Here is a 115,343-nt window from a genome sequence, read left to right on the forward strand (position 1 = left end):
AATTGCCTCACTAAAAGTAAAAGTAATATCTGAATTAACTGCAATAGATGCTGTAATAACAGCTTCAATTTCTACACTAGGTGGCAGTTTATCTGCTGCCGTAAAAGTAGATGATGTTGCGGTTATTGCATTACCATAAGAATCTTCAACTGTAGCTCCAACTGCCACATAAACTGTTTGCTCACTTGAAATATCACTTACTAAATCAATGGTTATAATTGTCTTGTCAGAATTTATAGTGGCATCAAAAGCAATATCTGCCCCAGTTGAATTGCTGTCCTTTAGAGTTATTAAGCTATCAACATTTGTATTATTAATAGCAGAGTTATCAAGTAATCTTACTTCTTCATTAAAGGTAATAATTACATCAGTATCAAGTGCAACTAATGTTGATCCATCTGCTGGATCAAAAGTAACAACTGGAGCCGTTGAATCCGTAACACTAAAAGTGCCTGATGTTGCTGACATTGTATTATTTGATGAATCTTCAAGTGCTTGTATTGCTACACGCACAAACCTACCACTTATAAAATTTTCATCAGGGTTAATGGTTATAATTTTCTTGTCTGAATCAATAGTTGCTGTGAAATCAATAGATGCGTTATCTGATACATACTCAAGTGTAATTAAATTTCCAACATTTGAATTTGTTAACTCAGAGTCATCAGGATTTCTTACTGCTTCATCAAATGTTAGTGTAACATTTGCAGTAATAGGCACACCTGTTGATGTATCTGCTGGATCAAAAGTGACCTCTGGTGCAGTGGAATCAGCTGCCGTAAATGTTATGGAACTTGCACTTATTGCATTGTCTGAAGAGTCTTCTACAGTAGCACCAATTGCCACATACACAACTTGTTCACTCGAAAAACTATTATCTGGCGTTATGGTAATTAATTGTTTTGTGGAATCTATTAATGCCGTAAAACTAATATCAGATCCATTAGTATTAGTTTCTTTTAAAGTAATTAGACTACCAACGTTGGCATCTGTTAAAGATGTATTATCAATATTTCGAACTACTTCATCAAAAGCAATTGTTATATCAGAATTAACGGCAATACCAGTCTCTGAGTCAGCTGGACTAAAAGTTACTGTTGGTGGTGTTGAGTCAGCGGCTGTAAAAGTAATGGATTGAGCTGTTATTGCATTATCTGATGAATCTTCAACTGTTGTTCCAATTGCCACATAAACAACTTGTTCACTAGAAAAATTACTATTAGGATTAATAGTAATAATTTTTTTATCTGAGTTAATTGTAGCGTTAAAACTAATATTATCTCCATCTTCATCTGAATTTTTTAATGTTATCAAGCTATCGACATTAGTGTCGGTTAAAACTGTATTATTTGTATTTCGTATTGCTTCATTAAAAGTAAGAGTAATATTTGAACTAACTGTTACATCAGTATCAGAGTCTGATGGATTAAAAGTAATAGTTGGGGCTACAGTATCAGCAACTGTAAATGTTATAGACGAGTTTGATATTGCATTATTATAACAATCTTCAACGGTTGCACCAATTGCTACATAGACTACTTGACTGCTAGAAAAGTTACTTGAGGGGTTGATCGTTATAACTTTTTTAGTATTATCTATAGTAGCATTAAAAGGTATTCTATTTCCTGAAGAGTTTGTTTTTCTTAAAGTAATTAAACTATCAATATCTGTATCAGCAATATCTGTATCATCAATATGTCTGATAGCTTTATCAAAAGTAATTGTAATATTAGTGTCAACAGCGTTACCTGTACTGTTATCTGAAGGATTAAATGTTAAAGATGGTGGTGAAGTAGGAGCAGCAACAGTAAAGCTTATATTTGATGCGCTTATCGCGTTATTTGAGGAGTCTTCAACAGTAGCCCCAATTGCAACATATACAATTTGTTCACTTGAAAAATCACTATTAGGATTTATCGTAATAATTTTTTTATCAGAGTCGATAGTAGCATCAAAATCAATATTTGAGCCACTAGAGTTATCTTCTTTAAGTGTAATTAGAGTGTCGATATTAGAGTTTGTTAGTTCTGAATTATCTGTATTTCTTATTGCTTCATCAAAGGTAATTGTAATATTGGTGTTATCTGCAATACCAGTTGTACCATCTAAAGGACTAAAAGTTAGAGTTGGTGCTTCAACGTCTGCAGTAGTAAAATTAAGTGTAGTTGTATCTGTTATTCCCACATATGAATTACTAGAACTATCATCAAATGCTGTTGCTTCAATTTTAACATAATAACTTGTAAAACTGTCTAGGGTAGTTGCTGGATTAACAGTAATTTCTGTTGATCCTGAACCTGAAACTTTAGCATTACCAATTGGAATTGATTCTACTTCAAAGTCATCAGATGTTTTATAGATAATAATATTTCCACTTTCAGCATCAACAGCTTCATTGAATGTTAAAACAATATTTGCATCTACAGCAATACCTGTAGCGCCATCAGCTGGAGTAGATGATGATAGGGTTGGTGCACCTATATCTGCTGTTGTAAAATTAAGGGTTGTGGCATCACTAATACCTGCATACGAATTACTCGAGCTATCATCAAACGCGGTAGCAGCTACTTGTACATAATAAGCCGTTGATCCATCTAATGTTGTCGAAGGATTTATTGTTATTGTAGTAGAGCCTGATCCAGATACCTTAGCATCACCAACAGGTATAGACTCCACTTGAGAGTCATCAGAAGATTTATAGATAATTATATTTCCACTTTCAGCATCAACAGCTTCATTGAATGTTAAAACAATATTTGCATCTATAGCAATACCTGTAGCGCCATCAGCTGGTGTAGATGACGATAAGGTTGGTGCATTAACGTCAGCCGTTGTAAAGTTAAGCGAAGTCTTATCATTAATCCCAGCATAAGAATTACTAGAACTATCATCAAAAGCAGTTGCAGCAATTTGAACATAGTAGGCAGTTGAACTGTCTAAAGTTGATGCTGGGTTAATAGTAATTTGAGTTGATCCTGATCCAGAGATTTTAGCATTGCCGACAGGAATTGACTCAACTTCAGAATCATCAGAAGCCTTATAAATAACAATATTACCACTCTCAGCGTCAACAGCTTTACTAAAATTTAGAACAATATTATCATTAACACCTACCTCTGTTGCGCCATCAGTAGGAGTAGACGATGTTAGTGTTGGAACATCAGTATCAACAACAGTAAAAGTTGCATTGGCTGCAGTAATTGCTTGTCCACAAGTTTGATCTTCAACTGTAGCACCTATTGCTACATACACATTTTGTTGGCCTGTAAGATTGCTGTCAGGATTAATAGTAATAACTTTTTTATCAGAATCAATCGTAGCATCAAAAGCAATATCTGCACCGCTTGAATTATTCACTTTTAAAGTGATAAGACTATCAACGTTAGTGTTTGTTAAAGCGCTATCATCTGTGTTACGCATGGCATGATTAAAAGTTAATGTAATGTTTTCTGTAGGTTGAGCATCATTATCAGAGTTGGCAGGATTAAAAGTAACAGTTGGAAGAGTTGTATTCGTTAATGTACCACTACCTGTGGTTGTAGTGCCTGCCACAAAAAGACAAAGCCCACTAGTATTCCAGGTTCCAGAGGAGCTAATTGTAAAATCATTATCAACATCTACGTGGTTTGTAGATTGTGTTCCTGCACTGCCGCTTAAAATAACATTATAAAAATCTTGTGCTTGATCGGTGATACCACCCGAGGTAATGGTTGACGTTCCATCAAAAGTGACTGTACCTGATCTAGATTTAAAAATATCACTATTTGTCCAATTTCCTGCAACATTAATACTTCTATTATTTGAGGAAACATCGAGTGTTCCATCTGTAATTGTTAATGCTCCATCAACATTTAAATTAGCATCAAGGGTGTAAGTTCCAGTACCATTAAAAGTTAGATTGTAATAATTATCACCGTATTCTAAATCATTGTAGGTACCTGATCCATCATAAGTGATTGTTCCAGAGTTTGTATCTTTGTTAGTAATAGTTACTGTTTCATCCCCTTCTAATTGAAGCGTACCATTATTAACTAAAGTAGTCGCTGTCATGTTTAGTCCACTGATATCAAGAATTGCCCCAGAATTAATAGTAAGAGTTTTATCTATACCTACATTCTTTGTAGAAAATGAAACAACGCCAGTTGTATTGGTTATTGTTAAATTTTCAAAACTGGGCCAAGCACCGCTATTATGAGCTATAACATTTTGATTACCGGTTCCATTAAATATCACTGATGTTGAAGCGCTTGTATTGGTAACCTCTCGTCGATTACTACTATTTGCAATATAATTTCCTTTAACATACAGATCATTCCCGTCTACATTCAATATACCTCTATTTAAGGTTATGTTATTAACTTGCATATCCCCATTCATTCTCAGAGTTGTATTTTTATTATTTTTTATTACGTTATAAAAATCCTTACCTGTGCCTGTACCATTTGTTAAAACCTGATAACTAGAATCCCTTGGAGAAAATGTTACCGTACCATTACTGTGCGTGAAAGTTCCATTATTGATAAAACCACCTAGAAATAATGTGTTTTTTGCAGGTGCAATAAAAGTCCCGCCTTCATGAATGTTTAAGCTGGGAAAAATTTTAACTAAAAGTGCATTTGCTGATGAGAGAGTTCCTCCGTCATTAATATGAGACATGCTTTTACTTGCATTTAACGTTGCATCAGTACCAAGAAATAATGTACCCCCATTAATGCTAAAATTTTGTCTTAATGTAAGTATTTGATTATTGGCTACACTAACAGTACCATCGTAGTTATTTTTCAGGATTAGTTTTTGAATAACGTTTCTTGATGTAAGTTCTGCATTACAATCACTACTATCAGCAGTCGCACCAAAAATTGCAACATCATTTTTATTTGGTCTTCTTGCTCCTCCTGGGCCATCTTTTGTGCTTGACCAGTTCGCATTATTGCTAAAATCGTTAGTAACACTACAATCTGAAGCTACCCAGAACTTATCATCAGCTAATAACTCAAAACTTGTAAGAGAAAATAAAATAACAAATAGAATGTTTATTTTTAAATTTTTGAACACATTGTTTTTTATCTCCAAAAGTGCTCATTATGGGTTGCAAATGTCACTAAAATGGTGATGTTCATAGTGTGAAAAAATTAAACTACGGAATGTATGATTTTGCTAATTCTTCTTTTTCAGCCATCATCATAACGTTTATATTTTCTACCTATTTTGCAAGGCAAATTGTTGGTGATGCGCAATTAGGTGCTGCCTACTGGCAATGGACGACAGGAGTTTGTGGTTTATTAATTGCTATAACAGGCCCTTATTTTGGCATCCTAGCAGATAAAAGAAAAAATGGTTTAATAAATTTTTTACGCATATTTACAATCCTATGTATTCTCATAACGTGTTTATTTTGGTTTTCAAAACCAGAAACTAGTTTTATTTTTTACACATTAATAATTTTTTTATGTTCAAATTATTGTTATGAAATTGCGCAAATTTTTTATAATTCACTGTTACAACAAGCATCTGAAAAAAATAAACTTGGCACAACATCAGGCTTAGGTTTTGGGTTAGGGTATTTAGGAACAATTCCAGTATTATTGATTGTGCTTTATTTCTTTGTTTTATCAGACACAGTTTTATTTGATCTTAATAAACAAGAATTTGAAAATATTCGATTCACTGCACTTATTGTTGCTTTGTGGTTTTTTATATTCGCCATTCCTATGCTTTTCTTTTTTAGGGATAAAACTTCTAAAGATATAAAAAAAAATCATTTAAATTTTAAATCTTTAACTCAAATAATTTGGCAAAATAAATTAACTGAAACAGGAAAGTTTTTAATAGCAAGAATGTTATATGCCGATGCGCTTATTGTTCTGATAAGTGGAGGAGGTGTTTATGCAAGTGGTGTATTTGGTTTTAGCTTTGATGAAATTATAAAAATGGCTATTTTTTCAAATATTATTGCTTTTTTAAGTGTAATTGTTGGAGGACATTTAAATGATAAATATTCATCAAAAAATTTAATCTTAATAAGTATAGCAGCATTAACATTGTGTATAATTTATGCTTCATTACTGGCTGTAAGTAAATCGAATTTTTTTGCAGTTGTAATGGTCATTTCTATATTTATTGGAATAATACAAAGTGCTAGTCGTGTAATGATGACATCACTGATTAATGAAGAGCAAGCAGGTAGAAGCTTTGGTTTATTTGCATTTTCTGGTCGAATTACTTCATTTGCTGGCCCTTTATTAGTTGGGACAATGACTTATTACTTTTCTCAGAGAATTGGTCTTTTTTCCAACACTCTACTTTTCGTATTAGGTTTTTATTTCATGTTAAAAGTTAAAAACAAATAATTATGAACTCTAAAAATAAAATAAAAGAAAATGAAAATTTTTCATCAGGTTTCTATGATTGGGCAATTTTTTTAATTAATTTTTATCAGCGAATTAATAAAAGACTAGGCCTAGATTTTGAAAGTTTTATAATATTGCAAGTAGTAGTTAGCTATGATGTATATTTAATAAATAAAAATAAAAAATTATCCTTAGAGTCATTATCTTTTGAATTTGAAAAATCTTCTAATGCAGAGATCTTAAATGACCCAAAGTTAACTGTGACAAGTATTTCATCTTCTTTAAATATGCCTAGAGAAACAGTTAAAAGAAAGGTTTTATTATTACAAAATAAAAATTTTGTAACAATTAATCCCAACAAAACAATTCAAATGGGTGAAAATTATACTAAAATTTTTCCTGATTTTGCATCAGGTACTACTCTTGATTTAGCTCGTTTAATTCAACGATGGGATAGAAAAGATATAGTCAGAAAATTTCTTGATTTAAAAATTTAATTTATTTTGTGTTTTCCAAAAAAAGTCTGTCTTAGGGTTTTGTTTATATAAGGAATTACTTAATAAATACTTTTTTATGAAATTTTCATTCTCTGCATAAGCATTACCAATCAACAACAAGCCCAGAACCACTATCACTAAACGTTGCCATTTAATTTACCTCATTGGAGCATGAGTGGAGCAATTGATATTTGAAAATGTTCAACCTTAAATAAGGCTTAGTTTTTGGTAGCGGGAAGTGGGATCGAACCACTGACCTCAGGCTTATGAGTCCTGCGCTCTAACCAACTGAGCTACCCCGCCGTCATTTATAGATGACTTATAATATAAATCTTTATTGTTTCAATAACCTTTTTAGGTCAGATTTTTGCTAAATAATAAAATAAATAGTTAAAGAACTAATTAGAGCAGCTAAAAAAAATGAAAAAACAATTCTTTTTTTAAAAGCTCTTTTTTTATCTAATCTAACCCTATTAAGTAAAATATTTATGTTAGTTGTTTTAAAGTTATTTTTTTTTAAATTATCGTTTGATGCAATATCAGAATTTAACAAAGTTATTTCTTGATCGTCTTTTTTCACAACACCATTTAAACAGCAATTAGTTATAAATTCAAACTAATTTAAAATCCGCTTTCTTGCACAATTTAAGCTATAATCTTCCAATAATCATGAATTTAAATAAGGATTGAATCTAAATTGATTTATAATTTGATTGTTTTAAAGGTTTAAATAATACTTCAGCTAAATATTTTTGTTTTTCTATTTCAATATATATTTTCTTATCTTTTAATTCATCGTTAGTAAGCTCAGTGTTAATATAACCAAAAGACATGTTTTTATTGTAATTAAATGAATAATTTCCTGATGTAGTTTTTCCAATGATTTTATTATCTACATAAATTGGCTCTTCATGATGCAACAGTGGAAAACCAGGTTTATTTTCTTTTAAAATAAACATTGTAAATCTTCTGTCTATTTTATTTGATTTAATTTTTTCTAAAGCTTTTTTACCAATAAAATCAAAGGGTTTTTTGTAACTAATTGCGAAATTAAGCCCTGCTTGATACTGATTTTCTTCTGGTGAAATATCATGTCCCCAATGTAAAAAACCACTCTCCATCCTCATGGTATCCATAGCATGAGCACCACAATGGGATAATCTGAATTGTTTTCCTATACTTGTAATTAGATTATAAATTTCTTTTGCATCTTTGATTGGAACATAAAGCTCATAACCAAGTTCACCAACATAAGATAGTCTTTGAGCCCAAACATTTATCGATTTTATAGTAATATTTTTACCATATCCAAATTTAAAATTTTCATTTGACAAATCATCTTCACAAATTTTTGATAATAGTTCTCTACTTTTTGGTCCAAATACACCTAAGCAAACTAAGTCATCTGTAATATCCTTAAATTCAACTTTGGATAACAAATGTTTTAAAATATGGGCTTTATCATGTGTTCTAACAGCTGCAGAACTTATTATTCTAAAATGATTTTTGTCTATGCAAACAACCGTTAGATCTGTTTCAATTCCCGCTCCTTCATTAAGCATATGGGTATAAGTGCATTTTCCAATTTCATCTTTAATATTTGCAGTACATAATCTTTGTAATTCTTCATATGCCTTTTCACCTTTAATTTCATATTTTGAGAAAGGTGAAAGCTCAAACAATCCTACATTTTCTATTGTATTTTTACATTCATACTCAACTGATGGATACCAATTTTGATAATTAAAACTATATTTGTAATCTGGTTTAGCATCATCTAACGCATACCACATTGGTCTTTCATACTCACCTGATTGACCAAAACATGCTCCCATTTTTTTTAACTCTTCATGGTATGGAAGTAATCTTTGATCTCTTGAGGTCTTGTGTTGTTTATATGGCCAATGCATATCATACAAATCTCCCAAAGTTTCTGTAACTCTATTCATTATAAATTTTTTAGAAGAATGAAATTTTTGAAATCTTTTAATATCTAATGAATACAAATCTTCATTCATATAACCATTAATCATCCATTCTGCTGTAACTCGCCCCGCTCCACCAGAACTTGCAATGCCAATACTATTAAAACCACAACACGTATAAAGATTGTTAACTTCTGCTGTTTCCCCTAATAAATATTGAGTGTCGGGTGTAAACGACTCTGGCCCTGAAAAAAATTTTCTAACACCTGCTGTTTCTAACATTGGTAATCTTTTAAAAGATTTTTCTAAATAGGGTTCAAAATGATCAAAATCATCTGGAAACTCTCCAAAAGAAAAATCATTAGGGACTATTCCCTTTTCTTTAAATGCATTCTTTGCGCCTGGCTCAAAAATGCCAACGAGCATTTTTCCTGCATCTTCTTTTAAATAAAGACAATCATTATAATCTCTAAGAACTGGTAGATCTTTTGGTAGATCTTTCATTGGTTCAGTTATTATATAAAAATGTTCATTAGGATATAAAGGAACGCTTACACCAATATCCTCTCCAATTTGTCTAGACCACATCCCAGTTGCAAGCACTACATACTCACAATCTATTTTTCCCTCTTTAGTTTCAACACCAGTAATTCTATTGTTTTTTACTAATATTTTAGTCACTGGTGATTTTTCAAATATTTTGACCCCTTCCATTTTTGCAGCCTTAGCCAACACATTTGTAACTCCTACCGGATCTGCCTGACCATCTTCAGGCATATAAACACCACCCAAAATATCTTGATCATTAATTACAGGATATAAATCTTTAACTTTTTGTTTATCTAAAACTTCAACATTTACGTCAAAAAGTTGAGCGGAAGTTGCTTGTCTTAATAATTCTTGAAGTCTTTCTTTTGAACTTGCAACAGTTATTGCTCCATTTTGTTTAAGCCCTGTTGAAAGTTCAGTTTTTTTTTCAAGTTCTTTATAAAGATTAAGTGAATATTTTCTAAGTTTTGTAATTGTAGCAGTTGCACCTAATTGCCCAACCAATCCAGCAGCATGCCAAGTAGTTCCTGATGTTAGTTGATCTCTTTCAAGAAGAACTGTGTCTTTCCAACCAAATTTTGCTAAATGATAAGCAACCGAACATCCAGCAACACCTCCACCAATTACAACAACTTTTGTACTGCTTGGTAAAGCTTTTTCCATTTAATTAGATTTTAATAGCCTCATCTGGTGCAACATAATCATGTCCAAAAACATCTGCTACCGCTTTATATGTTACATGACCTTTGTGAACATTTAATCCAGCCAAAAAGTTTTTATCTTCACCTAAAGCTTTTTGATACCCTTTATTAGCAAGTTTAACTAAAAAAGGTAGAGTTGCATTATTAAGTGCTAGTGTTGAAGTTCTTGGAACTCCTCCTGGCATATTAGCTACACAATAATGAACAACATCATCAACAATATAAGTAGGCTCTCCGTGAGTAGTTGGTTTACTTGTTTCAACACATCCACCTTGATCAATTGCAACATCTACAATAACCGATCCACGTTTCATTAATTTAATCATGTCTCTAGTAACTAATTTAGGAGCTTCAGCACCTGGAATTAAAACACCACCTACTAAAAGATCAGCTTCTGAAACTAATTTATTTAAATCAATTTTATCACTTTGCTCTGGAATTATTTTATCCCCAAACATTTCAACGAGTTGTTTTAATCTTGCTTCAGATTTATCAACAATATGAACTTGGGCTTGCATACCAGTTGCAATAACTGCTGCATTTTCACCTACAACTCCACCACCCAAAATAACAACTTTGCCAGGAGCAACTCCTGGTGCTCCACCTAATAGAAGACCTCTTCCTTTTTGATTCTTCTCCAAACAATGAGCTCCTGCTTGAACAGACATTCTACCTGCAACTGCACTCATTGGTGCAAGTAATGGCAATCTTCCATTATCATCTGTTACAGTTTCATAAGCTATATTTATACTTTTAGATTTGATTAAACCTTCAGTTAATTCTTTTGCAGCAGCAAGATGAAGATAAGTATATACAATTTGATTTTCTCTAATCATATCTACTTCGACTTTTTGCGGCTCTTTAACTTTAACTATAATTTCAGCATCATTGAAAATGTCAGCAGCTGAGTTAGCAATTTTAGCTCCTACACTTGTGTATTGTTCATTTTCAAAGCCAGCTTCGAAACCACCGTTATTTTCTACTATTACTTCGTGACCTTCAGATATCAAAGTTTTTACACTTTCTGGAGTTAATCCAATTCTATGCTCTTGTGGCTTGATTTCCTTAGGTACACCTATTTTCATAACGCTACTTTCTTTAATTATATGTATAAATTTAATTAGTTTTTTTGGTTTTTTTGATAGTTAGTGATACCTGTTCTCAGTTTATCAATAATTTCATCAATATGTTTTTCTTCACAAATAAATTGTGGAGCAATAATTAAACAGTCACCTGTTGCTTTAAAGTTTACTCCTGCTTCATAACAAGCTTTAAAACATTCAAAACCAGCTTTACCTGGTTTAGTATTTAATTTCATGTCAATTCCACCCATCATTCCATAACCTCTGATATTATCTACCGACTCTAGATCCTGAAGAGAAAATAAACCTTTTTGGAAATATGGAGCTAAGTTTTTAGCTCTGTTAAAAATATCATCTTTTTCAAAAATATCTTGAACAGCTAAAGCTGCAGCGACTGCAACTGGGATTCCTGAATAAGTGTATCCATGAAATAATTCAACTGCACCTGTTGGTGAAGCATCCATTACAGCATCATAAATACTATCGTTGCACGCAACTACACCCATAGGCACCACTCCATTCGTTGTAGCTTTTGCCATTGTCATAATATCAGGTGTTACACCAAACTCATGTGCACCAAACTTGGAGCCTGTTCTACCCCAACCTGTAATTACTTCATCAAAAATTAAAAGTATTCCATGCTTGTCACAAATCTCTCTAAGTTTTTGTAAATATCCTTTTGGCGGTACTAATGTTCCTGTTGATCCAGCAATAGGCTCAACAATACAAGCAGCGATATTTTCACCACCAAAGTTTTGACAAATAGTTTCTAAATCATTTGCTAAATAGTCACCTGTTTCCGGTTGACCACTTACAAATTTATGTTCTGGTAAATGAGTGTGTCTAATGTGTTGAACACCTGGCATTAAAATACTTGCAAATGTTTTAACATTATTTACCATTCCACCAACTGAAACACAGCCGATGTTCATTCCATGGTAACCACGTTCTCTTCCAACAAATCTAAATCTTTGCGCATTCCCTTTAGCTCTATGGTAAGCAACAGCAATTTTAATAGCTGTTTCAACTGCGGTTGACCCACAAATTGTAAAAAACATTTTATTTAAGTCGCCTGGAGTGTGTTTTGAAATTCTTGATGCTAATTCAAAAGAACCACCAAAACCTTGTTGAAAAGGTTGAGCATAATCTAAAGTTTCCAATTGTTTTGTAACAGCTTCTGTAATTTCTTTTCTTCCATGACCTAATGGGTTACAAAATAATCCTGAGCTTGCATCGATTTGTGTTTTGCCGTGATGTGTTTTTAAATAAACCCCTTTAGCTTCAGTAATCAATCTTGGATTTGCTTTAAAATCTTTATTAGATGTAAAAGGCATCCAATGTTCATTCAATGAATTTGGTACTGCAGTTCTGTTTTCTGAGCTCATAAATTTTCTCTCTTTAATATTAAATTTTATTTTTGTAATCCTAAACCTAGGGCCTCTATAGACAAAAATAAATAGAAATAAATATAATAATTTGACACAACCAAAGATTGTACTGTGCTATTTTTTTGTTTTACATCGCTCTCAATATCAAATTAAATAGCAATAATTTATATATAAATTAACTAACGGAGATAAACAAAATGAGAAAAATAATTAGTTTTATTCTTGGATCTATCGTTGCTCTTAACCTTTCTATTTCAGTTGCAAACTCAGCTGCTAAAGAAGTAAGAGTTGCATTCTTTCTAGAATGGCCAACGCCAAACCAAGAAGATAAAGTAAAAGGTATTTATGAAAAAGCTCTAGGTGTTCCAGTTAAATGGACTAACTTTTCAAATGGTGGTGCAATGACTGACGCTATGTTAGCAGGAGATATTGATATTTCTTACTCTCAAGGTTTAGTACCTTTCATTAATGCTGTAAAATCTAAAGCGCCTTTAAAACTTGTAGACATTGCTATGGAATACGGAATGGGTGGAACAACTTGTGTTACATCTAACGCTTCTGGAATTACAAAAGCAAATGGTTCTGAGTTAGAAGGTAAAAAAGTTGCTGTTCCACTAGGAACAATGGCTGAATACGTTTTTGACGAAAGTATGAAAGTTGTTGGAGCTGACAGATCTAAAATGGATGTTATTCAAATGGACCCAGAAGAAGGTGCTGCTGCATTAGTAAGTGGTGACGTTGTTATGGCTTGTCTATTTGGTGGTAACTCTATCAAAGCTGCAACTGCAGTTGGATCAAGACTTTTAACAGTTCAAGAAGCTAGAGATGCTGGTATCTTAGGTATTGATATTACTTCTGTAACTGACAAATTCATGAAAGAAAATCCAGGAATGTTAAGAACTTTCATCGAAGTAACTCACGAAGCAAACGCTAGATACGCATCTGGTAAATCAGATATGGGTGTTATAGCAAAAGATGCTGAAATGAAACTTGGTGATATGAAAGAAACAATCGGTGGATTTAAATTTCTTTCACCTGCTGAAACTGAAAAGTCTATGACTTCTGGAAATCTTGCTGGTTTCTTAAAAGGAATGAGCACTCCAGACGGAGCAGTTGATACAAGCTTTTTACCTCTTTAATCTTAGAGCGTAAAATAAATTTAAATAGGCGCCAATTAGAAATAGTTGGTGCCTATTTTTTTAAAATAATCTAATATAAAGTATTCTTATGAGTGATTTGGTTTCTCAAAATCTAAACATGATTTTTAAAACTCCTAAAGGAGAAACAGTTCACGCACTAAAGGATGTAAATTTTACTTTAAAAAAAGGAGAACTTTTAACAGTTCTTGGTCCCTCTGGATGTGGGAAAACAACTTTACTAAATATTACAGCTGGATTTTTAAGACCTACCTCAGGTCAAATTACATTAGGTGATAATGAAATTAATGGACCTGGTGTTGAAAGAGGAATGGTATTTCAACAAGGCGCTTTATTTGAATGGTTAACTGTTGCTGAAAACGTAAATTTTGGATTAAGAATGAAAAAAGTAAATCCAATTGAAACAGCAAAAAAAGTTGAAGAGTGGTTAGAAATTGTTGGTCTTCAAGGATTTGGTAACACCCCTACCTATCAGTTATCTGGTGGTATGCAGCAAAGGGTTGCTCTTGCAAGATGCTTGATCAATGATCCAGATTTAATTTTAATGGATGAACCTCTTGGAGCACTAGATGCACTTACTAGAGAAAAAATGCAGTCTTTAGTTTTAAAAATTTGGAAAGAAACAGGAAAAACAATTATATTAATCACTCACTCAGTTGAAGAGGCATTATTATTAGGTGAAAGACTTTATGTAATGGCACCAAGACCTGGACGTATACATAAAGAGTACAATCTTCCATTTGCTTCTATGGGGTTAAAAGAAGATTTAAGAGATATTAAAAATCTTAAGGATTTTACAAGTAAAAGAGAAGAAATCTTAACCATGATATGGAACATGGAAGAAGAAATAATGGGTAAGGATACGTAGAATGTTTACTCAAATTATCACCTTTGTAATTATTGTAGCAATTATTGGCTGTATTATGTATGGCCGAAAACTTATTAGAACTGAAAAGGTAGATGCTGTTTTTGGAAATCCAGAAAGAGCCAAAGGTGGCACTCATTGGATTATTGTTGGAAGTAGTGTTATTTTATTAACATGGCTCTATTATTCATGGGATATAGCAAAATCATTTTATCCTCAGTCAGCTAATGAATTATGTCAGGTTGGTAAAGTAAACGACTCTCTTTTATCGCTTAAATATTTATTTCCAATTGATGAAAGAGAATTCAAAAGTACGTCTATCATTAAAGCAGAGAATAAAAATATAGTTAAGTTAAAAAATGAAATTCAAAATTCGAAAGAAATTAACGAACAACACAGATCAGTTTTAATAGGATTAATTGATAAGACCAAGTCAACCATACCATTACTAACTAATGAAAATTTATTAGATGGTCAAACCAAAGCTAAAATTAATGAACTTGCAATTAAAATTGATCAATTATCTTTAGAGTTTCAAAAAAAGGATTACCCTTATGAAACAACAGAACAAAGAAATAAAAGATTAATAGAGGCTCAGGCTGAAGGTGGCTGGGGAGCATCAGGAACAGCTGTTGAGAATAAAGTTGAAGTTCCCACTATCCCAAAAACAGATAAAGGTTTAAAATTTGATGCGGCTGCTCAAGAACTAAAAGTCATTAGCGACGCATTCTTTAAATTAAGAAATCATAACTTCCAATACAAATCTGTTATGAAGGAAATTAAAGATGATGTTAAAGCATTTAGAAAAGCAGCAAGCGATAGTGAGGAAGTGGCCTCAACATTAGCTAAAGATATACTTAAAATTGCTAGACGAATTGAGTACGCAAGTATTTTTCCACCAACAACTTTAAATAAATTACAAAAATCAATTCTTACATTTGATGAAGTTCAAAAAAATGAACAAGGCTCTTTAAGATTGGTTGATGTTATTTTGTTTCCGGCAGGTACAATTGTATCAAGTGGTCCAAATTGTTCAGAACAAGGCTCAGGTCGATGGCTTCCAAAACCCTCTGATACTTTAGATAAGTTTATTCTTTTATCAAAACCTAGTGTTGGATTCAAAAATATTCCACTACTTTGGTTTGAGATGATGGACGTTAGTAAAATAGTTGGTTTTATTTTACCTGATTGGATTGCAGACATTATGCCTGGTAAATACCCTGTGCATAATGAATTTGGTGTCGTTAAACCTAACTTTAAAAGTAAAGTTTTAAGTGTTGTAACTGGTGAATTTAGTTTATTTAAAATACCTATTCCTATGGGTCACATATGGGATTCTTTTTTAAGAGTATTGCTAGGTTTGGTAATAGGAATTATCCTAGGGGTGCCTCTTGGATTATTTATGGGTCTAAATAGATTTGCCAAAGGTTTCTTTGATCCATTAATTGAATTATATAGACCGGTTCCACCACTTGCATGGGCTCCACTAATTATTTCTGTTTTAGGTATTGATAACGTTGGAAAAGTATTTTTACTTTTCATGGTTTCTTTCTCTATCATGATTATATCAGCTAGAGCTGGGGCATCTGGAACTCAATTATCAAAAATTCATGCTTCACACTCATTAGGTGCTTCTAAATGGCAAATACTTAGATATGTAATATTTCCAAATTCATTACCAGAAATATTAACTGGAGTTAGAGTTGCAATTGGTATGTGTTGGGGAACCTTAGTTGCAGCTGAGTTTTTAGCAGGTACTACTGGTATTGGTTTTGTTGAAAACGTTGCTAAAAAATACTTCCAATACGAAGTTATTTGGATCACTATTTTTGTCATGGGAATGTTAGGTTTGTTATTTGATGTAACTTTAAGAAAACTTATAGATAAATATATTCCATGGCGTGGTAAAGGGTAATAGTGAAAACCCCAATTCTTAAAAAAGAAATCATAAAAATCTTTCAAAAATATGGTCTCAGTAAAGATCATGCTTTAATTTCGGCTAATGCACTAATTAATGCAGAATTAGTTGGAGCTTATGGTCATGGTTTATCAAGACTTAAAATGTACTGCGATCGTATTTCAAAAAAAGTAATAAATCCAAAACCTAAAATTAAGATAAAGAAAATTTCTCAGTCTGTTTCACATATAGATGCAAACAATAGTATTGGTTTTGTTGCAGCAGATCTTGGAATTAAGACAGCAATTAAACATGCTCAAAAAACTGGTATTGGAATGGTGGCTGTAAAGAATAGTGGTCATTATGGATTATCTGGTTACTACGCGGAACAAGCTGTTAAGAAAAATTTAATAGCGATGATATATACAAATGCTCCCCCTGCTGTCGCTCCCCATGGTGCTTTAAAATCTTTATTTGGAACAAACCCTGTTTGTTTTGGAACTCCTACTGGTTCTAAAATTCCTTTTATATTAGACACATCAATCTCAGTTATAAATAGAGGTAAAATTAGAGTAGCCGCTAGAAACAATCAAAAAATTCCAGAAGGAGTTGCGCTAGATAAATCAGGTAACCCAACAACTGATGCAAAAAAAGCTTTAGCAGGTGTTCAACTTCCAATAGCAGGATTTAGAGGTTCAGGTCTTGCTTGGATGGTAGATATTTTAAGTGGAGTTTTAACAGGAGGTAATCATGCAGGACGAGTTAAAGATCCTTTTGATGATTTCTCTGGTCCACAAAATATTGGGCACTTGTTTATTACTTTTAAAGCAAATTTATTTCAAAAAAATTATAATCAAAGAATTAAAGATAATATTAAAACAATTAAAAAACTACCTAAGATTAAAGGCATAAAAGAAATAATGTATCCTGGGCAAAATAAATTTAATCGATACAAACAAAATCTTAAAAAAGAAATCTCAATCCCAGATATTATTAAAAAAGATCTAGAGACTTTGATAAACTAATAGGGATATTGTTCCAAAGAAAGTAATTATAAAAAATAAAATAATTGTATTTTTAATAAATTGTCTTTTTTGTTTTACTCTAAGTTTTTTTTTAAGCTCATGAACACATAGATTTTTTTGATTTTCAACTTCATTTAATTCATTATTATTTTCAGAAGCTTCATCTAACACTTTGCTCATAACAAGAGTTAATCACTGATAAATTTGTAATTAAATAGATTGACAGTTCAAATTGGGCAAAATTAATTTGTAAGAAGAGTTAGAGCACCTAAAGACACACACACTGTAGAAAAAATAATTGTTCTTTTAAATTTTTCCTTTTTTTTCTGATCTATTATTCTTTGCTTAAGAACATCTACGTTAACTCTAGTGTTAATTACGAGAGAAGGGTCTTTAGCAACATCAGATGTTCTATTTAAGCTTTCTGTACTCATTGATGACAATTAATCATGCATTGATAAATTTGGATATACTACCGTTGTCCAAAATGGGTTGACTCCTTTATTTGTATCGTTCAAATTGGGTTTTTTAAAAATATATGAAGCAATTACCCAGTATATCCAATCAAATTGATGAAGATAAAATCTATAAAATTATTAATAAAAATTTTAGTAAAATAGCACCCTATTGGTTTGAATTAATTTCTAGTTGGCTTATTCGTTCATACAATGTTTTTCAAGACATCGATAAATTCATAATTTTAATCTACTTCATTAATAAAGATTTAATATTTTATAGAAAAAATGGATTAGTGATTGATTACGATACATTTTATAAAGATAAATCAATAGAAATTCCAAAAATAAATATAAGTGATATCTCAAGTGATCTTCATATACCTAAAGAAAGCGTAAGACGTAAACTTCAAGAATTAGAGAAATCAGGAGTAATTAAAAAAACTGGAAAAAAGATTTTTGTAGATAGATCTGCCTTTACAACTGCAAAAGCAGAACAAACTTTAAAAGAATTAAGTATCTTAATTAGTAAGTTTAATGAAATATTAGTAGACGAAAAGATAACCAATAATATTTTTGATACTAATGAAATTTCAAAGTCAATTAAAACTAATTTTTCTTTTTGCTGGTATCAATTCTATAAACTTTTATTTATTTTTACCAATCGTTGGAGAGATAATGTAGCTGACTTAGAAACCTTAGCTATTGGGATTGTAGTTCTTTTAAATACAGTAGATAATAAAAGTTTTAAAGTAAAAGATTTAAATAGAAAAAATTGGACATTGATTGCTCAAGGAGCTGATGATGTGGGAGTTAATGCCATGTCATTATCAGATATAACAGGTATTCCTAGACCTACAGTCGTTAGAAAAATAAAAAAATTAATTGAAGAGGGTTTTTTGCATATTAATGAAAAAAAACTTATTACATTGAACATAAAAGGTTTAGCGTTAAAAAAGTTTACTACTTTGCAAAATAAAAATATGAAAAATTTAAGTAACTTTTTGTATAGAATTTTTAACCAGATTAAGATTACAAATACTAATTAGATTTCTTTAAAATATAAATAAAGATAAAACCAGTTATATACATAGTAAGTGCATAAGCTGCTGTTGGTACCATATAAGCAATATCATCAAACATTAATGTTGCAACAAACACTGCTAAAGTTCCATTTTGTAAACCGCACTCTAATGCAATACATTTTTGTTGAGCTATTCCTGATACAAATTTTTTAGCTATAAAATATGCTATCAACATCATCGTAACATTTAAAATTAAAACAGCTAAACCTGCTTGAGCAAGATAATTAAGAATATTGTCTTTTTCTTCAATCCAAATTGCAGCAAAAACAATTATAAATAACCAGCCAGTTAATTTATTAATAATATTAATTTTAGATGAAATAAAGTTTTCAGCAAAACCTCTAATAATTATTCCAATAATAACTGGTACTGTTACAACTAATGCCATCTTTAATGCAATGCCTGTCATTGAAATATTTTTTGAAACAACTACTCCTAAAAATTCAGCTGAGTTAATGACAACAAATGGAACTGATATAATGCTAATTAAACTTACAACTGCAGTTAAAGAAATTGATAATGCTACATCTCCATTTGCAAATTTAGTTAATACATTTGAAGTAACTCCTCCTGGTGCTGCAGCAATAATCATTAAACCAACTGCTATTGGAGCTGAAAGATCTAATATTATAGCGATACTTAAAGCAACTATTGGTAAAATTACTAATTGAGAAAAAAAACCAACAAAAAAATCCTTTGGAGTTTTTAATACTCTTGTAAAATCTTTAACTGAAAGACCAAGACCTAGTCCTAACATAATTAATGCTAAACAAATTGGTGCAATCTTAGTTACGATTTCCATTAATAGTTTTTATATAGAAGTTACTTTTATTAGCAAATTTAATTAAACCACAAATTGAAAATCTGTCATAACTTTGAAATAAATAGTGACAAACCTTATTAATTCATACTAAGTTTTAAAAATATTAACTAGAGAGAGGAAATAATGAAAAATATAATGAAACTAGCTTCAATTGCTTTGGTTCTTTTATTTACTTTGTTCGGTCTAACAAACAAAGCTTCAGCTGCAAAACTTACTTTATATTGCAGTGTTGAAATAGATGTTTGTGAAATGCTGGAACAGGCTTATGAAAAAGAAACAGGTACTAAAGTTGCAATGACAAGAGCAAGTAGTGGTGAAACTTTTGCTAAGATTAAAGCAAAATCTTCAAATCCTAAAGGAGATGTTTGGTTTGGTGGAACAGGTGATCCACACCTAACAGCTGCTCAAGAAAATCTAACTGCAGAATATAAATCAAAACATTTTAATGATTTATTACCGGCAGCTCAAAACCAAGCTGTAAATGCAAACTATAAATCTGTTGGTATTTATGTTGGTGCATTAGGTTTTGGATATAACAAAGAACTTTTAGCAAAAAAAGGTTTACCAGCTCCTAAATCATGGATGGATTTAACTAAACCTATTTATAAAGGTGAAATCCAAATAGCTAATCCAAATTCATCTGGAACTGCTTACACAACTTTAGCTACAATTATTCAAATTTTTGGAGAAGATAAAGGTTGGGATTACATGAAGGCACTTCATTTGAATGTGAACACATATACTAAATCTGGTTCTGCTCCAATTAAAGCAACTGGTAGAGGTGAAAACTTGATAGGTATTTGTTTCCAACATGATGGTGTTAAACAAACTAAAAAAGGTTTACCTGTAGTAACTGTTTCTCCTGAAGAAGGAACTGGTTATGAAGTTGGATCTATGAGTATTATTGCAGGTGCAAGAAATATGAAGGAAGCTAAAAAGTTTTATGACTGGGCTTTAAGTCCCCCAATTCAAACTATGGTTTTCACTTCAGGAAAATCTTTGCAGGTGCCGTCTAATACTAAAGCACAAGCTGATCCTGATGCTCCAGATTTATCAACTATAAACTTAATTGATTATAACTTTAAAGTTTATGGAGATAAAAGTACTAGAGCGGGCCTGTTATCCAAATGGGATAACGATGTATCTGTAATTCCTAGATAATATTAGGAATTAATGAGAGGACTCGTTATCTGCTGGATACTCATAGGAGGATTGGGTTTCCTGATCTTTCCTTGGTATGTAACAGGTGACGGGTTTTTCTCTATTAACTGGATTAAGGAATATTCTTTAGAAGATTATGGCTCAGTATTACCTCAAGTATTTATAAATAAAAAATATTGGCTTTTACCTTTAACTATTCCTTTATTTTTTCCTTTAACCACAATCAAATTAAACCAAAATAACCCTCTTTACTCAAAGATTTTTTTATATTCAGGATTAATTGGTTTTTTTTATTTTTTTCTACAAGGGTTTTCAATTGGTATTAGAGGATGGAATTTTGAAATTTTTCAATCAATTTTTGGGGATGTAGAAAATCAGTTTGGAGTTGGATTGGGTGCAGTTTTAACTTGCTGTACATTTATATTCTATATTACTCATGGTCTTTCCTCACGTGGATGGCTAAATGGCGATAATTTTATTGTTGGTAGCATTGGAAGTATCATTATTTTAGTTTCTACTTTTGTATTCTTCCCAATTTTTAGGATGTTTACAGTTGCTTTTAAAGGAACAGAGGGAGGTTATGAAATTAGTAATTTCTCAGATAAAATATTTAATAAAGGTATTTGGGGTTTAGATTGTACTTATAGTGATTATGCTTGTGGAGTTTTTTGGAACACAGTTACTATGGGAACTCTTACTGCATTTTCATCAACCATTTTAGGATTAGCTTTTGCTCTTTTAATAGCAAGAACTAGTTTTAGGTTTAAAAAAACAATAAGAATATTATCTGTATTACCAATAATCACTCCCCCTTTTGTAATTGGTTTAGCAATAATTATTTTATTTGGAAGAACTGGTGTAGTAAGTACTTTTCTAGAATGGGGATTTGATATTGAACCTTCTAGATGGATTTATGGTTTACCAGGAATATGGTTTGCACAAACACTAGCCTTCACTCCTATTGCATTTTTAATTTTAATCGGAGTTGTAGAAAGTGTTAGCCCATCAATGGAAGAGGCATCCCAAACATTAAGAGCTTCTAAATGGCAAGTTTTTAAAACTGTTACTTTACCATTAATGAGACCTGGGATTGCAAATGCATTTTTAATTGGTTTTATTGAAAGCTTAGCAGATTTTGGTAATCCATTAGTACTTGGAGCGGAGTATGATGTTTTATCTACAGAAATATTTTTTGCAATTGTTGGTGCGCAATATGACGAAACAAAAGCAGCAATTTTAGCAATGATTTTATTATCTGTTGTTCTTGTAATATTTTATCTTCAAAATCAGTGGTTGGGTAAAAAATCTTATATTTCAATTTCTGGCAAAGGTGATAGCGGCGTGCATCCCGAACTTCCTCAAAAAACTAAATGGGTAATTTATTCAACCGTACTTCCTTGGGCGTTCATGACATTTATTATCTATGTGATGATTATGTTTGGAGGTTTTGTTGAAATGTGGGGCGTTGATCATAGTTTCACCTTAAAACATTATATTGAAGCATTTAGCATTGACTGGGTTAAAGATAGAGGATTATTGTGGACTGGTACTGCTTGGAATTCTTTTAATACAACATTTACCATAGCAATAATTTCTGCCTTACCAACAGCTGCAATAGGAATTTTAACAGCCTATCTTCTCACAAGGCATAAATTTAAAGGTAAAAATGCTTTTGAATTTGGGACAATGTTAAGTTTTGCAATCCCTGGGAGTGTTATTGGTGTAAGCTATGTTTTTGCTTTTAATGTTCCGCCTCTCGAATTGACTGGAACAGGAATAATTCTAGTAATTGCTTTTGTATTCAGGAATATGCCGGTTGGAGTAAGGGCTGGAATAGCTGCAATGAATCAACTTGATCCTCATTTAGATGAAGCTTCATCAACTTTAAATGCATCTAGCTCTCAAACATTCAGAAATATAATTCTTCCATTACTTAAACCTGCAATTACTGCATCTTTAGTGTTTAGCTTTGTAAGAGCAATGACCGCTATTAGCGCTGTTATCTTTCTTGTAAGTGCAAATTATGACTTAGCCGTTTCATACATCTTAGGAAGATTAGAAAATAATGACTATGGTCTAGCGATAGTATATTCATCAGCATTAATAGTTGTTATGTTGTTTACAATTTTACTTATGCAATTAATAATAGGCCAACGAAAATTAGGGAGAAGAGATCAATCTGCAGGAATTTTACAAGGAAACTTAGGATAATGAAAAAAGCTGAAGTAAAATTTGAAAATATTACAAAAAAATTTAATGAAACTGTGGCTGTAGATAATGTCAGCTGTAGTTTTGAAGCTGGAACTTTAACAACATTGCTTGGTCCATCAGGATGTGGAAAAACTACATCATTAAGAATAATTGCTGGATTAGAAAGAGCAACAGAAGGAAAAATATTAGTTGATAATGAAGATGTTACCCTGCTGCCAGCAACTGACAGAGATGTTTCAATGGTATTTCAATCTTATGCCTTATTCCCACACATGAGTGTTATAGAAAATGTTTCTTATGGGTTAAAAATGATCAATGTAAATAAAGAGGAATATACTGAAAAAGCTTTAGAAACTTTAAAACTAGTAAACCTGGAGGGATACGAAAAAAGAATGCCTTCTGAGTTGTCTGGAGGACAACAACAAAGAGTAGCAGTTGCAAGAGCAATTGTACTAAAACCTAAAGTATTATTATTTGATGAACCTCTTTCAAATTTAGATGCAAAACTAAGACGACAAGTTCGTGAAGATATAAGAGAAATTCAACAAAAACTTGGAGTAACAACAATTTATGTAACACATGATCAGGAAGAAGCTTTAGCAATATCAGATAAAGTTATAGTTATGAATAAAGCTGTAATTGCTCAAGAAGGAAGTCCAAAAGATCTTTATAACTTTCCAAAAAATAAATTTGTAGCTAATTTTATTGGTGATGCAAATGTAGTTAAAGCTGAAATAATAAATAAACAATCAAATATTTATGAATTAAAATTAGCAGAGATAAAAGTAAAAATAGAAAGCGATAATGATTTTAATAAAACTGTTTCTGTGGCCTTAAGACCTGAGAAAATTAAAATTGATAGAGTTGATAACAAGAATTGTATTCACGCAACGGTAAATAATGCTTCTTTTGTTGGTAGTAGCTACCAATATATTTTAAACTCTGAGATGGGTAAATTATACGTCATTGCTAATGACACAAATGATGTATTTGAAGTTGGTGAAAAAGTATTTTTAAGTCTTAATGAAAAAGATATTCGAGTTCTTAAAGATTAGATTGCCCACCCCTCTCATCATAAGGATCATATCTTAAACTTCTTAAGAATTTTCTTATGTCATTAACAAGTAGATCTGGTTTTTCTAAAGCTGCAAAGTGACCACCAGCTGACATTTCAGTCCATTGTTTGATATTAAATATTCTCTCAACATAAGATCTTGGTGGCCATTCAGACATTTCAGCAGGAAATATTGCTGCAGCTGTTGGAATTTCTATTTTTTTAAAATTTTTTGGAAAAAATCTTCCACCCTCTTCTCTTCTTCCATAATAGATCCAAGTTGCTGTATCAAAGGTTTTGGTTAAAATATAAACCATGATATTTGCTAATAATTTATCTTTTGAATAAACACTTTCAATTTTGTTATCTTTTAAATCAGACCAAGCATGCATTTTTTCAATTATCCATGCAGCTACTCCGACTGGACTATCCATCATTCCGTAACTTAAAGTTTGGGGCTTTGTTGCTTGTTGTGTCCTATATCCATCTTGCATAATTTGATCTTTATCAAATCTTATTTGCCAATCTTTTTCTTCAACAGACTGAGGACCATCTGGGTGACGCATAGTAAGACAATTTATATGAATTGCTTTACAAAAATTTGAATGATCATAACCAATCCAGTTTGCAATAGTTGCTCCCCAATCACCTCCTTGGGCTATGTAATTTTTATATTCAAGATTTTCCGTCATGAGTTTGTTAAATATTCCTGCCATTTTTCTTGGACCAAGTGGTTTTGAAGGTTTGCTTGAAAAACCAAAGCCAGGTAATGAAGGAACGATTACGTCAAAAGAGTTTTTTTTATCTCCTCCAAACTTTTCAGGATGAGCAAGTTTTTCAATAATATCTAAAAATTCAACAACAGATCCTGGCCATCCATGCATTAACAATAATGGCGCAGAATTTGAGCTACTTCCTTTTTCTTTAATAAAATGAATTTCTTCTCCATCTACATTCGTAGTAAAGTTGGAAAATTTATTAAGTTCTAATTCGTGTTTGCCCCAATCAAAATCTTTAACCCAATAGTTACACAATTCTTTTAAATAACCTTTATTGGTTCCGTGATCCCAATTTTCTAAATTAGCTACAGAATCCCACGGATAGTCTTTTACTTTTTGATAAATCAAAGATATTTCTTTTTTAGTAAAATTAATGTTGAATTCTTTAATCATTTAATAAATTTAATATCTAAAATAATAAAATCTACTATATACATTATAAAATTTAATTATAATCATTGTTTATGCTTTCAAATAAAGAAATTATTTGTCCCAACAACTTGTTAGATGAAGCACATAAAAAAAAAGGTGTAAAAGTTGCTGTTGTTAATGCTGGTAAACCTTTACCCATGCTTTCTGTTCAAGATGCAGTAAATGAAAATTTAATTGAACCTATTTTTATAGGAGACAAAAAAGAAATTCTAAAATGTGCAGAGGATTTAAAATGGGATATTTCTCAGTATGAAATTATTGATGAACCTGTAGAAAATGCTACAGCAAAAATTGCAGCAAAACTTGCTAGCGAAGAAAAAGTAAAGATAATTGTTAAAGGTCATATTCACACAGATGTATTAATGAAAGAAGTTTTAAAACGTGAATATAATTTGTTAGGAAAAACCCGATTAAGTCATATCTGGCACATGACTGTTGAAAAAGATGGCAAACCTTTAATCATTACAGACGGTGCTTTAAATGTTTTGCCCAATGTTAAAACAAAAATGCATATTCTCAAAAATGTAATTAATTTTTCTAATAGAATAGGAATATCTAGGCCAAAAGTTGCTGTTTTATCAGCTACAGAAGAAGTTTTGGATAGTGTTCCAAGTTCTTTAGATGCTGCTGAATTAACAAAACTTGCAAAAGAAGAAAATTTAGAAGCTGATGTTTTTGGACCGTTAGCATTTGATAATAGTATTTCAAAAAAATCAGCTGCTATAAAAGGGATTAAAAATGTAGTAGCTGGAGAAGCTGATGTTTTGTTAGTTCCAAGTGTAGAAACTGGAAATGGTTTAGTTAAAATGATGATTTATTTTATGGGCGCTTGTGCTGCTGGAGTTGTAGTTGGTGGTAAAGTTCCAGTTGTAATTACAAGCAGATCTGATGAAGCTCAAGCAAGACTAGCTTCTATTGCAGCAGCAGTAGTTGCCTTAGATTAATTCTAAATTAAATTTATGAAACCAATTGATTATATAAGTCTATATCTCTTAGTGATCATTCTTTGTGTGACTAGTGTAAATATGGCCTATAGATTTTATTTTTAAATCATTGAATATAATTCATTTTTACTTTATTAAGATGTTCTTAAAACAAAGGAAATAATCAATGGCAATACAATATTTAAAAAAATCACCAAAAACATCTTCAACAGACGATACAAAAACTAGAGGGATAGTTGAAGGAATTCTTAAAGACATAGAACAATCTAAAGAAGAAGGTTGTAAAGAACTTTCAAAAAAATTTGATAAATTTGAAGGTGATGTGGTTATTTCTAAGGAAAGAATTGAAGAAATTAAAAAAACATTAGATCAAAAAACTAAAGATGATGTTCAATTTGCTCATGAGAGAGTAAGAAAATTTGCTGAAGCACAATTAAAAAACTATGGACAAGATTTTGAAGTTGAGCTTTCTGAAGGATTATTTGCAGGTCAAAGATTAATTCCTGTTAATACAGCTGGATGTTATGTTCCTGCTGGAAGATATGCTCATATTGCTTCTGCAGTTATGAGTGTAACAACTGCAAAAGTTGCAGGTGTAAAAAATATTCTAGTGTGTAGTTCTCCAAAACCTGGTGTAGGAGTTCACCCAACTATAGTTTATACGGCTGACCTTTGTGGTGCAGATGTAATTATGAATTTAGGTGGTGTTCAAGCAATAGCAGCTATGACAAATGGATTATTTAACAATGCACCAGCAGATATAATAGTTGGTCCTGGTAATCAGTTTGTAGCTGAAGCTAAAAGAATACTATTTGGAAAAGTTGGAATTGATTTATTTGCAGGTCCTACAGAGATAGCTGTAATAGCAGATGAAACTGCTGATCCTGAAATTGTTGCTGTAGATTTAGTTGGTCAAGCTGAACACGGCTATAACTCTCCTGCTTGGTTATACACAACAAGTAAAGAATTAGCTGAAAAAGTGATGAAAAGAGTTCCTGAGTTGATTGCTGAATTACCAGAACTTCCAAGAACTAATGCTGATGCAGCTTGGAGAGATTATGGTGAAGTAGTTCTTTGTGATACAGACGAAGAAATGGCTTCTATTAGTGACGAGTATGCTCCTGAACACTTAGAGGTTCAAACAAAAAATTTAGAATGGTTTCACAAAAGATTAAAAAATTATGGATCTTTGTTCATAGGTGAAGAAACAACAGTTGCTTATGGTGATAAATGTTCTGGAACAAACCATATTTTACCTACTAAAGGTGCCGGAAGATACACAGGTGGTTTGTTTGTTGGAAAATTTATTAAAACTCTAAGTTTTCAAAGAATGACCAAAGAATCTACTGAATTAGTTGGTGCGGCTGCTGCTAGACTTTCCAGATATGAAGGAATGGAAGCGCACGCAAGAACTGGTGATGTGAGACTTAAAAAATACGGTTATTCTAATTAGGATTTAACTCTTTTACCATTTTCATCAAAAACGAAAATATCTTTTGAGTTAAAGCCGATACTATTTTCAATAGAGTGATGGCTTGGAATTTTTGCACTGATTTCGTATTGATCCATTTTGATATAGGCTATTTTTTCATTACCTAAATTTTCAATTAAATCTACTTTTGGATTAAACTTGTATTCACTATTTTCTGAAACACTCAAATGTTCGGGCCTTAAACCTAAATAATAGTCTTTTTTAGAAAAATTTATTTCATCAATTTTAATTGAATTTCCTAAAAATTTAATTTCGTTATTTGAAATAATATTATCAGCTGTAATTTTTAAAATATTCATTTTTGGAGTTCCAATAAATTGGGCGACAAAAATATTTGAAGGATTGCTGTATATTTCATCTGGTGTTCCAACTTGTTCAATATTTCCATGATTTAAAATAACTATCCTGTCAGCTAAAGTCATAGCTTCAACTTGATCATGTGTTACATAAATCATATTTGTTTTTATTTGATTGTGAAGTTTTGAAATCTCAACCCTCATTTCAGCTCTTAACGCAGCATCAAGATTTGATAGCGGCTCATCAAATAAGAATATTTTTGGATTTCTTGTAATAGCTCTTCCAATAGCAACTCTTTGTCTTTGTCCACCAGAAAGTTGTTTAGGTTTTCTCTCTAATAATTCTTCAATTTTTAAAATTTTGGCAGCTTGCATAACTTTTTGTTCAATTTCCTCTTTAGGTCTTTTTTCAATTTTTAGACCAAAAGACATATTTTCATAAACATTCATATGTGGGTACAATGCATAAGATTGAAAAACCATTGCAGTCTCTCTTTTTGATGGATGTAATTCATTAACTAATTGATCATTAATAAATATCTCCCCTTCATCAATTTGCTCCAGACCAGCGATCATTCTTAATAAAGTAGATTTTCCACAACCTGAAGGTCCAACTAAAACTAAAAATTCATCTTCTTTACCCTCAAGATTAAAATTATTTATAATTTTATTAGTTCCAAATGATTTGTGAATATTAGTAAATTTTATATTAGACATTATAATTTTTTAATTAGTTCAAAAATATCAACACCAATTTGGTTTAAAATATGAGCTATGTCAATTGGAACCCAATTCTCTCTTATCTTTCCTTCATCATGATGATAAAAATCCATTACTCTCATTGTAACATTTTTATTGTTAGCAGGATATCCTAACCAATGATTTGAACCATAAGTAGCTTGTATGCTGTGCCATCCTGCGGTTAAAGAAAACTTTCCATCTCCTAGTTCAGAATAATGGCCTAGTTTCCAGTAATTTCTTTCTTTGAAAGTTTTTCTAAAAGGAAGTTGATGATTATCCACAAAACCCTCTAAAGATCTTGCGGTCCCTATTCCACTTGGCCCATACCAAATCATTTTATCGTGCCAAAAATTAGTTTGTGGATGATCAATTAGTTTTGATTTTAAATCTTGATCTGAATTACTGTCTAACTCAGGTTTAATATTTAAACTTCTTTGCATTATAAGTGCTTGATCTAAATTTGATTTAGAAATGTTAAGATCTTTTTCAAAGTAATTTACCCCATCAGTATTTATGGGATTTAACCAATTGCCTTCAGCTCCTCTAGATTTGTTAATTGGAAAAACTCCTGTTTGAAAGATTAAGTCGATAACATCTATTAAGATATGGCTTTCTACTATTTTATCATTTTTAAGTTCATGTATTTCACAACATCTTAAATTAACCATCTTATTATTTGGTTTTATTCCCAACCAACTTTTTTTAAAAATTCCAGAAAGCATAGAGATAGAAGCAACTTGCATTTTATCTCTAAAAGCTCCTCCAATTATTAGTTGTGTTCTTCTTTCTAGATCAGGAAAAGACTCGAATAATGGTAACCAGTAATCATCTTTAAATTTATCAAGACCACTAAACTCATTAACAGGGTGAAAACAATTAACCTTAATATCTTTTGAAAAATATTTGTTTAAATTATCATCTAGCTTAGATTTTCCAGAATGAACTATATCTGTTAAATAATTTTTTACTTTTTGTTTGTTTTTATAATTTTCTTCAGGGGTAATAATAATATTTTCTACGTCTTCTTGCCCTTTAAGTCCTGTGTCAAAATTTTCAATTTTCATATATAAAACAATTATATTTAATAAAAAGACAATAAATATTATGACTGAAAGAATTGCAAGATTTAATGAACTCACACCTAGCACATTACCTTTTGTTGAGGGAAGAATGGAAGGTCATAAAGAAAGAAAAAATTATTCAATTGTAGGTCCGGGTGTCGCAGAAGATAGTAATCAGTCTGTTAAAATTTCTAAACCTCATGGTTACAATCTTGGTGCAGTTAGCGCTAACCCTAAAAATGGTTCAGGGCTACACAGTCACACAACAGCTGAAGTATTTTTAATCTATTCAGGTAAATGGAGATTCTATTGGGGTGCAGATGGTAAAAATGAAATAATTTTAAGTAAAGGGGATATTGTTTCAATGCCAACTAATATGTTTAGAGGTTTTGAAAACGCTGGTAATGAAGAAGGTTTAATTTTTGTAATATTGGGAAATGATGACCCTGGAATAATCACTTGGATTCCCAATGTTTTGATTAAAGCAAAAGAAACTGGATTGGCTTTGCTAGATGACAATTCTTTGATTGATTTAAATGAAAGTGAAATACCTCAAAACAGAAAACTTTTAGAGCCAATCACAAATGAAAAGCTTCAAGAATTTGATAATTATGAAATAAATGAAATTGATAAGTTTGTTTGTAAATTTAAAAATCATATTAATCATGAAACTATTTTAAATAATGGAATTAAGTTAATTCAAATTATAGGTAATAATTTTTGTAAAAAATCCTATAATCCTTTAATTAATCATACCACTGGTTTTAATTACAGTATTCTAAAAGCCAAAAAAGGGCTTGTAGAAGATTTAATCTTTGAGAAACCAACTATTTTATTTTCACAAAAAGGAACTTGGAAAGTTAAAATTGAAAAAGATGAATTTGATATTAATTCAAAAGATACTTTTTCCCTTCCGTTGAATACTAAAGTTAGTATTTCTATTGATAATAATGAAGAATGTTTTTTAAATTGTGTTAGTAAAGCTTAATGAAGGGCTTTGATAAAAAATATAAAGATTTTCCAGACTATATTTTAAAAATTACTAAACAGATTTGGGAAGGAAAAGATGTGGATTCAATTGGTAAATTTTATACTGATGATATTCCAGTTAGGTCTCCTTTTGGAATAACTTATGGTAACAAACCTGTTATAGAGGCAACTTATAATACCCTGAAAGAATTTCCAAATAGACAATTACTTGGTGAAGACGTTATCTGGAATGGAAATGATATTAACGGCTATCATTCCTCACATAGGATTTTAAGCAAAGGAACACATTTAGGAGATGGATTTTATGGCAAACCAACTGGTAAAGATATTTATTATAGAGTAATAGCAGATTGTGCTTGTAAGGGTAATCAAGTGTACGATGAATGGATTGTAAGAGATCAAGGAGCAATGGTAAGACAAATTGGTTATACTCCAAAAGAATTTGCTCAAATAATGATTGATAAGGAGGGTGGATTAGTAAAAGCTAAAAAACTTTTTGATAAAAATGATATAAAGCCATCAGATTATCAACCAGAGAAAATAAAAAAAGACTCTGCGGGTCAAAAATATTCAGAAATATTAAGTAAAGTTTTTGAAGAAGGTTACGATTTTAACGATTACAATAGAGCTTCCAGTATTTATTGGCCAGGAAACAAATTAGGTCATGGAAGAGAAGATATTTCAAAATTTTGGAACTCTTTAAAAGATATTTTTACTGACATCAAATTTACCATTGAACATGTTGGATATTTAGATGAGTCTAACAAAAACCCAAGGGCATCAATTAGATGGTTTTTAGAAGGTATGCACTCAGAAGATAGTGAAGACTATGGTAAAAAAACAAATTCTAAATTATTTATTATGGGAATAAATCACGTAGAATTTAATCAAGATGGGATTATAAGAGAATGGGTTTTGTTTGATGAGGTTGCAATATGGAAACAAATTCTAATAAATAATAATTAAAATGACTAAAATTAAAACAACTCATGTTGGAAGCCTACCAAGATCAAATGAACTTTCTGATCTTCTTTTTAAAAAAGATAAAAAAGAGAAAATAGATTTAGATAATTTTGATGCGGTAGTTAAAAAAGATGTAAAAAAAATTGTAAAAAAACAAATTGATCTAGGTGTTGATTTTATAAGTGATGGAGAAATGTCTAAGATTAGTTATGCAACTTATGTAAAAGATAGAATAGATGGCTTCTCAGGAGAAAGTGAAAGAAAGGCTCCTAGAGATCTTGATGATTTTCCAACATTTAAAGAACGAATTGCTAGATCAGGCGGAACACCAACTTATACAAGACCTTGCTGCACACATGAACTAAAAATAAAAGACACTTTATCTTTAACTAAAGATATTAATAATTTTAAAGATGCTCTCAAAGAGAATAATCACAATCAAGCATTTATGAATGCAGCTTCTCCTGGGGTAATTTCTGCTTTCTTACCAAATAAATTTTATAAAAATGATGATGATTATTTAAACTCTTTATCAAAGCTTATGAAACAGGAGTATGAGGAAATTGTTTCAAATGATATACATTTACAGCTAGATTGCCCCGATCTTGCTTTAGCTAGACACATGACATTTAAAGATTTATCTGAAGATGAATTTTTAAAAAGAGCAGAGAAGCAAATTGAATTTCTTAATCAGTCTTTAGAAAATATTCCACAATCTAAAATTAGAATGCATATCTGCTGGGGTAATTATGAGGGGCCTCATTCACATGATATTTCTTTAGATAAAATTTTACCTTTAATTTTAAAAGCAAATGTTGGGACGTACCTACTTGAGTCATCAAACCCGAGACATTCTCATGAATGGCAAGCATTTGAGGACATTAAATTACCTCAAGATAAGATTATAGCTCCAGGTGTAATCGACTCTACTACTAATTTTATAGAACACCCAGAGGTTGTAAAAAATAGACTTATTCAGTTCTCAAAAGTAGTTAACAAAGATCAATTAATGGCTGGAACTGATTGTGGATTTAGTACTTTTGCTGGATTTGGAAATGTTGACGAAAGCATAGTTTATAAAAAATTAGAGTCTCTAGTAATTGGTACAGAGCTTGCTTCTAAAGCTATTTAATTTTTTACTTTGAAATTATCAAAAAAAACGACAAAATAGCTTTATAAATACTTTCAAGTATTTTGTAGGGTTTAAAGATTAAAATTATAGAAAGGTAATGAATATGAAAAAAATATTAATCGTATTATCATTTTTGCTATTTGGCACTTATGCTAATGCAGACTGTAATATTAAATCTGGCTCAATCAACATCTTAGCGAATGATTTTCCAGCATTAAGAACACTTGTTGATACAGCTAAAGAATGTAAAGGTAGTGCAGATTTTAAAGTAACACATTCAGCAGAGCACAATAAAATTGCTGTACCAGCGCTAACTGCTAATCCTTCAGAATTTTCTGTTAGAGTAGCAGCAAACAGTTCAATTGTTCCATTAATGAATAGTGATTTAATTAGACCTATGAATGATCTAGTTAAAAAATATGGAAAAGGCATTCAAGACTCACAATTAATTACAATTGATGGAAAAGTTATGGCTGTTGCATTTATGGCTAACACTCAACATTTGTATGTAAGAACAGATGTCTTAAAAGAAAACGGTATTGCAATTCCAAAAACTTATGAGGATGTTGTTGCAGCTTCTGAAAAAATTAGAGCAGCTGGAAAAATGAAATATCCTTATGCTGCAGCCTATAAAGCTGGCTGGAACTTAGCAGAAGAATTTGTAAACATGTATATTGGTCATGGTGGTGAATTTTTTAAAGCTGGAACAGCAAAACCAAACATCAATAATGCTAAAGGTGTAGCGACTCTAAATATGCTAAAAAAATTAGCTGATTTGAGTAATCCTGATTATTTAACACATGATAGTGAAGCTATTAAAGTAGAATGGGAATCTGGAAATGTTGCTATTATGACTTTATGGGCTTCAAGATCTGGAACTCTTTTAGATGATGAAGGTGATGCTAAAATCACTGCTGCTACTAAGCTAGTTGCACCAGCAACTGTTGGTGGTGGAAACATTCCTGCTGCAACACTTTGGTGGGATGGATTTACACTTGCTAAAAATAGACCAGATGCAGATGCAGAAGCTTCTTTTAGAGCAATGGCTCATGCTGCTTCTTCAAAAGAAATGGTAGCAAAAGCTGCAGACCAAGCGGTTTGGTTAGTTGAAGGATTTGTTCCAGGACCAAAATCTGTTGGTGTAATTGAAGCAGTTAAAATGGGTGCAAAACCTTATCCAATGTTACCTCAAATGGGACTAATGCACGGTGCCTTGGGTAATGAAATTGTTGAATTTTTGCAAGGAAATGAGTCAGCTGAACAAGCATTAAAAGATGTTGAAGCTGCTTATAATACTAAAGCAAAAGAACAAGGGTTCCTATAATATCTAAGTATCTTTAAGTGGGGATTTATTCCCCACTTAACTAAAATTCATGCCTAATAAAAGTTTTTTTTGGTTTTTTATACCAACTGGTTTAGCAATGATTTTATTCATTGGTTTACCCATTATATCAACTGGTGTTCAGTCTTTTTATGCTCAACATGATCAGATTTTAAAAGAAGTTAAAAAATGTGATCCATTTGGCTGCAAGGTTTCAGTACAAATTGATCAAGAAGCTACTTCAAAAATTAGGGAAGAAAAGCCACTTGGAAAATTTAATGGTTTTGGAACTTATGTAGACAGAAATCATTTAGCGACTGACCAATTATCTAATTTTTGGAATGAGAGTAACTCAGCTGGAGAATTTTTATCTAAAGTGGGTAATCTGCCTTTTTATAAAGCATTAATTTTTACTTTTACTTATTGTATTATTGTTACACCGTGTGTTCTATTATTAGGATTTGTTATAGCCCTTAGTCTAAATTCAATTTCTAGGAAAATAAGAGGTGCTTTAATCTTTGGTACAATTTTACCAATGATCGTAACTCCATTAGTTGGTTCTTTAGTTTTATTTTGGATGGTAGATGCAGAAGGAATTATTGGAGCAAACTTACAATTATTGATGAATGATCCTTATCTATCAGTTAAATCTTCAAAAACACTTACTTGGATCACAATTATTATTTATGGTATTTGGCATCACTCCCCTTTTGCCTTTGTAGTATTCTATGCAGCTTTACAAACAGTTCCTCAGGAACCGTTAGAAGCTTCAATTATTGATGGTGCTTCAAGATTTCAGAGAGTTAAGCATATAGTTTTACCTCATATTTATCCTGTCGTAACATTTGTAGCTTTAATTTCTTTAATGGATAACTTTAGAGTATTTGAACCTATCATTGGTTTTAGCGCCCAGGGTAGTGCTCAATCATTGTCTTGGTTGATATATGATAATTTAGTTAACGAAGAGGTTATTTTATTTGGCTCAGCAGCTGCAACTTCAATAATGACAATAATTGGAATAGCAATAATACTAACACCAGTTTTAATAAGAACTTGGAGAGAATTTAGAACAAATAGATAATTATGGATTACGGATTAGATAAAAAATCAAATAGTTTAAAAACCTTCAATACTATGTTTATAGTTGTTTGGTTATTGATAGCATGTTTTCCATTTATTTGGACTTTTTGGGGTTCTTTTAAAGTAAGAGCAGACTTTTTTTCAAGAGCTGATTGGTGGTATGCAATAACAGCTTTCAACACATTATTAGAAACTGGTAAAAGTTTTATAACTGAAGCTTATAGTGGCGCATGGTTTGAAGGTGAGTTTTGGAAAGCATCAAGAAACACGATAATTGTAACTGTAAGTGTAGTTTCTGTTTCTTTGTTTCTTGGAACATTAGGAGCTTACGCTTTATCAAGATCTACAAAAAATTATGCATTTTGGATTTTAATTATTGCATTAGTATTTAGAGCTATGCCTCATATAACTTTAGTTTCTGGGTACTTGTTTCCTTTTTTTCAATTACAAATTTGGGGAATTCTACCTACAACAATTGTAGTGTTAATAGCAATTAATCAACCATTTACACTTTGGCTTCTTTACTCTTTTTTTAAAACTGTTCCAAAAGAACTTGACGAAAGTGCACTAATAGATGGATGTACATACTTTCAAACATTCAGACATATAATTATGCCTGTGATGTGGCCAGGAGTTATAACAGCGGGATTATTTAGTTTAATGCTAGCATACAATGATTTTACTGTAACGGCCTTATTACTTAATCAAGAAAATCATACAATGGTTCCTAAAATTCAGAGTTATCTTGGAACCAATCAACACGAAGGCAATTTGATGTGGGCAGTCTCTGCGGTAGTTTCTGCTACAGCACCTTTGTTCTTATTAGTAATGTTTTTTCAAAAACAAGTAATAAGTGGTTTAACTGCTGGAGCTGTTAAAGGTTGATAAAATATAAAGCTGTACTATTTGGTTCTATTGGAACTATTATTGAAACTTCAGATTTACAAAGAAAAGCTTTCAATTTAGCATTTAAAAAAAATAATTTAAATTGGTTGTGGACAAAAAAAATATATAAAGATTTATTAAATAAATCTGGTGGTAAAGATAGAATTTTGAATTATTCATTACAAAAAAAAGTTTCTGTTGATGCAGAACGTTTAAGAAATATTAAAACTAAAATATTTAATGAATACTTGAAAAAAAAAAATTAAAACCAAGACCAGGAGTTAAACAGTTAGTCAACGATTGTAAAAAAAAGGTATCAAACTAGCTTTAGTAACATCTACAACAAATGATAATATAAATTCTATTTTTTTTTGTTTGAAAAAATCTCTAAAAAAAAAAAGATTTTGATTTCATAGGAAATTCTAAAGTAATAAAAAAACCAAAACCTTTTCCTGATATATATAAATTTGCTCTTAAAAAACTTAAATTAAAAGCTAACCAATGTATAGCGATTGAAGATTCTCAAGAAAGTCTTAATTCAGCAATTAAAGCTAATATCAAATGTCTAATATTTCCAGGAGAATTTCATACCTCAAAAAAATTTAAAGGAGCTTTGAAAAAAATTAAAAGGGTAAGTAGAAATATTATTGAATAATAAAATCTTTAATTAAATTATTAAATTTATCTGGTTCTTCAAGATGTACGTTGTGACTACAATCTTTAAAGATTTCTAGTCTACTATTTTTAATTTTTTTGTTAAGTGTATCAACTTGCTCAAAATTATATGAGGTATCTTTATCACCCCAAACTATTAATGTTTCATTTTTAATATTTTCTAATTCATCTATTCCTGACCAATTTTGCATTGCTTTGAGTGCATTATCTGCAGTCTCTAGAGAAACATTTTTGACTGCATTTGCACATAAATAATAATTTTTATCTTGGTCACCTTTTACGAACCATTTTTGTGGTACTCTTGAAAATGAAATTTCTACCCCATCTTCTCTAAGTTTTCTTCTAGTTTCGTCAATTGGTTCAAACCTTCCAGGTATTTCACCAACAGATCCTGTTGCAAAGCAAATTAGTTTATTAACTCTGTTACCAACAATTTTAGTAATTTCTTGTACTATCATTCCACCCATTGAATGACCAAGTAAATTAAATTTATCTATTTTTTTTTCATCAATTAAGTCAATTACAAACTTAGCCATTTTATTAATTGAGTCTAATGATTGAACACCACTACTCTCACCAAATCCAGGTAAAGCTGGTGAAATTACTCTACAAAAATTTGAAAAAAAATTTCTTTGATTACACCACATTTCAGATGAGCCTAAATAACCATGAACTAATACTAAAGGATATCCCTCACCTACATCATCTATATAAATTTTACTCATAATATTTAATTAATTATTTTTGTTATAATAAACAATGTTAAAAAACTCATAAAAATAATTATTGAGATATTAATTATATTCCAAATTTTTTTACTTTTAGCATATTTAGACAAATATTTTGAAAGATATCCAATTAAGAAAAAAAATAAAAAAGATGCGATTGATGCACCTGCTCCAAAAAGTATTTTTTGACTAATTATGAAGTTTTTTGAAAAATTTCCTAAAAAGAATACTGTATCAGAATAAACATGTGGATTTAAATATGTAAATCCTAGAGTTTTTAAAAAAATATTAAATGCTGTAATACTGGTTAAATCTGTATCAAAATTTACTGCTGTATTATAATTTTTTATTTTTGAATAAATAAAATGAAGTAGAAAAATGACTAAGGCTATATTGAATATTAATTCAACAATTGAATTAAAATACTGATTAAAAAATTGAAAAATAAATATCCCAAGAAAGATTAAGATTAAGTCTGAAATAGAACAAACTATACAAACAAGAAATACATGTTGTTTTTTTAAACCTTGTTCAATTACAAAAATATTTTGAGCACCAATTGCTAAAATAAGACTTAAACCAGTAAAGAAACCTAATAACAAAAATTCCATTAGGGTTTATTAAACTCTTTTCTTACCTTGAACAACCCTATCTAAAATTAATGCTACAAATAATATCGCAACACCTGCAAGAATACCTTGACCAACATTAGCGTATTGTAAAGCTTCTAATACATCTTGTCCCAAGCCTTTTGCTCCAATTAGTGATGCAACTACAACCATTGCTAAACTTAACATTACAGTTTGGTTTACACCTGCTAAAATTGATGGAGTAGCTAAAGGTAAATCTACCTTTCTTAGCAAATACCATTTAGTTGCACCGTAAGCTATTGCAGCTTCCCTGATTGTCTCTGGCACTCCTCTTAATCCAAGTACTGTTAATCTTACAACAGGAGTTCCACCAAATATCATTGTAATTATTACTGCTGCAACCTTCCCTGTCCCAAAGAATGCAATTACAGGTATCATAAATACAAATGCAGGCATTGTTTGCATAAAATCCATTATTGGTCTTATCATTGAATAAAATCTTTGTCGTCTTGCACAAAAAATTCCAAGTGGTATTCCAATTGCGATACTTAAAATTGCTGCTGTTCCAAGTAGAGCTAGTGTTGTCATTGCTTTAACCCAAAAACCTAAAAAGCCCATATAACATAAGAAACCTGCTGAATAAATTGCAGCTCTGGGGCCAGCTGATAGCCCTGTTAAAGTCACTATTGCAGTTATGATTACAATCCATGGTGTTTTAACAAATAATAATTCTAAAAAATCTAAAACAGATCTAATACCAATTGTAATTGCAGTAAATAATGCATCCCCTTTTAATACAGCATAATTAAAAATTTTTTCTACCCAGGCAATAGAAGTTAATCTGATATCTGGATGAGTTGGAAATTCATCCATAATTACAATTAAACCTGGAAAACTGTAGTGCACTACTGAAAAGAACATAATTACGGAAGCAAAAACTGTACTTAAAATATAGTTTTTAGTTTGCATACCAGGGCTTATTGATTTGTCAGATAACCATTCGGAATATCTTTTTTCTAATTTAGAGTTTGCAAGAACACCTTGGGCAATCTTAATTGAAATTAAAAGTGCTATTCCAAAAATTGTTATCCAGATGGCTGATGCTTCAATTCTACTAACTTCATCAATATAGCCTTGCATGGCGTCCTCTAATGATTTGATATTTCTTTTATAGACATCAACTTTGTCAGGATTATTGGTAATAGCTGCTTCTAATTGCTTATTTCTAAATGCAATTGTCGATTGGACCTGTTCAATTTTTTGAATAGCATCTTTTGTGATATTACCAAATAAACCTCTTATTATTTGAACAACAGAAAAAGTTTCAATAATTAGAAAAGTTAAAGCCCAATTCCAAATGTTTCTCATTCCAAACCAAATTGGTCCAAGAATTGCTGCATAAAGATTAAATGAAAAAGAAAAAGTAGGTTTGCTACCTATTTGTTGGAATTTCTCAATATAATATTCTGGATTTGTTTTGACAAAATCAGTTATTAACTCTGATCTAGATGGATTGTTTAGCTCTTTACTCACCATCTCCTCCTTCAATAACTGCTTTTAAAAGATCTGACTGCGATATAACACCAACAATTTTATTTTGATTATTATTTACAATTATTGGCTTATCTCTAGATGCTGACGTTTCAATAAGTTTACTTAGCAAATCACTCTCATTAACAATTTCTAAATCATTTGTAATTTTTCCATTTTTATTTTCAAAATTTTCAACAGTTTGCATTATTGATTTAGCCTGAACTACTTTTAATCTAGAAATACCTTTAACAAAATCAGCAACATAATCATCTGCTGGACTAACAACAATTTCTTCTGGAGTTCCAATTTGAATTACTTTCCCATCTCTCATAATTGCAATTCGATGACCTACTCTTACAGCTTCATCTAAATCATGAGTAATAAAAACAGTAGTTTTTTTCATTTGTTTTGAAAGTTTAATAAACTCAGATTGAAGCTGTCTTCTTATTAAAGGATCTAATGCACTAAAAGGCTCATCCATTAATAAAAAATCTGGATCTGCTGCTAAAGCTCGAGCTAGCCCTACTCTTTGTTGCATACCACCTGATAATTCATGTGCAAATTTATTTCCCCAACCTTGTAATTCTACGATATCTAAAATTTTATTAGCTGCATCCAATCTATCATTTTTACTTACCCCTCTAATTTCAAGAGGCATTGCTATATTATCCACAACAGATCTATGAGGCATTAGTGCAAAGTTTTGAAATACCATACCAATTTTTTTATTTCTTAATTCTTGTAAATTATCTCTATCAAGTGTCATTACATCCTGACCGTTGATTAAAATCTTGCCAGATGTTGGTTCTAAAAGTCTATTAATATGCCTAACTAATGTTGATTTTCCACTACCTGAAAGGCCCATTACACAAAATATTTCACCCTGCTTAACATCAAAAGAAACATCAGATACACCTATAACTGAGTTATATTTCTCTAAGGCTTCATTTTTTGAAATTCTTTTATTTTGAATTGCATCTATTGCTTCGTTCGAAGTGTTACCAAACACTTTCCAAACATTTTCAATTTTAATTGCTGGTCCAAATGAATCCATTTAACTTTCTTTTATTTGAGGAAAATATACCCGGCAATATATAAAATTGCCGAGTATAAATAATTTATTTTATTTAGATTAAAGACCTAACCAACCGTCAACTGTTGATTTGTTAGCTTTCATCCAAGCTCTTGCTACATCAGCTGGTTGTTTTTTCTCAACTGAAATTGCATAAGCCATAGCCGATACATCGTCTGCAGTTAATTGAAAGTTCTTAAAAAATTCAACAATAGCTGGAGATTTACTTTCTAAAGAAGTACCCCAACCAATTTGAATTTGTTTAAGTGCATCTTTCGAAGCAACATAAGATTTTTTATACCAGTCAGCATCTTCTTTAGGTTGTACCATTTTGTATTTAGCTGGATCAAATTTTGGCTCTTCCAACATAACTACATCAGCCATTCCCCAAATTGCATGTGGCTTGTAACAATAAAATGCATAACCTTCGTCTTTTTTAATAAAGTCAAGCACTCTTGCATTTTTAACAGCCTCTGCTGCTCTGATTGGCTCAATCCCTGCATCATATAAACCATAATCTCTTAGTTTAACTTGGTTAACATTAGCTGACGCCCAACCATCTGCTCCAATCCAAAATTCACCTTTGCCATTGCCATCACTATCCATAGCTTTAACAACTTCAGGTCTTCCTAAATCTTCAATTGCAGTAATATTAAATTTTTTAGCAAATTGTTGAGAAACACAATAACCTTGGTTTCCTTCATATGGTTTGCTACTTAATTTTAAAGTTCCTTTAGGAACTAAATCATTTGTGTAAGCTTGTTGGTTAGGTAGCCAGATGTCAGGGTGAACTTCAATCTCACCTTTACTTCTGTCGATCGCACCATAAATAGCAGTGTTGTTTCCTGGAACAAGTTCTGCTTCTCCACCCATTTTTTCTGTAACAACTAAAGCTAATAAGTTTGCAATAGCTGTTGCACCTGTCCAACCTGGATCTCCAATTTTTACCTTCTCAGCAAATGTTGAAAAAGTAGCAAAAAGTGAAATTAATCCAGCTACAAGTGTAGTTTTAATTATTCTCATTATCTCTCTCCTATTAATTTAAAAATTTAGTCTAACGCGAATGAACAAAGTGAGTCAAAGGAAATAAAGTTACAAAAGATATATGTAGCCTTGTCTTTTTAACTTAATAGTCGCAGTAATTATTGATGACTAATCCAGATGGTTTTTGTCTGAAGAAATGAATTAAGAGCTTCAGTTCCTTGATCTCTGCTTAATGAACCTGATTGTTTATAGCCTCCAAATGGAGTTTTAATATCTCCCTCTGAAAAAGTATTAATTGATACTGTCCCACAAGGTAAACTTTTTGCTAGATGAAAAGCTCTATTTATATCTTGGGTGAATACACTAGCATGTAATCCATATTTTGAATTACTTGCAATTTTCAGAGCCTCTTCATCATTTTTAACTGTCAAAACTCCTAATACTGGACCAAAGATCTCTTCTTGAGCAATGGTCATATTTTCTTTTAATCCATCAAACAATGTTGGCTTTGCATAAAAGCCTTTTTGTTTATTGTTTGATACTCCACCAGATAAAAGTTTTGCACCTTCATCTATTCCTTTTTGAATATATCCATCGACTGTTTGTAAATGTCCTTTTGATATCATTGATCCCATATTTGATTTTAAATCTAATGGATCACCTACTTTTAATTTTTTTACTCTTTTTATTACTTTGTCTAAAAACTCATCCTTAACTTTTTTGTGAACTATCTGTCTCATGTTTGCAGAACAGTTTTGACCGCCATTCCAAAAAGCAGAATTTATTGCATTATCAATTAAATCATCATTAATTTTGGCGTCTTCTAAAACTATGAATGGACTTTTACCACCCATTTCAAGTGCAACAGGTTTTAAATTACTTTCACTTGAGTATTTTAAAAAATATCCACCTACTTCAGTTGAGCCTGTAAATGAAACAGCATCAATATCCTCATGTCGACCTAGAGCCTCACCAACATCCCCATATCCTGGAAGAACGTTTAATACACCGTCTGGAATTCCAGCCTCTTTACCAATTTGAGCAACTCTAATTGCAGTAAGCGGGGTATCTTCTGCTGGCTTAATTATTACTGAACAACCTGCAGCTAATGCTGGTGCCATTTTCCAAACAGCCATCATTAGTGGAAAATTCCAAGGAACAATTCCTGCAACAACACCTATTGGTTCTTTAATTATTAAGCTTGTAATCGATGGTTCAGTTGGACCAACTTTTCCAAAAACTTTATCTATTAGCTCTCCATACCACTGGAAGTGCATCGGAGCATCATTGGCGACTTCATTAATACAATCTGTAACTAACTTTCCAGTATCAACACATTCTAAAACTGAATTTTCATCTCCATGTTTTCGAAGTAATTCTGCAAATTTTAATAAAATTTCTTTTCTATGTTCTGGAGAACATCTTGACCAAACACCACTATTAAAAGCTTTTCTTGAAACTTTGACTGCAAGATCAACATCTTTATGATTGCATTTAGCAACAGTACAAAGTTTTTCACCTGTTGCAGGATTTATTGTTTCAAATTTTTTACCATCAATAGCATTTACATATTTGCCATTAATAAATGCTCTTCCTTCAAACTTTAATTTCTTTGCAATAGTTTTATAATTGGTAGCCACTAACTATTCTGGATTAGCTGTAAGTGTTTTTATCTCTAAAACATTTTCATTAGGGTCTTTTACGAAGAAAGTTTCCTGTTCGTACTTAGTTCCTTTAAATCTTAAGTATGGCTCATCATAATACTTAGTGCCATTATCTTTTAATCTCTGTTTAAGAGCATCAAAATCTTTCTTTGATAAATGCACACCAAAGTGAGGAACAGAAACATTTCCCATATCAACATCATGTCTTTCATTATCCAATTTATGCTCACTTGCATGAAGAGTTAATTCATTGCCCCAAAAATCAACATCAGCCCATTCTTGATCAGAATTATCTAATCTACAGCCTAATGTTTCGCTGTAAAATTTTTTTGCAACCTCTAAATCACCACAAGGTACTGCTAAATGAAAACAATTTGTATTTCTGTACATAAATTCTCCTCTTTAATTATGAATTATAATGACTATATAAAGATCACTTTTAAGTCAATCTAGCAAAAAAACATGGGAAATTTTTTACAATCTATAATTGATCGAGATCCAGCTGCAAAATCTAAGTTAAGTTTAATTTTAACTTATCCAGGAGTTAAAGCTGTGTTCTTTCACAGAATTGCTAATTTTTTTAGTGTAGCAAAATTTGATTTGATAGCTCGAATAATCTCTCAGTTTTCAAGATTTTTGACCGGTATTGAAATTCATCCCAAAGCAAAGATTGGAAAAAATTTATTTATAGATCATGGAATGGGAGTTGTAATTGGAGAAACTTCTGAAATAGGAGAGAATGTAACTATCTATCATATGGTTACACTTGGAGGAATTGCTCCAAGTATAAATTCAAATGGTCAGCGTAATATTAAAAGACACCCAACAATCGAAGATGATGTGGTTATTGGATCGGGTGCACAAGTGTTAGGTCCTGTCAGAGTTGGAAGATGTGCTAAAATTGGTGCTAACGCAGTGATTACAAAAGATGTTCCAGAAAAAGCTGTTATGGTTGGCATTCCTGCAAGAAATGTTGGAATCGCTGATAGCGAATTCAAACCTTACGGTATTACTCCAGATAGTGATACAAAATCAGATTAATGAGTAAAATTCAAAATGATTTTATTTCAGGGATTGGAAACACTCCTTTAATAAAATTAAGAGCTGCATCAGAAATAACAGGATGTAATATTTATGGTAAAGCTGAATTTTTAAATCCAGGTGGATCTGTTAAAGATAGGGCTGCATTAGCATTAATTAGAGATGCTCAAGAAAAAAAATTGATTTCAAAAGGTGGAACTGTAGTTGAGGGAACAGCAGGTAATACTGGAATTGGTTTAGGCCTTTTAGGAAATTCTTTAGGGTACAAAACCATTATTGTAATGAACGATAATCAAACTCAGGAAAAAAAGGATTTATTAAAAAACCTAGGTGCAGAACTTAGATTGGTAGCACCAAAACCTTACAAAGATGAAAATAACTTTGTAAAAATTGCAGCAAGACTAGCTGATGAATTAAGACCATCAAATAATAACGGTGTTATCTGGGCTAATCAATTCGATAACACAGCAAATGCAAAAGGTCATTATGAGGGAACTGGACCAGAAATTTGGGACCAAACAGATGGTAAGGTTGATGGATTTGTTTGCTCATCTGGAACCGGTGGAACTATTTCTGGTGTAAGTAATGCTCTTAAAGAAAAAAATAAAGATATAAAAATTTATTTATCAGATCCCAAAGGTTCTGCTCTTTATAATTACATAAAGAATGGTGAGTTAAAATCAGAAGGTGGATCTATTACTGAGGGAATTGGTTCAAGTAGAGTAACTAAAAACTTTGAAAATGCTAAAATAGATGATGCTTATTCAATCGATGACCATGAAGCACTACCAATTCTATACGATCTAATTCAAAATGAGGGGTTAAGCCTTGGTACAAGCTGTGGAATTAACATAGCTGGTGCAATCAGACTTGGTAAAGAACTGGGACCTGGAAAAACTATCGTTACAATTCTTTGTGATCGAAGTGACAAATACTCAACAAAAATGTTCAACAAAAAATTCCTTGAGGAAAAAGGATTACCCTTCCCTAGCTGGCTTTAAAATACCAAAATAGTTATATATATTTATCAAGATTTAATTTAAGATTATTAGATGAGTCTGGCCACATCATATGGTTTTCTAATCCTAGCAGTTGTTCTAGGTGTAACTTCAAATAGTTTTGCGAAAACTGCTGAAGGATTCACACTTATATTTCCAAGTATTATTACTGGAATAACGATTGTTATGTGCATGTATGCACTTTCGATGGTAATGAAAAATATTCCAATGGGTATTACTTATGCATCCTTTGCGGGTTTAACAATCATTGCAACTGTAGTTGTTGGAATATTTAGATTTGATCAAATGCCTAATCTCTATTCAATAATTGGTTTGGTCTTTATTATAATTGGAGTTTTAATGGTAAACCTTCTGGGAAATAATTAAATGAAACCTTTGTTTGGATATTTGTTTTTAGTTGTTGGTATTTTTGCTGGGATAGCTGCTAATAGTTTTGCAAAAATATCTGAGGGTTTCACAAAGACTTTGCCAATAATTTATATGTATCTACTGATGATGATTTGCTTATTTTGTATTGCAAAAGCTATGCATGCACTTCCAGTTGGGTTCGCTTATTCAACATATAGCGGATTAACAGTAGTGGGTGTTGTGGCATTTGCTATGATTAAATATAATCAAATTCCAAATATTTATGGTCTTGTAGGAATAACGTTAATTATTATTGGTGTTGTGATGGTTAATTACTTGGGAAAATTAAATTAATTAAAATTATCAGGTAATTTATGAGTACCATCATCTGACAAGATGATTTGAAATTCATCTACAACATTAGACAAATCTAATGAAGAATATAAATGAGGAAACATATTTCCATCAGAGGCTTGTTCCCAAATTAAATTATCTAATTTTAATGTTTCAACTTTAAGTAAAACTAAATTCTTTTGTTTTGAATAATGCTTTTCAAGAGTTCCTTTGACCTGATCTTCTCCTGAAAAATGAATAAAACCATCCTTTGCATCTTTAGAAGAGCCCAAATAAGTCTCAGCATCTTTTACTTTTTGCCACTCACCCTTATCAATTATTTTAAAAATATATTTTAAATTCACAACTACCAGGAAGAATTAGGACTATTTAAAAAAGCTATTTCCTCATCAGTAGAACTCTCTTTCAAGAACCTTGTTTCTATGAGGGTATCTATGGAATAATCTAATTGCTTTTGTGTGATCTTGCCAAAATTTCTTAATTTGAACATAGTCCTCATGCTCTCTGAGATATTTATTTAGCAAATAATAAGCCATGTCGTGATCTGTTATTTCTTCACTATGAATAAGAGGTAAAATCATAAAAAATCTTTGGCTTTCATTCATTGCTTCAAGATAGCCGGCATAAACAGCGTCATTTACAATCAATCTTGTTTTGTGATCTTGTGCAAAAGCCTTTTTGTCATCTCTAAACATGTTTCTTGAAAATTGATCAAAAAGAATAACTAACGCAAGGGCACTCGTCGGTTGATCTTGCCAATCATCATACTCATTCTGAGAAGCTAATTCATAGTCTTTTAAAAACTTGCCTCTTATAGTTTTATCAAATGCTTCATCTTTTTTAAATCTTTTTTCAGATGGAGTTTCTTTAAACCAAAAATCTAAAATTTCTTGAGCTTTATTTGGGATCATTTTGAAACTGGTTTCAATAATCTTAAAAATTTATTATGAATAATTTTGTTTGGGGATACTAAAATATTTCCAGCATTAACAGCATCTCTATTGTCCCAAGTAGAAAGATATCCGCCTGCAGCTTTAATAATTGGAATAATTGGGTGAATGTCCCAAATTTTATTTGAACATTGAATTACAACATCCACTCTTCCCTCTGCTAAATGTGAATAGCTTAGAGCGTCACTACATGGAAATTGCATTAATTTTAAAATTTGTGGAATTTTTTTTTGCTTATCTAGCGAAAGCGAACCATGAAATGCTGCTGAAACTTTTACATTCTGAAATGTGGCTTTATTATTTACTGACAACTTTTTTCTTTTTCCATTATCAACTACATAAGCAGTTTTTTCGGAGTAGTTTAAATAATATTTTTTAAGAACTGGAAAATTAGCTAAACCTAAAATAGGATTTCCTTTATAATTTAATGAAATAAGGTTACTCCAAGTTGGATTACCAATAACAAATGATCTAGTGCCATCGATAGGATCGATAACCCAAGTAAAATCACTTTTTGATTTTTTATGACCAAATTCCTCACCAACTATTTGATGGTCAGGAAACTTATTTTTAATTTTAGATCTTATAAATTTTTCAAACGCTTTGTCAGATGTTGTTACTGGATCGTATCCTTTGTCTTTTAGTTTATTTGATACTTTAAATGTTCTATTTAATTTTAAATAATAAAAACCAGTTAAATCTTTTGCTAACTTATTTAAAAAATTAGCATAAATTGGATAGTTTTTTGAATTAAATTGTTCCACATCAATCTCTTACTATTTTATTAATGCTGAATAAAGTTAAAATTTAATTACTAGTCTATTTTTTCAAACAATTATTAACTAGTATTGCCATCAAAATCCAAACAACAAAAGCTTCTCCATGTGTGAACACGTAGTCAGCCCCAGCAGCACCTGCTATAATATTAATTGCATAGATAATTATAGTTGATGCAACAAGACTAATTAATAAATCTTTTAATGCGCATAAGTATTTCATGAATCAACTGTATACATATTAAATTATCATGTAAACTTCATTATATGAATAATGTTGGCTTTATTGGTGTGGGTTACATGGGCTATGGAATAGCCAAAAATATTTTAACTAAAAAAAACAACTTATTTGTAATTGCTAACAAAAATAGAAAACCAATTGAAAAAATTGTTAGCAAAGGTGCTAAAGAAGTAAAAACTTTAGAGGACTTTAGAGAAAAACAGTTAGATGTATTAGTTAAGTGTGTAACTAACACGCCTATAGCAAAAGAAATTGCTAACAAACTCAGCAAAAATTTAGATAAAAAAACTTTAATAATTGATATTACAACTCATAATAAAACAGGATCAATAGAGACAGAAAAAATCTATCGATCTAACAACATTAATTATGTTGAGTGTCCTGTAATGGGAGGTCCTGCTCAGGCAGAAGAAGGCATCTTAGGTGGTATTGTTGGAGCTACAGATAACAATTTTAAATTAGCAGAACCTTATTTAAAGTTATTTTGTAAAAATTATTTTCATTTTGGTTCAGTTGGAATGGGTGCAAAATCAAAGTTATTAAACAATTTTTTAACACTTGGAAATGCTGCATTAATAAATCATATGGCTAAGGCAGCAAAGGAATTTAATCTTGATTTACAAAAATTCTTTGATGTGGCAAAACTTGGTTCTGGTAATTCAGCCGCGCTTAATAGAATTTTTGACGCTTTACTTAAAAATGATTTAACTGGATTTAAATTTACAGCAATTAATTCAGTAAAAGATTTAAGCTACATTCAAGACTTGTTAAAAGATTTTCCTGAAGCTGAAAAAATTGCAGAAGATAATAAAAATTATTTTCAAAAAGCTGTTGATGATGGTTATGGGGAAAATTTTATTAGTGAATTGATTGGTAAAAAGTAATTTGAAGAAGATTAAATAAAATTATCGAGATTCTACTAAAGCCATAGGTTGTATTCAAGGAGTATATTTGCATAAAAATCAAATAAATAAATTGAAATAAATTTTATAATAACTATCTTTATATTGAAGGAGGTTATTATGTTAAAACTTACACCACCTGATACATAAGTGAAAAAACAATCCATAAAAACAACAAATAAAATCCAATCGGATTTAAAAGCCAAAGAGGCTATATAAGGGAGCTCTTTAGGACTTATCTTAAAGAGCGAACCCTTATAAACATTTAACCTTATTTATAAACTATTTTAAACATTGCCTCATTTCTTCTATTCATCGGAAGTGTAAAAGGACTATCGTAAGTAGCTCTTATGGGCGAGCTTGAAGTGGTAATATTATTTTTTTCTAATTCTTTTAAAAGAAAATCTTTATATTTAATAAAGTTTTTATCACTAGCTTTTCCAGAATATCTAATGACAGCATAATAGCCCCCTTCAATATTTACAATACTTACATTTTCTTTTGTTGGTTTGGGTACATTTTTAGAATTAAATTTAGAAGGTAGATAAAATTGCATACTCATGTTACCGTTTTTTTCAAATTGTGTAACGGGTGTGGTCATCTTTATCTTCTCATTATCTTCATTTCTTCCAGATATATAATTGAACAGTTTTCTAAAATTATTCTCTGATCCAGAATCTATAGTTTCAACTGCCAAACGATCAGAATATTTTCTAATTTCATAAATTTCATTTTTTTGAATAACTTTATAATTAGGTTCATCATAAGCCATTAACAAAGAATAAGGTAAAAAGACCAAAGTACAAAATATAAGAGTATTTAATTTTAGAAATTTCATAGATTTAGATTACTTTGTACTCAAAGTTTTGGGTGTTTTGATTTATTTGTACTAATTTAGCGCCATTTTTTGTGTGAAAATTAGTTGCCATTTCAGTTAGTGGGGAAAGTGTAACCAATCTATTTAAATGATTTGATTTTTTAATTTTTTTAAATACTTCTTTAACTATTAATTTACCTCCACCTTTTTTCTTAGACCAAACAGTGTAAGCAATAGCAATTTGACCACCGCTTTGATCTCTCATCGTACTTTGCAAAAAAGCATCTGTACTTAATTTTTCTAACTCATCGACACTTTTTGGAATTATATTAGTATAAGCAAAACACATAACAGCATGAATTTCACCATGATACTCTACTCCATATATTTTTCTACCATACCCAGTTCTAAATTCATTATCTAGTTCAGGTCTCACTGGATCATCTTCGGTATTACATTCTTTAAGCTCTACAAGTTTAGCTCCTTTTACCCAACCAAAAAAATTATCAATATTTTGATTTAGTATTTGTTTATTTTTTCTAATTCGCGCTTTAATTCTTGGTTTAAATTTTTTATTTAAAATTTTAATCATAAAAAATTAATATTACTTATTCATTAAATTTCTTTTATTTAATAAATTGTCACATAATTATTAAAATAATCATAGATTAATTTAGAGCTAGAAAATAGGATAAGTACATAAATAATATTATAAAATAATTTTTCATCTAATATTTTAAGAATTCTATATCCAATATATATTCCAACAATTGCTAATGGTACAAGCATCATTGATTGTTTGAAGGTTTGAAAGTTCATCATCGATAAGTGAATATAAAATGGAAGTTTAATTAAGTTAACAAAGGTAAAAAAAATAACTCTTGTTCCAACATAAATTTCTTTTTTTAATCTTAATGGTAATAAATAAATGCTTGTAGGTGTACCGCCTGCATGTACACAAAAACTTGTAAACCCAGCAATAGCTGAACATATTCCACCTTTAAAAGAATTCTTTTTAGACTTTTCTTCTTTATTTTCTTTAAATAAAAAATAATGAACTGTGAAAATGAATCCCATTACACCAAGAATAAATTTTAGTATGTCTTCTGAAAAATATGAAAATGTTAATGATCCTATTAAAATTCCAAATCCAGCAAACGGAATTATTAGTTTTAGAGTACTCAAATCAAATTCTTTTCTAAAACGATATACTGCAATTATGTCTGAAAATATTAAAATTGGTAAAATAATTGCTAATGCTTGACTTAAAGGCATCACTAATGTCATTAAAGGAACTGAAATTAATGATATAGATCCTCCTAAACCAGATTTAGCAATTCCATACAATACAATTGCCGGAACAACTGTAAAAAAAAATAATAAATTTATTTCCATTCTTTTAAAGAATTTAATAATTTGTGACCCAAAGGACTAATTGGATACTGTAGTATAATTTTTCTACCTGTTTTTTCTCTTACAAGTTTAAGTAATTTTTTTGCCAATCCTTGTTTTCTAAATATTGGATTAACAAATATATATTCCACCTCTCCCTTTTCATTAAAACGGACAAACCCTAATGTTGTGTTTTCATTTTTAAAAGTAAAAACTTCGTCAGATTCAACAAGCTCATAATTGGAAATATCAATATTGATCATAAATATTAATAATTAAGTAGTAAAAGAATAATAACAATAGTAACTAAAATTGAACTTACAGCTATATAGTTCAATCTAATATTAGATTTTTTTTCAACATATTTACTAATTTTCTCCCAAAAAAGAACAGCTAAAAGAATTACAATAGCTGGCAATATATATTTGATCATTGTTTAAGAATTGTTATCACTAACATAAACAGAAACTCCTCTTGAGTTTAAATCTACATCAAATTTTTTATGTAATGGTGGAAATGCTCTTTGAGAACAATCTAGACGATCACAAGTTCTGCAAGAAACACCTATTGGAATTTCTGTTGATTTATCATTAATATTTACATTTTCCGTATATACAAAATCTTTTGCATATTTAGCTTCACAACCAAGTCCTATTGATAATATACTTTTTGCTTGTCCAAATCGTCCAATCCCTTTTTCAACAGTTCTTGCAATACAAACATATTTTTCACCATTAGTCATTTTGCTTACAGCAGCTTGAATAACACCTGGTCTAGTTAATGCAGAATAAACATTCCATCTTGGACATGCACCACCATATCTAGGTATATCAATACCTGATAAAGAAAATCTTTTTGAAATATTTCCAGCCATATCTACTCTTAAAAAATGAAATGGAATCCCTGGTAGTTTTGGATCTTGTAAACATGTTACTCTATGTGCAACTTGTTCAAATGATGTGGCAAATGTATTTTGTAATAACTCCAAATCATATTTAAGTTTTTTGCACTCTGTATGAAACAATTTATAGGGCATTAATATTGCTGCGCCACAATAATTTAACAAAGCTACTTTTGTTAATTTTTTTGATTCATCTGATGGAAAGCTAAACGTTGATAAATATTTATCAACTTCTTTACTTGCTCCTTCTTGAGCAATCTGTGCTGCTGCGTGTAATTTTTTTGTCTCTAATGAACTATAGTCACTTAATAAAAGTTCTTTTTTATTCTTATTATAAATTTTTGAAAAAGGTTTATTTTCTTCTGGAATTACATCTAAAACTTTAATTGAGTATGCGGATTTTAAATATTCACATAAAGCAATATATCTCGTTCGATTATTTTTTTGAATTTTTTCAAAAACTTTATTTGCAAACTCTTCTAATTTAGGAAAATAATTTTTATTTTGTTGAAGAAAATCTGAAATAACTTCACCTGGGAATGAATTTTTTCTATTATCAACAATCTTTCCAGATATTTTTTCAATTTTATCAATTAATTCATGATCTTTTTTTTTTAATATATCACCCAATCTTACGATTGCTTTACCAATTTTAGGATTAGTACTAACTAAATCTTTAACTTCAGGTCCTAAAATATCTAAGTCTTCAAATAAACTGTCATCTAAAATTTCAGAAATTGTATTTTGCAAGTTGAGATCTGTCTTTGATGTTAGATCGGATAGTTCAATATTTAATTTTTCACATACATTCAATAGAAGGTCACCATCTATTTTTCTTTTTCCACTTTCAATTAAATTTAAATAACTCGGAGATATGCTTAATTCTTCTGCTAATTTGTTTGCCTGGAGACCTAACTGTCTTCTAAAAGCTTTGATTTTTGGACCAATTTTTAAATCTATTTGACTCATATTTACTATTTGTAAATTTTGTAAATTTATTTTTACAATTATTTTCTATGATTTACAAGCTTTTTTGCGAATTTTGTGGCAATTGTAAATCTTGTAAATTATAAGATTTATATGAATAAAAAATTAAATAATAATGAAAATGAAGCTCAAATCATAAAAAAAGAAGATTTTGATCAACATAACAGTAGAGGTATCTACATGAGAGATGATCATTGTGATTGGGGTTCTAGTGGAATGAGTGATCTTATTAAGTCTTTAGACGATAATAACTAATCCATTTTTACTAATTCAATTTTCTTTAATAACTAAACATCATAGGACTATTAATAATGAGTGCAGAAAATATCTCATACGACCTTAAAAGATTTGCTGGAATTAAACGTGATTACTCAGAAGAAGAAGTGGAAAGATTAAGAGGGTCAATTAAAATTGAATATTCTTTATGTAAAAATCAGTCTAAAAAACTATGGAATTTATTAAACACAGAAGCTTACGTAAATACACTTGGATCATTATCTGGTAATCAAGCAGTTCAACATGCTAAAGCAGGTTTAAAAGCAATTTATCTTAGCGGTTGGCAAGTCGCTGCTGATGCAAATACCGCAGGTGAAATGTATCCTGATCAATCTTTGTATCCTTATGATAGTGCACCAAAATTAGTTGAAACAATGAATAACTCATTAACTAGAGCTGATCAAATTCAACATATGGAACTGCAAGATGGTGATATGAAAAAAGAAAACGCCATTGATTATATGCTACCTATCATTGCTGATGGTGAAGCAGGATTTGGTGGACCATTAAATGTATTTGAATTAACTAAAAAATTTATAAGAGCTGGTGCAGCGGGTGTTCACTTTGAAGATCAATTAGCTAGTGAAAAAAAATGTGGCCACATGGGTGGCAAAGTTTTAGTTCCTACTGGAACAATGGTCAAAAATTTAAAATCAGCTAGACTAGCTGCTGATATTGCGAAAGTTCCACTAATTATTTTAGCAAGAACAGATGCAAATGCTGCAAAATTAATTACTAATGATTTTGATGAAAATGATAAACCATTTTTGACTGGAGAAAGATCACCTGAGGGCTTCTTTTATGTAAAAGATGGAATTGAACAAGCAATATCTAGAGGTCTTGCTTACGCACCATATGCTGACTTAATTTGGTGTGAAACAGCAACTCCAAACCTTGCAGAAGCAAAAAAATTTGCTGATGCAATTCATGAAAAATATCCTGGTAAATTATTAGCATATAACTGCTCACCATCATTTAATTGGAAAAAGCATTTAAGTGATGATGAAATAGCATCATTCCAACAAGAGATTGCTAAAATGGGTTATAAATTTCAATTTATCACATTAGCTGGATTCCATACTCAAAACATAGCTATATTTGAGCTAGCAGAAAAATACAAAGCAGAAGGTATGACTGCTTATTCTAGAATACAACAACAAGAATTTTCTAGAGAAAAAGATGGCTATACAAGTGTGAAGCACCAAAGAGAAGTTGGAACTTCATATTTTGATGCAGTATCAAACACTATTAGTAGTGGAAAGAGTTCAACAACTGCAATGGCAGGTTCAACTGAATCTGAACAATTTTAAACAAAAATAGATTCCCTCTAGTTTTTTTAATAGCCCTTAACTGGGCTATTTTTTCTTTAAAAAACTAGAAATAGGATGTTAATTATCAAAAATGAGTAATAAAAATTTTGGTTTTGGTACACAAATTAGAAAATCTCCTTACTTTGACTCCACTGTCAAATGGGGTGCTACAGGATTTTCGGTTTATAATCATATGTATATTCCAAGGGATTTTGGTAGTCCTGAGCAAAATTTCTGGAACTTAATTGAAAAAGCTATTCTTTGTGATGTAGCTGTTGAAAGACAGGTTGAGATTACTGGTCCAGATGCATACAAGTTTACACAATTATTGACGCCTAGAAATTTATCAAAACTTGCTATTGGTCAATGCAAATATGTTTTAATTACAAATAATGAAGGTGGTATTTTAAATGATCCAGTTTTACTAAGATTAGATGAAAATCATTTTTGGTTATCATTAGCTGACAGCGATGTTTTGTTATGGGCGCAAGGTGTAGCTGTTAACTCAGGTTTAAATGTGCAAATTAAAGAACCAGATGTTTCTCCATTGCAATTACAAGGTCCTACTTCTGGTGAAATAATGGTTAAACTTTTTGGAGAAGATATAAAAGGTTTAAAATATTATTGGCTAAGAGAATATAATTTGGATGGTATTCCTTTAATTGTCTCAAGAACGGGGTGGTCAAGTGAACTTGGTTATGAAATATATTTAAGAGATGGTTCTAAAGGAAATGAACTATATGAAAAAATAATGTTAGCTGGAAAAGAACATGGTTTACAGCCAGGGCACACTTCATCAATTAGAAGAATTGAGGGTGGAATGCTATCATATCATGCTGATGCTGACATTAGTACTAATCCATTTGAATTGGGGTTGGATCGTCTTGTAAGTTTAGATAGTAATATAAACTTTGTAGGTAAAAAAGCTTTACAAAAAATTAAACAAAAAGGTGTAACAAGAAAACAAGTTGGTATCGAAATTGATTGTGAACCTTTAAAAGGGCCAAATACTACCTTCTGGAAACTTTCAAAAGATAATATGGAAATTGGTAAAATTACATCTGCAGTTTATTCGCCAAGACTAAAAAAAAATATAGCTCTTGCCATGGTTTTAGTTGAACAATCTGAATTAGGAAACAAATTTGAAGTAATTACTAATGAAGGTAATTTTAATTGTGCTGTAGTTGAAAAACCTTTTTATGATCCTAAAAAAAAGATAGCTAGTTGTTAAGATTTAATATTATAACCTTTTTTTAATAATACAGCCACTATCCCTATACAGGCAAATAAAAAAATTACCATTGAGCTAATACTAATCCAAATATTAAAGTCAGATACTCCATAAAAAGCAAACCTTAAACCATTAATTAAATAAACTACTGGATTAAAGTATGTAATCGTTTGCCAAAATGGTGGCAACATATCTAGTGAATATAGACTTCCACCTAAAAATACCATTGGTGTAATAATTAATGTAGGGATGATAGACATTTGTTCAAAATTAGAACTCATTAATCCTATTAAAAAACCAAACAATGCAAAAGTAAATGCAACAAGCATAAGTAAAAAAACCACTAAAAGTGGATATTTTACATCAACTTCAACAAAAAAATTTGCAGTAATAAAAATGACTACTCCAACAACCAGTGTCTTAGTGGCACCTGCTCCAACAAAAGCTAACACTATTTCTAATGTTGAAATTGGTGCAGCCAATATTTCATAAATAGTTCCATTAAATTTGGGAAAAAAAATTCCAAAAGAAGTATTAGTTATTGATTGAGTTAAAAGTGTTAACATTAGTAAACCAGGGACAATGTATGAGCCATAACTGATACCATCAATTTTTTCAACATAACCACCAATAACCGATCCAAATACAATAAAATAAAGAGAAGTAGATAGAACTGGCGAAAGTAAGGATTGCATTAAAGTTCTTTTAAATCTGTCCATTTCATGAAGATAAATTGCTTTAAATGCGGAGTAATTAAATTTCATTATTTTCCTTTACTAAGCTAACAAATATTTTTTCCAAAGTATTTTGTTCAGTTTTTAAATCTTTTAATTTTAAACCAGCATCTTTTAAATCTTGTAACAAATTAGTAATGCCCGTTTGTTCAGCTTGAACATTGTAAGTATAGTCAATTGACATTTTGCTTTTTCCTAAAGCTAGTTTATATTTTTCTAAACTATCTGGAATTTTAGAAATTTGATCTTGAAGTTCTACTGTTAATTTTTTATGCCCCATCTTTTTTAATAATTCTTTAGTTTCTTCAACAACTATTATTTCACCTTGATTGATAACTCCTACTCTATCCGCTATAGCTTCGGCTTCTTCAATATAGTGGGTAGTTAATATGATTGTTACACCTGTTTTTCTTAATTCTTCAACAATTTTCCACATATCCTGCCTCAACTCCACATCAACTCCTGCAGTTGGCTCATCTAAAAATAAAATTGATGGTTCGTGGGATAAAGCTTTTGCGATTAAAACTCTACGCTTCATTCCTCCTGATAATTGTCTTAATCTTTGATCTTTTTTATCCCAAAGACTTAATTGTCTTAAAATTTTTTCAATATGATTTGGATCAGGCTTTTTTCCATATAAGCCTCTTGAATATGAAACATTATTAAAAACAGTTTCAAATTGTTCTAAAGTTAATTCTTGTGGAACTAAACCAATTCTAGATCTTGTTTCTCTATAATCGCTAATAATATCAAATTCGTCAACAGTGACTTTCCCAGAAGATGGTTTTACAATACCACAAATTATACTAATTAATGTTGTTTTACCGGCCCCATTAGGCCCAAGCATTGCAAAAATTTCACCTTTTTTAATATTTAAATTAACACTTTTAAGAGCATTAAATCCATTTGCATAAACTTTTGAAAGATTATCAATGATTATTTGGTTTTCTGACATGAGATGTAACAATTATATAGAGGTTATCTATTGAATTTCAATAATAATAAAAGAAGTAATCTAAAGAGACCATTTTAAAATGGTCTCTATATGATTTTTAATTAACGTTTTTTTATCTCTAGAATTATGGCTGGAAGAAATGTCGCTACCATAAAAGACAAAAACAATAGAGACTGTAAAACAAATGGAGAAAACATTTCCTTAGACATTAATAATCCCACAAGTAAACTTTTTGAAAAATCTGGGAATGGAAATAATAAAGAACCACCAATTAAACCAATGACTATTGCAAAATAGGCAGTTTTTTCATTTAAACGTTTATTGTAAAAACTGAAAAAAACGGTGTACACAAATGCACAACATAATAAATCAGCTAATAAAAATAAATACAAAATATCAAAACCCTTTGAAGCAATAAAAAATGAAACTAGAGATATAATTATAATAAAATATCTTGAAAGTTTTAAATAATCAGTTTTATTATTAAGATTAAATGTTGCTTTACCATCAACCACTAAAAGACTTGAAATTGCATTAACTAAAGTATCTACAGTTGAAATTGTAAGGGCTAGTCCAAGTATTATTATTAACAAAGATAAGGTTTGAGTTTGCTCTTTTAATAATAATGTAAAAAATCCTAAATCAGGTCTTTGACTTGGATCCACTGAAAAGGACACCATTCCAGTAAATCCCATAAAAAAAACTATAGGTATAATTATAAAAAAAGAAATTAATAAACTCTTTTTAAGAGTTTGATAATCTTTTGCAGCATAAACACGTTGCCAATTTCCTTGGTGAAATAAATTAGTTGCAGCTACTGCAATAAAAAAAGTTAATCCTGCTGTATAACTTGGGACATAAGAACTGCTAAGTAATTGAGGATTTTTTTGTTTTATAAATTCTAATGAATAACTGTTACCTGTATAGGATAAGATATAAGAAATTGAGATTAGCAACAAAAAAGTAATTACAATCATTTGAATGTTATCCGTAAATATTGATGCTCTTAAACCACCATACAAAGTGTAAGTAAGTGTCGCCATAAGTACAATTAATGCTGTAATCCATAGCTCAGTTCCTGATATATAATTTATCAGTACTGCAACAGCGGTAACTTCTGCACATAAGAATATAAACATATAAAATATAGTAATTAATAAAATTAGTTTAAATAAACTTTTTCCAAATTTTCTTCTCATAAATTCAATTAATGATGATCCTTTTGGAAACTCAGTTCTAATTTTTTTTCCTAAATAAATTAAAACAATCATTGGAAAAGCTGTACCGAGTGCATAACCAATAACAGCTCCTAGTCCACCCCACGTAGCAGCGGCTGCAGGACCAAATAAAATCCATGCTCCTAATGCAGAAGCAATTAGACTTGTCGTTAATGAAAACAAACCAATATTTCTATTTGCTGTGAGATAATTATTGATCCCTTTAAATTTTTTAGAATGATAAAGACCTAGTACTGTAAATAATAGGCTTATAACTATAACTAATGATAACGATGTTGATTGACTTATAAGATATGTTTTATCCATTGTTCTCCCTTTCTGAATTACCGGACAGGTTCTTAGGGTTTATTCTCAGTCTGTTAAGACACCCCTTTTAAAATTAATATTATATTTTAGTAATTATTGATAGTTTTTTTTAGAAAAAATGTTTCTCAATCAAATAATACAAAGTAAAAATGATTAATGATGAACAAATAATGATAAAAACTCTCTCTTGATTGCTCATTACTGTTGGCTTTTGTGATTCATTATCTCAATCATGCATTGAGTAGCATATTCTCGCCATTCAGATGAGCTTTTTGTTTTAAGATTATCTAAATGATCACGATTACTTTTGATATCATTTTGATGTTTAAGTTTATCAGCACCATTAAGATTTTCTTCCATACTTGATAGATTTGTTTCCATCGCTTTTATCCATTCATTACCAAGTTCAACACATTTCTTGTCATCTTTTTCATCACATATTTGTTTGAAAAAATTAAATATCACATCATCTGTTTTAATAGCGGTGTTCATTTTACTTATTACAAATACCAATTGAACCTGGACCGCAAGTTTCACCACCTGTCCATGTTGCACCAATCAAATTAGCGCCATCAAAGTTAGTATTGGTAATATTAGATGAAGTAAAATTAGCTTCCATTAAATTTGCATTTTGAAAATTTGCTTCAATTAAAGTTGCCCCCATAAAATCAACTCTTGTCAAATTGGAGCCGGCAAAATTAGTTTTTTCAAAATTTGCTCCAATAGAAATTGTTTCATAAAGATTTGCTCTAACGAAGGTAGACTCAGGAAAAGTTCCAAACGATAAATTCGAATTCATCATTATACTTTTATCAAAATTGACCTGAATAAAACTTGCAAAAGATAAATTTGAATTTGGAAGATAGCTTCCTTGTAAATCTTGTGCATCTGAAAATCTACAGTTTGAATAATCAACTCCGTCTGTCAAAGGATCGCCACACGCTGCATTACTATTTGTAAAAAAAAGTAAGCTTATTATGATTAAAAGAACTTTTTTCATAATTAATGTTAGCAAATTAAGATTAATTACACAAATATAAGAAAGTTAATTTTTATTATTGTTTTTTTTCCCAATTAAATCTTGGAAACGTCTCAAAAGCTCGAATAATGCTTTGTGACCAACTATCAGTAATTGAAGAATACTCAGGATCATTAATTTCAAACTTATTTTGATATATAGGTTGAATTAACCCTTTTTTATAAACAACAAAATCAATTGGAGGACCAACTCTCAAATCACTTTTAATAGTTGAGTCCATTGAAATTAGCGCACAACGAGCAGCATCACCAAGTGTAATATCAGGTTTTAAAACTCTATCCAAAATTGGTTTTCCATAATTAATTTCACCAATAATGAGATAAGGCCTGGCTTCAGACGGTCTAATATAGTTACCTTGAGGGTATACAAGATAAATTTCTGATTTTTGATTTTTAATCTGACCACCAACGATATAGGATGATCCTAATTGTAAAACCTCTTCATTAATTCCTTGGGGTGACGAATGTTTTACTGTTAAGGATCCAATATAATTTGCAACTTCCTCTAATGTTTCACATGTATTTAAGCTTGTATCAGGATTACTAACTTCCAAATCTTTTTTAATAGAGCCAAAAACTGCTTGTGATGTTGCTAAATTTCCTGAAGTAACAATTACTAAATTTCTATCACCTACTGCATAATTTAACATTTTGGTGTATACGTTGATGTTATCAAGTCCAGCATTCGTTCTTGAGTTTGAAGCAAAGACCATCCCTTCATTAACATTTATTCCTATACAATAAGTCATTTTGAATTACTTATTATATGAATTTGTCATTAAAAAGAACATTTTAATATTTAATTGTATTTTATTTTCATGTTTTTTTAATCTTTTTATGATTTAATTGCAAATGCCTAAAATTTCATGGGATAATTACAAAGCTAATAATGTTTTTGATGAATATTTAACATCAAAAAATAAATTAAGACCAGAAACCAAAAATATCTCAAATTTTATTGCCAAATATTCAAAACAGAAACTTTTAACAACAATTAAAAGTTCAGAAAACGCAATTAGTCAAAGAGGTATCACATTTAGAGTTTACTCAGAAAATAAGCCAGCCGATCATTACTGGCCACTTGATATTATTCCAAGAATTATTACAAAAAAAAATTGGTCTAAAGTTTCTAAAGGACTTATTCAAAGGGTAAAAGCTCTTAACTTGTTTATTCATGATGTCTATAACGAACAAAGAATTTTTAAAGAAAAAATCATCCCAAAAAAAGTGGTGTTTGACTCTGGAAATTTTAGAAAAGAATGTGTTGGGGTAAAACCACCTTTTAAAGTTTGGGCTAATATTTGTGGATCAGATCTTATAAGAGATATTGATGGTAATTTTTTAGTTCTAGAAGATAATTTAAGAGTTCCTTCTGGTGTTTCTTATATGCTTGAAAATAGAATGGTGATGAAAAGTGTTTTTCCTGAAATTTTTGCAAAACATAAAATAAGCCCTGTTGATGAATATTGTTCAAAACTTTATTCTTGTATGCGCTCTCTTTCAAAAAATAAAAATGATCCAAAATTAGCTATTCTTACACCAGGCATTTATAACTCAGCATATTTTGAACATGCATACCTTGCTCAACAAATGGGGGTCGAACTTGTTGAAGGGTCAGATCTGTTTGTTGAAAAAGATAAAGTATTTATGAAAACAGTCGGAGGCAAAGAACAATTACATTCACTTTACAGAAGAATTGATGATTTATTTTTAGATCCGAAAGTATTTGATAAAAAATCTATGATTGGTGTGCCTGGTATTTTTAAAGCTTGGAAAAAAGGTAATATTAGCATTCTTAATGCTCCAGGCTCGGGTGTTGCTGATGATAAGGCTGTTTATAGCTATGTTCCTAAAATGATTAAGTTTTATTTAAATGAAGAGCCACTAATAGAACAAGTAGAAACATTTTTATGTCATAATAAAAAACATAGAGATTATGTGATTGAAAATATTTCAAAACTAGTAGTAAAACCAGCAAATGAATCTGGTGGTTATGGAATTTTAATGGGTCCTAAAGCGTCAAAAAAAGAATTAAGTGAATATATTAAGAAAATTAAAAAGAACCCAAGAAATTATGTGGCTCAACCTCTTATAAATTTATCTACATCACCAACTTTAATTAACAACCAACTTGATCCAAGGCATATTGATTTAAGACCTTTTATCTTATCAGGATCAAATCATTACGTAACTCAAGGTGGTTTAACTAGAGTTGCTCTAAAAAAAGGAAGTATGATTGTAAATTCATCTCAAGGAGGTGGAAGTAAAGATACATGGATTATAGATAGTTAAATATGTTAAGTAGAAGAGCTAAATTAATTTTTTGGATGTCTCGTTATTTAGAGAGGTCAAATTTTACATCAAGATTACTTATTACAACTTGCGAGCTACAGCTTGATTTATCGCTCGAAAATGAAATTTCCTGGAAACCATTATTAACAGCAATGAGTCTTAATAAAGACTATTTAAAATTAAATAAGAAATATTCTGAAAAAAAAATAATTGAATTTTTTATTTCAAATAAAGAAAATAATTCATCAATTATTAATTCACTTAATTATTCTAAAGAAAATTCCTTAATTGTTAGAGATATTTTACCCGAACAATCGATTTTAAAGTTGAATGAACTACTTATCAAATTTAACAAAACTATTAACAGAAAAAACTCTAATAAAAAAAATCTAAAATTATTAAGTAACATAATTCAAGGATCACAAAATTTTATGTATTCAACAGACTTAGAAATGCAAAGAAATATTGATTATCAGTTTCTAGGATTAGGTCGTTTTATAGAAAGAACAGACATGTTAATTCGAATACTCCAATCACAAACATTAAGATCTAAACAACATAAAAAAGGATATGAGTATTTAACTTTAGAGTGGATTAATATCTTAAAATCAATTTCGGCATTTCAAGCTTATAGACAACATTCTAAAAAAGATATTTCTATATTAGATATTATTGAGTTTTTTTTAAAAACAAAAATTTTTCCAAGATCTATAAATTGGAATTTAAATCAAATTGAAAGAGCTATTTTTAGAATATCAAAAAAAAATGATCTGAAAAAAAATATAAAAGAAATTCAAAGAGATGTGAATAATTTTAAAATTAAATCAGATGATTTAGATAATTTTTTATTATTTTTAGAAAAAATACAAAAAAAAATTGTTAATCTAGATAATTTAGTTCAAAAAAAATATTTTTCTTAAAATAGAAAAACTAAGAGTTTAATTTTTCAATTTGTAATTCTGCATCTTTAATAGATTTGTCATAATCAAGAGCCATTTGGTCAGCACTAACCACATCAACCTTTTCAATTCCAAAAAAATTTAATATAAACTTTAACCAAGGTGTTAAGAAATCTTCTTTACTATTTAGCTTTGTTCCTCCTGATGTAATAACTAAATAAGCACGTTTATTTTTCAACAAACCCTCTCTTCTTCCATCAGGTTTAAATCTAAAAGTTTCACCAACTCTGGCAGCTAAATCAGACCAAGCTTTTAAAGTAGCAGGAGGACCATAATTATAAATTGGGGCTGAAATTATTATTATATCACTCTCTTTTAATTCACTAACCAACTTATCAGATAGTTTAAACATTTTTTTATGTTCTTCAGTTTGATCTTTTTCATCAATTTTCATTCCTGACTCTGTCAAACCACTGACAAAAAGCATCTCGTCATCTAAATCACGATAAATAACCTCATCACCAGGTTTTTTAATTTTATCCAACACTTTTTTTGCTAATGCTCTTGAAGAAGAACCCTTTTTCCTTGCACTGGAATCAATTTGATAGATTTTCATTAAATAATCTTAACCGAAATTTTGCATAAAAGGAAAAATTTTAATTATATAGAAACCAACAGCTTGCAATTGATTTGTTAAAATTAATATTCCTGTAATTAAAAGAATAATTCCACCAATTTTAGATATTAAATTTATGTTTTTCTTAAAATTTTTTGAAAATAATAGAAATTTTTGAATTAAATAACCTGATAAAACAAAAGGTATTGCAAGACCGATGGAGTAGAAGCTTAATAAAATAATAGCTTTCGACAAAGTTTCTTCAATAGAAGCTAAAGCTAATATTGATCCTAGAATTGGTCCAATACATGGTGTCCATCCAAAACCAAAAGCTAATCCTATTGTATAAGGAAATAAAATATTTTGTGATTTTTTTGCCTCAAATCTTTTCTCTAAATTCAGATATTCAATGTTAATTAGCCCAATCAATTGTAAAGAAAAAATTATTATTACAATTCCTGCAATTATTCTTAAAGTTTCAGAATTTTGCAAAAGTGTTTGACCTAAAAAAGATGCTGATGCTCCTAAAATGATAAATACGGTTGAAAAACCAAAACAAAATAAAATTAAAGGTAGTATATTTATTTTTTTTGATTTTAAAATTTCCTGTAATGACTGACCAGAGATAAAAGAAACATACCCAGGTATCAAAGGTAAAACACAAGGAGATAAAAAACTAATAAGTCCAGCTCCAAAAGCTATTAACAATTCAATCATTTATCCTGTATTTTTCATGGCCGCAGATATTCCAGCTATAGATGTCATTAACGCATCATCTAGAAATTTTTTATCTAATTTTTTATATTTTTTATTATTAAGTTTATTCATAACATTAGCCTGCAATATATTTAACATTTCTGTATAATTATTTCTTATAAATAATGCTTTTCTAAATTCTTTTCTCTCTTTAATTACTTCTTTTGGGGTAATTTTATTGTGTAATTCAACTAATGCTTTGAATTGAAATCTCAATTTTTTACCAATTCTTCTTAATGCTTTGTCTGCTAAATTATTTTCATAAATAATTGAAATCTCTGGGTCTACTTTTGAAATAACCATATCTAATATATCCATTGTTGAGATAAAATAGGGCCAGTTTTTTTCCATATCAGTTAATGTTTTGGAATATTTTTTAATTGATCCATATCTTAGTGCTTCAGTGGTTCCTAACCAAGCAGGTAACATTAATCGAATTTGAGTCCATGCAAAAACCCACGGGATAGCTCTTAGACCTTGAATATTATCAATATTTTTTCTTTTGGTAGGTCTTGATCCAATTGCAAGCTTACCAAGTGATTTGTGTGGAGTAACAGTTTTAAAATATCTAATAAAATCCTCACTTTGATTAAGGTTTTTTCTGTAAGCTGATGTTGAAATTTCTGACATTTTTTCAATTAGATTTCTCCAATTTTTTTTAGATTTTGGTGGAGGGTTTAATGAAGCATCCATTACAGCTCCTATATAACTACAAAGGTTATATTCTGCTAATGGCTTGTATCCGTACTTTTGTTGAATAACCTCTCCTTGATCAGTAATTCTAATTTTTCCATTAACAGTATTTGACGGTTGAGATTTTAGCGTTGCTTGAATGGGGCCACCACCTCTGCCTGCAGAACCGCCTCTACCATGAAAAAATACTAAGTCGATCTTGTATTTTTTTGCAAGGTTTCTAAGTTCTTCTTGAAGCTTATATTGATGCCAACTTGCAGATAATTTTCCTGCATCTTTACTAGAGTCTGAATAACCAATCATTACCTCTTGTTGGTTTTTAATAAGTTTTCGATACCATGGTAATTTAAAAAGGTTTTCCATTACACTTTTAGCATTTTTTAAATCATCCAAAGTTTCAAAAAGAGGTACAACTCTTAATAGTTCATTAGCTTGGGTTTGTTTTTGTAAAAAATAAACCGCTAAAATATCTGATGCCTTTGAAGTCATTGATATCACATAAGCACCGAGACATTGAGAAGGTTCATTTGATATTTGTTTAAAAGTATCCCAAACTTCTTTGTTTTCTTTATTTCTAATATTTAATTTTTTCAAAAAATATTTTTTTTGTTTAATTAAAGAATTAAGATAATTAATTTTTTTATCTTCACTAAAATCAGAAAAATTAATCTTAAATTTATTTTTTAATATTTCATTTAACAATTGGTCATGCCTAGATGACTCCTGTCTAATATCAAGTCTAGCTAAATTAATACCAAAGCATCTCACTCTTCTTATTAAATCTAACAAGTCAGAATTAGCTATATACTGTGAATTATTTGAATTTAATGACTCTCTTATATCTCTGAGTGGTTTTAAAATTTCGTTTTTATCTTTTAATAATTTACTTTCATCAAGTCGTTCATTTTTGTTTAAATGATTTTCAATTGCTTGATAAGTAGTCCTAATTTTATCTCTGATTGGTCTTAAATAAACCCTATAAGGTTCGAAAGTTTTGCCTGTTACTTTTCTAATTTTAGAAGAGCATTCTTTCATGGATAAATCTTGTATTAATTTAGTTAATTCTTTTTCATATAATTTTGCTGCTTGCCATCTAGAAAAAAGGATTGCTTTTTTTGTTACTTTAGCCGTGACATTTGGATTTCCATCTCTATCTCCCCCCATCCATGAACCAAATTGAATGGGATTAAAACCTCTTGGCAAATCTTTTTTTAAATTTTTTCTAAAGATATCATTTAGTCTTTTATAAACTTTAGGAATTGTGTCCCATAAGCTATCTTCTATAACAGCTAACCCCCATTTTGCTTCATCTAATGGAGATGGCTTTGATCTTTTGAGCTCATCTGTTTTCCATATTATTGTGATTTGGGTATAGATTTGTCTGTCTATCTCTATAATTTTTGTGGGATATCTTTTATATAAATGTCTTTGCTCCATTAAATCGATTAAATTTGCATATTTTTGAATCAATGTTCTTCTTTTAACTTCGGTTGGATGGGCAGTGAGAACAATGCCAATATTCAAATTTTTGGCTTGTTCATATACCTCATTATTAGAAATTTTTTTATTTTTAAAAAGCCCTTCAATTATGTCTTCAATAAATAAATTTTGATTTTTATTTTTAAAATAAGGATTGTTGTACTCATTAAGTTTTCTAGATGCATCAAGGGACTCAGCCAGATTCATTAAATTTAATATGTGTAAAAACGCTCTTGTAATTTTAAATGTTTGTTCAGGTGAAAATTTTTTAATTTTATTTGAAATCTTTAAAAAAACTTTATTCTTTTGTTTGTCCAATAACGTGTCTTTAGATAACAATCTAAGACTTTCTATTATTTTAAAAAATATTTCTCCTTCTTGATCCTTGATTACCTTACCAAGAATTGTACCTAAAAATCTAATATCCTCTCTTAAAAGTTTAGTTGGAATTCGTTCGTAATAAAGATCTCTTTTTTTCATTACTGAATATAAATTTTTTTTGTAAAATTCCTTTCATGTTAGTTTTTACACTAAAAAGGAATCCTGAGTATCTATATTTTAGCAAATCTGCTTTGCTCATACCTTTTGTGGCTGTAGTGATAAAAATTTCACTATTATTATGTCCTCCAAATGCACAATTTGTAATATTTTTTGCAGGCAAATTTATTTTATGTATTAATTTAGCATTTTTGTTAAATACCGAGACACAAGCACCATGAAAATGTGCAACCCAGAGATTTTTATATTTATCCAATGTCATGCCATCTGGAGAACCATCTTTTATTAAAAATCTCTTGAATATTTTTTTTCTAATAATGTTGTTCTTTTTATCAATTTTTATTTTATAGATTATTTTTTTTGAGCTATCAGTGTGGTAAAAATTATATTCATCAATAAATGCAGGCCCATTTGTAATTCTATAATTCTTATCCACTTTTATTAAATTCAAATTTTTATCTAATTTATAAAGTGAGCCTTTTTCAATTTTTCTTTCAAGATTGTCCATAGTACCAAACCATAAATTTCCTTTTGGATCAGTTTTACCATCATTAATTCTATTTAATTTTATATCTTTTTCTATTAAAATACTTTTAATAATTTTTTTGGTTTCAATATTTTGGATTCTTAATTCTCCCTGAAGACCTAAAATAAAAATATTACCTTTAACATGGGCCAAAAAACCAATTTCTTTATTAACTTTATATTTTTTCTTTTTGTTATTTTTTATATTTAAAGAAAAAAAAATTTTCTTTTTAATATCTACAAAATAAATTGAGTTGTGCTCTTTAACCCATAAGGTTCCTTCACCCAATTTACATCTTAACTTCCAAAGTACTTCAGGTACTGAAGTTTTAATTTTATTCATTAATTTCAAATTCTTTAATAAAGTCATTATTTGGTGTTACGCCAATACCAGCATTGTCTGTAACGGCAGCCAATCCATCATTTTGTTTTACTTGATCTAATATTGAAAAATCCTCAGTTGGTAAATCTGTAATAAAAATATTCTTTTCTGTAGTATCAAACTCCAGCATTGCTTTTGATGGAAATAATCCTCCTGGCATATCAGGTTGGGCTGTTAATAAATGCAAATTAACTGCAATACTTACTGCTGATCCCCATACATGATTTATAACAGGAATAAAATTAGCTTGTGCTAGCGCTGATATTTTTAAATATTCTGTGATTCCACCTAAACCACAAACCTCTGGCTGAGCTATATCTATGCATTTGTTTTTTATTAATTCATTCCAACCATATTTTGTAAATTCTGCTTCTCCTCCAGCAATATTAGTATTTATTTTATGTTTTAATTCTTTATATCCCTCATAATCTTCAGGAGCTACAGGCTCCTCAAACCAAAATATATCAAGTTCATCCAACCCTCTTCCAACATATAATGCATCGTTTAAATTATAGGCATGATTGGCATCAACCATTAACTTTAAATCTATACCAATTTCTTCTCTAACCGCTTGAACTAATTTCAAGTCATCTTTTGGACCCAGTCCAACTTTCATTTTCATTGCTTTAAAGTTTTTGGATTTGATTTGTTTTGCTTCTTCCTTGAAAAGCTCAATCAATTCATTAACTGATTTATTTTGCAACATCATTCCATAACCATATACTGGTATTTGGTTATTACATTTGCCACCAATTAATTGATAAAGTGGCATATTTGTTTTTTTTCCTAAAATATCCCATAGAGCGATATCAACACCTGATAAAGCTTGGATTGGCATTCCTTTTTGACCACTATCCCTAAGTAAATTATATACTTTTTGCCAAATAAACTCTTTATTCATTGGATTTTCCCCAATGATTAAAGGCTGAATAACTTTTTCAACTATAAACTTATTAGCTAAAGCAATATTACCAGGTCCAAAACATTCTCCCCAACCTGAAATTCCTTCATCGGTTTGAACTTCAACGAGGTGGGTAGTTCTATGTTTATAGTACTGCTGTGAATAACCTAGCTCTTTATCTAACTCATATTTAAGTACATGACTTTTAATAGAAGTTATTTTCACAATTTATTATAAAGCAACTACTTTCGAGTTTTGCTCACCTAAATTTTCTATTGATAGTTTCATTGTGTCTCCTGCTTTTAAAAACTGCTGAGGCTTCATTCCCATACCAACACCAGGGGGAGTTCCAGTAGTTATTATATCGCCAGGTTGTAAAGACATAAATTTGCTCACATAGGAAACAATTACATTTACATTAAATATCATTGTACTTGTGTTACCAGTTTGCATTCTATTGCTATTGACATCTAAACTCATTTTTAAATTATTAATGTCAGATATTTCATCTTTTGTAACAAGGTATGGTCCAATAGGCCCATAAGTATCATGAGATTTTCCTTTAACCCATTGACCCATTTTTTCTATTTGCCATTCTCTTTCACTTACATCATTAACTAAGCAATATCCTAAAATGTGATCTTGAGCTTTATCCTCTGAAATATGTTTTGCTTCTTTACCGATTATAATTCCAAGCTCAACTTCCCAATCTAATTTCTTTGATCCATTAACGATTTCAACATCATCGTTTGGACCAGCTATACAACTAGTTGCTTTCATAAACATTATAGGTTCAGATGGAACTTCCGCACCAGTTTCAGCAGCATGATCAGAATAATTAAGACCAATAGCTACAAATTTACCTGGTTTTGTTATGCATGAACCAACTCTTTCACTTGAAGATAGTTCCGGTAGTGATGACAAATCTACACTTTGTAGTTTTGAAATAGTGTCAAAGTTCACATGATCAGGATTTAAATCTTTTATGTGTGAACTAATATCCCTAATTTTACCTTCTTTATCTAATGCTGCTGGTTTTTCACTTCCTTTTTGCCCTACTCTTAATAATTTCATAATTTTCCTTTTTTTTATTAATTAAATTGAAATTCCACCATCCACTGAAATTGTTGTTCCAGTCGTAAATGTTGCATCATCACCTGCTAGATAAACAGCTACAGCAGCAATTTCTTCTGCTGTCCCTAATCTTCCCATAGGTTGTCTAGCTATAAAATCTTTTTTTGCTTGAACTGGATCTGGGCTTTGATTTACTCTGTCTTGCCACGATGGTGAAAATACTGTTCCAGGTGCAATTGAATTACATCTTATATTTTGTTTCACAAAGTCTGCTGCTATTGATTTAGTCAAACCAATAACCGCTCCTTTTGTAGTTCCATAAACAAATCTATTTGGAAATCCCTTTAAACTTGAAGCGCATGATGAAACGTTAATTATACTTCCACCATTTTGTTTAACCATTAAAGGCAAAATTGCTTTACACATTTGATACATAGATTTGACATTTACATCAAAAGAAAAATTCCAATCTTTATCATCACATTCAAGAATGCTACCATGATGAACAAATCCTACTGCATTAAATAAAACATCAACTTTATCCAAACTTTTTACAAATTCTAAAATCGCATTATTATTTGTTGAGTCAAGCGTTTGAACATTAATATTAGGATACTTTTTATTTAGATCAGTAAGGGTTTTATCGTTTAAATCTGTTGCGGTAACATTTGCTCCTTCATTATGAAATGCAATAGCAGTAGCTTTTCCAATTCCTTGACCTGCTGCAGTTACGACAATTTTTTTACCTTCTAATCTTCCACTCATTTTTTATTTATCCTTTCAATTTCTTTATATAGAGAACTATGATCTGTTTCTCCATGGCCATTTTCAACAAGAGTTTTATACATTTCTTTCACTAAATTTGAAATAGGTAAATGTGTGTTAAAACTATTTGCGCACTCTAAAATATTATTCATGTCTTTAAGATGAACTGAAGTTTTTCCTTTTGGAGTAAAATCTTTATCAATCATTCTTTTTCCATGTGTTTGTAGTATTTTACTATCAGCCCAACCACCAGATAACGCTTTAATCATTTTATTTGGATTTGCTCCTGCTTTTTCACAAAGAGTTACAGCCTCTGCAACCGCTCCTATAGTTAGACCAACAATAACTTGATTTGCTAATTTGGAAACTTGTCCACTTCCTGAAGGTCCAACTAACGTTGGATTACCCATAGTTTTAAAAACTTCAATTGCCTCATCAAAAACAATTTGCTCACCACCCACCATAATTGCTAATGAAGCTTCTTCTGCACCAATAGTTCCACCTGACACAGGGGCATCTAAATAATTTATATTTTTTGATTTTAAGTTATTATAATGTTTTGTTGCAGTAGTTGGTTTTACCGAGCTCATATCAATGACTGTTGAGCCTGACTTTAAATTATCTAAAAAATTGGAATTACTCATGACGTCATCTATTGCTGTGTCATCAGTTAACATTGTGATTACAATATCACTATCGTTTACAACGTCATTAATAGTTGATGCGATTTCTGCACCTAACTCTTTTAGTGGTTCTGTTTTATTTATTGATCTATTAAATGCCTTTAAATTATATCCAGCTTTAAGTATATTTTGAGCCATTGGTAGACCCATTAGGCCTATACCTATAAAACCGATCTTTTTCATTATTTGGGCTTAAACTCGTGGAAATTTTGCGTAGTAAATTCAGGAAAGAACATTACACACGCTAAAACAATTAGTTGAATTAAAATGAATGGACCAAATCCTCTAAAAATATCTGTCAATGATATGTGTGGAGGAGTAACTGATTTTAAATAAAAAGCTGCAGGACCAAATGGTGGGCTTAAAAATGAAACTTGCATATTTACACAAAATAAAATCCCGAACCAAATAGGATCAAAACCAAGAGCTAAAACTATTGGCAAAAATACAGGCATTGCTAATAAAACAATTCCAACCCAATCCATAAACGCACCTAATATTAAGAACATTATTTGCATCATAAAAATTAAATACATTGGTTTTAAATCATAACCTAAAATTAACTCAGCAACGTATGTTGGGCCACCTGCTAACGAGTAAGCTCCAGCTAAAGTTGTTGCACCAAATGTAATTGTTAAAATTGTTCCAGATGCTTTAAAAGTTCTAACTAAGGCATCTCTAAATAAAAACCATGTTAATTCTTTTCTAAAGAAAATTATAATCAATGTAGCAACAACACCCATGCCTGCTGCTTCAGTAATTCCAGTGATACCAGAATAAATTGAACCCAAAACAATTACCACTATAGCAATTGGAGGAAGCAGACCTGGAAGGTATGACATCTTTTCTTTAAAAGTTAAAGCTGGTTCATCACTTATCGGCGCAAGATGAGGCTGAAGTCTTGTTCTAACAAGAATGTAAGTAATAATTAAACCTGAAATCATTAATCCAGGAACTATCGCTTCTTGAAACAACATTGTAATAGAAGTTTGAGTTGTTAATCCATAAATGATTAAAACAATGGATGGTGGTATCATTGTTCCTAAAGATCCAGATGCACAAATAATACCAATGGACATATCTTGATCATATTTAAGTCTCAACATTTGAGGAAGCGCAATCAATCCTAATAAAACTATTTCTCCTCCAATAATTCCACTCATAGCTGCCATGATTGTTGCCATTATTGCTGTTACAACACCTACTCCACCTCTAGTTTTTCTAAGCCAAGCATTTAAAGCATCATAAAGGTCTCTCGCTATGTTCGAGCGTTCAAGTAAGGAAGCCATAAATATAAATAAAGGAACAGATAAAAATGAATAAGTTACTACAAGCGAATAATATCTTGAAAGTAAAATTCCAAGTGCATGCTCACCAATATTTGCAAATACCACTACGGCAGCCATAAAACCAGAGGCAAAGCCAAGTGGAACACCTATTGAGATAAGTGCAAGTAAACCAAATATTACTATTAATGAAAGTGCTCCTATTTCCATATTATTTCAAATCTTTAGATGGGTTGTATTGTTTTTCTTTTGGGTTTTTCCAATCCACTATTAAGTTATTTACTGATTGAACCGCAATAAGAAACACACAAATCAGTGTAAGTGGTTTCATGGTAGCAGGTATAGGAGGATCCCAAAAAGTTGCAAATCTTTCCCATGTTACAAATGATCTATGCGCGTCTTCCCAACCTCCATAAATGACAGCAGCAGCAAATATGACTATTACTAATGTGCTTATTAAATCAAAAATCCTTTGAGTTGGTCTTTCTACATAATCATAAAGCATCACAATTCTAATATGACTTCTAAGTCTTGTTGCATAGATCCCACCAACTAAGTAAATAACCCCTGCTAACCACAAGCATAGTTCATTTACCCACATAGTTGGTTTTTCCATAATATATCTCATAAAAATTTCGTACATCATCACAATTACAATGACTGGTATTAAATATTTAATTGTATGACTTATGAATAAAGTAATTCTATCTATCCAATTGATTGGAAAGTCATCTTTGCTTGCAACTTTTTCTGTTTGTTCTTGTAAGGACTTATCAAGCATAATTTTTTAAATTTTGAAAAAGAAGGGCCCTTTCAGGCCCTTCAAGATTTTTCTGTATGCCTATAATTATAGGATACCGTTAGCTTTCATGTAAGCTTTGTGCATTTCTATAAGTTGAGCAGCCTCAGGAGATTTTGTCTTCCAAGTTTCCCAAGCTTTTAATGCAGATGCTCTGAACTTAGCTCTCTCTGATGGAGCCCAGTCATGAAGAGTAACACCCATACCTGCTAATTGTTTAACAGCTTCAGCATTTTTTCTCTCAACTAAGCTAGTGATAGTTCTACCGGCAATTTCTATTCCGGCTTTCATAGCACCTCTTTCATGAGCTTTTAACTTTTTCCAAACTTTAGAATTACAAGCTAAGTGGTCAGCTGGCATAGAGTGGAAACCAGGATATGTAGCATATTTATTTTGCTCATAGTGTCCACCTGCAGTGTTAGTTGCTAAACTAGAATAGTCAGCACCATCAATTAGACCGGTTTGTAAAGCAGTTGGAACTTCACCAAAATCCATTACGATTGGTTTAGCACCTAACTCAGCAAAGATCATACTTTCCATTCCTGGAGGTGATCTAAATTTAAAGTCTTTAATAGATGCAACATCTGGAATTGGAACACTTGAAATAAGTGACTCATGTCCAGGTATCCACCAACCAATAAGTGTCATTCCATACTTATTGTATAGTGCATCAACCGCATCTTGAGCACCAGGGTACTTTAAGAAATCATATTGTTGATAAGGGTTATCGTATCCACCCATTACATCACCTGCAAATTGAAACGCAGCATTTTTACCAGTTTGGTAACCAGCACCCGTCATATCACAGTCAATAATTCCAGTTTGTGCAGAGTTAAATACTTCTGCAGATTTTCCTGAAACTGATGATGAATAAAACATTTCTACTTTTAAGCTTCCGCCAGAAAACATTTCTACGTTTTTAGCGAATTGAGCTGCAACTTCACCATTTGGCGAATTAGCAGTAAAGTGAGTTTCAATCTTTAGTGTTTTTGCATTTGCAGAAACAAATAAAGCAACTGAAACAACAGCTACCGCAGCTATAGTTTTTGATATTAATTTTAACATTATCTTCCTCTCGGTTATGTTTCTAATAATAGGACTAAATCATATTTAATTAAAAATTACAAATTAATCAAAATAATTTGTGTATAGAAATTATATATATTTATTAAATAAACAACTTTAAGTTGTGTTAGACTACTTCTGAGATCAGTGGCTTATTTTCAAAGAAACAAAAAATATTATCAACTGCCATCATGCTCATTGCTAAACGAGTTTCATGAGTAGCACTACCAACATGAGGTAACACAAAACAATTATCTAGCTTCATGTATCTTGCATCTAAATTAGGTTCATTATTAAAAACATCCAAGCCAGCAGCATAAATTTTATTGTTCTGTAGAGCCTCTATTAAAGCATCATCATCAATAGTTGAGCCTCTTGAAGTATTAATCACTACAGCATGCTTTGGTAGCAAATTAATTGTTGCTTTATTTAAAATATGTTTGGTCTCAGCTGTTGCTGGTGTATGAATACTGACAAAATCACATTCAGGCATCATAGATTCTATATCTGAAAAATATTTTGCTCCATCTTCTAGATCAGAAGAAAGTTTGTTTCTATTATAATAAATAATTTTCATTCCAAACGCCTTGGCGCACTTTGCAGTCATTCTTCCTATTCGACCCATTCCAATTATACCAAGTGTTTTTCCTGTAACTGAATTTCCTATCATAAATTTTGTTAAATCAGGTTTTTGATCTTTCCATGTTCCAGATCTTACTAAATTATATGCTTCACCAATTCTTCTTGAAGCAGCTAAAATTAAAAGAATTGTTGTTTCAGCAACAGCTTCGTTTAATACATTTGGAGTATTGGTAACTTTAATACTTTTATCCTCAGCAGATTTAATCGAAATATTATCATAACCTACTCCCACCTGAGCAATAATTTTTAACTTTCCATTTAAATCTTTAAAAAACTCTTCTCCAATTTTATCAAAACCAGTTGATATAAATCCATCATACTCATTAGCCATCTTAATAAGTTCATTGTTTGGAATTGGTTCATCTTTTGGATTAAGCGTTACATCAAAATTTTTTTTTAATTTTTCTTCAGCTGTATCTGATAATTTTCTTGTAACTAATATTTTTGGTTTCATATTAATGTGAGTTTCTTGGTGTGCCTTTTTTAGTAGCAATATCTAGATATAGAGATCTGGATTTAATGCAAGCACCATCTTCAAGTTGCCCAACTGTATTTCTAAAAATTTCTTGCCATGGAGTTTGGTTGTCAATTTTAAGAAGTTTCTTTTTCTTTCTTCTTATTTTAAATTCAGCTTGAGAAATTAATAAATCAACTCTTCTTTTATTTAAATCTATAGTAATCTTGTCTCCAGTTTTAACTATCGCTAAATCACCCCCTACAGCAGATTCTGGTGAAACATGAAGGATAGATGGGCTTTCTGAAGTACCACTTTGCCTTCCGTCTCCAAGCGTCGGTAATGCATTAATCCCTTTTTTTAGTAACTTATCTGGTGGTTGCATATTAACAACTTCTGCAGCACCAGGATAACCAACTGGTCCACAGCCTCTAATTATTAAAATTGATTTTTCATCTATCTTTAATTTTTTACTATTTATTCTTTTGTGATAATCCTCTGGTCCTTCAAACACTACTGCTTTACCTGTAAAAACATTTGGTTTTTTAGGGTCTGATAAAAATCTTTCTCTAAATTCTTGGCTAATTACCGAAGTTTTCATTACAGCTGTAGAAAAAAAATTACTTTTCATAACCAAAAATCCTGCTTTTTCTGTTAAGCATTCTTTGAAAGTTTTGATTACACTTCTGTCAACATCTATTTTTCTTTTTAAATTTTGACCAACATTTTTTCCTGATACCGTCATTATATTGGTATGAATTTTTTTATGTTTCATCAATTCTTTCATAACAGCAGGAATTCCACCAGCTCTATAAAAACTTTCCATTAAATATTCACCAGCTGGCTGACAATTGGCAAGCAATGGAATTGCATGTCCTAATTTTTGCCAATTAGATAAATCAAATTTAATTCCCATATGTTTTGCAATAGCAATTAAATGCGTTGTACAATTACTTGATGCACCTATTGCACTCGCAACCACCACTGCATTTTCAAATGCTTTACGTGTCATAATTTTTGATGGTTTTAAATCTTCATGAACCATACCAACAATTCTTTTTCCAGTTTCAAAAGAAATTTGTTCTCTTTCTCTGTAAGGTGCAGGTATAACTGCACATCCTGTTAAAGACATTCCTAAAGCTTCGGCAACTGAATTCATAGAAGAAGCTGTTCCCATTGTATTGCAATGACCTATGCTTGGAGCAGAAGCAGATACCATATCCATAAACTCATCATAATTAATTTTTCCTTTTGACAACAATCTTCTTGCTTCCCATATAACAGTCCCTGATCCAGATAACTTACCTTTGTAAACACCATCTAACATTGGTCCACCTGATAAAACAATTGCTGGAATGTTTACAGTTGCTGCTGCCATTAAAGCTGCTGGAGTAGTCTTGTCACAACCTGTTGTTAAAATTACTCCATCTATTGGATATCCATAAAGCACCTCAACCAAAGAAAGATAAGATAAATTTCTATCTAACATTGCAGTTGGTCTTTTTCCCGTTTCTTGAATTGGATGTGTAGGAAATTCCATTGGAATACCGCCTGCTCTTCTTATTCCATCCTTTATTCTTTTACTTAAAGACTGAAAATGTCTATTGCATGGTGTTAAATCACTTCCCGATTGAGCTATACCAATGATAGGATTGCCTGATTGAAGCTCCTTTCTTGTTAAACCATAATTGAGATAACGCTCTAGATATATAGCAGTTTGCTCAGGATCTTTTGGGTTATCAAACCACTGCTGACTTCTTAAATTCTTTTTTTTCATAGTAACAATGTAATAAAATTATTATGGCTTGTTTAAAGTAATATTTATATAATAAAACTGTGAATAATCTAATAGTTTTAAACCAAAATGACAATGTTGGTGTAAGTCAATTTATAATTCCTGAAAAAACTAAAATAGAAGGGCATGATATTAGCACAATAGATCCAATTCCATTTGGTCACAAAGTTTGCTTAAAATCTATAAATAAAGGTGACCCAATAATAAAATATGATCAAATAATCGGTTTTGCTTTAGACAACATAAGACCGGGTGAGCATGTTCATTCACATAATCTAGAATTTAGAGAATTTAAGAGAGATTTTAAAGTAACTAATAAAAAGAATATTATTAATGAAAAAGCAGATACTTTTTTTAATGGCATCTTAAGAGATAATGGTGATGTAGCCACTAGAAATTATATTGGAATTGTAAGTACTGTTAATTGTTCTGCAACAGTGACTAAAATGATTGTAGAAAGAATTAAATATTCCAACATTTTAAAAGATTATCCAAACATTGATGGCATAGTTCCTATTACTCATTCAACTGGATGTGGAATGAATATAGAAAGTGAAGGTATGCAAATCTTTCAAAGAACAATTGATGGATTTAAAAATCATCCAAACTTTTCACATGTTTTTGTAATAGGTTTAGGATGTGAGTGTGCCAAAGTAAGTTTGTTTGATGAGTCATTAAAAAAACATAACAGAATTCACTTCTTAACTATTCAAGATGAAGGTGGGACAAAAAAGATCGTAGAAAAAGTATTATCTCAAATTAAAAATTTGCTGACTGAAGCAAATAAAGTTGAAAGAACATCTCAATCAGTAAATCATTTAACGCTCGCTTTGCAATGTGGAGGATCTGATGGATATTCGGGAATTACTGCAAATCCTGCACTAGGTGTTGCTGCAGATCTTTTAGTTAAAAAAGGTGGGAGCTCAATATTATCTGAAACACCTGAAATATATGGAGCTGAACACTTGCTGATTAATAGAGCTAACTCACAGGAGACAGCAGACAAATTAATAAAAAGAATTGAATGGTGGAAAAATTATACCTCAATTAATAATAGTTCGATGGATAACAATCCTTCGCCAGGAAATAAAAAAGGAGGTTTGACTACAATTTTAGAAAAATCTTTAGGAGCAGTTGCTAAAGGAGGCAACTCCATACTTCAAGATGTTTTGATGTATGCAGAGCCTCTAATAAATAGAGGTTTTAACTTTATGGATTCTCCTGGCTATGATCCTGTATCAGTAACAGGTCAAGTAGCATCAGGAGCAAATGTAATTTGTTTTACAACAGGTAGAGGTTCATGTTTTGGATGTAAACCAGTTCCAAGTTTAAAACTGTCAACTAATTCAACCATGTATGAAAAGATGTCAGAAGATATGGACATTAACTGTGGAACAATTGCTGAAGGTGAAGAAAAAATAGAAGAAGTAGGACAAAAAATATTTGAATTAATAGTAAACACAGCATCAGGAAATAAATCAAAAAGTGAGATCAACGGCTACGGTGACGAGGAATTTAATCCTTGGCAAGTAGGCGTGGTAATGTAATAGAGAACTTCATTGTGCCTCAACAAAACCCTTTATTTAACGTAATTTTATTAGCTGCTGGTGGATTTTTTATGTTTGTTTGTATGGATTCTACAGCAAAATATTTAGGTACCGTGATGCCTGTTACTCAAGCAATTTGGGGAAGATTTTTTTTTCACTTAGTGTCTCTAATTATATTTTTTTTAATTTTTAAACCAAAAGTAAATTTAAAAAAAAATTTTAAACTTCAAATAATAAGATCCTTATTGATGGTGACTGCCACAACATTCATGTTTTATTCTTTACAGAAATTTGACTTAGTAGATATATACGTTGTTTTCTTTTCTGCACCTTTAATAGTTTCGTTACTATCTGCATATTTTTTAAAAGATATCTTATCTTTTAAGGGAATAATATTAATGCTTCTAAGTTTTGGTTCGATTATCTACTCATTAGGACCAAGTATGAAAATATTTAGTTTAGACTTAATTTTTCCTATTGTGCCTCCGATTTGCTGGGCTCTTTATCAATTTTTTACAAAAGTTGTATCTTCTGATAACGAACCTTTTGCATCAATTTTTTATACATCAATTTTAGGAGCAATTATTTTTAGTATTTTTATATCTTTTAATTGGGTGCCTTTAGAAAAAAATATTTATTGGCTTTATTTAGTATTACTGGGTACCGCAGGATTTGTAAGTCATTCATTAATAATTTATGCAATACAATTATCTAACTTATCATTTGTTACAAATTTTCAATATTCACAATTAATTTGGTCTACAATTATAAATTTCCTTATTTTTGGTGTACCTTTTGACTATAATAAAATTGTAGGTGTAATTGGAATTATTATATTTGGTCTGTTATTTATTCGTACAGAAGGCGACAAGGTTAAGGTTAAAGTCTAATTTTTTTTCCAAACTTTGCACTTTTTGTAATTGCTGCAAAAATTTTAAGTGAAACTAAGCCATCATAACCATTAACTTTTGGTTGAGTCTTTTTACTTACCACATCAGCAAAATGGTTTATTTGGTTAATAAGTGTATTATCATCTTTTTTATTAATATCTTCTTTTACTAATATATTTTTCCACCAACTTCTTTCTTTTTTGTAAAACCAATTTTTTAAATTTGGGAATTGTAAAGATCCTTTAGTTCCACCAATCATATAAGCTGACTGATTAGTTATTGGATAGACAGGATTTTCACCTGCAGTTAGTTCATAGCTCCATGGAGCAACAATAGTATCAGAAATATTAAGAGTGCATAATGCACCAGATTTAAAAACTAAATTAACTGTTGCTGTATCTTCTACTTTAAACTTTCTATTTTTATTTGTGGTAAAGGCTTGAACATATTGAATTGGACCCAATAAATAACAAATCATATCAATATCATGGACAAGATTAATCCCTAAAGGACCTCCACCTTTACTTGTTCTCCATTTTTCTTTGTAATATTCTTTATGTTTATAAAGCCAGCACAAAACATTTGCAGATACAATTTTGCCCAATTTTCCAGAAGAAATAATGTCTTTTACTTTAGATACAATTGAATTGTGTCTTCGATGATATCCTATCAATAAAGGTGTTTTGTTCTTTTTTGAACTATCAATAATCTTCTTGGCAGATTTAATATTATCTGAGATTGGTTTTTCTAACAAAACAGGTATTTTTTTTTTCAAGAAACTCACTGTATGTTTTTCATGTAGTTGATTAGGTGTTGAAACAATTACGGCATCTAAATTTTTAGATTTTAAAACTTCTTCAACATTAGCGTAAAGAGGAATTTTAAATCTTTTAGATAGGTTGGTTGCGTTTTTACTAATATCAACAATTGAGTGCAGTTTTGCTTTTTTTGATTTTGATATAGCTTTAATATGCTGAAGACCCATTAAACCAGTACCGACAATAGATATATTAATTTTTTTTTTCATGTTCTTAACTAACTTTAATTTTTGTAAAATGTTTATACAGTTTATTTGGTTTTATTAAAGTACTTGGAAAATTTTTTCTATTTGGAGTATCTGGATAATATTGAGTCTCAAGACAAATCCCCTGGTAAGGAAATAATTTTTTTTTATATTTAAGACTTTGACTTGTGTATAGTTGGACACCAGGTAAACTTGAATAAATATCAAGTTTAATTTTACTATAATCATTTTTTAATGATGCTACGAAATTATTATGGTTTTTATTAACACAAAATGTCAAATCAAAACCAGACTGATTAATTGTATTAGAAATTTTTTTAATAGTATTGTTAGTAATTAATTTAATTTTCTCCCCCAAATTTTCATAATATTTAAAATTATTAATTGTATTCTTGGTTCTCTTTATTTTTCCAGTCGGTATCAATTTTTTATTTACTACTAGATATTTATCTGAGTTTATTTTTAATTTATGATTAAAAATATTATCATTTTTTTTATAATTAAGATTCCAGTAACTATGATTAGTTAAATTAACATGTGTAAATTGATCTGAGATATATTCATATCTGATATTTAGAATTTTATCGTTAAGTTCGTATATACATTTGATATCTAAATTACCTGGAAATCCTTGATCTAAATGTTTGGATTTAAGCTGATAAACAATCTTGTTTTTAGTTTGATTAATTTTTTTCCAAACAAATCTATCAAAACCCTTCTTCCCTCCATGAAGAGTATTAATTCCTTCATTTTTATTTAAATAATATTTTTGTTTATCAATTTGAAACTTTGAACCAGCAATTCTACCTGCAAATCTTCCACATGTTGCTCCTACATACAAGCTTTTGTATTTGTAACCACTTATTGAGCCTAAATTTAAAATTAAATTAGTTTTTTTTTTCTTATGAAAAACTTCATAAACAGTAGCGCCAAGATTGATTGTTTTTACTCTTAAAAATTTATTTTCAATGACAGAACTTTTTATTTTCACTCAGCTATTATAGCCAACCTTTGTCCACAATATAAGATTGATTAGTACAACCCGAAGACTGTTCTGATGAAAAAAACAATACTGCTTGAGCAAGTTCGTGGGGCATTAATTTTTCTTTTAAACACTGTCTTTTCATCAGCTCTTTTTCAGACTCATCATTCAACCACAAATCTATCTGTCTCTGTGTCATTACCCATCCAGGTACAACAGAATTAACTCTAATATTAAACTCTCCTAAATCTCTTGCAAAAGATCTTGATAAACCAACTACTCCAGACTTTGCTGCTGTATAGGCGGCCATGCCTCCCTGACCTACCATCCATGATGTCGACCCCATATTAATGATTGCCCCACCACCATTGTCTATCATTGATTTTTTAACAGATTGAACTGTGAAGAAAAAATGTCTTAAATTTACATTCATTCTTTCATTCCAATATTCTTCAGTTACATCATCAATTTTATGTCTAGTGTCATTAGCAGCATTATTAATCAAAATATCTATCGGTCCCTTATTGCTAATAATGTCAGCTATAGTCTTTTGAAGTTCTTTGATATTTAGAAGGTCACATTTAATAAATGTTGGTAAACTATAATTTTTATTTTTTATATCTTCAATTAATTTTTTTGATTCATCTTCATTAATATCTATAAAATAAACTTCAGATCCTTGCTCACAAAAATGTTCAACAATTGACGCTCCTATCCCTGATCCTCCACCTGTTACAAATACTCTTTTATTTTCTAAATCATAATATTTTACTTTCATTATAATTCCAATTCTTTGGCTAGATCACCAATTTTTGCACCACCCGCCATCAATCTTTTTACTTCTTCATTACCAAGTTCTGAAGACAATCCTGAACCAATTACTTCCCCCAAACTTAAAAAAGTAAATCGATCAGCTATAAGTCGTGCATGAATTTCATTGTGTGTAATAAGTATAATTGCAATGTTTCCTAAACTTTGAACTTTTTTTATTGTTTTTAAAACTTCCATTTGCTGCTTTTGACCTAGTGCTGATGTGGGTTCATCTAATATTAGTATCTTCGCACCAAAGTAAATTGCTCTTGCAATAGCCAAAGTTTGTCTTTGTCCACCTGACATTGTTCCTACTGGTTGATTGGGGTTTGAAATATTAATTCCAATTTTAGACATTTCTTCAGTCGTTATTTTGTCCATCTCATCCATTTGCATTAAACCAAATGCGCCAGGTCCTTTGGTTAATTCACGTCCAAGAAAAAAATTTCTTGTAACTGAAGTTAAGGCATTTAGAGCTAAATCCTGATAAACTGTACCAATGCCTGCATCAGATGCTTGACGTGGTGAAGAAAAGTTAACTATTTCTCCATCTACTTTTATTTCTCCACTTGTCATTGGATGAACTCCAGATAACACTTTAATTAAAGTTGACTTTCCAGCACCATTGTCACCTAAAAGAGCGTGAACTTCACCCGGATAAACATCTAATGAAACACCATTTAAAGCAGTAAAGGCTCCAAATTTTTTAACTAAATTTTTTATTTCAATTAATGGTTTTTTATCCATTAGATATTTCCCATAATTCGTTTCCTAATGTTCTCATTTGTAAAAGCAGCAGTAACAAGAACTGCTCCAAGGAACACTCTATAAAAAGATCCATCAATTCCAGGAATATAAAAGAAGGCCTCTTTTGCTATTCCAAAAATAATCGTACCCAGGATAATTCCACCTATTGTTCCAAAACCTCCTGTTAATACAACACCACCAATAACCGCCGCAGCAATTGCTTCTAATTCTTTTAAATTACCCTTAGCTGTATCTGCAGTATTAACTTCAAATACTTGACATGCAGCGAACATAGTTGCACAAAATGCAGTATTCACAAATAATGCAATCTTAACTTTATTTGTTGGCACACCATTAGCCTTTGCGGCATTAAGATTTCCTCCAGTTGAATAAATCCAGTTACCTGCTTGAGTTTTGCTCAAAATAAAATAACAAATAAAAGCAATGAGTCCCCAAATCATTAAAGCAGAATACATTCCTTTAGCAAAAATATTTCCAAAGTTATTTACATTCCAGTCTACTGTAAAATACAACCAATTAAAAACTGGTTCCATAATATCGCCTCCAAAGAAATTGGCTACTGGTCTTGCAGTAACTATGGTGTCGATGTAAGCTTTTGCTATATCTATATCAGTGACCACTTTTGCCGTAACTGCAGGAACATCAACTCCAGCTTCAATTTTCTTTGTCAAAATTTCTACCATTGATTCATTGCCAGATTTTTTTGCCCCAGTTAAAGATTTTTCTAGGGTTTGAATCATTTTTTCTGAATTTATTTCAGTTTTTAAAGTTGCAACTTTTTCATTGATATATGTTAGTCGTTCAGTTAATTTTGCAACCGTGCTAGCAGGCACAGTGCTAAGAATTTCTAATAATTGGTCGTTTGGTAAAGCTTTAGCCGCATCTCTTTCCATTTCTCCAAGACCTGGTACATTTATAATATTTTTGATATCTGGTAAGTCTGTAACAGTTGTTGATCCAGCAGTTTGATCGGGAGCTCTATTAAATGCTCTATATGATACTTCTGTTAAACCACGTAAAAAGAAAAGTCCACCTAGTGTAACAATGAAAGAAGATATACCACTTTTAACAATTACCCACCCTTGGATCCATCCAAAAGATAGAGTCATACATAACGTAATTAATATTGCTAATAATGGTGAGACATCTCTAATTTCAAATAATTGTACCCCCTCAAAATGAAAACCTCCTACAAAAGATACATAAGGAATAACAACAGCAAAACCCCATTTTAATATCATTGCCATACAACCACCAGCAAAACCAATCATTGAGCCAACTGAAAGATCAAATTCACCTGCAATAATTAACATCCCAGCAGCAAGTGCTACGATCCCTAGTTGAGCAATTACCCTAAAATTATTTCTAATCCCTAAGGCGTTAAATCCTTCACCAGAAAAAGGGTTAAGAGAAAATTCTCCTTCTGGAATAGAAAAGTATCCCAACATACAAAAAAGTAAGATCATTACCCCCAAAGGTCCAATCTCTGGACGAGCCAGTAATGTGGAATACCATTTTTTTTCACCTTGTCGGTCTGACTCTTGTCTTGGTTTGTTTGTTGTTGATGTATTCATTTTTAAAAAAGGTTTGTTAATTTTATAAAAAAAAAGGGCCGATTAAATAATCGACCCTTTAAATTTTAACTAACTATCTGTCAATTCCTGCAAGAGCAGCAACTGAAGAAGCGTTAGACTTATCTACGAAGCCAGGTCCTGAAGGGATGTTAGCTCCTGGAAGAAGTCCAGCACTGTTGTTGTACAAGTGTAATACGATAACTGGCACATAACCTTGTAGTCTTTGTTGTTGATCAATAGTGAAAGATACTCTTCCAGATCCGATTAAGTCCATAACTGCAGGACTTAAGTCAAAGCAAGAATGGTGTACTGTCATACCAAGATCAGCTAAAGCTTTATCAACAGCTTCACATACGTGAGGTCCTACTGAAAGGATTGCATTGACATCTTTGTTAGCTTGTAAAGCAGCAGTAGCTCTAGTTTGAATAGTAGCAGGGTCAGATGTAGTATCAGTCATTTGCATAGGAACTGCAGAACCGTAACCTTCACATCTGTCTACAAGAGCTGTGTTGTATGCTTCTTGAATCATACAAAGTGCTTTAGTAGCACCTTCAGCTTTTGCTCTTTCACCAGCTTTTTGTCCAGCAAGTAATTCAGGCTGACCAACGTGCATCAAAGCGCCTAGGCTAGCAGATGACTCTAAACCAGAGTTCATTGTAATTACTGGCACACCAGCTGCAACAGCAGCTTTAATAGCTGGTCCTAATGCATCTGGGTCTGGTAAAGAAATTACCATACCATCTGGTTGAGTAGCTGCAGCAGCTTGAATTGAGCTTGCCATATCAGCCATGTCAGCAGAAGGGTTGTAAATGTATTCGAAGTCAGCACCGATTGCTCTAGCTGCATCTTCACCACCTTTTTGAACTACTGGCCAAAAAGGATCTTTTCCTTCACCATGAGTTATCATGACGTATCTTTCAGCGAAAGCAGTAGTTGCAAATAATGCAAGAGCTGCAATCGAAAGTATAAGTTTTTTCATTATTTCTCCCTTTTAAATTAATTTAAAAAATGAAATATAACTGCTTTGAGGAAAGATCATAACAAAAAATATAAATACAACTTTCAATTGATTTTTTTTTATCAATTTTTTTTCCCTTCTATTCTTGTCTTTTGTAAAATTAAAATTTTCTAAATTAAATTTTTAATAGAAATTTCTAGTATGTGGTACTTCTTCCCAATCTTGCGGCACCACGAACACCACTAGCATCACCATATTTTGGTTTTAAAAAAACACCTTCGTATTCTCTGCCAATAACAAATTTCCTCACTAATGAGTCTATTTCATGTAAAAAATCAATTTCATTTGAAACCCCACCTCCAAAAACAAAAGCATCGGGATCTAAAATATTTATTATACTTGAGAGTGACATTGCTAAATTTACTTTAAAATCATCTATAAATCTTTCTGCATCTAAATCATGTTTTCTATTTAATTCAAAAATTTCATTTGTTTTTAAATTTTTTCCATAAAGTTTATTAAATCTTTTTGCTAAACCTAAACCAGATAAAAAACTTTCAATCTCAGCTTCTCTTGGATTGCTCGAGTCAAAATTTTCTTTTTTAGCAGCAAAATAAGGAATTTGATTATGGCCCCACTCTCCTGCAACACCATTCGGACCACTTACTATTTTTTTATCAATCACTAAACCACCTCCAACTCCCGAACCCAAGATTATACCATAAACAATTTTGTAATGTTTACCTGCTCCATCTATAGCCTCTGACAAAGCAAAACAATTTGCATCATTTTCACAAAACACTTCTTTCCCAAGTGCTTTACGTAAATCATTTTGAAAAGGTTTTTTTTCTAACCAAGTTATGTTGGGAGCATTTTTAACCAATCCTGTTTGAGGAGAGTGAACCCCTGGATGACAAACACCAATTGGAAGTTCTTTTTTAAATTCTTGCTCTAATTGTCTATGAATATCTCTTATAGAAGTAATAATTTGAGTGTAATTTTTTGGGCATAGTATTCTAGATCTGTGTTTTTCTTGTCCATCTTTTTCAAGTACAACACTCTCTATCTTTGTTGCACCAACATCTATACCTACTTGCATAATTATTAGTAAGTTGCTCTACCGCCACTTAAGTCGAAAACAGCAGCAGTTGAGAATGAATTTTCTTCACTAGATAACCATGTAACTAAAGATGCTAATTCCTCAACTTTTGCAAATTTATTTCTTGGAATTTTTGAGAGCATATAATTTATGTGTTCTTCTGTCATTTGATCAAAAATTCTAGTTTTTGCAGCAGCTGGTGTTACACAGTTAACAGCTATATTTTTGAGAGCTAATTCTTTACCTAATGATTTTGTTAAACCAATAACCCCTGCTTTTGAAGTACTATAAGCACTTGCATTTGGATTTCCTTCTTTTCCAGCTATTGAAGCAATATTAACTATTCTTCCATAATTATTTTTTTCCATAAATGGAACAACTGCCTTACAGCAATAAAAAACCGAATTAAGATTTAAATTGATAACTTTATTCCATTCGTCTAAAGGGTAATCGGCAACTGTTGTATTCTTTCCAGCAATCCCAGCATTATTAATAAAAATATCTATTTTACCATTTTTACTTTCAATTTCATTTAAACTTTTAGTGATATTTTCAAAATTACTTACATCTACAATCTGGTAACTTAAATTTTCAGAATTAACTTTGTCTAATGCTTTTTTTATAGCATCTTCATCAATATCCCAAATAACTACTTTTGCACCAGCTTCGATAAATCTCTCAGTTACTGCTAAACCAAAACCTTGTGCTCCACCTGTAACGACTGCAACTCTTTTACCTAAATCATATTTAATCATATTATTTTTTTTTCTTTTTTGATCTTAATAAAGGAAAAGCTAGAGCAATTAAAGATAAAATAAAGAATGTTAAAGCAATAGGTCTTGTTAAAAACATTAACCAATTTCCATCAAATATTACTAATGATTGTCTAAGAGTACCCTCAACCAATTCTCCTAATATTAATCCTATAATAACTGGAACAACTGAAAAACCATATCTTCTCATAAAAAATCCAAGTAATCCAAAGAATATCATTATCCAAACATCTATAATTGATTGACTTAATGAATAAGTTCCACAAACAGACACTGCAAAAATCATTGGCCATAAAATCTTATTAGGTACCAATGTTATTCTTGCAAAAATCTTAGCGCCAAAAAAACCAAATATAAAAAATAGTACGTTAGCAATTAACATTGCACCAAAAATTCCATATAAAAATTCTGGTTGCTCTCTAAATAAATCAGGACCTGGTCTTACCCCATGAATGATTAAGCCCGTTAATATTACGGCAGTAGTTGCACTACCAGGAATACCTAAAGCAAGTGTTGGCACCATCGCTCCACCTGTTGCAGCATTATTAGCAGCTTCTGCTCCTGCAATTCCTTCTATTGAACCCTTACCAAATTCTTCAGGTTTTTTTGAAAATCTTTTTGCTTCAGAATAACCAATTAAAGATGCAACTGTGCCACCTTCTGCAGGAAGCACTCCTATAAAAGATCCAATACCTGATGATCTTAAAATAGTTTTCCATGTTTGTTTATAATCATTAAGTGATGGTAATTTTACTGCTTTTAAAGCTACTCTTTTAAAAACTTGATCTAGTAAAGTTGATTGAGTTAACATTTCACTAATTGCAAATAAACCAACAACAACTGGTATAAAACCAATACCCTCAGATAATTCATTAATTCCATAGGTAAATCTATCTATTGAAGTCATAAAATCTTTTCCAATAGTTGAAATCAGTATTCCAAAAGCTCCAGCAATTAAGTTTTTTATTGGACTTCCATCGCCAATAGAAGCGAGCATAGTTAAACCAAAAATAGCTAAAGCAAAGTATTCTGGTTGCCCAAACTCATAAGCAAGTTTTGCCAATAAAGGTGCAAAAAAAACTAATATAATCACACTAAAAATTCCACCCACTGTGCTTGATACCGTTGCCATTCCAAGAGCTCTACCTGCCTCACCTTTTTGGGCCAATGGATAACCGTCTAAACATGTTGCGGCTGCTGCAGGTGTTCCTGGTGTGTTAATTAAGATAGCTGTAATTGCTCCACCATAAGTACCAGCACAGTAAATAGAGGTTAATAATACAATTGCTGAAAGAGGATCAAGTGTCATAGTAAAAGGTAAAATTAATGCACCACCTGTTGTTGGTCCTAGTCCTGGTAAAACTCCTAAGATTAAACCAAATAAAGTTCCAAAAAATAAAACTACCATTAGTTTAGAACTAAATAGAGGTGCCAACATTAATAATAAATTATCCATCTAATTATAATAAATGTTAGTTATTATTCCTGGTGGAAATCTTAAACCTAAAATTGTTTCAAAAAAAATAAATACTATTACTGGAAAAATTATACCTACTAATAATAAATAAAATAATCTTTTTTCACCCCAATTATAAGACACAAAAATTGATAAAATAGAAATTGCTAGAAAAAAATCTAAAGTTTTTGAAATTACTACAAAAAAAATAAAACTTAGTAATGTTAAAAAAAATGTTTTAGGTAATTTTTTTTCAATTTTCCATGGTTTTTTTTTTGATAAATAATAAATAATTAACGTTAAACTTATTATTAAAACCAACAATGCCTTTGGGAAAGTTGCTGGTTGAATACCTCTGTTTAAAATTGGAGGAACAATATCAAATGTAAAAGTTGTAATTAGTAAAATAGTAGAAATAAATATTATTATAAATGAAACTTTAAATTCATCTTTAAAAAAAAAGGGCAAACTTTTGTTTGCCCTTTTTTGTTTTCGTACATTGTTCATTAATTAAATGTACTATCTTTAAAATTACTTAATGTAACCTAAAGCTTTAAGTTGTGCAGTCATTTCAGTAAGCATTTCTTCCATTTGCTTACCCCATTCATCAGCACCAACTACACTAGTGTCATCAAGACCGATTTCAGTTAAGAAATTTTTGTAATAGTTGTGTCCCATAGCTTTCATCATTCCAGCTTCTAACTCTTTAACTCTTGCTGCTGGAGCTCCTTTTTTAGTTACGAAACCTCTAACAGTAGATAAAGAAACAGGTATTCCTAGTTCTTTAGCTGTTGGAGAATCTCCAATTTTAGCCATTCTATTATTTGCTAAAACAACAGAAACACATAGTGTTCCATCATTTATTTCTGTTAATGCTTCCCCTAAGTTCAAAACACCTACATCAATATCTCCTTTGATTAGGTTAGTTTTGATTGGAGCTACACCTTTATAGGCAACAATAGTTGGATCTTTTAATCCACCTTTTTTAGTAAATGCAATTGCGCTTACATCATCAATTCCACCAACATGAGTTGTTCCATATTTAAGTGATTTTGATTTTTGAACACTAATAAATTTTTTAGCATCTTTGATGTCAGCTTTACAATTTACAACAAACAATTGAGGATCATCAGTTCCTCTTGCAAGTGGCTGCATATCGCTAATTTTAACTTTAGTTTTACCTAATGCCATTGATACAGCATGACCAGTAGTCCAAGTTAAAGTGTGTTGACCGTCAGCAGGTAAGCTCATCATGTAGTCCATAGATACAGCTCCACCACCACCTTTTTTGTTAACTAATTGCATATCTTGTTTAAGAACTCTTCGAGCTCTTAAAAGCATCATTCTAGTAGTTACATCAGTACCACCACCAAAACCAGCGTGAGTAATTGCTTGAATAGCACCATCTGCTTTTGCAGAAGTAGTAAGCATTGGTAATGCTATAACAAAAAATTCAGTCACTAGAAATGCAGCAGCTAAGAAAAGTTTAAAACTTTTTTTCATTATTTCCCTCTTTAGTTAATTTATAATTAATTATATAAACATAATCTGATACAAATCGTAAGAAAAAAATGTCTCAAAACGAAATTAATATTGCGCTTCTTCTAGGGGATCCTTCTGGTATTGGTCCAGAACTTATATCTAAATTATTGAATAAGGAGATTACTAATAATGCTAACATAATTGTTATCGGTGAAAAAAATATTTTAGAAGGTGGTAATAAAATTTCTGGTAGTTCACAAAATCTAAAATATGTTGATAACTTTGATCAAATAAATTTTGAAGAAGGCAATAAGTTTTTTCTAGATATTTCTAATGGAAAAAATCATAGTTATAAATTATCAGAGTGCTCTAAAGAGTCTGGTGAGAGTGTTCTATCTGCATTAAATTTAGCCTTAGAACTTGCTAAAGAAAATAAAATACACGCGATAAATTTTGGTCCATTCAATAAAACAAGTTTAAAACTGGGTGGTAATAAATATTCTGATGAATTGCATTTAATGGCTGAAAAATTGGAAGTAAAAAATTTCTTTTGTGAATTTAATGTTATTGATAATTTTTGGACAGCTCGTGTTACATCTCACATTCCAATTAAAGAAGTTCCAGATCATGTAAAAAAAGAAAAAATTATGAAACCAATTAAGCTTATCAATGAGGCAATGAAATTAAACGGTATAAAAGTTCCTAGAGTAGCAGTCCAAGCACTTAATCCTCATGCTGAATTTGGAACTGAAGAGAAAAATGAAATTATTCCAGCTATAGAAGAAGCAAAAAAACTAGGTATTAGCGTTGATGGACCTTTGCCTTGTGATACTTCTTTTATTACTGCTTATAAAAATAAAAACCACGATTGTATTGTTGGTATGTATCATGACGCTCTTCAATCTGGCTTAAAAGCATTTGGTTTTGACAGAGGTGTTACTGTTCAAGGTGGATTACCTGTTCCAATTACTACACCTGCTCATGGCACTGCTTTTGATATTGCTGGCAAAAATGAAGCTAATCTAGAACCTACTTTGAATTCATTTAAAATTGCATTAACAATGGCAGAAAATAAAAATAAAGCATGACAAAAATAAAAGATATTAGAACCAAAGTTTACCAATGGAATGGTAAAACTGTACCTCCACAAAACAACTTTTGTACAAATGCTTCAGATCTTTTATTTGAAAAGTCTGATGCTATGGGTTCGTTTAGATTTCATGAATGGTTGATTTGTGAAATTGAAACTGATGATGGGATCGTTGGAATTGGAAACGCTGCCTTAGCACCTCAAGTTGCAAAAAAAACAATCGATACATATTTAAAACCTTTAGTAATTGGTGAAGACCCTTTTGATTACGCTTACATCTGGGAAAAAATGTACAGAAGAACTCATGCATGGGGTCGTAGAGGAATTGGTATGGTTGCAATTTCTGCAATTGATATCGCTCTCTGGGACATAATGGGTAAAATTACAAAGAAACCAGTTTTCAAATTATTAGGTGGAAGAACAAAAGAAAAAATTCCTGTTTATGCATCAAAACTTTACAGCCAACCTATTAAAGATCTTCAAAAAGAAGCTGAGAGTTATGTGAAACAAGGTTTTAAAATGTTTAAAATGAGATTTGGCTGGGGCCCTAAAGATGGTCCTGAAGGAATGAAAAAAAATATTGAGCTCGCAGAAGCTGTACGAGAAGTAATAGGTGAAGATACAGATTTAATGATGGAATGTTATATGGGTTGGAATTTAGATTATGCAAAAAGAATGATTCCAAAATTAATGAAATTTAATCCGAGATGGTTGGAAGAACCAGTTATAGCAGATGACATTCATGGTTATGCTGAACTCAATAATATGAACATGATTCCAATTTCAGGTGGTGAACATGAGTTTAACATGTTTGGATTTAAACAATTATTAGATTTAAAGGCAGTAAGCTATATTCAATATGATAACAATAGAGTTGGTGGTTTTACTGCTGCTCAAAAAATTAATGCGATTGCAGAAGCTCACCAAGTTCCTGTTATTCCTCATGCAGGTCAAATGCACAATTATCATTTAACAATGTCTAATTTCAATTGTCCAATTTCAGAATTCTTTCCAGTTAATGATGTGGAAATAGGAAATGAACTTTTTTATTATATTTTTGAAGGTGACCCTGCGCCAGAAAATGGATTTATTGATTTAGATGATAATAAACCAGGACTAGGTTTGACAATAACTGATAAATATAAATCTGATTTTAATATTATTGAATAATAAAAATCTACTTTAATATTTTTTTTATTTCCTTAAATAAAAATGGCCTTGGTTTCTGGCAACTTGTTTTAATTAGTTGAGAAACTCCAGAAGTACAAGCTTTCATTGTAGATTGAATTATATCCAAGACATGTAAAGATAATTCTCCATTACATTTGTTTATCTTTTTATTTTCTATTGAATAAGCCATTTCAGCCAAACCTGCTCCACGATAGTTTGCATTGGTTGAAGCCTCATTAGCTCTTGAACTTTGAGATCTAATATTAATTTTTCCTAATGGCATCTTATTAGTTTTGTATTCTTTCCAAGGATCTCCCAAATTTTTACAAATATAAACCGAACCACCAAACATATTTGGGTCTGGAACTATCATTGATCCTTTATCACCATATAATTCTATATGGTTTCTTTGGTGAGCTATGACATCAAATGATAAAGTTAACCTAATAATCGTTCCATTTTCAAACGTAATAGTTGATAAATAAGTTGTGGGACATTCAACTTTAAACGATTTATTTTTTCTTGGTCCAATGCCAATAATTCTTCTCTTAACTCCATTCACAATACTTCCTGTAACTTTTTTTGCTGGTCCCAATAAATTAACTAAAGCAGTTAAATAGTAAGGCCCCATATCAATTACTGGTCCACCTTCTTTTTTTGCAAACCAAGGTTCAGGATTAGGGTGATAAGATTGAACTCCAGGAAAAGCAAAAATTGCATTTCCTAAGTTAATTTTGCCAATAATTTTTTTATCGACTAGTTCTTTTGATTTTTGAATACCACCACCCAAAAAAGTGTCTGGAGCGTTTCCAATATAAAGCTTTTTTTTTTTGCAATTCTTAAAAGATCTTTTCCATCCTTAAAATTAATTGCAAGTGGTTTTTCAGAATAAACGTGTTTACCATTAACCAATGCCTGCTTTGCAACTTTATAGTGAGCTTTTGGAATAGTTAGATTAAGAACAATTTCAATTTCTTTATCTTTTAAAAGTTCATTTACAGTTAATGCTTGAATTTTATAGGTTTTTGCACATCTAACTGCATTACCATGATTTATATCTGCACATTTAATAATTTTAATATTGTTAAAATATTTTTCAGCTCTGAAATAAGTCTCTGAGATATGACCGCAGCCAATGAGGCCAACTTTAAATATTTTATTCATAAAGAGTTACACGCCTTGTCTTTGTTTGCTCTTTCCCTCTTTATAAAGTTTTATAGCTTCTTTGTTTTCTTCAGTTGTTGGGATCTCTAATGTGGGACTATCCCAAAACGCAGAACCTTCTAACCACTGATAAGCATGTGTCTTAATTGAAATTACATATGTAACATCAGATTTTTTTGCTCTCTTAAATGCTTCTTCAAGTTCAGATATAGAATTTACATGTTCTGATTTAGCTCCCATACTTTCAGCATGTTTTGCAAAGTCAACACCTACAAGTCCAGGTGTTTTTGAGCTTTTAAGTAGGTTATTATATTCTTTACCACCCTTAAATAATTGAAGTCTATTAATGACTGCAAAACCTCCATTATCACAAACAACTATTATAAGTTTATTGTTAGTAATAACTGAAGAATAGATATCAGTATTATTCATTAAGTATGATCCATCACCAATAAATGAAATAACCTCTTTATTTGGGTTGGCCATCTTAATTCCAAGAGCACCTGAAATTTCATAGCTCATACAACTAAAACCCCATTCTGTTTCATGAGTATTTAATTCTCTAGGTCTCCAAACTTGAACGACTTCACCAACTAGTCCGCCAGCAGCTGTTACTGCTATATCTGATGCATCAGAATTTTTGTATACAGCGCCTATAACCTGAACATAACTTGGTATCTCTTGATTTGATGGAGCACTTGCTTTATCAACTTCTTCATTCCATGCTTTAAGTTCAGTTTGAGATTTTTTATTCCACTCTTCTCCAGCCTTCCACTCGCCTAAAGCTAAAGATAATTCATCTAATGAAACTTTTGCATCACCTATTACAGCTTGTGCTAAATGTTTGTTTGCATCAAATCTTGATACATTTATTGATACAAGTTTAAAATTTTCATTCTCAAAATTTGCCCAAGAACCTGTAGTAAAGTCTGCAAGTTTAGTTCCAACTGCAATTGCAAGATCTGTTTGTTTGGCTAGAGAATTTGTATTTTTTCCACCCAAACCCCCTATTTGACCAGCATAATGTGAATGATCTCTTTTCATTGTGGAATAACCCATTACAGTTTGAGTTACTGGAATATTATGTTTAATTGCAAACTTGTTTAATTCGTCCATCGCATCAGAATAAAAAACTCCACCACCAGAAATAATTATTGGATTTTTTGAAGATTTTATTTTTTCAGCTGCTTCTTTTATTTGAAACTCATCAGGTCTAGGTCTTCTAATTGTATGTACTTTTTCTTTAAAAAATTCTTCTGGATAATCAAAAGTTTGTCCTTGAATATCTTGACATAAAGCAATGCAAGCTGGTCCACAATCAGCAGGATCTAGCATAGTTTGAACAGCTGCTGGAAAAGATTGAATAATTTGTTCAGGCCTTGTTATTCTATCAAAATATCTTGTTACAGGTTTAAAAGCATCATTTGCTGTAATTCCTGGATTATTAAAATGTTCAACTTGTTGTAAAACTGGATCTGGCATTCTATTTGCATATGTATCCCCTGGTAAAAACAATATTGGCAACCTATTACTCATAGCAACACCAGCAGCAGTTACCATATTTGTTGCTCCAGGACCAACTGATGAAGTTGCTACAAAAATTTGCTGTCTTCTTTTTGCTCTTGCATAACCTATACCAGTTAAAGCCATATTTTGTTCATGATGACCTCTATAAGTAGGAAGTTCATTTTGATTTTCTTCAAGTGCCTGACCTAAACATGCTACATTTCCATGCCCAAATATTCCAAATACACCTGGAAACAAAGGTTCTTTTTTCCCATTAATTAATATTCTTTGAGCTATTAAATATTTAACTACTGCGTGAGCACAGGTGAGTGTAATTTTTTTCATAAATTAAGTTTATCTTTAAATGTATATAATGTTTATATATAAATATATTTATAAAATAAAAAACCACATTAAGTAAACTTAAAAATAAATTCTATGTATAGTAAATTTGGACAATTCATTGACGGTAAGTGGCAACAAGCAGAAAAAAATGAAACATACGATGTAATTAATCCAGCTACTGAAGAAGTAATTGGTAAAGCATCAAAAGCATCTTCAGCTGATGTACAAAAAGCACTAAAATCTGCTGAAAAAGGCTTAGAGATTTGGAAAAATACTGCACCTTGGCAAAGAGCTTATACTCTAAGAAAAATTGCAGATTTAATGAGAGAAAGAAAAGATGTTCTTGCTAAGTGGTTAACACTTGAAGTAGGAAAACCTCTTGCAGAAGGTGTTGGAGAAGTTGGTGGTGGTGCTGATATTTTTGAATGGAATGCAGAAGAGACAAAGAGAATTTATGGTCAAACACAACAAAGTAGATTTCCAGATACTAGAGTGCATGTTTATTATCAGCCAGTTGGTGTAGTAGCAGCATTAGTACCTTGGAATTTTCCAATAGTTTTGGCTTCTAGAAAGATTTCTACTGCTTTAGCTGCAGGTTGTTCTGTTATTTGTAAGCCAGATACAATTACTCCTGGCGCAGTAATGGAATTAGTTAGCATTTGTAAAGAAGCAGGAGTACCAGATGGAGTGGTAAACCTTCTATCAGGTGATCCGGCTGAAATATCAAATGAATTAATGGAATCTGATATTATTAAAAAAGTATCTATTACTGGCTCAACAAGAGTTGGAAAAATAATTTTAAAAAAAGCAGCTGATAAAGTTCAAAGAGTTACAATGGAACTAAGTGGTCACTCTCCCTTTATTGTTTGTGAAGATGTAGATATGAACAAAGTTGCTGATATAGCTATAACAGGTAAATTTAGAAATAACGGTCAAGTTTGTATTTCACCTAATAGATTTTATATCCAGGAAAATAGAAAAGATGAGTTTGTAAGTGCATTTATGGAAAGAGCAAAAAAACTTAAGATAGGTAATGGTATGGATGAAGGTGTTGAGTTAGGGCCTTTAACTACCGCAAAAAGATTAGAAGAAATTGAAAAATTAGTTGAAACTACAAAAAATGAAGGCGCTAAAGTTTTAATGGGTGGAAAAAGACCTGCTGGTTTTAATAAAGGATACTATTATGAACCAACAGTTTTTGATGATGTGAAAGATAATTTTACAATTATGAAAGAAGAACCTTTTGGTCCACTTGTGCCTATTCTAACATTTAAAACTTTTGATGAAGTTATTGAAAGAGCAAATGATAATGATTTAGGTTTATGTAGTTATTTATACACAAACTCAATGGACCAAGCTCATATAGGGTCTGAAAAATTAGAATCTGGATGTGTTGCGGTTAATACAGGCGTAGTTGCAATTGCTGAGGCACCATTCGGTGGAATAAAACAAACTGGTTATGGACGTGAAGGTGGATCAGGAGCAATCAAAGATTATCTAAATGTTAAATACACTCATATGGGTTTAAAAATATAAAAATGAGAAAAAATAAAATTAAGGAAATGATGAAGGCAGGTAAACCTGTCATTAATGGTTGGTTACAAATTCCTAGCACTGTTTCAGCTGAAGTAATGGCTCATCAAGGTTGGGACTCGCTTACAATTGATATGCAACATGGTTTAGTTGATTACACTAATGCTTTACCAATGTTGCAAACTATATCAACAACAGATGTAACTCCACTTGCAAGAGTAAACTGGAATGAACCTGGCCAAATAATGAAAATACTTGATGCAGGTTGTTACGGTATCATCTGTCCAATGGTAAGTAATAAAGAAGAGGCGGAAAGATTTGTTCAAGCATGTATGTACCCTCCTCATGGTTATAGAAGTTTTGGTCCTGTAAGAGGTTTAATTTATGGTGGTTCAGATTATGCTAAACATGCAAATGATGAAATGCTTAAGTTAGCAATGATAGAGACAAAAGAATCTTTAGGTAAGCTTGATGAAATTATGTCAACACCCGGTGTTGATGGTATTTATATTGGTCCAGCAGACTTAAGTTTAGCTATTGGTGAAGAACCAGGTTTTGATAGACCAGAAAGCACAAAAGCTTATTCAGAAATTTTAAGAATTTTAGAACATGCTAAAAAAAATAATATTTTTGCAGGAATTCACAATGGTACGCCTGAGTATGCACAAAAAATGATTGATAAGGGTTTTAATTTTGTAACAATTGGTGCTGATCAAAGAGCATTAAGTGCTGGATCTAAGGCTGTAGTTGATAAAATGAAAGGTTTTTCTAAAAAAGAAGAATCTAAAGCTTATTAATTAAAATATTTATTATATCCCTTTATAAAGAATATCTCTTCTATCAATAAACCCTTCAAAAGTTTTTATTGTAATTACAGATGGTAAGATAAAGATAGATCTTTTGTCTTTTTCATTTCTTATAATTCTAAAAAATCCTTTTTTAATAGCAGTATCGATATAAACATTTGAGGTTAAGTAAGATTTTTCAATAACTTTTAATAATTCATTTTTAGTAATTGATTTATTTTTATAATAAGCAAGCATTACCATATGTAACATGATCCAATGTTGTGGAGTCAATGAGAACCAATTAAGTAATTCATTTTCCAATCTTCCTTCGAAGTCACCAAGTGACACTTCAGCTAATTTAATTCGTTTTTGAGTAATTTTTGGAATTTTTTTTTGTTCCTCAAAATGCTTAGGATATTTAAATTGTCTCTTCATTAGTCAAATGTTATCTTAAAGAAAGTTAAATTAATATTATTTTTTATTGCTTAATTCTTTATATATATTGTTAACTCTGCACACTTCTTCTGCGGTATTAAAAAACCCTTCGTACTCTATTTCATCTGGTGTTACATCAAAGTGATAGTGGCCAGCAATATTTTTTTTTGTATAAGAGTGAAAATGAGTGTGTTCGCCAGAACTCTCTTAAGTTAAGCGCCCCACCTGTTGGATCACCCGTCCAAAGTACGCTGTAACCTTGAAGCTCTGGTCCAACAGGTTCATAAAATTGTAAAAAATCTTTTACACACTTCATTTGTTCGGGGTCATAGTATTCATGTTTAATATCGGCATAATCAGGCTGAACATGTGATTTAATTTTTCCTTTTAATATTCTAAAAACGCCTGCTAAGGCAAGATGATCGTTGCCCTCAATTTTTAAGTTATCAGACAAAGCTTTTCTCATTGCTTGAGGTAAAGAGCCTTGTTCACCAGATCTTCCTTTTATTTTAATTTTAATAACTTTTCCTCTTACCCCATCAGTATAAAAAACGTTGCCTAAGCCACCATGTTTTCTAGCTGTATATTTTTCAGCAATACATTCTTTGTTAGCACCAACTCGAGCAATAATTGATTTTGACTCAGAGGTAATTAAATTTTCATTAATTACTAATTCACCACAATGACCTTCTAAACAAGACATGGCACCTGAGCCAGCACCTAATGCATAACTTTTTTCTGATCCAATCATTTTAGAAATTTCTTCATAATCGAATTCAGCACCAATAAATTTAGGATCGTGCATGTAAGGTTCGCCACCAACATCTATAATTTTTTGATTACCACTTATTCCCTCAGAAGGACAACCCCAATCTCTCAAATTTGGACAGTCAACTATAGATATCTCGACGGCTTTGTAATTATTAGATAATCCAACTTGCAAAGCTTCAGAGATTTTATCTAATGAATATTCTTTAAATTTTGATTTTTCTATTTTTAATTGCATTATTAATTAAGCTATAATTTATTTTGCAAGATGTCTATAGATAATATATATAATATCTATACATAAATTAATTTTAAAAAAAATAATGATAAATAAAGATTTAAAAGTTGCAGTTTTAGGCGCTGGTGCGATGGGCTGTTTGTTTGGAGGTTTGTTAGCTGAAAAAGGGCTAAATGTAATTCTAATAGATGTTTGGAAAGAGCATGTAGAAGCAATAAATAAAAACGGTCTTAAAATGAATGGTCATGGTGGGGATAGATTTATAAAAGTGAAAGCAACAACTAATCCATCAACTGTAGGTATTGTTGATGCAGTAATAGTAATGTGCAAAGCAACTGTTCTAGAGCCAGCTCTCAACAGTATTAAAAATATCATTGGTGAAAAAACTGTTTTTATGTCTTTTCAAAATGGTTTTGGACATGAGGCTATTATGAAAAAAATTGTTGGAGATGAAAAAGTTTTAGGTGGAACAACAACTCAAGCATCAAATATATTGGGACCTGGACATATAATGAACCACGCAGCCTTACCATCTTGGATAGGAGAATACGAGGGCGGTATGAGTGAAAGAGTTAAAGAGGTAGCTGATACCTTCACGGCATATAATTTAGAGACAATTGCGGCAGATGATGTAAAGAAAAGAAAATGGATGAAACTTTTTGCATTAACTGCAATTGGTCCTTTATCTGCAATTTTTGATCTACATCACACAGATTTATATATTAATAATAGTGCAAATGATGTTTCAAGATCTCTTGGTAAAGAAATCATATTAGAGACAAGACAAGTAGCTTTAGCAGATGGTGTTGAGGTATCTGAGGATGAGTGTCTATTTATGTTTAATAAAATTGTAGACTCCAATCAAACAAATAAATCATCTATGGCTTTTGATGTTCAATATAAAAGAAAAACTGAAATTGACTTTATAAGCGGTGTGGTTTCAGGTCTTGGAAAAAAACATGGAATAAAAACTCCTTTAAACGATTTAATGTACAAAATGATAAAAGTTAAGGAGGGAATGTATAGCTAAATGCTAAATATTGAGAAATTAAAAAAAATTAAAAGTAATTTTCCAGTTTTAGTAGGTAGAAACGTCATCCCAAAGAGTATTTGCAAAACATTAATTAAAGAAATCAGTAACTCCAAATCTTTTGATGACATGATCATGGGTGGGAGAAGCCGAATAAACAAAGGGTCTAAAAATTTTAATAATTATATTAAAAAATCAAAAACCTCAGAAAAACTCTTTAAAGTTTTCAATGGTAAATCTTTCTATAAAAAAATTGAAAGTATATTTAAAAAAAACTTTAAAGATGGCTCTTGGGCAAATTCAAATATTCCAAAAATTTTTAATCAAAAAAAGTTTACTATTAAAAAAAAATTAAACTCAAGTGAACTTCAAAAAATACTTGGGAATAATTACTCTAATCCAAAAGTAAATTTAGATATTGATTTTTCTGTTTCAAAAGGTGGATACAGATTAAGACCACATCGAGATGACATTACAAGATTATATAATTTTTTAATTTACTTAACAGATATTCCAAAAAAGAACGGTGGATCACTTACTATTTATAAAAAAAAGGCAAAAAAGAATCTAAGAAAAAGCTTCAGGAGATTTCCTAAAATTAGTGAACTTGAAATTGTGAAGGAGTTTACACCTAAGCAAGGAACAGCTGTTTTTTTTCAATCAACTCCCAACTCTTATCATGGCGTAAAAAGATTTATTGAAAAAAATTGTTCTAAAAGGTTTTTTATTTATGGAAGTTACGCCCTGAATAAGCCAGTAATTTGGAAATTTAATAATATTCCTTATTATCCTCACATAATTCAAAATAAAAAAAAAATGCTTACATCTTTTCATGATGCAAATTATCTTACCATCCCAACTACAAATTAATATAAGTTTAAAAAATGAAATCATTGACTAAAAAAAAATTTGAAGAACAGGGATACTCAATAGTAAAAAATGTTTTAAATTTTGATAATGATCTAAAACCCATCTTAAATGACATGGAATATGTAATGGATAGACTGATTCATAAATTCTCTCCTGAAAGAAAAATATCAAAAGCTTTAAAATTTAAATTTGAAAAAAAATATAAGTTTGTATCTTCTCTTAATATTTTTGATCTAGATCAGTATTTCAATACACGACTACCTAGAGACCATGTTAAAAAAGATAGCGAATACTTTGCAAGCCATTCACTTTGGAATTTAATTAAACATAAAAAAATACTTAAAGTTGTTGAAAAAATACTTGGCCCAGAAATACTTTCTAACCCAGTTCAAAACACAAGGATAAAACAACCAGAAAAAACATTACCTAAAAAATCAATTAATGATGGTTTAAGCGGAAGGACGCCTTGGCATCAAGATGCAGCTGTACTATCCACTAAAGGTCAAAAAAAAACTGAACTTTTAACAGTATGGATACCTTTTACAAAAACAAATAAGAGAAATGGCTGTATGATCACTATTCCTGGAATAAATAAATTAGGATTATTAAATCATCACTCTGGCTACAGAGGACAAGTTGAAATAAAAGACTCAAAATTACTTAATTCAAAAAAAGTAGCTTACTTAGAAGCTAATGTGGGAGATATAGTTTTGCTACACCGACACTCTGCACATTGCTCCATTCCTAATAAATCTAATAATTTTAGAATAAGTGCTGATCTCAGATATAATAAAGCAGGTCAAACTTCTGGTCGAGAGCCATTACCAAGTTTTTATGTAAAAAGTAAAAATAAAAAAAATATTACTATTTCAAATTTTAAACAATGGCTTGCTCTATGGGAAAAAGCTAAAGAAAAATGTATACCTAGAAAATATGCCTTTAAATATCCTTTACCTACATTCAAAAATAAAAAAAGAGATCTATCTAGGTTAATTAATTTTTAAATAAATAATTTTATAAAATATATATTTGTGTATAAGAGCTTATGAAAAAAATTTTAGTTATACAGCCTATTCATGAATCTGGAATTGAATTGCTTAAAAATAATACAAATTACGAATTTGAAATTGTTGAAAATGTAGATCCTGAATTTCTCAAATCTAAAATTAAAGACTGTGATGGAGTATCAATAAGAACAGCAAAATTGACTGGGGATGTTATTGAAGCAGCAAATAATTTAAAGATTATTTCTAGACACGGTGTTGGTTACGATAATATTGATTTAGAAGCTTCTAAAAAAAATAACTTAACTCTTGCTATTACAGCAACGGCAAATGCGGTAGCTGTAGCTGAACATGTAATGTTTATGCTCCTTAATATTTCTAAAAGAAAAACTATGTATGATGACACTGTTAAGGAAGGAAAATTTAATGATAGAAACAAATTGCCCAAAACTGTTGAACTTTGGGGTAAAAATATACTAATTGCTGGTTTTGGTAGAATTGGTCAATCTTTAATAAAACGATGTCTAGGGTTTGAGATGAAAGTTTTTGTCTATGATCCTTTTGTTTCTAAAGATGTTATTGAAAATTTAGGTGGTATCAAGGTTGATAGTATGGAAGATGCCTGCAAAACTATGGATGCTGTATCTCTTCATATTCCGTTAAATGATAAAACTAAGAATATAATCAATTATGATTTACTAAAAACAATGAAAAATAATTGTATTATTATTAACGCGGCTAGAGGCGGTATTGTAAATGAAGTTGATCTGGATAAAGCTTTGAATGAAGGTTTAATTTTTGGAGCTGGTTTAGATGTTTTTGAAACTGAGCCACCAGAACCCAATAATCCATTATTAAAAAACGATAAAGTTTTTCTAAGTCCACACACAGCAGCTTTTACTGAAGAATGCATGACAAGAATGGGTAAAGAGACAATGCAAAATATTATTGATTTTTTTGATGAAAAGTTAGAAAAATCTAAAATTGTAAAATTATAAAAAAATTAGTTTTGAAAAACTTCTAAGTTACTTTTTTTAAGAGTTTCTGTTAAATATTTATAGCCGATCTTTGCATATTCAAAAGGATTTGCTTTTGAAGGATCTTGTTCCGCTTCTACCACTAACCAACCTGAGTAATTTTTTTCTTTCAATACATCGAACAAAGGCTTGTAATCAATACATCCATCACCTGGAACTGTAAATGCACCCTCTAAAAATGCCCCTCTAAAACTTAGATCTTCTTTCAAAGATTTTTCTAAAACATTTTTTCTAATATCTTTACAATGCATATGAATTAATCTTTCACTAAAATCATTTAATATTTTTAACGATTCTCCTTTAGCAAATAACATGTGACCAGTGTCTAATGTAAGTTTTACACTATCATGCGTGTTTTCAAGCAATCTCACTGTATCCTCTTCAGTCTCTATTACAGTGCCCATATGATGATGGTAAGCAAGTGGCATCCCTTCATCTTCAAGATATTTTCCCATTTCTGAAATCTTTTCATAGTATTTTTTAGACTCTTCAAGATCCATTTGAGGTCTTGTAGATAATTTTCGATTTGGATCTCCTTGGATTGAGTCAGAAACTTCAGCAAAAACCATACACGGTGAATTGCAATCTTTAAAAAGTTTTAACTGATCTTGAATTAAATTTTTTTCTTCATTTACATTATTTGTTCTTAAATTAGCTCCATACCAACCTGAGCAAAGATTTAGGTTAAATTTATTAAGTTTGGGAATTAATTCTTCTGATTTTTTTGGAAATTTACCACCAGACTCAATTCCAATAAATCCTGCCTGACTAGCTTCAGACAAACATTGTTCTAAAGAAGTGTCACCTCCCAATTCAGGCATATCATCATTACTCCATGCAATTGGTGCTATTCCTAATTTAATTGACATATAAAATTATTAAAAATTAAATGCATTTCTAAATTATGATCTTTTGTGCATCAAGAAGATTATCTTTATAATTGATATTTAATTCATCTTGAAAAATTGTTTCTTGATTTCAATCTTTAATTCTGTTGTAAATTCTTATGATTAACTTTTCTTTAATGGGAGCAGGACGGATTGGAAAAATGCATGCTAAATTTATAGCATTACATCCAAAAGCAAAATTAAAATATGTATATGATGTTAATTCTCAGTTTGCCGAAGAAATAGCAAAATCAACAGGGTGTTTAATAGCATCTTCACCAGAAGAAGCTATAAAGGCTGACGATATAGACGCAGTTCTAATAGCATCGGCTACTCCAACTCATACTCAATTTATTACAATGGCAGCGAAAGCTGGAAAAGCAATTTTTTGTGAAAAGCCAATTGATTTAGATATCAATAAAGTAAATGAGTGTATGGAAAATATTAAGGGAACAAACGTTCCTATTCAAATTGGTTTTAATAGAAGATTTGATGCCAGTCATGCAAAGGCGCAACAGGCAAAAGTAAAAAAAGAAATTGGTGAATTGGAAATGGTTGTTATTACAAGTAGAGATCCTGAGCCACCAGGAATTGATTATTTAAAAGCTGCAGGAGGATTTTTTAGAGATACTACTATCCATGATTTTGATTTAACTAGATTTATATTAGGGGATGATCCTGTAGTTCAAATATCTGCATTTGGAGATGCTTTATTTGATAAAAATGTGCAACAAGAAAAAGATCTGGATACTGCTATGTTTATTTTAAAGTCAAAAAATGGAGTTTTAATTCATATAAATAATTCTAGAAGAGCTGTATATGGGTATGATCAAAGAGTAGAGGTTTTTGGTAGTAAAGGTATGGTAATTTCAAACAATCAAACCCCTACATCCATACAAAGATATACAAATACATCTACTGATGAAAAAGAACCTATACATTTCTTTTTTATTGAAAGATACGATCAAGCTTACAGAGATCAATTTAATGAGTTTGTAAAATGTGTTGAAGATAAAACAAAACCATTAGTTGGATTTGAAGATGGCAGAAACGCTTTGATAATAGCTAATGCAGCATATGAGTCGTTTGAAAGTGGTAAAGCAATAGATATAAAATTCTAATATGTCCAATAAATATATATCTGAACAATCTAACCAATTTAAAAATAAAATAATAATTGTAACAGGAAGTACTCAAGGAAGTGGAGCTGAGACTGCAAAATTACTAGCAAGCAGAGGTGCTAAGGGAATAACTATTTGTGGAAGAAATAGTGATAAAGGAAATAAAGTAAAATCTGAAATAGAAAGTATGGGTGCAGAATGCCTATATGTTCAAGCAGATTTAGAAAAACTTGCAGACTGTAAAAAAATAGTTTCTGAAACTGATAAAAAATTTAACACAGTGGACTCTTTTATAAATGTTGCAGCTTTTACAGAAAGAGGAACGATCTTAAGCACAACAGAAGAAAATTATGATAAAAATTTTAATGTAAATGTAAAAGCTCCTCTTTTTATGATGCAAGACGTTATAAAAATAATGATTAGAGATAAAAAAAAAGGAACTATTGCTCATATTTTATCAATGGCCGGATACAGTGGAATGCCTTTCTTAACTGCCTACAGTTCTTCTAAAGCAGCATTAGCAATAATGATTAAAAATGTTGCAAATTCAGTTTCCGGGCATCAAATAAGAGTAAATGGAGTAAATTTGGGATGGACAGACACACCAGCAGAAACCGTAATTCAAAAAAAATTTCACAACGCAAATGATGATTGGTTAAAAAAAGCTGAAGCCAAAGTTCCTTTTAAAAGATTAAACAAACCTTTGGATGTTGCAAAGATCTTAGCTTTCTTATGCTCAGAAGAGTCAGGAATTATGACCGGAAGCATTGTTGATTTTGATCAAACTGTTGCAGGATGGCATTCATATTCAGCATATGACACCAAAATATTAGACGATAGTATTTTAGGTGAGTGAGCCTAATTTAAATTAAATAATGAAAAAAAATAAAATTAAAGATACTGGTTTAGAGGTTACAGAATTGAGTTTTGGAACATCCTCTTTGGGGAGTATGCCAGATACATATGGTTATGAAGTACCAGAACTAAGAGCTCAAGAAACGCTAAAAAGATTTTTTCAAGGGCCAGCTAATATGCTTGATACGTCAAGAAATTACGCAATGGGTGAAAGTGAAAAAAGAATTGGAAAAGCAATTAAAGAAAATGGAGGATGGCCTAAAGGTTTTCTTTTATCTACAAAACTAGACAGAAATATGGACACCTTAGTTCTCGATAAAAATAGAGTTAGAGAATCGTTAGAAGAAAGTTTAAAAACGTTAAATGTAGACTCTGTTGATATTTTATTTTTACATGATCCAGAATATGCAAAAGACATTACTGATATTACAAAAAAAGACGGAGCAATGGATGAGTTATTTAAAATTAAAGATGAAGGTCTTGCTAAAGCAGCAGGTGTTGCAATGGGTAAAGTAGATATTATGTTTCCTTTGCTAAAAGATTGGGATTTTGACGTGATAATTAATCATAACAGATATACCCTAATAAATAGAGAGGCTAATGCAATGTATGATTATGCTTCTGGTAAAAATATTGGAATTTTTAATGCTGCTCCATACGCAGGAGGAGTTTTAGCAAAAGGTCCTGATAACTTTAAAAAAGTAACCTATCAGGATGCTACGGAAGAGAAATTAGCCCCTGCTCGTGAGTTTGAAAAAGTTTGCAAAAAACATAATGTGGAATTAGGAGCAGCTGCACTTCAGTTTTCTTTAAGAGATAATAGAATTACCTCAACGATATGTGGTGTAACTAGTGTTGAAAGCATAGAAAAAAATTTGGCTTGGGCAAATGCTGAAATTTCTGGTGAATTTTGGGATGAAATATCAAAACTACCATTTTCTACTAATGACCCAGAGTCTGAAAGAGTTTTCACATCAGGATAATTTAAAAGATTACAAATAAACTATACATAAAGTTGAGTTTAAAGAAATGGTACGACTTAACAGTTAAAAAATACATTAATTTAAAGTTAAAAAATGCTGTGGATATATATCTATTGCAATGACGCTGTTTTTCTATTTTAATTAGTCAAATTAAAAGGAGGTCTTAATGGCTAAGTTTTATATACTAGGAAGATATACGGATAAAGGTCTTGGAGGCTTTGTAAGTAATCCAGACACAGATCGAAAAGCTGCTACTACAGCTTTAGCTGAAGCAGGTGGTGCAAAACTTACTGGCTATGCTGGTTTAAGAGGCAAGTATGATTTCATGGTAGAAGTCGAAGGTACTTTTGATCAAGCAGCTGCATCAGGAATGGTTGCGGTTTCAAGTGGGGCTGTAACTGACTTTACTGTATTAGAGTCTATTGACTTGAATGGTATTGCAAAAATTGCAAACAAAATGGTTGGTGGCTACAAAGAACCAGGTAAATAATTACAAAAAAACTCTTCCTCTATTTTTTTAGAGGAGGAGTTAAATATCTCTATAACAGTAACAATCTCTTTAGATTATATAATTTTTTTTTCTTAAAGAATTTTACTCATATTATATAAAATCATATATAATATTATTATTGTATATGAATATTCTTAAGGATAGCTTTGGTAGAAGATTTCCATACATTAGATTGTCAATTACAGATGTGTGCAATTTTAAATGTGGATACTGTTTACCTAATGGATATAAAATTGATAAAAGTGATAATAGAACTTTCATCAATACTGATGAAATTGGTAGATTAGCAAAAGCACTGTCACAACTTGGTGTATCAAAAATTAGACTTACTGGTGGTGAGCCAACAGTCAGAAAAGATTTTTTTGAAATAGTTAAAATTTTAAAAAAAAATTCAGGGATCAAAAAAACTGTAATAACTACCAATGGTTATAGGTTAGACAAAATTGCAAATGATATAAAAAATAGTGGTTTAGATGGAATTAATATCAGTATTGATAGTTTAAATGCTGATACTTTTAAAAAGATTACTGGTCATGATAGATTGGAAGAAATTCTTAAAGGTGTCAAAAAACTAAAAAATTTAGATTTCAAAAATATTAAAATTAACGCTGTTTTACTAAAAGGAGTAAATGATTCTGATAAAGATTTTAATGATTGGGCTGAATTTATAAAAAATAATGAAATTGATTTTAGATATATAGAGTTAATGCAAACAGGAGATAACCTTGACTATTTCAATAGATATCATGTTCCAGCAAAAAAATTTATTGATTATTTAAACAATAATAATTGGGTTATCCAAACATTTGGTAAAGATGCGGGACCATCAAAAAATTATTTAAATCCGAAGTTTAAAGGTAAATTTGGTGTTATCGCTCCATACTCAGAAGATTTTTGTAAAAGTTGTAATAGGTTAAGAATAACTGCAAAAGGTGATTTAAGATTATGTTTGTTTGGTAACACTGGAATAAATATTAGACATTTAATGCAAAAAGATAGTCAATTAGAAGAGTTAAAAGATTTGATTTTAAAACAGCTTAACTTTAAGAAAGAATCTCATTATTTAGAGATCGGTGAAACTGGTTTAACAAAGAATTTATCAACTACTGGTGGTTAATATGAAGAATTTAAAAGTAATAAAAAATAATGAGTTAAAAGATTGGGCAGAAGAAATTTTCAAAAAAAATTCTTTTAACATGGTTGATGTTTCAGCCAAAAAAGAAACGCACAGAAGAGCTTTAGCCTCTGGCAAAATTTTTGTTGGTAAAGAAGTATTTGATCTAATTAAAAATAAAGAAATGCCTAAAGGAGATCCTGTAGCTTTAGCAGAAGTTTCTGCAGTTTTAGGAGTTAAAAAAACTAGTGAATTAATTCCTTTATGTCATCCACTACCAATCGACCATACAGCTACTAAAATTATTATGCACGATAAAGATAACACACTTGAAGTGTTTTGTGTTGTTTCCGCATATGCAAAAACAGGTGTAGAAATGGAAGCAATTATGGGAGTAAATGCTGCTTTAATAACTATTTACGATTTAAGTAAAATTGTTAATCCTCATTTAAAAATTCATGATGTTAAGCTATTAATCAAAGAAGGTGGAAAAAGTGGTTTGTGGAAAAATCCAGAAGGGCTACCTAATTTTTTAAAAGAAATATTTTAATTAAAATATTAATGAAGGTACAGATTGAGCTATTTGGGGCAAGTCGAGACTTTAGTGATAAAAATTTTCTAGAATTCGAAATAAAAAAAAATTCAACAATTAAAGATATTAAAAATAAAATAATAGAGTATTTAGATAAAAATTTTATAGGTAATGAAAATTTTAAAAAGATTGTAAATTCATCTGCATTTTGTTCTAAAAGTAACAATATTGTCAGCGACAATTATAAAATAACAAGTAATGAAAAAATTGCTATTATACCCCCTATTGGAGGAGGTTAATGCTTCATACAAAAGTAATAAATATAAAAGAAAAAAAACTTTCAATTTTAGAAGCTGAAAATTTTATTTCATCTTCTCAATTTGGAGCTTCAATCTTTTTCTCTGGAACTGTAAGAAATCAAAACGATAATAAAAGTGTAGTAGGAATAACTTATGACAGTCATGACGCTCTTGTTATAAAAAGTTTTGAAGAAATTTACAATGAAGCTGATCAAAAGTTAAACATTAAAGATAAAGCAGTATTTATTGAGCATGCAAAAGGTTATTTGAACCTTGGAGAAATTAGCATTATCATTGCTATTGCATGTAAGCATCGTGATGAAGCGTATGTTTTGTCTAGATATGTTATTGAAGAAATTAAGAAGAGGTCTCCAATTTGGAAAAAAGAACATTATACAAATAATGAAAGCGAATGGTTGAAAGGTAATCCAATAATTCATGAAAAAAATTAAATATTCAGAAATTACACCAGAAAAAATTTATAATAACAGGAGATCCTTTATTAAATCGATTAGTATAGGGGCTGGTTCTATTGCAATGACTTCTCTTCCTTTTACTGGAGATGCTTTATCGGAAGAAAAAAATAAAAATACAAGTTACAAAGATATTGCCACATATAATAATTATTATGAGTTTGGCACTTCTAAAAGTGATCCCTACATAAATTCCCAGAATTTTAAAACAAAACCTTGGACTATTAGTATTGAAGGTGAAATTGAAAATCCTATCAACATTTCAATGGAAGAAATTTCAGAAATGTTTGTATCAGAGGAAAGAATATATCGTCTTCGATGTGTAGAAGGATGGTCGATGGTAATTCCTTGGATGGGTTTTTCTTTAAGTAAGTTACTATCTAAAGTAACCCTAACTTCTAAAGCTAAATATGTTGAATTTGAAAGTGTTTATGACCCAGATCAAATGAAAGGTCAAAGATATCCAGTTTTAAATTGGCCTTATAAAGAAGGATTAAGAATTGATGAAGCATTGCACCCATTAACAACTGTAGTAACAGGTTTGTATAATAAAAAACTTCCAAATCAGAATGGGGCACCTTTGAGAATATTTGTCCCTTGGAAATATGGATTTAAAAGTGCGAAAGCTATTGTTAAAATTAAATTAGTAGAAAAAATGCCAACTTCTTCATGGATGTGGGCATCACCCAGAGAGTATGGTTTTTATTCAAATGTTAATCCCAATGTTAATCATCCAAGATGGTCACAAGCTACAGAAAGAATTATAGGAAATGATATTTTTGCACCTAGAGTAAAAACTTTAATGTTCAATGGTTATGAGGAAGAAGTGGCTAGTTTATATACTGGTATGGATTTAAAGAAATTTTTTTAATGAAAAGATTTTTAAAACCAAGTGTTTTTATTTTAAGCCTTTTTCCATTTTTAATAATTACTTATAAAATTTTTTTTAATCAACTAGGGCCAGAACCTGTAAAAGAGATAACTCATCATACTGGTGAGTGGACGTTAATATTTATTATTTTAACATTAGCGATGACACCCTTTAAAAAAATTACAAAATTAAATGTCTGGATATCATTAAGACGTATGCTTGGATTGTTTGTTTTTTTTTATGCTACAATTCACATGTTAACATACGTGGTTATTGATTATCGTTTAGATTTACAAAGTATTTCAAAAGATATTTTTACAAAAAGATTTATCTTTGTTGGATTTGCAGCATGGCTCTTATTGACACCTCTTGCTTTAACTTCCTCAAAAAAAGCAATGATGTTATTAAAAGATAAATGGAAAAAAATTCATCGATTGATTTATATTATTGCAATATTAGGGGTGGTTCACTTTATTTGGTTGGTTAAAAAAGATTTAACAGAACCACTAATTTATATGGCAATAATATTAATACTTTTACTATTTAGATTTAAATTCAAAAAAGTTTAATAATTAATTTATATTTGTGTTTTCTGGAATACAGATCTCTGATCTAGTTAAAAATCTTCTTCCAGTTCCGTTGTCTAAAGAAAACATTCCACCCATTCCCTTAATACAATCAATAATTAAATCTGTATTTTTCCATGCCTCATGTTGAGTTTCACTAATATAAAAGGGAATATCTCCAATTTTACCAACTAAAACATCATCGTCACTTACTTGGAATTCTTTGGCAGGATAACACATTGGAGCACTACCATCACAACAACCACCTGATTGATGGAATAATAAATCTTTACCATGAGTTTTTTTTAAATCTTCTATTAACTCAAGTGCTGTAGGTGTGGCTGAAACTTTCATTTTTATGTGGCCCGCATTAATTACGGGCCAATATAATATATCTGTTAAAAGAAGCCTAATTTTTTTTCACTGTAAGACACGTGTAAATTCTTAACTTGTCTATAGTGATTAAGCATCATTTTATGGGTCTCTCTACCGATTCCAGATTGTTTGTAACCTCCAAAGGCAGCGTGAGCTGGATAAGCATGGTAACAGTTTGTCCAAACTCTACCAGCTTGGATTCCTCTTCCCATTCTATAAGCAACATTTCCATTTCTAGTCCAAACACCTGCTCCTAAACCATAAAGAGTATCATTAGCAATTTCTAATGCATGTGCTTCATCTTTAAATTTAGTGACAGATACAACTGGTCCAAAAATTTCTTCTTGGAAAACTCTCATAGAGTTGTCACCTTCGAAAATAGTAGGCTGAATGTAATTTCCTTTTTCCAAACCACTATTTAAGTTGGCAACTTCACCTCCACAAAGAACTTTAGCCCCCTCTTTCTTACCTAGATCAAGATAAGATTTTATTTTTTCCATCTGTTCTAATGATACTTGAGCTCCAATCATAGTTTCCATTTTTAGAGGATTGTCTTGAGTTACAGCTTTTGTTCTAGCAACAGCTCTTTCCATAAATTTATCATAGATAGACTCTTGAACCAACACCCTACTTGGACAAGTACAAACTTCACCCTGGTTAAGAGTAAACATTGCAAAACCTTCCATACACTTATCAAAGAAATCATCATCTTGATCCATAACGTCTTCAAAGAAAATATTTGGAGATTTTCCACCTAATTCTAAAGTGATTGGAATTAAGTTTTGTGATGCGTATTGCATAATCAAACGTCCAGTTGTTGTTTCACCAGTAAAAGCTATTTTTCTTATTCTTTTTGATGAAGCTAATGGTTTACCTGCTTCCAAACCAAAACCACTCACAACATTAACTACTCCTGGAGGTAACAAATCACCAATAAGTTCCATTAAAAGTAAAATAGATGCTGGTGTTTGTTCAGCTGGTTTTAGAACTACACAATTTCCTGCAGCTAACGCAGGTGCAAGTTTCCATGTTGCCATTAGTAAAGGAAAATTCCAAGGAATAATTTGTCCAACAACACCAAGTGGTTCAGGTATATGGTAGGAATATTCACTGTTACTTATTTCAGAAACAGAACCTTCTTCAGCTCTTATCACTCCTGCAAAATATCTCCAGTGATCTACAACTAACGGTAAATCAGCAGCCATACATTCTCTAATTGGCTTACCATTATCTAAACACTCTGCGGTAGCTAATAGTTCTAAATTTTTTTCAATAACATCAGCTATCTTAAGTAATATATTTGATCTCTCAGTTATTGATGTAATTCCCCAAGTAGGAAATGCAGCATGTGCTGCATCTAATGCTGATTCAACATCTTTAGAATCAGATCTTGGAACTGAACATATAACCTCATTATTAATTGGGCTTACATTGTCAAAATATTTACCTGATTTAGGCTCAACAAACTTACCACCAATAAAATTTCCATATTTTTCTTTATAAGGAAACTTTACTTTTAAGTGAGATGTATCCAGTAAAGGAGACTTCCCAGCTTGTACTGTTTCTGTACTCATTATTTTTACCTCTCTATTTTTTTTATTTTTGATCTTATTTTTTTTTGTAGATATTTTAGAACGTTTCTTGGTCGCAGACGTTTTTGTAGCAACTTTTTTTTTTGTTTTGATTTTTTTTCTAGAAACTTTGACTTGTTTAGCCTTTTTTTTCTTAGTTTTTGAGTTTGCTATTTTTTTTTTCTTAATAGCCATGAGAATATTTAACTAATGTTTTGTATCAAAGTCTATTTATAATATATTTTATATTCTACTTTTGATTGCATCTAATACTACATCTTGTGCTCATAAAATAACTGACTAATAGTAAGTTTATGAACGATAATAAAAAAATAGAAATTCAATCAGCAACATTTGAAAGATTGTTAAAACATTTGGATGAAAGAAAAGATGTTCAAAATATTGATTTAATGAATTTAGCTAACTTTTGTAGAAATTGTTTGTCTAGGTGGTACAGAGAAGAAGCTGAAAAAAAAGGTGAAACTATATCTGATCCAGATGCAAGAGAACATGTTTATGGAATGCCTTATTCAGAGTGGAAAGAAAAATATCAAAAATAATTATTTTTCTTTCAGTCTTGGAAATAACTCAACAAAATTACAAGGTTTATGATTAATATCTAATTGATGTTTTAAAATTCCATCCCATGCATCAGTAACACCACCAGAAGAACCTGGTAAAGCAAAAACATATTTACCATTTGCTAATACTGCGCATGCCCTAGATTGTATTGCAGAAGTTCCTACTGTTTTAAGACTTATTGTTCGAAAAACTTCTCCAAAACCAGGTATTTGTTTGTCTGCAACCTCTTCTATTGCTTCTGGGGTAATATCTCTT

General features: G+C 30.7%; 118 protein-coding genes and 1 tRNA gene (2 of these 119 cut by a window edge). 51 read left to right on the forward strand and 68 right to left on the reverse strand.

Going from position 1 to position 115,343, the window contains the following annotated elements:
- Positions 1-5,055 carry the 5' portion of an Ig-like domain-containing protein gene (locus ACIJYH_RS04030; RefSeq protein WP_435162379.1) on the reverse strand. Its footprint begins 1,515 nt before the window's first position, so 5,055 of the gene's 6,570 nt are visible here — the first part of the coding sequence; its start codon is at positions 5,053-5,055; its stop codon lies beyond the left edge, outside the window.
- A 68-nt stretch (positions 5,056-5,123) separates the two neighbouring features.
- Between ACIJYH_RS04030 and ACIJYH_RS04035 the strand changes: the two genes are divergently transcribed.
- A complete protein-coding gene (locus tag ACIJYH_RS04035) occupies positions 5,124-6,350 on the forward strand; it encodes an MFS transporter (RefSeq protein WP_435162381.1) in 1,227 nt (408 codons plus the stop codon).
- 2 nt (positions 6,351-6,352) lie between these two features.
- A complete protein-coding gene (locus ACIJYH_RS04040) occupies positions 6,353-6,847 on the forward strand; it encodes a hypothetical protein (RefSeq protein WP_435162383.1) in 495 nt (164 codons plus the stop codon).
- A gap of 226 nt (positions 6,848-7,073) precedes the next feature.
- Here ACIJYH_RS04040 and ACIJYH_RS04045 read toward each other — a convergent pair.
- From ACIJYH_RS04045 to ACIJYH_RS04065, 5 genes are all read right to left on the reverse strand, one after another.
- A tRNA-Met gene (locus tag ACIJYH_RS04045) sits at positions 7,074-7,150 on the reverse strand.
- A 67-nt stretch (positions 7,151-7,217) separates the two neighbouring features.
- Positions 7,218-7,427, reverse strand: a complete 210-nt coding sequence (locus tag ACIJYH_RS04050; protein WP_435162385.1) for a hypothetical protein — start codon at positions 7,425-7,427, stop codon at positions 7,218-7,220.
- A gap of 112 nt (positions 7,428-7,539) precedes the next feature.
- On the reverse strand, positions 7,540-9,984 hold the full coding sequence (locus ACIJYH_RS04055; protein WP_435162387.1) for a GcvT family protein: 2,445 nt from the start codon (positions 9,982-9,984) through the stop codon (positions 7,540-7,542).
- A gap of 4 nt (positions 9,985-9,988) precedes the next feature.
- Complete coding sequence (ald, locus tag ACIJYH_RS04060) at positions 9,989-11,107, reverse strand: alanine dehydrogenase (RefSeq protein ID WP_435098037.1); 1,119 nt, start codon at positions 11,105-11,107, stop codon at positions 9,989-9,991.
- Positions 11,108-11,142: 35 nt separating this feature from the next.
- Positions 11,143-12,489 carry an aspartate aminotransferase family protein gene (locus ACIJYH_RS04065; protein WP_435162389.1) on the reverse strand — a complete coding sequence of 449 codons (1,347 nt, stop codon included), beginning with the start codon at positions 12,487-12,489 and terminating at the stop codon, positions 11,143-11,145.
- A 200-nt stretch (positions 12,490-12,689) separates the two neighbouring features.
- Here ACIJYH_RS04065 and ACIJYH_RS04070 point away from each other — a divergent pair, with 200 nt between their 5' ends.
- The 4 genes from ACIJYH_RS04070 to ACIJYH_RS04085 all read left to right on the forward strand — a co-directional run bounded on the left by ACIJYH_RS04070 (position 12,690) and on the right by ACIJYH_RS04085 (position 17,436).
- Positions 12,690-13,631 (forward strand): ABC transporter substrate-binding protein, encoded by a 942-nt coding sequence (locus tag ACIJYH_RS04070; RefSeq protein ID WP_435098034.1) that lies wholly within the window; start codon positions 12,690-12,692, stop codon positions 13,629-13,631.
- An 88-nt stretch (positions 13,632-13,719) separates the two neighbouring features.
- Positions 13,720-14,517 (forward strand): ATP-binding cassette domain-containing protein, encoded by a 798-nt coding sequence (locus tag ACIJYH_RS04075; RefSeq protein WP_435098031.1) that lies wholly within the window; start codon positions 13,720-13,722, stop codon positions 14,515-14,517.
- Position 14,518: 1 nt separating this feature from the next.
- Positions 14,519-16,429: an ABC transporter permease gene (locus ACIJYH_RS04080; RefSeq protein WP_435162391.1), complete on the forward strand. Its 1,911-nt coding sequence runs from the start codon at positions 14,519-14,521 to the stop codon at positions 16,427-16,429.
- Between the two features lie 2 nt (positions 16,430-16,431).
- Positions 16,432-17,436: an Ldh family oxidoreductase gene (locus tag ACIJYH_RS04085; RefSeq protein ID WP_435162393.1), complete on the forward strand. Its 1,005-nt coding sequence runs from the start codon at positions 16,432-16,434 to the stop codon at positions 17,434-17,436.
- On the opposite strand, the gene ACIJYH_RS04090 is transcribed toward ACIJYH_RS04085, so the two are convergent.
- Together ACIJYH_RS04090 and ACIJYH_RS04095 are read right to left on the reverse strand one after the other, a co-directional pair.
- Positions 17,416-17,616, reverse strand: a complete 201-nt coding sequence (locus ACIJYH_RS04090) for a hypothetical protein (RefSeq protein ID WP_435162395.1) — start codon at positions 17,614-17,616, stop codon at positions 17,416-17,418. The genes ACIJYH_RS04085 and ACIJYH_RS04090 overlap by 21 nt on opposite strands.
- A gap of 62 nt (positions 17,617-17,678) precedes the next feature.
- Positions 17,679-17,870, reverse strand: a complete 192-nt coding sequence (locus ACIJYH_RS04095; RefSeq protein ID WP_435162397.1) for a hypothetical protein — start codon at positions 17,868-17,870, stop codon at positions 17,679-17,681.
- Positions 17,871-17,974: 104 nt separating this feature from the next.
- On the opposite strand from ACIJYH_RS04095, the gene ACIJYH_RS04100 reads away from it, so the two are divergent.
- Positions 17,975-18,940 (forward strand): MarR family transcriptional regulator, encoded by a 966-nt coding sequence (locus ACIJYH_RS04100; RefSeq protein WP_435162399.1) that lies wholly within the window; start codon positions 17,975-17,977, stop codon positions 18,938-18,940.
- Here the strand turns inward: ACIJYH_RS04100 and ACIJYH_RS04105 are convergent.
- Positions 18,933-19,778, reverse strand: coding sequence for a bile acid:sodium symporter family protein (locus ACIJYH_RS04105; RefSeq protein WP_435162401.1), 846 nt, complete (start codon positions 19,776-19,778; stop codon positions 18,933-18,935). The two genes, ACIJYH_RS04100 and ACIJYH_RS04105, sit on opposite strands and share 8 nt — an antisense overlap.
- 144 nt (positions 19,779-19,922) lie before the next feature.
- On the opposite strand from ACIJYH_RS04105, the gene ACIJYH_RS04110 reads away from it, so the two are divergent.
- The 3 genes from ACIJYH_RS04110 to ACIJYH_RS04120 are packed head-to-tail and all read left to right on the forward strand — an operon-like array spanning position 19,923 to position 24,226.
- Entirely contained in the window at positions 19,923-20,960 is a 1,038-nt protein-coding gene (locus tag ACIJYH_RS04110) for an ABC transporter substrate-binding protein (protein ID WP_435162403.1), read from the forward strand.
- A 12-nt stretch (positions 20,961-20,972) separates the two neighbouring features.
- The gene (locus tag ACIJYH_RS04115) at positions 20,973-23,171 is read left to right on the forward strand and encodes an ABC transporter permease (protein ID WP_435162405.1); all 2,199 of its coding nucleotides are present in this window, start codon (positions 20,973-20,975) and stop codon (positions 23,169-23,171) included.
- The gene (locus ACIJYH_RS04120) at positions 23,171-24,226 is read left to right on the forward strand and encodes an ABC transporter ATP-binding protein (RefSeq protein WP_435162407.1); all 1,056 of its coding nucleotides are present in this window, start codon (positions 23,171-23,173) and stop codon (positions 24,224-24,226) included. The genes ACIJYH_RS04115 and ACIJYH_RS04120 overlap by 1 nt, the downstream gene beginning before the upstream one ends.
- Here the strand turns inward: ACIJYH_RS04120 and ACIJYH_RS04125 are convergent.
- Complete coding sequence (locus ACIJYH_RS04125; protein ID WP_435162409.1) at positions 24,216-25,397, reverse strand: epoxide hydrolase family protein; 1,182 nt, start codon at positions 25,395-25,397, stop codon at positions 24,216-24,218. The two genes, ACIJYH_RS04120 and ACIJYH_RS04125, sit on opposite strands and share 11 nt — an antisense overlap.
- Positions 25,398-25,468: 71 nt before the next feature.
- Here ACIJYH_RS04125 and ACIJYH_RS04130 point away from each other — a divergent pair, with 71 nt between their 5' ends.
- Both ACIJYH_RS04130 and hisD read left to right on the forward strand, forming a co-directional pair.
- A complete protein-coding gene (locus ACIJYH_RS04130) occupies positions 25,469-26,380 on the forward strand; it encodes a bifunctional enoyl-CoA hydratase/phosphate acetyltransferase (protein WP_435088835.1) in 912 nt (303 codons plus the stop codon).
- A 166-nt stretch (positions 26,381-26,546) separates the two neighbouring features.
- Positions 26,547-27,833: a histidinol dehydrogenase gene (gene hisD / locus ACIJYH_RS04135; protein ID WP_435088834.1), complete on the forward strand. Its 1,287-nt coding sequence runs from the start codon at positions 26,547-26,549 to the stop codon at positions 27,831-27,833.
- On the opposite strand, the gene ACIJYH_RS04140 is transcribed toward hisD, so the two are convergent.
- Both ACIJYH_RS04140 and ACIJYH_RS04145 read right to left on the reverse strand, forming a co-directional pair.
- Positions 27,830-28,885, reverse strand: coding sequence for an ABC transporter ATP-binding protein (locus ACIJYH_RS04140; RefSeq protein ID WP_435162411.1), 1,056 nt, complete (start codon positions 28,883-28,885; stop codon positions 27,830-27,832). The two genes, hisD and ACIJYH_RS04140, sit on opposite strands and share 4 nt — an antisense overlap.
- The gene (locus ACIJYH_RS04145) at positions 28,885-29,973 is read right to left on the reverse strand and encodes an ester cyclase (RefSeq protein WP_435162413.1); all 1,089 of its coding nucleotides are present in this window, start codon (positions 29,971-29,973) and stop codon (positions 28,885-28,887) included. The genes ACIJYH_RS04140 and ACIJYH_RS04145 overlap by 1 nt, the downstream gene beginning before the upstream one ends.
- A gap of 40 nt (positions 29,974-30,013) precedes the next feature.
- On the opposite strand from ACIJYH_RS04145, the gene ACIJYH_RS04150 reads away from it, so the two are divergent.
- From ACIJYH_RS04150 to ACIJYH_RS04185, 8 genes are all read left to right on the forward strand, one after another.
- Entirely contained in the window at positions 30,014-30,958 is a 945-nt protein-coding gene (locus ACIJYH_RS04150) for a cupin domain-containing protein (RefSeq protein WP_435162415.1), read from the forward strand.
- Positions 30,958-31,926, forward strand: coding sequence for an ester cyclase (locus ACIJYH_RS04155; protein ID WP_435162417.1), 969 nt, complete (start codon positions 30,958-30,960; stop codon positions 31,924-31,926). Before ACIJYH_RS04150 ends, ACIJYH_RS04155 begins: the two co-directional genes overlap by 1 nt.
- 1 nt (position 31,927) lies before the next feature.
- The gene (locus ACIJYH_RS04160; RefSeq protein ID WP_435162419.1) at positions 31,928-33,055 is read left to right on the forward strand and encodes a cobalamin-independent methionine synthase II family protein; all 1,128 of its coding nucleotides are present in this window, start codon (positions 31,928-31,930) and stop codon (positions 33,053-33,055) included.
- 97 nt (positions 33,056-33,152) lie between these two features.
- A complete protein-coding gene (locus tag ACIJYH_RS04165; RefSeq protein WP_435162421.1) occupies positions 33,153-34,379 on the forward strand; it encodes an ABC transporter substrate-binding protein in 1,227 nt (408 codons plus the stop codon).
- 49 nt (positions 34,380-34,428) lie between these two features.
- Positions 34,429-35,457 (forward strand): carbohydrate ABC transporter permease, encoded by a 1,029-nt coding sequence (locus ACIJYH_RS04170; RefSeq protein ID WP_435088827.1) that lies wholly within the window; start codon positions 34,429-34,431, stop codon positions 35,455-35,457.
- A gap of 2 nt (positions 35,458-35,459) precedes the next feature.
- Complete coding sequence (locus ACIJYH_RS04175; protein ID WP_435162423.1) at positions 35,460-36,341, forward strand: carbohydrate ABC transporter permease; 882 nt, start codon at positions 35,460-35,462, stop codon at positions 36,339-36,341.
- Positions 36,338-36,607 carry a hypothetical protein gene (locus ACIJYH_RS04180; protein WP_435162425.1) on the forward strand — a complete coding sequence of 90 codons (270 nt, stop codon included), beginning with the start codon at positions 36,338-36,340 and terminating at the stop codon, positions 36,605-36,607. Before ACIJYH_RS04175 ends, ACIJYH_RS04180 begins: the two co-directional genes overlap by 4 nt.
- A gap of 146 nt (positions 36,608-36,753) precedes the next feature.
- The gene (locus tag ACIJYH_RS04185) at positions 36,754-36,996 is read left to right on the forward strand and encodes an HAD-IA family hydrolase (protein WP_435164250.1); all 243 of its coding nucleotides are present in this window, start codon (positions 36,754-36,756) and stop codon (positions 36,994-36,996) included.
- Here ACIJYH_RS04185 and ACIJYH_RS04190 read toward each other — a convergent pair.
- From ACIJYH_RS04190 to ACIJYH_RS04220, 7 genes are all read right to left on the reverse strand, one after another.
- On the reverse strand, positions 36,986-37,741 hold the full coding sequence (locus ACIJYH_RS04190; RefSeq protein ID WP_435162427.1) for an alpha/beta fold hydrolase: 756 nt from the start codon (positions 37,739-37,741) through the stop codon (positions 36,986-36,988). The genes ACIJYH_RS04185 and ACIJYH_RS04190 overlap by 11 nt on opposite strands.
- A 5-nt stretch (positions 37,742-37,746) precedes the next feature.
- Entirely contained in the window at positions 37,747-38,355 is a 609-nt protein-coding gene (locus tag ACIJYH_RS04195) for a LysE/ArgO family amino acid transporter (RefSeq protein ID WP_435162429.1), read from the reverse strand.
- Between the two features lie 9 nt (positions 38,356-38,364).
- Positions 38,365-39,870, reverse strand: a complete 1,506-nt coding sequence (locus ACIJYH_RS04200; RefSeq protein ID WP_435162430.1) for an ABC transporter permease — start codon at positions 39,868-39,870, stop codon at positions 38,365-38,367.
- Positions 39,860-40,921: a quaternary amine ABC transporter ATP-binding protein gene (locus tag ACIJYH_RS04205; RefSeq protein ID WP_435162431.1), complete on the reverse strand. Its 1,062-nt coding sequence runs from the start codon at positions 40,919-40,921 to the stop codon at positions 39,860-39,862. Before ACIJYH_RS04205 ends, ACIJYH_RS04200 begins: the two co-directional genes overlap by 11 nt.
- 78 nt (positions 40,922-40,999) lie before the next feature.
- Positions 41,000-41,962 (reverse strand): ABC transporter substrate-binding protein, encoded by a 963-nt coding sequence (locus ACIJYH_RS04210; RefSeq protein ID WP_435162432.1) that lies wholly within the window; start codon positions 41,960-41,962, stop codon positions 41,000-41,002.
- A gap of 119 nt (positions 41,963-42,081) precedes the next feature.
- A complete protein-coding gene (locus ACIJYH_RS04215; protein ID WP_435162433.1) occupies positions 42,082-43,563 on the reverse strand; it encodes an aldehyde dehydrogenase in 1,482 nt (493 codons plus the stop codon).
- A 3-nt stretch (positions 43,564-43,566) separates the two neighbouring features.
- Positions 43,567-43,977 (reverse strand): VOC family protein, encoded by a 411-nt coding sequence (locus ACIJYH_RS04220; protein ID WP_435088819.1) that lies wholly within the window; start codon positions 43,975-43,977, stop codon positions 43,567-43,569.
- A gap of 72 nt (positions 43,978-44,049) precedes the next feature.
- Here ACIJYH_RS04220 and epsC point away from each other — a divergent pair, with 72 nt between their 5' ends.
- From epsC to ACIJYH_RS04240, 4 genes are read left to right on the forward strand one after another with little or no spacing between them, the layout of a single operon-like run.
- Complete coding sequence (gene epsC, locus ACIJYH_RS04225; RefSeq protein ID WP_435088818.1) at positions 44,050-44,628, forward strand: serine O-acetyltransferase EpsC; 579 nt, start codon at positions 44,050-44,052, stop codon at positions 44,626-44,628.
- Positions 44,628-45,629 carry a cysteine synthase A gene (locus ACIJYH_RS04230; RefSeq protein ID WP_435097977.1) on the forward strand — a complete coding sequence of 334 codons (1,002 nt, stop codon included), beginning with the start codon at positions 44,628-44,630 and terminating at the stop codon, positions 45,627-45,629. Before epsC ends, ACIJYH_RS04230 begins: the two co-directional genes overlap by 1 nt.
- A gap of 51 nt (positions 45,630-45,680) precedes the next feature.
- On the forward strand, positions 45,681-46,013 hold the full coding sequence (locus ACIJYH_RS04235; protein WP_435097974.1) for a DMT family transporter: 333 nt from the start codon (positions 45,681-45,683) through the stop codon (positions 46,011-46,013).
- Positions 46,014-46,349: a DMT family transporter gene (locus tag ACIJYH_RS04240; protein WP_435088811.1), complete on the forward strand. Its 336-nt coding sequence runs from the start codon at positions 46,014-46,016 to the stop codon at positions 46,347-46,349.
- Here ACIJYH_RS04240 and ACIJYH_RS04245 read toward each other — a convergent pair.
- The 4 genes from ACIJYH_RS04245 to ACIJYH_RS04260 are packed head-to-tail and all read right to left on the reverse strand — an operon-like array spanning position 46,346 to position 48,298.
- On the reverse strand, positions 46,346-46,693 hold the full coding sequence (locus ACIJYH_RS04245; protein ID WP_435162434.1) for a DUF952 domain-containing protein: 348 nt from the start codon (positions 46,691-46,693) through the stop codon (positions 46,346-46,348). The genes ACIJYH_RS04240 and ACIJYH_RS04245 overlap by 4 nt on opposite strands.
- A gap of 45 nt (positions 46,694-46,738) precedes the next feature.
- Positions 46,739-47,260 (reverse strand): DUF924 family protein, encoded by a 522-nt coding sequence (locus ACIJYH_RS04250; protein ID WP_435162435.1) that lies wholly within the window; start codon positions 47,258-47,260, stop codon positions 46,739-46,741.
- Positions 47,257-48,063: an inositol monophosphatase family protein gene (locus ACIJYH_RS04255; protein WP_435162436.1), complete on the reverse strand. Its 807-nt coding sequence runs from the start codon at positions 48,061-48,063 to the stop codon at positions 47,257-47,259. Before ACIJYH_RS04255 ends, ACIJYH_RS04250 begins: the two co-directional genes overlap by 4 nt.
- Before the next feature lie 55 nt (positions 48,064-48,118).
- Positions 48,119-48,298: a hypothetical protein gene (locus tag ACIJYH_RS04260; protein WP_435088807.1), complete on the reverse strand. Its 180-nt coding sequence runs from the start codon at positions 48,296-48,298 to the stop codon at positions 48,119-48,121.
- Positions 48,299-48,342: 44 nt separating this feature from the next.
- Here ACIJYH_RS04260 and ACIJYH_RS04265 point away from each other — a divergent pair, with 44 nt between their 5' ends.
- Positions 48,343-49,200: an NAD(P)-dependent oxidoreductase gene (locus tag ACIJYH_RS04265; protein WP_435162437.1), complete on the forward strand. Its 858-nt coding sequence runs from the start codon at positions 48,343-48,345 to the stop codon at positions 49,198-49,200.
- 289 nt (positions 49,201-49,489) lie between these two features.
- On the opposite strand, the gene ACIJYH_RS04270 is transcribed toward ACIJYH_RS04265, so the two are convergent.
- The 6 genes from ACIJYH_RS04270 to ACIJYH_RS04295 are packed head-to-tail and all read right to left on the reverse strand — an operon-like array spanning position 49,490 to position 53,297.
- Positions 49,490-50,056: an SOUL family heme-binding protein gene (locus ACIJYH_RS04270; RefSeq protein WP_435162438.1), complete on the reverse strand. Its 567-nt coding sequence runs from the start codon at positions 50,054-50,056 to the stop codon at positions 49,490-49,492.
- Between the two features lie 4 nt (positions 50,057-50,060).
- Complete coding sequence (locus ACIJYH_RS04275) at positions 50,061-50,627, reverse strand: hypothetical protein (protein ID WP_435162439.1); 567 nt, start codon at positions 50,625-50,627, stop codon at positions 50,061-50,063.
- A 38-nt stretch (positions 50,628-50,665) separates the two neighbouring features.
- The gene (locus ACIJYH_RS04280; protein ID WP_435162440.1) at positions 50,666-51,430 is read right to left on the reverse strand and encodes a sulfite exporter TauE/SafE family protein; all 765 of its coding nucleotides are present in this window, start codon (positions 51,428-51,430) and stop codon (positions 50,666-50,668) included.
- Positions 51,421-51,690: a GNAT family N-acetyltransferase gene (locus ACIJYH_RS04285; protein WP_435162441.1), complete on the reverse strand. Its 270-nt coding sequence runs from the start codon at positions 51,688-51,690 to the stop codon at positions 51,421-51,423. Before ACIJYH_RS04285 ends, ACIJYH_RS04280 begins: the two co-directional genes overlap by 10 nt.
- Positions 51,691-51,695: 5 nt before the next feature.
- Complete coding sequence (locus ACIJYH_RS04290) at positions 51,696-51,860, reverse strand: hypothetical protein (RefSeq protein ID WP_435162442.1); 165 nt, start codon at positions 51,858-51,860, stop codon at positions 51,696-51,698.
- A gap of 3 nt (positions 51,861-51,863) precedes the next feature.
- Positions 51,864-53,297, reverse strand: a complete 1,434-nt coding sequence (locus ACIJYH_RS04295; RefSeq protein WP_435162443.1) for a helix-turn-helix domain-containing protein — start codon at positions 53,295-53,297, stop codon at positions 51,864-51,866.
- A gap of 111 nt (positions 53,298-53,408) precedes the next feature.
- On the opposite strand from ACIJYH_RS04295, the gene ACIJYH_RS04300 reads away from it, so the two are divergent.
- From ACIJYH_RS04300 to ACIJYH_RS04310, 3 genes are all read left to right on the forward strand, one after another.
- Positions 53,409-53,570, forward strand: a complete 162-nt coding sequence (locus ACIJYH_RS04300) for a hypothetical protein (protein ID WP_435162444.1) — start codon at positions 53,409-53,411, stop codon at positions 53,568-53,570.
- 56 nt (positions 53,571-53,626) lie between these two features.
- Positions 53,627-54,901 (forward strand): isocitrate lyase, encoded by a 1,275-nt coding sequence (aceA, locus tag ACIJYH_RS04305; protein WP_435162445.1) that lies wholly within the window; start codon positions 53,627-53,629, stop codon positions 54,899-54,901.
- Between the two features lie 91 nt (positions 54,902-54,992).
- Complete coding sequence (locus ACIJYH_RS04310) at positions 54,993-56,132, forward strand: glycine cleavage T C-terminal barrel domain-containing protein (RefSeq protein WP_435162446.1); 1,140 nt, start codon at positions 54,993-54,995, stop codon at positions 56,130-56,132.
- Here the strand turns inward: ACIJYH_RS04310 and ACIJYH_RS04315 are convergent.
- The 6 genes from ACIJYH_RS04315 to ACIJYH_RS04340 form a co-directional block, all read right to left on the reverse strand.
- Positions 56,129-56,896, reverse strand: coding sequence for an ABC transporter permease (locus ACIJYH_RS04315; protein ID WP_435162447.1), 768 nt, complete (start codon positions 56,894-56,896; stop codon positions 56,129-56,131). The two genes, ACIJYH_RS04310 and ACIJYH_RS04315, sit on opposite strands and share 4 nt — an antisense overlap.
- Positions 56,886-57,821 (reverse strand): ABC transporter ATP-binding protein, encoded by a 936-nt coding sequence (locus ACIJYH_RS04320; protein ID WP_435162448.1) that lies wholly within the window; start codon positions 57,819-57,821, stop codon positions 56,886-56,888. The genes ACIJYH_RS04315 and ACIJYH_RS04320 overlap by 11 nt, the downstream gene beginning before the upstream one ends.
- A gap of 101 nt (positions 57,822-57,922) precedes the next feature.
- Positions 57,923-59,365 carry a sodium:solute symporter family transporter gene (locus ACIJYH_RS04325; RefSeq protein ID WP_435162449.1) on the reverse strand — a complete coding sequence of 481 codons (1,443 nt, stop codon included), beginning with the start codon at positions 59,363-59,365 and terminating at the stop codon, positions 57,923-57,925.
- Between the two features lie 198 nt (positions 59,366-59,563).
- A complete protein-coding gene (locus ACIJYH_RS04330) occupies positions 59,564-59,857 on the reverse strand; it encodes a hypothetical protein (RefSeq protein ID WP_435162450.1) in 294 nt (97 codons plus the stop codon).
- 1 nt (position 59,858) lies between these two features.
- Entirely contained in the window at positions 59,859-60,365 is a 507-nt protein-coding gene (locus ACIJYH_RS04335) for a pentapeptide repeat-containing protein (RefSeq protein WP_435162451.1), read from the reverse strand.
- A gap of 55 nt (positions 60,366-60,420) precedes the next feature.
- Complete coding sequence (locus tag ACIJYH_RS04340) at positions 60,421-61,152, reverse strand: 20S proteasome subunit A/B (RefSeq protein ID WP_435087470.1); 732 nt, start codon at positions 61,150-61,152, stop codon at positions 60,421-60,423.
- A gap of 103 nt (positions 61,153-61,255) precedes the next feature.
- Here ACIJYH_RS04340 and ACIJYH_RS04345 point away from each other — a divergent pair, with 103 nt between their 5' ends.
- Both ACIJYH_RS04345 and ACIJYH_RS04350 read left to right on the forward strand, forming a co-directional pair.
- Positions 61,256-62,695: a circularly permuted type 2 ATP-grasp protein gene (locus ACIJYH_RS04345; protein ID WP_435162452.1), complete on the forward strand. Its 1,440-nt coding sequence runs from the start codon at positions 61,256-61,258 to the stop codon at positions 62,693-62,695.
- 2 nt (positions 62,696-62,697) lie between these two features.
- Entirely contained in the window at positions 62,698-63,615 is a 918-nt protein-coding gene (locus ACIJYH_RS04350) for an alpha-E domain-containing protein (protein ID WP_435162453.1), read from the forward strand.
- Positions 63,616-63,625: 10 nt separating this feature from the next.
- Here ACIJYH_RS04350 and ACIJYH_RS04355 read toward each other — a convergent pair whose 3' ends face one another.
- The 13 genes from ACIJYH_RS04355 to ACIJYH_RS04415 form a co-directional block, all read right to left on the reverse strand.
- Positions 63,626-64,210 (reverse strand): FMN-dependent NADH-azoreductase, encoded by a 585-nt coding sequence (locus tag ACIJYH_RS04355; RefSeq protein WP_435095463.1) that lies wholly within the window; start codon positions 64,208-64,210, stop codon positions 63,626-63,628.
- Between the two features lie 9 nt (positions 64,211-64,219).
- Positions 64,220-64,927 (reverse strand): cytochrome c biogenesis CcdA family protein, encoded by a 708-nt coding sequence (locus ACIJYH_RS04360; RefSeq protein WP_435162454.1) that lies wholly within the window; start codon positions 64,925-64,927, stop codon positions 64,220-64,222.
- Positions 64,928-67,618: a phosphoenolpyruvate carboxylase gene (ppc, locus tag ACIJYH_RS04365; RefSeq protein WP_435162455.1), complete on the reverse strand. Its 2,691-nt coding sequence runs from the start codon at positions 67,616-67,618 to the stop codon at positions 64,928-64,930.
- On the reverse strand, positions 67,578-68,504 hold the full coding sequence (locus ACIJYH_RS04370; protein ID WP_435162456.1) for an SMP-30/gluconolactonase/LRE family protein: 927 nt from the start codon (positions 68,502-68,504) through the stop codon (positions 67,578-67,580). The genes ppc and ACIJYH_RS04370 overlap by 41 nt, the downstream gene beginning before the upstream one ends.
- The gene (locus ACIJYH_RS04375; protein WP_435162457.1) at positions 68,497-69,669 is read right to left on the reverse strand and encodes a mandelate racemase/muconate lactonizing enzyme family protein; all 1,173 of its coding nucleotides are present in this window, start codon (positions 69,667-69,669) and stop codon (positions 68,497-68,499) included. The genes ACIJYH_RS04370 and ACIJYH_RS04375 overlap by 8 nt, the downstream gene beginning before the upstream one ends.
- A 6-nt stretch (positions 69,670-69,675) precedes the next feature.
- Positions 69,676-70,518, reverse strand: a complete 843-nt coding sequence (locus ACIJYH_RS04380; RefSeq protein ID WP_435087482.1) for a fumarylacetoacetate hydrolase family protein — start codon at positions 70,516-70,518, stop codon at positions 69,676-69,678.
- A 21-nt stretch (positions 70,519-70,539) separates the two neighbouring features.
- Positions 70,540-71,283, reverse strand: coding sequence for an SDR family oxidoreductase (locus ACIJYH_RS04385; RefSeq protein WP_435162458.1), 744 nt, complete (start codon positions 71,281-71,283; stop codon positions 70,540-70,542).
- The gene (locus tag ACIJYH_RS04390; protein WP_435162459.1) at positions 71,280-72,149 is read right to left on the reverse strand and encodes an NAD(P)-dependent oxidoreductase; all 870 of its coding nucleotides are present in this window, start codon (positions 72,147-72,149) and stop codon (positions 71,280-71,282) included. The genes ACIJYH_RS04385 and ACIJYH_RS04390 overlap by 4 nt, the downstream gene beginning before the upstream one ends.
- A complete protein-coding gene (locus tag ACIJYH_RS04395) occupies positions 72,149-73,462 on the reverse strand; it encodes a TRAP transporter large permease (RefSeq protein ID WP_435087487.1) in 1,314 nt (437 codons plus the stop codon). The genes ACIJYH_RS04390 and ACIJYH_RS04395 overlap by 1 nt, the downstream gene beginning before the upstream one ends.
- Before the next feature lies 1 nt (position 73,463).
- Positions 73,464-74,033 carry a TRAP transporter small permease subunit gene (locus ACIJYH_RS04400; RefSeq protein ID WP_435162460.1) on the reverse strand — a complete coding sequence of 190 codons (570 nt, stop codon included), beginning with the start codon at positions 74,031-74,033 and terminating at the stop codon, positions 73,464-73,466.
- Positions 74,034-74,099: 66 nt separating this feature from the next.
- Positions 74,100-75,116, reverse strand: a complete 1,017-nt coding sequence (gene dctP, locus ACIJYH_RS04405) for a TRAP transporter substrate-binding protein DctP (protein WP_435162461.1) — start codon at positions 75,114-75,116, stop codon at positions 74,100-74,102.
- Between the two features lie 127 nt (positions 75,117-75,243).
- Positions 75,244-76,212, reverse strand: coding sequence for a 2-hydroxyacid dehydrogenase (locus ACIJYH_RS04410; protein WP_435162462.1), 969 nt, complete (start codon positions 76,210-76,212; stop codon positions 75,244-75,246).
- Position 76,213: 1 nt separating this feature from the next.
- Positions 76,214-77,989: an IlvD/Edd family dehydratase gene (locus tag ACIJYH_RS04415; protein WP_435162463.1), complete on the reverse strand. Its 1,776-nt coding sequence runs from the start codon at positions 77,987-77,989 to the stop codon at positions 76,214-76,216.
- Positions 77,990-78,048: 59 nt separating this feature from the next.
- Between ACIJYH_RS04415 and ACIJYH_RS04420 the strand changes: the two genes are divergently transcribed.
- Together ACIJYH_RS04420 and ACIJYH_RS04425 are read left to right on the forward strand one after the other, a co-directional pair.
- Positions 78,049-79,554, forward strand: coding sequence for a UxaA family hydrolase (locus tag ACIJYH_RS04420; protein ID WP_435162464.1), 1,506 nt, complete (start codon positions 78,049-78,051; stop codon positions 79,552-79,554).
- Positions 79,555-79,568: 14 nt separating this feature from the next.
- Complete coding sequence (locus ACIJYH_RS04425) at positions 79,569-80,444, forward strand: DMT family transporter (protein WP_435162465.1); 876 nt, start codon at positions 79,569-79,571, stop codon at positions 80,442-80,444.
- On the opposite strand, the gene ACIJYH_RS04430 is transcribed toward ACIJYH_RS04425, so the two are convergent.
- The 11 genes from ACIJYH_RS04430 to ACIJYH_RS04480 all read right to left on the reverse strand — a co-directional run bounded on the left by ACIJYH_RS04430 (position 80,434) and on the right by ACIJYH_RS04480 (position 91,391).
- Complete coding sequence (locus ACIJYH_RS04430; protein WP_435162466.1) at positions 80,434-81,471, reverse strand: Gfo/Idh/MocA family protein; 1,038 nt, start codon at positions 81,469-81,471, stop codon at positions 80,434-80,436. The genes ACIJYH_RS04425 and ACIJYH_RS04430 overlap by 11 nt on opposite strands.
- Positions 81,472-81,475: 4 nt before the next feature.
- The gene (locus tag ACIJYH_RS04435) at positions 81,476-82,459 is read right to left on the reverse strand and encodes an aldose epimerase family protein (RefSeq protein WP_435162467.1); all 984 of its coding nucleotides are present in this window, start codon (positions 82,457-82,459) and stop codon (positions 81,476-81,478) included.
- A gap of 7 nt (positions 82,460-82,466) precedes the next feature.
- The gene (locus ACIJYH_RS04440; RefSeq protein ID WP_435162468.1) at positions 82,467-83,228 is read right to left on the reverse strand and encodes an SDR family NAD(P)-dependent oxidoreductase; all 762 of its coding nucleotides are present in this window, start codon (positions 83,226-83,228) and stop codon (positions 82,467-82,469) included.
- Positions 83,228-84,007, reverse strand: a complete 780-nt coding sequence (locus tag ACIJYH_RS04445) for an ATP-binding cassette domain-containing protein (RefSeq protein WP_435162469.1) — start codon at positions 84,005-84,007, stop codon at positions 83,228-83,230. The genes ACIJYH_RS04440 and ACIJYH_RS04445 overlap by 1 nt, the downstream gene beginning before the upstream one ends.
- Positions 84,007-85,602 carry an ABC transporter permease gene (locus ACIJYH_RS04450; RefSeq protein ID WP_435162470.1) on the reverse strand — a complete coding sequence of 532 codons (1,596 nt, stop codon included), beginning with the start codon at positions 85,600-85,602 and terminating at the stop codon, positions 84,007-84,009. The genes ACIJYH_RS04445 and ACIJYH_RS04450 overlap by 1 nt, the downstream gene beginning before the upstream one ends.
- A 73-nt stretch (positions 85,603-85,675) precedes the next feature.
- Positions 85,676-86,581: a sugar ABC transporter substrate-binding protein gene (locus tag ACIJYH_RS04455; RefSeq protein WP_435087506.1), complete on the reverse strand. Its 906-nt coding sequence runs from the start codon at positions 86,579-86,581 to the stop codon at positions 85,676-85,678.
- 175 nt (positions 86,582-86,756) lie between these two features.
- The gene (locus ACIJYH_RS04460; protein ID WP_435162471.1) at positions 86,757-87,659 is read right to left on the reverse strand and encodes an ROK family protein; all 903 of its coding nucleotides are present in this window, start codon (positions 87,657-87,659) and stop codon (positions 86,757-86,759) included.
- Between the two features lie 5 nt (positions 87,660-87,664).
- Positions 87,665-88,414 (reverse strand): SDR family NAD(P)-dependent oxidoreductase, encoded by a 750-nt coding sequence (locus ACIJYH_RS04465; RefSeq protein WP_435087510.1) that lies wholly within the window; start codon positions 88,412-88,414, stop codon positions 87,665-87,667.
- Position 88,415: 1 nt separating this feature from the next.
- Positions 88,416-89,888, reverse strand: coding sequence for a tripartite tricarboxylate transporter permease (locus ACIJYH_RS04470; protein ID WP_435162472.1), 1,473 nt, complete (start codon positions 89,886-89,888; stop codon positions 88,416-88,418).
- Positions 89,889-90,395, reverse strand: a complete 507-nt coding sequence (locus ACIJYH_RS04475; protein WP_435087513.1) for a tripartite tricarboxylate transporter TctB family protein — start codon at positions 90,393-90,395, stop codon at positions 89,889-89,891.
- Positions 90,396-90,419: 24 nt separating this feature from the next.
- Positions 90,420-91,391, reverse strand: a complete 972-nt coding sequence (locus ACIJYH_RS04480) for a Bug family tripartite tricarboxylate transporter substrate binding protein (protein ID WP_435087515.1) — start codon at positions 91,389-91,391, stop codon at positions 90,420-90,422.
- Positions 91,392-91,459: 68 nt separating this feature from the next.
- Here ACIJYH_RS04480 and ACIJYH_RS04485 point away from each other — a divergent pair, with 68 nt between their 5' ends.
- Both ACIJYH_RS04485 and ACIJYH_RS04490 read left to right on the forward strand, forming a co-directional pair.
- Positions 91,460-92,458: a 4-hydroxythreonine-4-phosphate dehydrogenase PdxA gene (locus ACIJYH_RS04485; protein WP_435162473.1), complete on the forward strand. Its 999-nt coding sequence runs from the start codon at positions 91,460-91,462 to the stop codon at positions 92,456-92,458.
- Positions 92,455-93,630, forward strand: coding sequence for an L-rhamnonate dehydratase (locus tag ACIJYH_RS04490; protein WP_435095532.1), 1,176 nt, complete (start codon positions 92,455-92,457; stop codon positions 93,628-93,630). Before ACIJYH_RS04485 ends, ACIJYH_RS04490 begins: the two co-directional genes overlap by 4 nt.
- 7 nt (positions 93,631-93,637) lie before the next feature.
- Here the strand turns inward: ACIJYH_RS04490 and ACIJYH_RS04495 are convergent, their stop codons facing one another.
- From ACIJYH_RS04495 to iolD, 3 genes are read right to left on the reverse strand one after another with little or no spacing between them, the layout of a single operon-like run.
- Positions 93,638-94,420: a Gfo/Idh/MocA family protein gene (locus ACIJYH_RS04495; RefSeq protein WP_435162474.1), complete on the reverse strand. Its 783-nt coding sequence runs from the start codon at positions 94,418-94,420 to the stop codon at positions 93,638-93,640.
- A complete protein-coding gene (locus ACIJYH_RS04500) occupies positions 94,387-94,794 on the reverse strand; it encodes a Gfo/Idh/MocA family protein (protein ID WP_435162475.1) in 408 nt (135 codons plus the stop codon). The genes ACIJYH_RS04495 and ACIJYH_RS04500 overlap by 34 nt, the downstream gene beginning before the upstream one ends.
- Positions 94,795-94,800: 6 nt before the next feature.
- Complete coding sequence (iolD, locus tag ACIJYH_RS04505; RefSeq protein WP_435162476.1) at positions 94,801-96,645, reverse strand: 3D-(3,5/4)-trihydroxycyclohexane-1,2-dione acylhydrolase (decyclizing); 1,845 nt, start codon at positions 96,643-96,645, stop codon at positions 94,801-94,803.
- A 93-nt stretch (positions 96,646-96,738) separates the two neighbouring features.
- Here iolD and ACIJYH_RS04510 point away from each other — a divergent pair, with 93 nt between their 5' ends.
- Together ACIJYH_RS04510 and ACIJYH_RS04515 are read left to right on the forward strand one after the other, a co-directional pair.
- A complete protein-coding gene (locus ACIJYH_RS04510) occupies positions 96,739-98,181 on the forward strand; it encodes an NAD-dependent succinate-semialdehyde dehydrogenase (protein WP_435162477.1) in 1,443 nt (480 codons plus the stop codon).
- Positions 98,182-98,183: 2 nt separating this feature from the next.
- The gene (locus tag ACIJYH_RS04515) at positions 98,184-98,975 is read left to right on the forward strand and encodes an HpcH/HpaI aldolase family protein (protein WP_435087527.1); all 792 of its coding nucleotides are present in this window, start codon (positions 98,184-98,186) and stop codon (positions 98,973-98,975) included.
- Positions 98,976-98,987: 12 nt separating this feature from the next.
- On the opposite strand, the gene ACIJYH_RS04520 is transcribed toward ACIJYH_RS04515, so the two are convergent.
- Both ACIJYH_RS04520 and ACIJYH_RS04525 read right to left on the reverse strand, forming a co-directional pair.
- Entirely contained in the window at positions 98,988-99,401 is a 414-nt protein-coding gene (locus tag ACIJYH_RS04520; protein WP_023648238.1) for a MarR family transcriptional regulator, read from the reverse strand.
- Positions 99,402-99,537: 136 nt separating this feature from the next.
- Positions 99,538-100,407 (reverse strand): DUF1907 domain-containing protein, encoded by an 870-nt coding sequence (locus tag ACIJYH_RS04525; protein WP_435162478.1) that lies wholly within the window; start codon positions 100,405-100,407, stop codon positions 99,538-99,540.
- Positions 100,408-100,492: 85 nt separating this feature from the next.
- Here ACIJYH_RS04525 and ACIJYH_RS04530 point away from each other — a divergent pair, with 85 nt between their 5' ends.
- The 4 genes from ACIJYH_RS04530 to ACIJYH_RS04545 are packed head-to-tail and all read left to right on the forward strand — an operon-like array spanning position 100,493 to position 104,309.
- Positions 100,493-101,437 carry a ketopantoate reductase family protein gene (locus tag ACIJYH_RS04530; RefSeq protein ID WP_435162479.1) on the forward strand — a complete coding sequence of 315 codons (945 nt, stop codon included), beginning with the start codon at positions 100,493-100,495 and terminating at the stop codon, positions 101,435-101,437.
- On the forward strand, positions 101,438-102,307 hold the full coding sequence (locus ACIJYH_RS04535) for a 2OG-Fe(II) oxygenase (RefSeq protein WP_435162480.1): 870 nt from the start codon (positions 101,438-101,440) through the stop codon (positions 102,305-102,307).
- 14 nt (positions 102,308-102,321) lie between these two features.
- Complete coding sequence (locus ACIJYH_RS04540) at positions 102,322-103,311, forward strand: phytanoyl-CoA dioxygenase family protein (protein ID WP_435162481.1); 990 nt, start codon at positions 102,322-102,324, stop codon at positions 103,309-103,311.
- 41 nt (positions 103,312-103,352) lie between these two features.
- Positions 103,353-104,309, forward strand: a complete 957-nt coding sequence (locus tag ACIJYH_RS04545) for a hydroxyacid dehydrogenase (protein WP_435162482.1) — start codon at positions 103,353-103,355, stop codon at positions 104,307-104,309.
- Positions 104,310-104,314: 5 nt separating this feature from the next.
- On the opposite strand, the gene iolE is transcribed toward ACIJYH_RS04545, so the two are convergent.
- On the reverse strand, positions 104,315-105,217 hold the full coding sequence (iolE, locus tag ACIJYH_RS04550; RefSeq protein WP_435087538.1) for a myo-inosose-2 dehydratase: 903 nt from the start codon (positions 105,215-105,217) through the stop codon (positions 104,315-104,317).
- A 137-nt stretch (positions 105,218-105,354) separates the two neighbouring features.
- On the opposite strand from iolE, the gene iolG reads away from it, so the two are divergent.
- The 10 genes from iolG (at position 105,355) to ACIJYH_RS04600 (ending at position 112,563) form a co-directional block, all read left to right on the forward strand.
- Positions 105,355-106,356, forward strand: a complete 1,002-nt coding sequence (iolG, locus tag ACIJYH_RS04555; protein ID WP_435162483.1) for an inositol 2-dehydrogenase — start codon at positions 105,355-105,357, stop codon at positions 106,354-106,356.
- 1 nt (position 106,357) lies between these two features.
- The gene (locus tag ACIJYH_RS04560) at positions 106,358-107,212 is read left to right on the forward strand and encodes an SDR family oxidoreductase (protein ID WP_435162484.1); all 855 of its coding nucleotides are present in this window, start codon (positions 106,358-106,360) and stop codon (positions 107,210-107,212) included.
- Between the two features lie 19 nt (positions 107,213-107,231).
- The gene (locus tag ACIJYH_RS04565; RefSeq protein WP_435162485.1) at positions 107,232-108,194 is read left to right on the forward strand and encodes an aldo/keto reductase; all 963 of its coding nucleotides are present in this window, start codon (positions 107,232-107,234) and stop codon (positions 108,192-108,194) included.
- Between the two features lie 166 nt (positions 108,195-108,360).
- A complete protein-coding gene (locus ACIJYH_RS04570) occupies positions 108,361-108,684 on the forward strand; it encodes a GYD domain-containing protein (RefSeq protein WP_271490833.1) in 324 nt (107 codons plus the stop codon).
- A 145-nt stretch (positions 108,685-108,829) separates the two neighbouring features.
- Positions 108,830-109,822, forward strand: a complete 993-nt coding sequence (moaA, locus tag ACIJYH_RS04575) for a GTP 3',8-cyclase MoaA (protein ID WP_435095568.1) — start codon at positions 108,830-108,832, stop codon at positions 109,820-109,822.
- Position 109,823: 1 nt separating this feature from the next.
- The gene (moaC, locus tag ACIJYH_RS04580) at positions 109,824-110,369 is read left to right on the forward strand and encodes a cyclic pyranopterin monophosphate synthase MoaC (protein ID WP_435095571.1); all 546 of its coding nucleotides are present in this window, start codon (positions 109,824-109,826) and stop codon (positions 110,367-110,369) included.
- Between the two features lie 11 nt (positions 110,370-110,380).
- Positions 110,381-110,650 (forward strand): MoaD/ThiS family protein, encoded by a 270-nt coding sequence (locus tag ACIJYH_RS04585; RefSeq protein ID WP_435095574.1) that lies wholly within the window; start codon positions 110,381-110,383, stop codon positions 110,648-110,650.
- A complete protein-coding gene (locus ACIJYH_RS04590) occupies positions 110,650-111,102 on the forward strand; it encodes a molybdopterin synthase catalytic subunit (RefSeq protein ID WP_435162486.1) in 453 nt (150 codons plus the stop codon). The genes ACIJYH_RS04585 and ACIJYH_RS04590 overlap by 1 nt, the downstream gene beginning before the upstream one ends.
- Positions 111,089-111,994, forward strand: a complete 906-nt coding sequence (gene msrP, locus ACIJYH_RS04595; RefSeq protein ID WP_435162487.1) for a protein-methionine-sulfoxide reductase catalytic subunit MsrP — start codon at positions 111,089-111,091, stop codon at positions 111,992-111,994. The genes ACIJYH_RS04590 and msrP overlap by 14 nt, the downstream gene beginning before the upstream one ends.
- On the forward strand, positions 111,994-112,563 hold the full coding sequence (locus tag ACIJYH_RS04600) for a sulfite oxidase heme-binding subunit YedZ (protein WP_435087555.1): 570 nt from the start codon (positions 111,994-111,996) through the stop codon (positions 112,561-112,563). The genes msrP and ACIJYH_RS04600 overlap by 1 nt, the downstream gene beginning before the upstream one ends.
- A 3-nt stretch (positions 112,564-112,566) precedes the next feature.
- On the opposite strand, the gene ACIJYH_RS04605 is transcribed toward ACIJYH_RS04600, so the two are convergent.
- The gene (locus ACIJYH_RS04605; RefSeq protein WP_435162488.1) at positions 112,567-112,914 is read right to left on the reverse strand and encodes a DUF779 domain-containing protein; all 348 of its coding nucleotides are present in this window, start codon (positions 112,912-112,914) and stop codon (positions 112,567-112,569) included.
- 44 nt (positions 112,915-112,958) lie between these two features.
- A complete protein-coding gene (locus tag ACIJYH_RS04610) occupies positions 112,959-114,509 on the reverse strand; it encodes an aldehyde dehydrogenase family protein (RefSeq protein WP_435091264.1) in 1,551 nt (516 codons plus the stop codon).
- Positions 114,510-114,820: 311 nt separating this feature from the next.
- On the opposite strand from ACIJYH_RS04610, the gene ACIJYH_RS04615 reads away from it, so the two are divergent.
- Positions 114,821-115,066, forward strand: coding sequence for a DUF1244 domain-containing protein (locus ACIJYH_RS04615; RefSeq protein ID WP_435087558.1), 246 nt, complete (start codon positions 114,821-114,823; stop codon positions 115,064-115,066).
- On the opposite strand, the gene moaB is transcribed toward ACIJYH_RS04615, so the two are convergent.
- Positions 115,067-115,343, reverse strand: partial view of a molybdenum cofactor biosynthesis protein B gene (gene moaB, locus ACIJYH_RS04620; RefSeq protein WP_435095586.1) — the 3' portion only. It continues 224 nt past the right edge of the window; the window shows 277 of its 501 coding nt (coding positions 225-501); its start codon lies off the right edge, out of view — the gene reads right to left on this strand; the stop codon is at positions 115,067-115,069. It abuts the gene before it with no gap.

It is taken from the genome of Candidatus Pelagibacter bacterium nBUS_25 (genome assembly GCF_051200975.1).
Classification (GTDB): Bacteria; Pseudomonadota; Alphaproteobacteria; order Pelagibacterales; family Pelagibacteraceae; genus Pelagibacter.

What these genes read in the sequence shown, in the direction of transcription:
- ACIJYH_RS04410 (WP_435162462.1), bottom strand. Translation starts at nt 76,212, where the DNA reads ATGAAACCAAAAATATTAGTTACAAGAAAATTATCAGATACAGCTGAA.
- iolD (WP_435162476.1), bottom strand. Translation starts at nt 96,645, where the DNA reads ATGAAAAAAATTACACTCACCTGTGCTCACGCAGTAGTTAAATATTTA.
- ACIJYH_RS04220 (WP_435088819.1), bottom strand. Translation starts at nt 43,977, where the DNA reads ATGTACAGAAATACAAATTGTTTTCATTTAGCAGTACCTTGTGGTGAT.
- ACIJYH_RS04110 (WP_435162403.1), top strand. Translation starts at nt 19,923, where the DNA reads ATGAAAAATATAATGAAACTAGCTTCAATTGCTTTGGTTCTTTTATTT.
- ACIJYH_RS04205 (WP_435162431.1), bottom strand. Translation starts at nt 40,921, where the DNA reads ATGGATTCATTTGGACCAGCAATTAAAATTGAAAATGTTTGGAAAGTG.
- ppc (WP_435162455.1), bottom strand. Translation starts at nt 67,618, where the DNA reads ATGAAAAAAAGAGATCTTTATTACGAACGAATTCCAACTAAACTTTTA.
- ACIJYH_RS04450 (WP_435162470.1), bottom strand. Translation starts at nt 85,602, where the DNA reads ATGAATACATCAACAACAAACAAACCAAGACAAGAGTCAGACCGACAA.
- ACIJYH_RS04300 (WP_435162444.1), top strand. Translation starts at nt 53,409, where the DNA reads ATGAATAAAAAATTAAATAATAATGAAAATGAAGCTCAAATCATAAAA.
- ACIJYH_RS04520 (WP_023648238.1), bottom strand. Translation starts at nt 99,401, where the DNA reads ATGAAGAGACAATTTAAATATCCTAAGCATTTTGAGGAACAAAAAAAA.
- ACIJYH_RS04475 (WP_435087513.1), bottom strand. Translation starts at nt 90,395, where the DNA reads ATGAACAATGTACGAAAACAAAAAAGGGCAAACAAAAGTTTGCCCTTT.
- ACIJYH_RS04360 (WP_435162454.1), bottom strand. Translation starts at nt 64,927, where the DNA reads ATGATTGAATTGTTAATAGCTTTTGGAGCTGGACTTATTAGTTTTTTA.
- ACIJYH_RS04265 (WP_435162437.1), top strand. Translation starts at nt 48,343, where the DNA reads ATGAATAATGTTGGCTTTATTGGTGTGGGTTACATGGGCTATGGAATA.
- ACIJYH_RS04605 (WP_435162488.1), bottom strand. Translation starts at nt 112,914, where the DNA reads ATGAAAGTTTCAGCCACACCTACAGCACTTGAGTTAATAGAAGATTTA.
- ACIJYH_RS04440 (WP_435162468.1), bottom strand. Translation starts at nt 83,228, where the DNA reads ATGAAAGTAAAATATTATGATTTAGAAAATAAAAGAGTATTTGTAACA.
- ACIJYH_RS04500 (WP_435162475.1), bottom strand. Translation starts at nt 94,794, where the DNA reads ATGAATAAAATATTTAAAGTTGGCCTCATTGGCTGCGGTCATATCTCA.
- moaC (WP_435095571.1), top strand. Translation starts at nt 109,824, where the DNA reads ATGAAGAATTTAAAAGTAATAAAAAATAATGAGTTAAAAGATTGGGCA.
- ACIJYH_RS04485 (WP_435162473.1), top strand. Translation starts at nt 91,460, where the DNA reads ATGTCTCAAAACGAAATTAATATTGCGCTTCTTCTAGGGGATCCTTCT.
- ACIJYH_RS04235 (WP_435097974.1), top strand. Translation starts at nt 45,681, where the DNA reads ATGAGTCTGGCCACATCATATGGTTTTCTAATCCTAGCAGTTGTTCTA.
- ACIJYH_RS04290 (WP_435162442.1), bottom strand. Translation starts at nt 51,860, where the DNA reads ATGATCAAATATATATTGCCAGCTATTGTAATTCTTTTAGCTGTTCTT.
- ACIJYH_RS04160 (WP_435162419.1), top strand. Translation starts at nt 31,928, where the DNA reads ATGACTAAAATTAAAACAACTCATGTTGGAAGCCTACCAAGATCAAAT.
- ACIJYH_RS04175 (WP_435162423.1), top strand. Translation starts at nt 35,460, where the DNA reads ATGGATTACGGATTAGATAAAAAATCAAATAGTTTAAAAACCTTCAAT.
- ACIJYH_RS04320 (WP_435162448.1), bottom strand. Translation starts at nt 57,821, where the DNA reads ATGTCAGAAAACCAAATAATCATTGATAATCTTTCAAAAGTTTATGCA.
- ACIJYH_RS04385 (WP_435162458.1), bottom strand. Translation starts at nt 71,283, where the DNA reads ATGAGTGGAAGATTAGAAGGTAAAAAAATTGTCGTAACTGCAGCAGGT.
- ACIJYH_RS04310 (WP_435162446.1), top strand. Translation starts at nt 54,993, where the DNA reads ATGAGTAATAAAAATTTTGGTTTTGGTACACAAATTAGAAAATCTCCT.
- ACIJYH_RS04470 (WP_435162472.1), bottom strand. Translation starts at nt 89,888, where the DNA reads ATGGATAATTTATTATTAATGTTGGCACCTCTATTTAGTTCTAAACTA.
- ACIJYH_RS04560 (WP_435162484.1), top strand. Translation starts at nt 106,358, where the DNA reads ATGTCCAATAAATATATATCTGAACAATCTAACCAATTTAAAAATAAA.
- ACIJYH_RS04250 (WP_435162435.1), bottom strand. Translation starts at nt 47,260, where the DNA reads ATGATCCCAAATAAAGCTCAAGAAATTTTAGATTTTTGGTTTAAAGAA.
- epsC (WP_435088818.1), top strand. Translation starts at nt 44,050, where the DNA reads ATGGGAAATTTTTTACAATCTATAATTGATCGAGATCCAGCTGCAAAA.
- ACIJYH_RS04370 (WP_435162456.1), bottom strand. Translation starts at nt 68,504, where the DNA reads ATGAATAAAATTAAAACTTCAGTACCTGAAGTACTTTGGAAGTTAAGA.
- ACIJYH_RS04115 (WP_435162405.1), top strand. Translation starts at nt 20,973, where the DNA reads ATGAGAGGACTCGTTATCTGCTGGATACTCATAGGAGGATTGGGTTTC.
- ACIJYH_RS04295 (WP_435162443.1), bottom strand. Translation starts at nt 53,297, where the DNA reads ATGAGTCAAATAGATTTAAAAATTGGTCCAAAAATCAAAGCTTTTAGA.
- ACIJYH_RS04430 (WP_435162466.1), bottom strand. Translation starts at nt 81,471, where the DNA reads ATGAAAAAAAAAATTAATATATCTATTGTCGGTACTGGTTTAATGGGT.
- ACIJYH_RS04330 (WP_435162450.1), bottom strand. Translation starts at nt 59,857, where the DNA reads ATGAACACCGCTATTAAAACAGATGATGTGATATTTAATTTTTTCAAA.
- ACIJYH_RS04465 (WP_435087510.1), bottom strand. Translation starts at nt 88,414, where the DNA reads ATGATTAAATATGATTTAGGTAAAAGAGTTGCAGTCGTTACAGGTGGA.
- ACIJYH_RS04455 (WP_435087506.1), bottom strand. Translation starts at nt 86,581, where the DNA reads ATGAAAAAACTTATACTTTCGATTGCAGCTCTTGCATTATTTGCAACT.
- ACIJYH_RS04100 (WP_435162399.1), top strand. Translation starts at nt 17,975, where the DNA reads ATGAAGCAATTACCCAGTATATCCAATCAAATTGATGAAGATAAAATC.
- ACIJYH_RS04145 (WP_435162413.1), bottom strand. Translation starts at nt 29,973, where the DNA reads ATGAAAATTGAAAATTTTGACACAGGACTTAAAGGGCAAGAAGACGTA.
- ACIJYH_RS04165 (WP_435162421.1), top strand. Translation starts at nt 33,153, where the DNA reads ATGAATATGAAAAAAATATTAATCGTATTATCATTTTTGCTATTTGGC.
- ACIJYH_RS04570 (WP_271490833.1), top strand. Translation starts at nt 108,361, where the DNA reads ATGGCTAAGTTTTATATACTAGGAAGATATACGGATAAAGGTCTTGGA.
- ACIJYH_RS04445 (WP_435162469.1), bottom strand. Translation starts at nt 84,007, where the DNA reads ATGGATAAAAAACCATTAATTGAAATAAAAAATTTAGTTAAAAAATTT.
- ald (WP_435098037.1), bottom strand. Translation starts at nt 11,107, where the DNA reads ATGAAAATAGGTGTACCTAAGGAAATCAAGCCACAAGAGCATAGAATT.
- ACIJYH_RS04275 (WP_435162439.1), bottom strand. Translation starts at nt 50,627, where the DNA reads ATGATTAAAATTTTAAATAAAAAATTTAAACCAAGAATTAAAGCGCGA.
- ACIJYH_RS04390 (WP_435162459.1), bottom strand. Translation starts at nt 72,149, where the DNA reads ATGAAAAAGATCGGTTTTATAGGTATAGGCCTAATGGGTCTACCAATG.
- ACIJYH_RS04600 (WP_435087555.1), top strand. Translation starts at nt 111,994, where the DNA reads ATGAAAAGATTTTTAAAACCAAGTGTTTTTATTTTAAGCCTTTTTCCA.
- ACIJYH_RS04080 (WP_435162391.1), top strand. Translation starts at nt 14,519, where the DNA reads ATGTTTACTCAAATTATCACCTTTGTAATTATTGTAGCAATTATTGGC.
- ACIJYH_RS04195 (WP_435162429.1), bottom strand. Translation starts at nt 38,355, where the DNA reads ATGGAATTTTTGTTATTAGGTTTCTTTACTGGTTTAAGTCTTATTTTA.
- ACIJYH_RS04200 (WP_435162430.1), bottom strand. Translation starts at nt 39,870, where the DNA reads ATGGTGAGTAAAGAGCTAAACAATCCATCTAGATCAGAGTTAATAACT.
- ACIJYH_RS04415 (WP_435162463.1), bottom strand. Translation starts at nt 77,989, where the DNA reads ATGAAAAAAAAGAATTTAAGAAGTCAGCAGTGGTTTGATAACCCAAAA.
- ACIJYH_RS04190 (WP_435162427.1), bottom strand. Translation starts at nt 37,741, where the DNA reads ATGAGTAAAATTTATATAGATGATGTAGGTGAGGGATATCCTTTAGTA.
- ACIJYH_RS04125 (WP_435162409.1), bottom strand. Translation starts at nt 25,397, where the DNA reads ATGATTAAAGAATTCAACATTAATTTTACTAAAAAAGAAATATCTTTG.
- iolG (WP_435162483.1), top strand. Translation starts at nt 105,355, where the DNA reads ATGATTAACTTTTCTTTAATGGGAGCAGGACGGATTGGAAAAATGCAT.
- ACIJYH_RS04480 (WP_435087515.1), bottom strand. Translation starts at nt 91,391, where the DNA reads ATGAAAAAAAGTTTTAAACTTTTCTTAGCTGCTGCATTTCTAGTGACT.
- msrP (WP_435162487.1), top strand. Translation starts at nt 111,089, where the DNA reads ATGAAAAAAATTAAATATTCAGAAATTACACCAGAAAAAATTTATAAT.
- ACIJYH_RS04540 (WP_435162481.1), top strand. Translation starts at nt 102,322, where the DNA reads ATGAAATCATTGACTAAAAAAAAATTTGAAGAACAGGGATACTCAATA.
- ACIJYH_RS04355 (WP_435095463.1), bottom strand. Translation starts at nt 64,210, where the DNA reads ATGAAAATCTATCAAATTGATTCCAGTGCAAGGAAAAAGGGTTCTTCT.
- ACIJYH_RS04230 (WP_435097977.1), top strand. Translation starts at nt 44,628, where the DNA reads ATGAGTAAAATTCAAAATGATTTTATTTCAGGGATTGGAAACACTCCT.
- ACIJYH_RS04325 (WP_435162449.1), bottom strand. Translation starts at nt 59,365, where the DNA reads ATGGATAAAACATATCTTATAAGTCAATCAACATCGTTATCATTAGTT.
- ACIJYH_RS04530 (WP_435162479.1), top strand. Translation starts at nt 100,493, where the DNA reads ATGATAAATAAAGATTTAAAAGTTGCAGTTTTAGGCGCTGGTGCGATG.
- ACIJYH_RS04585 (WP_435095574.1), top strand. Translation starts at nt 110,381, where the DNA reads ATGAAGGTACAGATTGAGCTATTTGGGGCAAGTCGAGACTTTAGTGAT.
- ACIJYH_RS04380 (WP_435087482.1), bottom strand. Translation starts at nt 70,518, where the DNA reads ATGAAATTATTAAGAGTAGGGCAAAAAGGAAGTGAAAAACCAGCAGCA.
- aceA (WP_435162445.1), top strand. Translation starts at nt 53,627, where the DNA reads ATGAGTGCAGAAAATATCTCATACGACCTTAAAAGATTTGCTGGAATT.
- ACIJYH_RS04270 (WP_435162438.1), bottom strand. Translation starts at nt 50,056, where the DNA reads ATGAAATTTCTAAAATTAAATACTCTTATATTTTGTACTTTGGTCTTT.
- ACIJYH_RS04315 (WP_435162447.1), bottom strand. Translation starts at nt 56,896, where the DNA reads ATGAAATTTAATTACTCCGCATTTAAAGCAATTTATCTTCATGAAATG.
- ACIJYH_RS04040 (WP_435162383.1), top strand. Translation starts at nt 6,353, where the DNA reads ATGAACTCTAAAAATAAAATAAAAGAAAATGAAAATTTTTCATCAGGT.
- dctP (WP_435162461.1), bottom strand. Translation starts at nt 75,116, where the DNA reads ATGTTAAAATTAATATCAAAAACTATAGCTGCGGTAGCTGTTGTTTCA.
- ACIJYH_RS04350 (WP_435162453.1), top strand. Translation starts at nt 62,698, where the DNA reads ATGTTAAGTAGAAGAGCTAAATTAATTTTTTGGATGTCTCGTTATTTA.
- ACIJYH_RS04095 (WP_435162397.1), bottom strand. Translation starts at nt 17,870, where the DNA reads ATGAGTACAGAAAGCTTAAATAGAACATCTGATGTTGCTAAAGACCCT.
- ACIJYH_RS04525 (WP_435162478.1), bottom strand. Translation starts at nt 100,407, where the DNA reads ATGCAATTAAAAATAGAAAAATCAAAATTTAAAGAATATTCATTAGAT.
- ACIJYH_RS04075 (WP_435098031.1), top strand. Translation starts at nt 13,720, where the DNA reads ATGAGTGATTTGGTTTCTCAAAATCTAAACATGATTTTTAAAACTCCT.
- ACIJYH_RS04460 (WP_435162471.1), bottom strand. Translation starts at nt 87,659, where the DNA reads ATGCAAGTAGGTATAGATGTTGGTGCAACAAAGATAGAGAGTGTTGTA.
- ACIJYH_RS04490 (WP_435095532.1), top strand. Translation starts at nt 92,455, where the DNA reads ATGACAAAAATAAAAGATATTAGAACCAAAGTTTACCAATGGAATGGT.
- ACIJYH_RS04515 (WP_435087527.1), top strand. Translation starts at nt 98,184, where the DNA reads ATGAGAAAAAATAAAATTAAGGAAATGATGAAGGCAGGTAAACCTGTC.
- ACIJYH_RS04055 (WP_435162387.1), bottom strand. Translation starts at nt 9,984, where the DNA reads ATGGAAAAAGCTTTACCAAGCAGTACAAAAGTTGTTGTAATTGGTGGA.
- ACIJYH_RS04510 (WP_435162477.1), top strand. Translation starts at nt 96,739, where the DNA reads ATGTATAGTAAATTTGGACAATTCATTGACGGTAAGTGGCAACAAGCA.
- ACIJYH_RS04120 (WP_435162407.1), top strand. Translation starts at nt 23,171, where the DNA reads ATGAAAAAAGCTGAAGTAAAATTTGAAAATATTACAAAAAAATTTAAT.
- ACIJYH_RS04285 (WP_435162441.1), bottom strand. Translation starts at nt 51,690, where the DNA reads ATGATCAATATTGATATTTCCAATTATGAGCTTGTTGAATCTGACGAA.
- ACIJYH_RS04155 (WP_435162417.1), top strand. Translation starts at nt 30,958, where the DNA reads ATGAAGGGCTTTGATAAAAAATATAAAGATTTTCCAGACTATATTTTA.
- ACIJYH_RS04280 (WP_435162440.1), bottom strand. Translation starts at nt 51,430, where the DNA reads ATGGAAATAAATTTATTATTTTTTTTTACAGTTGTTCCGGCAATTGTA.
- ACIJYH_RS04610 (WP_435091264.1), bottom strand. Translation starts at nt 114,509, where the DNA reads ATGAGTACAGAAACAGTACAAGCTGGGAAGTCTCCTTTACTGGATACA.
- ACIJYH_RS04345 (WP_435162452.1), top strand. Translation starts at nt 61,256, where the DNA reads ATGCCTAAAATTTCATGGGATAATTACAAAGCTAATAATGTTTTTGAT.
- ACIJYH_RS04590 (WP_435162486.1), top strand. Translation starts at nt 110,650, where the DNA reads ATGCTTCATACAAAAGTAATAAATATAAAAGAAAAAAAACTTTCAATT.
- ACIJYH_RS04340 (WP_435087470.1), bottom strand. Translation starts at nt 61,152, where the DNA reads ATGACTTATTGTATAGGAATAAATGTTAATGAAGGGATGGTCTTTGCT.
- hisD (WP_435088834.1), top strand. Translation starts at nt 26,547, where the DNA reads ATGGCAATACAATATTTAAAAAAATCACCAAAAACATCTTCAACAGAC.
- moaA (WP_435095568.1), top strand. Translation starts at nt 108,830, where the DNA reads ATGAATATTCTTAAGGATAGCTTTGGTAGAAGATTTCCATACATTAGA.
- ACIJYH_RS04065 (WP_435162389.1), bottom strand. Translation starts at nt 12,489, where the DNA reads ATGAGCTCAGAAAACAGAACTGCAGTACCAAATTCATTGAATGAACAT.
- ACIJYH_RS04545 (WP_435162482.1), top strand. Translation starts at nt 103,353, where the DNA reads ATGAAAAAAATTTTAGTTATACAGCCTATTCATGAATCTGGAATTGAA.
- ACIJYH_RS04070 (WP_435098034.1), top strand. Translation starts at nt 12,690, where the DNA reads ATGAGAAAAATAATTAGTTTTATTCTTGGATCTATCGTTGCTCTTAAC.
- ACIJYH_RS04395 (WP_435087487.1), bottom strand. Translation starts at nt 73,462, where the DNA reads ATGGAAATAGGAGCACTTTCATTAATAGTAATATTTGGTTTACTTGCA.
- ACIJYH_RS04150 (WP_435162415.1), top strand. Translation starts at nt 30,014, where the DNA reads ATGACTGAAAGAATTGCAAGATTTAATGAACTCACACCTAGCACATTA.
- ACIJYH_RS04565 (WP_435162485.1), top strand. Translation starts at nt 107,232, where the DNA reads ATGAAAAAAAATAAAATTAAAGATACTGGTTTAGAGGTTACAGAATTG.
- ACIJYH_RS04240 (WP_435088811.1), top strand. Translation starts at nt 46,014, where the DNA reads ATGAAACCTTTGTTTGGATATTTGTTTTTAGTTGTTGGTATTTTTGCT.
- ACIJYH_RS04170 (WP_435088827.1), top strand. Translation starts at nt 34,429, where the DNA reads ATGCCTAATAAAAGTTTTTTTTGGTTTTTTATACCAACTGGTTTAGCA.
- ACIJYH_RS04535 (WP_435162480.1), top strand. Translation starts at nt 101,438, where the DNA reads ATGCTAAATATTGAGAAATTAAAAAAAATTAAAAGTAATTTTCCAGTT.
- ACIJYH_RS04260 (WP_435088807.1), bottom strand. Translation starts at nt 48,298, where the DNA reads ATGAAATACTTATGCGCATTAAAAGATTTATTAATTAGTCTTGTTGCA.
- ACIJYH_RS04130 (WP_435088835.1), top strand. Translation starts at nt 25,469, where the DNA reads ATGCTTTCAAATAAAGAAATTATTTGTCCCAACAACTTGTTAGATGAA.
- iolE (WP_435087538.1), bottom strand. Translation starts at nt 105,217, where the DNA reads ATGTCAATTAAATTAGGAATAGCACCAATTGCATGGAGTAATGATGAT.
- ACIJYH_RS04210 (WP_435162432.1), bottom strand. Translation starts at nt 41,962, where the DNA reads ATGAGAATAATTAAAACTACACTTGTAGCTGGATTAATTTCACTTTTT.
- ACIJYH_RS04615 (WP_435087558.1), top strand. Translation starts at nt 114,821, where the DNA reads ATGAACGATAATAAAAAAATAGAAATTCAATCAGCAACATTTGAAAGA.
- ACIJYH_RS04400 (WP_435162460.1), bottom strand. Translation starts at nt 74,033, where the DNA reads ATGCTTGATAAGTCCTTACAAGAACAAACAGAAAAAGTTGCAAGCAAA.
- ACIJYH_RS04335 (WP_435162451.1), bottom strand. Translation starts at nt 60,365, where the DNA reads ATGAAAAAAGTTCTTTTAATCATAATAAGCTTACTTTTTTTTACAAAT.
- ACIJYH_RS04090 (WP_435162395.1), bottom strand. Translation starts at nt 17,616, where the DNA reads ATGAGCAAAGTGTTAGATGAAGCTTCTGAAAATAATAATGAATTAAAT.
- ACIJYH_RS04140 (WP_435162411.1), bottom strand. Translation starts at nt 28,885, where the DNA reads ATGTCTAATATAAAATTTACTAATATTCACAAATCATTTGGAACTAAT.
- ACIJYH_RS04105 (WP_435162401.1), bottom strand. Translation starts at nt 19,778, where the DNA reads ATGGAAATCGTAACTAAGATTGCACCAATTTGTTTAGCATTAATTATG.